General features: G+C 71.2%; 114 protein-coding genes, 1 tRNA gene, 1 rRNA gene and 3 pseudogenes (1 of these 119 only partly in view). 60 read left to right on the top strand and 59 right to left on the bottom strand.

Annotated elements, in window-relative coordinates; genetic code table 11:
* Positions 1 to 158 precede the first annotated feature (158 nt).
* A 5S ribosomal RNA gene (rrf, locus tag ACWCV3_RS00005) occupies positions 159 to 275 on the top strand.
* An 83-nt stretch (positions 276 to 358) separates the two neighbouring features.
* Here the strand turns inward: rrf and ACWCV3_RS00010 are convergent.
* Positions 359 to 907 carry a cysteine hydrolase family protein gene (locus ACWCV3_RS00010; RefSeq protein ID WP_451215875.1) on the bottom strand — a complete coding sequence of 183 codons (549 nt, stop codon included), beginning with the start codon at positions 905 to 907 and terminating at the stop codon, positions 359 to 361.
* A gap of 35 nt (positions 908 to 942) precedes the next feature.
* Between ACWCV3_RS00010 and ACWCV3_RS00015 the strand changes: the two genes are divergently transcribed.
* Positions 943 to 1,491, top strand: coding sequence for a GNAT family N-acetyltransferase (locus tag ACWCV3_RS00015; protein ID WP_451215878.1), 549 nt, complete (start codon positions 943 to 945; stop codon positions 1,489 to 1,491).
* Between the two features lie 153 nt (positions 1,492 to 1,644).
* Here the strand turns inward: ACWCV3_RS00015 and ACWCV3_RS00020 are convergent, their stop codons facing one another.
* From ACWCV3_RS00020 to ACWCV3_RS00050, 7 genes are all read right to left on the bottom strand, one after another.
* Positions 1,645 to 3,123, bottom strand: a complete 1,479-nt coding sequence (locus ACWCV3_RS00020; RefSeq protein ID WP_451215881.1) for a type VI secretion protein — start codon at positions 3,121 to 3,123, stop codon at positions 1,645 to 1,647.
* 9 nt (positions 3,124 to 3,132) lie between these two features.
* A complete protein-coding gene (locus ACWCV3_RS00025; RefSeq protein ID WP_451215884.1) occupies positions 3,133 to 4,542 on the bottom strand; it encodes an ATP-binding protein in 1,410 nt (469 codons plus the stop codon).
* A 9-nt stretch (positions 4,543 to 4,551) separates the two neighbouring features.
* The gene (locus ACWCV3_RS00030; RefSeq protein WP_451215887.1) at positions 4,552 to 6,111 is read right to left on the bottom strand and encodes an SCO6880 family protein; all 1,560 of its coding nucleotides are present in this window, start codon (positions 6,109 to 6,111) and stop codon (positions 4,552 to 4,554) included.
* Entirely contained in the window at positions 6,108 to 7,433 is a 1,326-nt protein-coding gene (locus ACWCV3_RS00035) for a hypothetical protein (RefSeq protein WP_451215890.1), read from the bottom strand. The genes ACWCV3_RS00030 and ACWCV3_RS00035 overlap by 4 nt, the downstream gene beginning before the upstream one ends.
* Entirely contained in the window at positions 7,423 to 8,244 is an 822-nt protein-coding gene (locus ACWCV3_RS00040) for a hypothetical protein (protein ID WP_451215892.1), read from the bottom strand. The genes ACWCV3_RS00035 and ACWCV3_RS00040 overlap by 11 nt, the downstream gene beginning before the upstream one ends.
* A 111-nt stretch (positions 8,245 to 8,355) precedes the next feature.
* Positions 8,356 to 8,664 (bottom strand): hypothetical protein, encoded by a 309-nt coding sequence (locus ACWCV3_RS00045; protein WP_003991275.1) that lies wholly within the window; start codon positions 8,662 to 8,664, stop codon positions 8,356 to 8,358.
* A 298-nt stretch (positions 8,665 to 8,962) separates the two neighbouring features.
* On the bottom strand, positions 8,963 to 9,571 hold the full coding sequence (locus tag ACWCV3_RS00050; protein ID WP_451215895.1) for a TetR/AcrR family transcriptional regulator: 609 nt from the start codon (positions 9,569 to 9,571) through the stop codon (positions 8,963 to 8,965).
* An 80-nt stretch (positions 9,572 to 9,651) separates the two neighbouring features.
* Between ACWCV3_RS00050 and ACWCV3_RS00055 the strand changes: the two genes are divergently transcribed.
* The 4 genes from ACWCV3_RS00055 to ACWCV3_RS00070 all read left to right on the top strand — a co-directional run bounded on the left by ACWCV3_RS00055 (position 9,652) and on the right by ACWCV3_RS00070 (position 13,547).
* The gene (locus ACWCV3_RS00055) at positions 9,652 to 10,593 is read left to right on the top strand and encodes an oxidoreductase (RefSeq protein ID WP_451215898.1); all 942 of its coding nucleotides are present in this window, start codon (positions 9,652 to 9,654) and stop codon (positions 10,591 to 10,593) included.
* A 146-nt stretch (positions 10,594 to 10,739) separates the two neighbouring features.
* Positions 10,740 to 11,507 carry a trypsin-like serine peptidase gene (locus ACWCV3_RS00060; protein ID WP_451215900.1) on the top strand — a complete coding sequence of 256 codons (768 nt, stop codon included), beginning with the start codon at positions 10,740 to 10,742 and terminating at the stop codon, positions 11,505 to 11,507.
* A 160-nt stretch (positions 11,508 to 11,667) separates the two neighbouring features.
* A complete protein-coding gene (locus tag ACWCV3_RS00065) occupies positions 11,668 to 12,612 on the top strand; it encodes a C40 family peptidase (RefSeq protein ID WP_451216756.1) in 945 nt (314 codons plus the stop codon).
* 230 nt (positions 12,613 to 12,842) lie between these two features.
* Positions 12,843 to 13,547 (top strand): phosphatase PAP2 family protein, encoded by a 705-nt coding sequence (locus ACWCV3_RS00070; RefSeq protein WP_451215903.1) that lies wholly within the window; start codon positions 12,843 to 12,845, stop codon positions 13,545 to 13,547.
* Between the two features lie 62 nt (positions 13,548 to 13,609).
* On the opposite strand, the gene ACWCV3_RS00075 is transcribed toward ACWCV3_RS00070, so the two are convergent.
* Positions 13,610 to 15,169 (bottom strand): FAD-binding oxidoreductase, encoded by a 1,560-nt coding sequence (locus ACWCV3_RS00075; protein WP_451215906.1) that lies wholly within the window; start codon positions 15,167 to 15,169, stop codon positions 13,610 to 13,612.
* Positions 15,170 to 15,492: 323 nt separating this feature from the next.
* Here ACWCV3_RS00075 and pstS point away from each other — a divergent pair, with 323 nt between their 5' ends.
* From pstS to pstB, 4 genes are all read left to right on the top strand, one after another.
* On the top strand, positions 15,493 to 16,617 hold the full coding sequence (gene pstS / locus ACWCV3_RS00080; protein ID WP_451215909.1) for a phosphate ABC transporter substrate-binding protein PstS: 1,125 nt from the start codon (positions 15,493 to 15,495) through the stop codon (positions 16,615 to 16,617).
* Positions 16,618 to 16,724: 107 nt separating this feature from the next.
* Positions 16,725 to 17,726: a phosphate ABC transporter permease subunit PstC gene (gene pstC / locus ACWCV3_RS00085; protein WP_451215912.1), complete on the top strand. Its 1,002-nt coding sequence runs from the start codon at positions 16,725 to 16,727 to the stop codon at positions 17,724 to 17,726.
* Complete coding sequence (gene pstA, locus ACWCV3_RS00090; RefSeq protein WP_451215915.1) at positions 17,723 to 18,781, top strand: phosphate ABC transporter permease PstA; 1,059 nt, start codon at positions 17,723 to 17,725, stop codon at positions 18,779 to 18,781. Before pstC ends, pstA begins: the two co-directional genes overlap by 4 nt.
* Before the next feature lie 37 nt (positions 18,782 to 18,818).
* Positions 18,819 to 19,595 (top strand): phosphate ABC transporter ATP-binding protein PstB, encoded by a 777-nt coding sequence (pstB, locus tag ACWCV3_RS00095; RefSeq protein WP_451215918.1) that lies wholly within the window; start codon positions 18,819 to 18,821, stop codon positions 19,593 to 19,595.
* A 107-nt stretch (positions 19,596 to 19,702) separates the two neighbouring features.
* On the opposite strand, the gene ACWCV3_RS00100 is transcribed toward pstB, so the two are convergent.
* On the bottom strand, positions 19,703 to 20,701 hold the full coding sequence (locus ACWCV3_RS00100) for an anion permease (protein ID WP_451215921.1): 999 nt from the start codon (positions 20,699 to 20,701) through the stop codon (positions 19,703 to 19,705).
* 7 nt (positions 20,702 to 20,708) lie between these two features.
* Complete coding sequence (locus ACWCV3_RS00105; protein WP_381098436.1) at positions 20,709 to 21,329, bottom strand: DUF47 domain-containing protein; 621 nt, start codon at positions 21,327 to 21,329, stop codon at positions 20,709 to 20,711.
* A gap of 205 nt (positions 21,330 to 21,534) precedes the next feature.
* Here ACWCV3_RS00105 and ACWCV3_RS00110 point away from each other — a divergent pair, with 205 nt between their 5' ends.
* Positions 21,535 to 21,840, top strand: a complete 306-nt coding sequence (locus ACWCV3_RS00110) for a metal-sensitive transcriptional regulator (RefSeq protein ID WP_451215925.1) — start codon at positions 21,535 to 21,537, stop codon at positions 21,838 to 21,840.
* A 140-nt stretch (positions 21,841 to 21,980) separates the two neighbouring features.
* On the opposite strand, the gene ACWCV3_RS00115 is transcribed toward ACWCV3_RS00110, so the two are convergent.
* The 9 genes from ACWCV3_RS00115 to mshD all read right to left on the bottom strand — a co-directional run bounded on the left by ACWCV3_RS00115 (position 21,981) and on the right by mshD (position 30,642).
* Positions 21,981 to 22,139, bottom strand: a complete 159-nt coding sequence (locus ACWCV3_RS00115; RefSeq protein ID WP_451216809.1) for a hypothetical protein — start codon at positions 22,137 to 22,139, stop codon at positions 21,981 to 21,983.
* Positions 22,140 to 22,228: 89 nt separating this feature from the next.
* A complete protein-coding gene (locus ACWCV3_RS00120; RefSeq protein ID WP_451215928.1) occupies positions 22,229 to 23,047 on the bottom strand; it encodes a hypothetical protein in 819 nt (272 codons plus the stop codon).
* A 400-nt stretch (positions 23,048 to 23,447) separates the two neighbouring features.
* The gene (locus ACWCV3_RS00125; protein ID WP_451215931.1) at positions 23,448 to 23,879 is read right to left on the bottom strand and encodes an NUDIX hydrolase; all 432 of its coding nucleotides are present in this window, start codon (positions 23,877 to 23,879) and stop codon (positions 23,448 to 23,450) included.
* A 17-nt stretch (positions 23,880 to 23,896) separates the two neighbouring features.
* Positions 23,897 to 24,937, bottom strand: a complete 1,041-nt coding sequence (locus ACWCV3_RS00130) for a CHAD domain-containing protein (protein WP_451215934.1) — start codon at positions 24,935 to 24,937, stop codon at positions 23,897 to 23,899.
* A complete protein-coding gene (locus ACWCV3_RS00135) occupies positions 24,918 to 27,170 on the bottom strand; it encodes an RNA degradosome polyphosphate kinase (protein ID WP_451215937.1) in 2,253 nt (750 codons plus the stop codon). Before ACWCV3_RS00135 ends, ACWCV3_RS00130 begins: the two co-directional genes overlap by 20 nt.
* A 223-nt stretch (positions 27,171 to 27,393) precedes the next feature.
* Positions 27,394 to 28,347 carry an ABC transporter permease gene (locus ACWCV3_RS00140; protein WP_451215939.1) on the bottom strand — a complete coding sequence of 318 codons (954 nt, stop codon included), beginning with the start codon at positions 28,345 to 28,347 and terminating at the stop codon, positions 27,394 to 27,396.
* Positions 28,344 to 29,228: an ABC transporter ATP-binding protein gene (locus ACWCV3_RS00145; RefSeq protein WP_451215942.1), complete on the bottom strand. Its 885-nt coding sequence runs from the start codon at positions 29,226 to 29,228 to the stop codon at positions 28,344 to 28,346. The genes ACWCV3_RS00140 and ACWCV3_RS00145 overlap by 4 nt, the downstream gene beginning before the upstream one ends.
* Positions 29,225 to 29,611 carry a GntR family transcriptional regulator gene (locus ACWCV3_RS00150; RefSeq protein ID WP_451215945.1) on the bottom strand — a complete coding sequence of 129 codons (387 nt, stop codon included), beginning with the start codon at positions 29,609 to 29,611 and terminating at the stop codon, positions 29,225 to 29,227. Before ACWCV3_RS00150 ends, ACWCV3_RS00145 begins: the two co-directional genes overlap by 4 nt.
* Before the next feature lie 104 nt (positions 29,612 to 29,715).
* Positions 29,716 to 30,642 (bottom strand): mycothiol synthase, encoded by a 927-nt coding sequence (mshD, locus tag ACWCV3_RS00155; protein ID WP_451215948.1) that lies wholly within the window; start codon positions 30,640 to 30,642, stop codon positions 29,716 to 29,718.
* An 89-nt stretch (positions 30,643 to 30,731) separates the two neighbouring features.
* On the opposite strand from mshD, the gene ACWCV3_RS00160 reads away from it, so the two are divergent.
* Complete coding sequence (locus tag ACWCV3_RS00160; protein ID WP_451215951.1) at positions 30,732 to 32,351, top strand: ABC-F family ATP-binding cassette domain-containing protein; 1,620 nt, start codon at positions 30,732 to 30,734, stop codon at positions 32,349 to 32,351.
* 220 nt (positions 32,352 to 32,571) lie between these two features.
* On the opposite strand, the gene ACWCV3_RS00165 is transcribed toward ACWCV3_RS00160, so the two are convergent.
* The 6 genes from ACWCV3_RS00165 to ACWCV3_RS00190 form a co-directional block, all read right to left on the bottom strand.
* Positions 32,572 to 34,014 carry a sensor histidine kinase gene (locus ACWCV3_RS00165; protein WP_451215954.1) on the bottom strand — a complete coding sequence of 481 codons (1,443 nt, stop codon included), beginning with the start codon at positions 34,012 to 34,014 and terminating at the stop codon, positions 32,572 to 32,574.
* 8 nt (positions 34,015 to 34,022) lie between these two features.
* Complete coding sequence (locus ACWCV3_RS00170) at positions 34,023 to 34,757, bottom strand: response regulator transcription factor (protein ID WP_451215957.1); 735 nt, start codon at positions 34,755 to 34,757, stop codon at positions 34,023 to 34,025.
* Positions 34,758 to 34,848: 91 nt separating this feature from the next.
* Positions 34,849 to 35,082 (bottom strand): hypothetical protein, encoded by a 234-nt coding sequence (locus ACWCV3_RS00175; protein WP_451215960.1) that lies wholly within the window; start codon positions 35,080 to 35,082, stop codon positions 34,849 to 34,851.
* A gap of 57 nt (positions 35,083 to 35,139) precedes the next feature.
* Entirely contained in the window at positions 35,140 to 36,168 is a 1,029-nt protein-coding gene (locus ACWCV3_RS00180) for a S1C family serine protease (RefSeq protein ID WP_451215963.1), read from the bottom strand.
* Between the two features lie 101 nt (positions 36,169 to 36,269).
* Complete coding sequence (locus ACWCV3_RS00185; RefSeq protein ID WP_451215966.1) at positions 36,270 to 37,295, bottom strand: LacI family DNA-binding transcriptional regulator; 1,026 nt, start codon at positions 37,293 to 37,295, stop codon at positions 36,270 to 36,272.
* A 190-nt stretch (positions 37,296 to 37,485) separates the two neighbouring features.
* The gene (locus ACWCV3_RS00190) at positions 37,486 to 38,289 is read right to left on the bottom strand and encodes a winged helix-turn-helix transcriptional regulator (RefSeq protein ID WP_451215969.1); all 804 of its coding nucleotides are present in this window, start codon (positions 38,287 to 38,289) and stop codon (positions 37,486 to 37,488) included.
* 110 nt (positions 38,290 to 38,399) lie between these two features.
* Between ACWCV3_RS00190 and ACWCV3_RS00195 the strand changes: the two genes are divergently transcribed.
* The 8 genes from ACWCV3_RS00195 (at position 38,400) to ACWCV3_RS00230 (ending at position 43,564) form a co-directional block, all read left to right on the top strand.
* Entirely contained in the window at positions 38,400 to 39,242 is an 843-nt protein-coding gene (locus tag ACWCV3_RS00195; protein WP_451215972.1) for an alpha/beta hydrolase, read from the top strand.
* Between the two features lie 52 nt (positions 39,243 to 39,294).
* Positions 39,295 to 39,549, top strand: a complete 255-nt coding sequence (locus tag ACWCV3_RS00200; RefSeq protein ID WP_451215976.1) for a MoaD/ThiS family protein — start codon at positions 39,295 to 39,297, stop codon at positions 39,547 to 39,549.
* Positions 39,550 to 39,553: 4 nt separating this feature from the next.
* A complete protein-coding gene (locus tag ACWCV3_RS00205; RefSeq protein ID WP_451215979.1) occupies positions 39,554 to 40,660 on the top strand; it encodes a hypothetical protein in 1,107 nt (368 codons plus the stop codon).
* 183 nt (positions 40,661 to 40,843) lie between these two features.
* Positions 40,844 to 41,581: an LmeA family phospholipid-binding protein gene (locus ACWCV3_RS00210; RefSeq protein WP_451215982.1), complete on the top strand. Its 738-nt coding sequence runs from the start codon at positions 40,844 to 40,846 to the stop codon at positions 41,579 to 41,581.
* Positions 41,582 to 41,811: 230 nt separating this feature from the next.
* A complete protein-coding gene (locus tag ACWCV3_RS00215) occupies positions 41,812 to 41,892 on the top strand; it encodes an Ms5788A family Cys-rich leader peptide (protein WP_350751515.1) in 81 nt (26 codons plus the stop codon).
* Positions 41,893 to 42,023: 131 nt separating this feature from the next.
* Positions 42,024 to 42,869, top strand: coding sequence for a sulfurtransferase (locus ACWCV3_RS00220; protein WP_451215984.1), 846 nt, complete (start codon positions 42,024 to 42,026; stop codon positions 42,867 to 42,869).
* Positions 42,870 to 42,913: 44 nt separating this feature from the next.
* A complete protein-coding gene (locus tag ACWCV3_RS00225) occupies positions 42,914 to 43,201 on the top strand; it encodes a DUF1416 domain-containing protein (RefSeq protein WP_451215987.1) in 288 nt (95 codons plus the stop codon).
* A 99-nt stretch (positions 43,202 to 43,300) separates the two neighbouring features.
* The gene (locus ACWCV3_RS00230) at positions 43,301 to 43,564 is read left to right on the top strand and encodes a DUF3099 domain-containing protein (RefSeq protein WP_078858349.1); all 264 of its coding nucleotides are present in this window, start codon (positions 43,301 to 43,303) and stop codon (positions 43,562 to 43,564) included.
* Positions 43,565 to 43,610: 46 nt separating this feature from the next.
* Here the strand turns inward: ACWCV3_RS00230 and ACWCV3_RS00235 are convergent, their stop codons facing one another.
* Entirely contained in the window at positions 43,611 to 43,973 is a 363-nt protein-coding gene (locus ACWCV3_RS00235; protein ID WP_086694126.1) for a DsrE family protein, read from the bottom strand.
* Positions 43,974 to 44,239: 266 nt separating this feature from the next.
* Here ACWCV3_RS00235 and ACWCV3_RS00240 point away from each other — a divergent pair, with 266 nt between their 5' ends.
* The 5 genes from ACWCV3_RS00240 (at position 44,240) to ACWCV3_RS00260 (ending at position 47,838) form a co-directional block, all read left to right on the top strand.
* Positions 44,240 to 44,815, top strand: a complete 576-nt coding sequence (locus ACWCV3_RS00240) for an FABP family protein (protein WP_451215991.1) — start codon at positions 44,240 to 44,242, stop codon at positions 44,813 to 44,815.
* Between the two features lie 70 nt (positions 44,816 to 44,885).
* Positions 44,886 to 45,323: a Fur family transcriptional regulator gene (locus ACWCV3_RS00245; protein ID WP_451215994.1), complete on the top strand. Its 438-nt coding sequence runs from the start codon at positions 44,886 to 44,888 to the stop codon at positions 45,321 to 45,323.
* A 10-nt stretch (positions 45,324 to 45,333) separates the two neighbouring features.
* Positions 45,334 to 46,299, top strand: a complete 966-nt coding sequence (gene ygfZ, locus ACWCV3_RS00250; RefSeq protein ID WP_451215997.1) for a CAF17-like 4Fe-4S cluster assembly/insertion protein YgfZ — start codon at positions 45,334 to 45,336, stop codon at positions 46,297 to 46,299.
* A 13-nt stretch (positions 46,300 to 46,312) separates the two neighbouring features.
* Positions 46,313 to 46,747: a hypothetical protein gene (locus ACWCV3_RS00255; protein ID WP_451216000.1), complete on the top strand. Its 435-nt coding sequence runs from the start codon at positions 46,313 to 46,315 to the stop codon at positions 46,745 to 46,747.
* 122 nt (positions 46,748 to 46,869) lie between these two features.
* The gene (locus ACWCV3_RS00260; RefSeq protein ID WP_451216003.1) at positions 46,870 to 47,838 is read left to right on the top strand and encodes a CorA family divalent cation transporter; all 969 of its coding nucleotides are present in this window, start codon (positions 46,870 to 46,872) and stop codon (positions 47,836 to 47,838) included.
* 72 nt (positions 47,839 to 47,910) lie between these two features.
* Here ACWCV3_RS00260 and dtd read toward each other — a convergent pair whose 3' ends face one another.
* Positions 47,911 to 48,336: a D-aminoacyl-tRNA deacylase gene (gene dtd, locus ACWCV3_RS00265; protein ID WP_451216006.1), complete on the bottom strand. Its 426-nt coding sequence runs from the start codon at positions 48,334 to 48,336 to the stop codon at positions 47,911 to 47,913.
* A 163-nt stretch (positions 48,337 to 48,499) separates the two neighbouring features.
* On the opposite strand from dtd, the gene ACWCV3_RS00270 reads away from it, so the two are divergent.
* The 7 genes and pseudogenes from ACWCV3_RS00270 to ACWCV3_RS00300 form a co-directional block, all read left to right on the top strand.
* Complete coding sequence (locus ACWCV3_RS00270; RefSeq protein WP_451216009.1) at positions 48,500 to 49,087, top strand: RsiG family protein; 588 nt, start codon at positions 48,500 to 48,502, stop codon at positions 49,085 to 49,087.
* Positions 49,088 to 49,148: 61 nt separating this feature from the next.
* Positions 49,149 to 50,387: a GNAT family N-acetyltransferase gene (locus ACWCV3_RS00275; protein ID WP_451216012.1), complete on the top strand. Its 1,239-nt coding sequence runs from the start codon at positions 49,149 to 49,151 to the stop codon at positions 50,385 to 50,387.
* Between the two features lie 302 nt (positions 50,388 to 50,689).
* Entirely contained in the window at positions 50,690 to 51,598 is a 909-nt protein-coding gene (locus ACWCV3_RS00280; protein ID WP_451216015.1) for a winged helix-turn-helix domain-containing protein, read from the top strand.
* A gap of 163 nt (positions 51,599 to 51,761) precedes the next feature.
* Positions 51,762 to 52,640: a GntR family transcriptional regulator gene (locus tag ACWCV3_RS00285; protein WP_451216018.1), complete on the top strand. Its 879-nt coding sequence runs from the start codon at positions 51,762 to 51,764 to the stop codon at positions 52,638 to 52,640.
* A 38-nt stretch (positions 52,641 to 52,678) separates the two neighbouring features.
* Positions 52,679 to 53,404, top strand: coding sequence for an HAD family hydrolase (locus ACWCV3_RS00290; protein WP_451216021.1), 726 nt, complete (start codon positions 52,679 to 52,681; stop codon positions 53,402 to 53,404).
* A gap of 137 nt (positions 53,405 to 53,541) precedes the next feature.
* On the top strand, positions 53,542 to 54,639 hold the full coding sequence (locus ACWCV3_RS00295) for an aminoglycoside phosphotransferase family protein (RefSeq protein WP_451216024.1): 1,098 nt from the start codon (positions 53,542 to 53,544) through the stop codon (positions 54,637 to 54,639).
* A 6-nt stretch (positions 54,640 to 54,645) separates the two neighbouring features.
* Positions 54,646 to 54,924 (top strand): annotated as a pseudogene (locus ACWCV3_RS00300) (hypothetical protein); the annotation flags it as partial.
* 65 nt (positions 54,925 to 54,989) lie between these two features.
* On the opposite strand, the gene ACWCV3_RS00305 reads toward ACWCV3_RS00300, so the two are convergent.
* The gene (locus tag ACWCV3_RS00305; protein ID WP_451216027.1) at positions 54,990 to 56,027 is read right to left on the bottom strand and encodes an aldo/keto reductase; all 1,038 of its coding nucleotides are present in this window, start codon (positions 56,025 to 56,027) and stop codon (positions 54,990 to 54,992) included.
* A gap of 138 nt (positions 56,028 to 56,165) precedes the next feature.
* Between ACWCV3_RS00305 and ACWCV3_RS00310 the strand changes: the two genes are divergently transcribed.
* The 4 genes from ACWCV3_RS00310 (at position 56,166) to ACWCV3_RS00325 (ending at position 58,617) form a co-directional block, all read left to right on the top strand.
* The gene (locus tag ACWCV3_RS00310; RefSeq protein WP_451216030.1) at positions 56,166 to 56,756 is read left to right on the top strand and encodes a TetR/AcrR family transcriptional regulator; all 591 of its coding nucleotides are present in this window, start codon (positions 56,166 to 56,168) and stop codon (positions 56,754 to 56,756) included.
* A 241-nt stretch (positions 56,757 to 56,997) separates the two neighbouring features.
* The gene (locus ACWCV3_RS00315) at positions 56,998 to 57,447 is read left to right on the top strand and encodes a helix-turn-helix domain-containing protein (protein WP_451216033.1); all 450 of its coding nucleotides are present in this window, start codon (positions 56,998 to 57,000) and stop codon (positions 57,445 to 57,447) included.
* A gap of 77 nt (positions 57,448 to 57,524) precedes the next feature.
* Complete coding sequence (locus ACWCV3_RS00320) at positions 57,525 to 58,148, top strand: hypothetical protein (protein WP_451216035.1); 624 nt, start codon at positions 57,525 to 57,527, stop codon at positions 58,146 to 58,148.
* Positions 58,149 to 58,257: 109 nt separating this feature from the next.
* Positions 58,258 to 58,617 carry a DUF2516 family protein gene (locus tag ACWCV3_RS00325; RefSeq protein WP_451216759.1) on the top strand — a complete coding sequence of 120 codons (360 nt, stop codon included), beginning with the start codon at positions 58,258 to 58,260 and terminating at the stop codon, positions 58,615 to 58,617.
* Between the two features lie 215 nt (positions 58,618 to 58,832).
* On the opposite strand, the gene ACWCV3_RS00330 is transcribed toward ACWCV3_RS00325, so the two are convergent.
* The 3 genes from ACWCV3_RS00330 to ACWCV3_RS00340 all read right to left on the bottom strand — a co-directional run bounded on the left by ACWCV3_RS00330 (position 58,833) and on the right by ACWCV3_RS00340 (position 62,560).
* A complete protein-coding gene (locus ACWCV3_RS00330) occupies positions 58,833 to 60,125 on the bottom strand; it encodes a PP2C family protein-serine/threonine phosphatase (protein WP_451216038.1) in 1,293 nt (430 codons plus the stop codon).
* Between the two features lie 265 nt (positions 60,126 to 60,390).
* Positions 60,391 to 61,533, bottom strand: a complete 1,143-nt coding sequence (locus tag ACWCV3_RS00335) for an NlpC/P60 family protein (protein WP_451216041.1) — start codon at positions 61,531 to 61,533, stop codon at positions 60,391 to 60,393.
* 220 nt (positions 61,534 to 61,753) lie between these two features.
* Positions 61,754 to 62,560, bottom strand: coding sequence for a class I SAM-dependent methyltransferase (locus tag ACWCV3_RS00340; protein ID WP_451216044.1), 807 nt, complete (start codon positions 62,558 to 62,560; stop codon positions 61,754 to 61,756).
* Between the two features lie 176 nt (positions 62,561 to 62,736).
* On the opposite strand from ACWCV3_RS00340, the gene mshA reads away from it, so the two are divergent.
* Positions 62,737 to 64,074, top strand: coding sequence for a D-inositol-3-phosphate glycosyltransferase (gene mshA / locus ACWCV3_RS00345; RefSeq protein WP_451216047.1), 1,338 nt, complete (start codon positions 62,737 to 62,739; stop codon positions 64,072 to 64,074).
* Complete coding sequence (locus ACWCV3_RS00350; RefSeq protein WP_391299409.1) at positions 64,067 to 64,570, top strand: type III secretion system chaperone family protein; 504 nt, start codon at positions 64,067 to 64,069, stop codon at positions 64,568 to 64,570. The genes mshA and ACWCV3_RS00350 overlap by 8 nt, the downstream gene beginning before the upstream one ends.
* A gap of 7 nt (positions 64,571 to 64,577) precedes the next feature.
* On the opposite strand, the pseudogene ACWCV3_RS00355 reads toward ACWCV3_RS00350, so the two are convergent.
* Together ACWCV3_RS00355 and ACWCV3_RS00360 are read right to left on the bottom strand one after the other, a co-directional pair.
* Positions 64,578 to 65,042, bottom strand: a pseudogene (locus ACWCV3_RS00355) (helix-turn-helix domain-containing protein); the annotation flags it as partial.
* An 82-nt stretch (positions 65,043 to 65,124) separates the two neighbouring features.
* Positions 65,125 to 66,399: an MDR family MFS transporter gene (locus ACWCV3_RS00360; protein WP_451216051.1), complete on the bottom strand. Its 1,275-nt coding sequence runs from the start codon at positions 66,397 to 66,399 to the stop codon at positions 65,125 to 65,127.
* A gap of 140 nt (positions 66,400 to 66,539) precedes the next feature.
* Here ACWCV3_RS00360 and ACWCV3_RS00365 point away from each other — a divergent pair, with 140 nt between their 5' ends.
* Positions 66,540 to 67,301, top strand: coding sequence for a phosphoglyceromutase (locus ACWCV3_RS00365; protein ID WP_451216054.1), 762 nt, complete (start codon positions 66,540 to 66,542; stop codon positions 67,299 to 67,301).
* A gap of 78 nt (positions 67,302 to 67,379) precedes the next feature.
* Here ACWCV3_RS00365 and ACWCV3_RS00370 read toward each other — a convergent pair whose 3' ends face one another.
* The 10 genes from ACWCV3_RS00370 to ACWCV3_RS00415 form a co-directional block, all read right to left on the bottom strand.
* Complete coding sequence (locus tag ACWCV3_RS00370) at positions 67,380 to 68,618, bottom strand: tyrosine-type recombinase/integrase (protein WP_451216057.1); 1,239 nt, start codon at positions 68,616 to 68,618, stop codon at positions 67,380 to 67,382.
* 76 nt (positions 68,619 to 68,694) lie between these two features.
* Positions 68,695 to 68,940, bottom strand: coding sequence for a helix-turn-helix domain-containing protein (locus ACWCV3_RS00375; RefSeq protein ID WP_451216060.1), 246 nt, complete (start codon positions 68,938 to 68,940; stop codon positions 68,695 to 68,697).
* Between the two features lie 453 nt (positions 68,941 to 69,393).
* Positions 69,394 to 70,866 carry an ATP-binding protein gene (locus tag ACWCV3_RS00380; RefSeq protein ID WP_451216761.1) on the bottom strand — a complete coding sequence of 491 codons (1,473 nt, stop codon included), beginning with the start codon at positions 70,864 to 70,866 and terminating at the stop codon, positions 69,394 to 69,396.
* Between the two features lie 2 nt (positions 70,867 to 70,868).
* Complete coding sequence (locus ACWCV3_RS00385) at positions 70,869 to 71,747, bottom strand: DNA primase (protein WP_451216063.1); 879 nt, start codon at positions 71,745 to 71,747, stop codon at positions 70,869 to 70,871.
* A 90-nt stretch (positions 71,748 to 71,837) separates the two neighbouring features.
* The gene (locus tag ACWCV3_RS00390; RefSeq protein WP_451216066.1) at positions 71,838 to 72,305 is read right to left on the bottom strand and encodes a hypothetical protein; all 468 of its coding nucleotides are present in this window, start codon (positions 72,303 to 72,305) and stop codon (positions 71,838 to 71,840) included.
* A 207-nt stretch (positions 72,306 to 72,512) separates the two neighbouring features.
* Positions 72,513 to 74,627 carry an ATP-binding protein gene (locus ACWCV3_RS00395; protein ID WP_451216069.1) on the bottom strand — a complete coding sequence of 705 codons (2,115 nt, stop codon included), beginning with the start codon at positions 74,625 to 74,627 and terminating at the stop codon, positions 72,513 to 72,515.
* Positions 74,628 to 74,681: 54 nt separating this feature from the next.
* The gene (locus ACWCV3_RS00400) at positions 74,682 to 74,999 is read right to left on the bottom strand and encodes a hypothetical protein (RefSeq protein ID WP_451216072.1); all 318 of its coding nucleotides are present in this window, start codon (positions 74,997 to 74,999) and stop codon (positions 74,682 to 74,684) included.
* Positions 74,999 to 75,340 carry an RRQRL motif-containing zinc-binding protein gene (locus ACWCV3_RS00405; RefSeq protein ID WP_451216075.1) on the bottom strand — a complete coding sequence of 114 codons (342 nt, stop codon included), beginning with the start codon at positions 75,338 to 75,340 and terminating at the stop codon, positions 74,999 to 75,001. Before ACWCV3_RS00405 ends, ACWCV3_RS00400 begins: the two co-directional genes overlap by 1 nt.
* Entirely contained in the window at positions 75,340 to 76,194 is an 855-nt protein-coding gene (locus tag ACWCV3_RS00410) for a protein spdB (protein WP_451216078.1), read from the bottom strand. Before ACWCV3_RS00410 ends, ACWCV3_RS00405 begins: the two co-directional genes overlap by 1 nt.
* Positions 76,191 to 76,463, bottom strand: coding sequence for a DUF6284 family protein (locus ACWCV3_RS00415; protein ID WP_451216081.1), 273 nt, complete (start codon positions 76,461 to 76,463; stop codon positions 76,191 to 76,193). The genes ACWCV3_RS00410 and ACWCV3_RS00415 overlap by 4 nt, the downstream gene beginning before the upstream one ends.
* Before the next feature lie 578 nt (positions 76,464 to 77,041).
* Here ACWCV3_RS00415 and ACWCV3_RS00420 point away from each other — a divergent pair.
* The 3 genes from ACWCV3_RS00420 (at position 77,042) to ACWCV3_RS00430 (ending at position 79,120) form a co-directional block, all read left to right on the top strand.
* Entirely contained in the window at positions 77,042 to 77,809 is a 768-nt protein-coding gene (locus tag ACWCV3_RS00420; RefSeq protein ID WP_451216084.1) for a GntR family transcriptional regulator, read from the top strand.
* Positions 77,806 to 78,375 (top strand): GNAT family N-acetyltransferase, encoded by a 570-nt coding sequence (locus ACWCV3_RS00425; protein WP_451216087.1) that lies wholly within the window; start codon positions 77,806 to 77,808, stop codon positions 78,373 to 78,375. The genes ACWCV3_RS00420 and ACWCV3_RS00425 overlap by 4 nt, the downstream gene beginning before the upstream one ends.
* Positions 78,376 to 78,580: 205 nt before the next feature.
* On the top strand, positions 78,581 to 79,120 hold the full coding sequence (locus tag ACWCV3_RS00430; protein ID WP_451216090.1) for a hypothetical protein: 540 nt from the start codon (positions 78,581 to 78,583) through the stop codon (positions 79,118 to 79,120).
* Positions 79,121 to 79,203: 83 nt separating this feature from the next.
* Here the strand turns inward: ACWCV3_RS00430 and ACWCV3_RS00435 are convergent, their stop codons facing one another.
* A complete protein-coding gene (locus tag ACWCV3_RS00435; protein ID WP_451216093.1) occupies positions 79,204 to 79,806 on the bottom strand; it encodes a hypothetical protein in 603 nt (200 codons plus the stop codon).
* A gap of 236 nt (positions 79,807 to 80,042) precedes the next feature.
* Between ACWCV3_RS00435 and ACWCV3_RS00440 the strand changes: the two genes are divergently transcribed.
* Positions 80,043 to 80,174: a hypothetical protein gene (locus ACWCV3_RS00440; RefSeq protein WP_451216096.1), complete on the top strand. Its 132-nt coding sequence runs from the start codon at positions 80,043 to 80,045 to the stop codon at positions 80,172 to 80,174.
* A 178-nt stretch (positions 80,175 to 80,352) separates the two neighbouring features.
* Positions 80,353 to 80,829 (top strand): hypothetical protein, encoded by a 477-nt coding sequence (locus tag ACWCV3_RS00445; RefSeq protein WP_451216099.1) that lies wholly within the window; start codon positions 80,353 to 80,355, stop codon positions 80,827 to 80,829.
* Positions 80,830 to 80,894: 65 nt separating this feature from the next.
* Here ACWCV3_RS00445 and ACWCV3_RS00450 read toward each other — a convergent pair whose 3' ends face one another.
* The 6 genes and pseudogenes from ACWCV3_RS00450 to ACWCV3_RS00475 form a co-directional block, all read right to left on the bottom strand.
* Positions 80,895 to 81,569 carry an endonuclease domain-containing protein gene (locus tag ACWCV3_RS00450; protein ID WP_451216102.1) on the bottom strand — a complete coding sequence of 225 codons (675 nt, stop codon included), beginning with the start codon at positions 81,567 to 81,569 and terminating at the stop codon, positions 80,895 to 80,897.
* Between the two features lie 168 nt (positions 81,570 to 81,737).
* Entirely contained in the window at positions 81,738 to 82,046 is a 309-nt protein-coding gene (locus ACWCV3_RS00455) for a hypothetical protein (RefSeq protein WP_451216105.1), read from the bottom strand.
* A gap of 29 nt (positions 82,047 to 82,075) precedes the next feature.
* Positions 82,076 to 82,285: a KTSC domain-containing protein gene (locus tag ACWCV3_RS00460; RefSeq protein WP_451216108.1), complete on the bottom strand. Its 210-nt coding sequence runs from the start codon at positions 82,283 to 82,285 to the stop codon at positions 82,076 to 82,078.
* 2 nt (positions 82,286 to 82,287) lie between these two features.
* Entirely contained in the window at positions 82,288 to 84,192 is a 1,905-nt protein-coding gene (locus ACWCV3_RS00465; RefSeq protein ID WP_451216111.1) for an ATP-dependent nuclease, read from the bottom strand.
* 564 nt (positions 84,193 to 84,756) lie between these two features.
* Complete coding sequence (locus ACWCV3_RS00470) at positions 84,757 to 84,930, bottom strand: hypothetical protein (RefSeq protein WP_451216114.1); 174 nt, start codon at positions 84,928 to 84,930, stop codon at positions 84,757 to 84,759.
* A pseudogene (locus tag ACWCV3_RS00475) lies at positions 84,923 to 85,125 on the bottom strand (site-specific integrase); the annotation flags it as partial. The gene ACWCV3_RS00470 and the pseudogene ACWCV3_RS00475, both read right to left, overlap by 8 nt.
* A 229-nt stretch (positions 85,126 to 85,354) precedes the next feature.
* Here ACWCV3_RS00475 and ACWCV3_RS00480 point away from each other — a divergent pair.
* From ACWCV3_RS00480 to ACWCV3_RS00490, 3 genes are all read left to right on the top strand, one after another.
* A complete protein-coding gene (locus ACWCV3_RS00480) occupies positions 85,355 to 86,125 on the top strand; it encodes a hypothetical protein (RefSeq protein ID WP_451216117.1) in 771 nt (256 codons plus the stop codon).
* 908 nt (positions 86,126 to 87,033) lie between these two features.
* Entirely contained in the window at positions 87,034 to 87,189 is a 156-nt protein-coding gene (locus ACWCV3_RS00485) for a hypothetical protein (protein ID WP_451216120.1), read from the top strand.
* A 136-nt stretch (positions 87,190 to 87,325) separates the two neighbouring features.
* Entirely contained in the window at positions 87,326 to 87,574 is a 249-nt protein-coding gene (locus ACWCV3_RS00490) for an SCO4226 family nickel-binding protein (RefSeq protein WP_451216122.1), read from the top strand.
* An 18-nt stretch (positions 87,575 to 87,592) separates the two neighbouring features.
* Here the strand turns inward: ACWCV3_RS00490 and ACWCV3_RS00495 are convergent, their stop codons facing one another.
* From ACWCV3_RS00495 to phoU, 3 genes are all read right to left on the bottom strand, one after another.
* Positions 87,593 to 88,759, bottom strand: coding sequence for a low temperature requirement protein A (locus tag ACWCV3_RS00495; RefSeq protein WP_451216125.1), 1,167 nt, complete (start codon positions 88,757 to 88,759; stop codon positions 87,593 to 87,595).
* 69 nt (positions 88,760 to 88,828) lie between these two features.
* The gene (locus ACWCV3_RS00500; RefSeq protein ID WP_451216128.1) at positions 88,829 to 89,227 is read right to left on the bottom strand and encodes a DUF6234 family protein; all 399 of its coding nucleotides are present in this window, start codon (positions 89,225 to 89,227) and stop codon (positions 88,829 to 88,831) included.
* Positions 89,228 to 89,289: 62 nt separating this feature from the next.
* Positions 89,290 to 89,961, bottom strand: coding sequence for a phosphate signaling complex protein PhoU (phoU, locus tag ACWCV3_RS00505; RefSeq protein WP_451216131.1), 672 nt, complete (start codon positions 89,959 to 89,961; stop codon positions 89,290 to 89,292).
* A 210-nt stretch (positions 89,962 to 90,171) separates the two neighbouring features.
* Between phoU and ACWCV3_RS00510 the strand changes: the two genes are divergently transcribed.
* Both ACWCV3_RS00510 and ACWCV3_RS00515 read left to right on the top strand, forming a co-directional pair.
* The gene (locus ACWCV3_RS00510; RefSeq protein WP_451216134.1) at positions 90,172 to 91,443 is read left to right on the top strand and encodes a sensor histidine kinase; all 1,272 of its coding nucleotides are present in this window, start codon (positions 90,172 to 90,174) and stop codon (positions 91,441 to 91,443) included.
* A complete protein-coding gene (locus ACWCV3_RS00515; RefSeq protein WP_135792031.1) occupies positions 91,440 to 92,120 on the top strand; it encodes a response regulator transcription factor in 681 nt (226 codons plus the stop codon). Before ACWCV3_RS00510 ends, ACWCV3_RS00515 begins: the two co-directional genes overlap by 4 nt.
* Positions 92,121 to 92,191: 71 nt before the next feature.
* Here the strand turns inward: ACWCV3_RS00515 and ACWCV3_RS00520 are convergent, their stop codons facing one another.
* On the bottom strand, positions 92,192 to 92,842 hold the full coding sequence (locus tag ACWCV3_RS00520) for a DUF461 domain-containing protein (RefSeq protein ID WP_451216138.1): 651 nt from the start codon (positions 92,840 to 92,842) through the stop codon (positions 92,192 to 92,194).
* 615 nt (positions 92,843 to 93,457) lie between these two features.
* On the opposite strand from ACWCV3_RS00520, the gene ACWCV3_RS00525 reads away from it, so the two are divergent.
* The 7 genes from ACWCV3_RS00525 to ACWCV3_RS00555 all read left to right on the top strand — a co-directional run bounded on the left by ACWCV3_RS00525 (position 93,458) and on the right by ACWCV3_RS00555 (position 100,241).
* On the top strand, positions 93,458 to 93,940 hold the full coding sequence (locus tag ACWCV3_RS00525; protein ID WP_003953493.1) for a CarD family transcriptional regulator: 483 nt from the start codon (positions 93,458 to 93,460) through the stop codon (positions 93,938 to 93,940).
* Between the two features lie 274 nt (positions 93,941 to 94,214).
* The gene (gene ispD, locus ACWCV3_RS00530; protein ID WP_451216141.1) at positions 94,215 to 94,979 is read left to right on the top strand and encodes a 2-C-methyl-D-erythritol 4-phosphate cytidylyltransferase; all 765 of its coding nucleotides are present in this window, start codon (positions 94,215 to 94,217) and stop codon (positions 94,977 to 94,979) included.
* Entirely contained in the window at positions 94,969 to 95,463 is a 495-nt protein-coding gene (gene ispF, locus ACWCV3_RS00535) for a 2-C-methyl-D-erythritol 2,4-cyclodiphosphate synthase (protein ID WP_451216144.1), read from the top strand. Before ispD ends, ispF begins: the two co-directional genes overlap by 11 nt.
* 48 nt (positions 95,464 to 95,511) lie before the next feature.
* Positions 95,512 to 95,916, top strand: a complete 405-nt coding sequence (locus tag ACWCV3_RS00540) for a PPOX class F420-dependent oxidoreductase (protein ID WP_451216147.1) — start codon at positions 95,512 to 95,514, stop codon at positions 95,914 to 95,916.
* A 69-nt stretch (positions 95,917 to 95,985) separates the two neighbouring features.
* Entirely contained in the window at positions 95,986 to 97,389 is a 1,404-nt protein-coding gene (gene cysS / locus ACWCV3_RS00545) for a cysteine--tRNA ligase (RefSeq protein WP_451216150.1), read from the top strand.
* A gap of 87 nt (positions 97,390 to 97,476) precedes the next feature.
* Positions 97,477 to 98,415 (top strand): 23S rRNA (guanosine(2251)-2'-O)-methyltransferase RlmB, encoded by a 939-nt coding sequence (rlmB, locus tag ACWCV3_RS00550; RefSeq protein WP_451216153.1) that lies wholly within the window; start codon positions 97,477 to 97,479, stop codon positions 98,413 to 98,415.
* A 128-nt stretch (positions 98,416 to 98,543) separates the two neighbouring features.
* Positions 98,544 to 100,241, top strand: a complete 1,698-nt coding sequence (locus ACWCV3_RS00555) for a DoxX family membrane protein (RefSeq protein ID WP_451216156.1) — start codon at positions 98,544 to 98,546, stop codon at positions 100,239 to 100,241.
* 66 nt (positions 100,242 to 100,307) lie between these two features.
* Here the strand turns inward: ACWCV3_RS00555 and ACWCV3_RS00560 are convergent, their stop codons facing one another.
* The 3 genes from ACWCV3_RS00560 to ACWCV3_RS00570 form a co-directional block, all read right to left on the bottom strand.
* Positions 100,308 to 101,039 carry a nucleotidyltransferase family protein gene (locus ACWCV3_RS00560; protein WP_451216159.1) on the bottom strand — a complete coding sequence of 244 codons (732 nt, stop codon included), beginning with the start codon at positions 101,037 to 101,039 and terminating at the stop codon, positions 100,308 to 100,310.
* Positions 101,040 to 101,106: 67 nt separating this feature from the next.
* Positions 101,107 to 101,586, bottom strand: a complete 480-nt coding sequence (locus ACWCV3_RS00565; protein WP_451216162.1) for a hypothetical protein — start codon at positions 101,584 to 101,586, stop codon at positions 101,107 to 101,109.
* Between the two features lie 202 nt (positions 101,587 to 101,788).
* A complete protein-coding gene (locus ACWCV3_RS00570; RefSeq protein WP_451216165.1) occupies positions 101,789 to 102,928 on the bottom strand; it encodes an ABC transporter ATP-binding protein in 1,140 nt (379 codons plus the stop codon).
* Between the two features lie 202 nt (positions 102,929 to 103,130).
* On the opposite strand from ACWCV3_RS00570, the gene ACWCV3_RS00575 reads away from it, so the two are divergent.
* Together ACWCV3_RS00575 and ACWCV3_RS00580 are read left to right on the top strand one after the other, a co-directional pair.
* Positions 103,131 to 103,208 (top strand) — tRNA-Thr (locus tag ACWCV3_RS00575).
* Between the two features lie 74 nt (positions 103,209 to 103,282).
* Entirely contained in the window at positions 103,283 to 104,056 is a 774-nt protein-coding gene (locus ACWCV3_RS00580) for a glycosyltransferase family 2 protein (RefSeq protein WP_451216168.1), read from the top strand.
* Positions 104,057 to 104,374: 318 nt separating this feature from the next.
* Here the strand turns inward: ACWCV3_RS00580 and ACWCV3_RS00585 are convergent, their stop codons facing one another.
* Positions 104,375 to 106,015: an FAD-dependent oxidoreductase gene (locus ACWCV3_RS00585; protein ID WP_451216171.1), complete on the bottom strand. Its 1,641-nt coding sequence runs from the start codon at positions 106,013 to 106,015 to the stop codon at positions 104,375 to 104,377.
* Between the two features lie 201 nt (positions 106,016 to 106,216).
* On the opposite strand from ACWCV3_RS00585, the gene ACWCV3_RS00590 reads away from it, so the two are divergent.
* On the top strand, positions 106,217 to 107,302 hold the full coding sequence (locus ACWCV3_RS00590; RefSeq protein ID WP_451216174.1) for a SchA/CurD-like domain-containing protein: 1,086 nt from the start codon (positions 106,217 to 106,219) through the stop codon (positions 107,300 to 107,302).
* A 58-nt stretch (positions 107,303 to 107,360) separates the two neighbouring features.
* A protein-coding gene (locus tag ACWCV3_RS00595; protein ID WP_451216177.1) for a cupin domain-containing protein crosses the window boundary here: on the top strand, positions 107,361 to 107,682 show its 5' portion. Its footprint extends 140 nt past the window's final position; 322 of the gene's 462 nt are visible here — the first part of the coding sequence; the start codon lies at positions 107,361 to 107,363; its stop codon lies off the right edge, out of view.

The raw sequence follows: 107,682 nt of genomic DNA on the forward strand, positions 1-107,682 counted from the left end.
GGTTGATAGGCCAGATATGGAAGCCTGGTAACGGGTGGAGTTGACTGGTACTAATAGGCCGAGGGCTTGTCCTCAGTTGCTCGCGTCCACTGTGTTGGTTCTGAAACCACGAACAGCCTCATGTGCCACACATGACGGTTTGTAAAGTTTCATAGTGTTTCGGTGGTCATAGCGTGAGGGAAACGCCCGGTTACATTCCGAACCCGGAAGCTAAGCCTCACAGCGCCGATGGTACTGCAGGGGGGACCCTGTGGGAGAGTAGGACGCCGCCGAACTATTTTTGAGGGAAAAACCCCCGCACCTTCTGGTGCGGGGGTTTTCTGCGTTCAGGGCCATTCAGAGTCAGGGGCAAGGGAAATCAGAAGACGACCTCGGTCGTGTCCACGGTTCCGCCCTTGCGGCCGGGAGCGTGCTGGCCGCCCCAGTACAGGTTGGTGTGCGCGATCACCTGCTCCGGGGCTGGGGCGCCGTACGCGGTCAAGTCCTCCGTGGTGTGGGCGTCGGCGACGAGAAGTGCGTCGTAGCCGCGGACCAGGGCTCCCTGGAGGGTGGAGCGGACGCAGAAGTCGGTCTGGGCGCCGGTGACGACGAGCCGGCCCACCCGGTGTTCGGCCAGGACGGACTCCAGGTCGGTGTCCTCGAAGGAGTCGCGGTAGCTCTTGTGCACGAGGGGCTCGTCCTCGCGGCGTCGCAGTTCGGGGACGAACTCCCAGCCGGCGCTGTCCCGCCACAGTTCGTCGTCGTTGTGCTGCACCCAGATCACCGGCACGTCCTCCGCGCGGGCCTTGTCGATGAGGCTGTTGATGCGGGCGATGACGCCGTCGCGGTCGTGGTTGTCGGCCACCACGTCGTTCTGGACGTCGATGACGAGGAGGGCCGTGCGGTCACGGTCGGGGAGGGTTGTCATGGGGGCCACCATACGGGCGTACTACCGTGGCGGGCATGGGAGTTGTGAGCGGTCAGGGCTATGTGGTGCGGGCTGTGCGGGCTGAGGAGTGGGATGGGGTGAAGCGGTTGCGGCTGGAAGCGCTGCGGGACCCCGTCGCCCATCTGGCGTTCCTGGAGACGTATGAGGCCGCGGCCGCCCGGCCTGACTCGTTCTGGCAGGAGCGGGCCGCGCAGGGAAGCGGTGTGCGGCAGTTCGTCGCCGAGGCACCTGGTGGGGAGTGGGTGGGGACGGTGACCGTGCTGCTGGAGGAGGCCGGGTCCGAGGACTGGGCCGGGTATGCGGTGGAGCGGCGGCAGGGGCATGTCGTCGGGGTGTTCGTGCGGCCCGGGCACCGGGGGAACGGGCTCATCCAGGAGTTGCTGGACGCCGGTGTCGCCTGGGCGTGGGAGCAGGGGGCGGAGCGCGTACGGCTCTTCGTGCATGCCGACAATCCGCGGGCCCAGGGCGCCTATCTTCGGGCGGGGTTCAAGCCGACCGGGGTCGTGGTGTCGTTCTCGAAGAACGAGGACGAGCGGGAACTGGAGCTGGCGCTAGTGCTGTGACCGGAAGGGTTCACCGGCTCGCGGCGTCCGGCACGGGCACCTCGCCGCGTTGCCGCATCGCCCGAGTACATCCAGTACGCGGGCGATGCTCCGCCTTGCGATGCACCGCACCGGACGCCGCGAGCCTTCCGGCAGACCCTTCCAGTCGCAGCACTAGACGGGTAGGTCCTCGTGGGGCCAGCGGGCGCGGGCCTGTTCGCGGGAGCGGAGCAGGGCCAGTGCCGGCAGGCCCTCGGCCGGGCCGGTGTTGAGAAGGCCGGGGAGCTGGAGGAACGGGGCGACCGCGGCCACGTCGTCCAGGATCAGGGTGAGTGGTGGGTCGAGCCGACCGGAGGATGACCGTTCGGCCATGCGCCGGCCGTGCTCGACCACGCTCGAGACGAGGGCCGTCAGCAGGGGCATCGCGCCCGGCCGCGTCCTGGGGTCCTCGATGGGTTCACCGACCACATAGAGCGTGCCCCCTTCGTGGACGAAGGAATCCAGGGCGAGCGTGTCGGTTCGGTGTGGGGTGCACGATTCCCGGATGTTGACCGTGAGGAGTGCGGAGAGCGCCCGGCTGGTCAACTCCTGTGCGATGTCGCGGCGTTCCGGGTGCGAGGTGAGGGCTGCCTCCAGCTCGCCCGCGGAGCCGGGGGCCGCCTTGGGGTGGGTGCGCAGGGTGCGTACCGCGTCCTGGAGCTGGGTGCCCTGGGTCCAGCGGTGGACGTGGCGGACGGTGCGGCCGTCCAGCGCGGCGGCGTGCAGGAAGCTGCGCAGCAGGGTGGTGGCGGTGTCGGTGACGGCCTGGTCGATGCGGGCCGTGGGCCGGACGGGGGCGAGGAGTGCGGTGGCCCGGTTCAGTGCGGTGGGGCGGTCCTCGCAGCCGGCCGTGGGCGACCAGTGCAGGCGGGCCGGGGTGTCGCAGCGGTGGGTGGGGTCGTACAGGAGGACGGGGCCGAGCTTGGCGCGCGCGTCCTTGGTCTCCTGCCAGAGGGCCGGGTTCGAGGTGACGACCAGCGCGGGGCCGGGGGCGTCCTGGAGGGCCGTGAACGCGCAGGCGTGGCGGATCTCGGGGCTGCCGTAGAGGAGGGGGCCCTGAGGGGCCGGGGGTTGCTCCACGATCGGTGGGGGCGGTGCCGCGAGCGGAGGGTGTTGTGCCGGGGCGGGCTGGGGCTTCTCCATGACGACGGGCGTCGCGGGGACGGGCCGTTCGATTCGCGGCTCGGGTACCGCGGTCGCCGGCACGGGGGCCTCCGAAGGCCGTGCGCGCCTCCGGGCCCGGCCCGCGCGCCAGCGGGCCACCGTGCCGAGGACGAAGACCGTCAAGACCAGCAGGATCAGCAACTGGCCGATGAACAGCCCCCAGAAGAGGCCCCAGCCGGGGAGCTGAGCGGGTGGGGTGCCCGCCCAGGCGCCGGCGATGTCGTGCGGCCGGGCGACGAGGTGGCGTATGGCAAGCGGAGTGCGGGTGAAGGCCATCGGGGCCGGCCAGGCGCCGCGCGCGAAGAGGGCCGCGAGGCCGGTGGCCGTCCACACCAGGACCGTCATGCCGAGGAGGAAGGCGAGCAGCCCGACCAGCAGGCCGTCCGGAATGCCGCCGCCCTCGCCCGCGCGTCCGGGGTCCCGGCCGCCGCCCCGCTCGTCCGCTCGCACGTGTTCTCCCTATGCCACCGTCGACTCGGAGTCGCCCACGTGCTGTTCCACGAAGGCCGCGGCCCGCTGCTCGGCCTCCAGTTCGGCGGCGCGCAGGGCGTCGTCGGCGAGGTCGGCGGAGGACTCCGTCATCGCGCGGTCGGTGAAGACCAGTGGGCGTTCGGTCTCGGTGACCAGGTGTTTGACCACCTGGACGTTGCCGTTGACGTCCCAGACCGCGATGCCGGGGGTGAGTGTCGGGATGATCTCCACGGCCCAGCGGGGCAGGCCGAGGACCCGGCCGGTCGCTCTGGCCTCGTCGGCCTTCTGTGCGTAGATCGTCCTGGTGGAGGCCATCTTGAGGATCGCGGCCGCCTCCTTCGCCGCCGCGCCGTCGACCACGTCGGACAGGTGGTGGACGACGGCGACGAAGGAGAGGCCGAGGCGCCGGCCGAACTTCAGCAGCCGCTGGAACAGCTGGGCCACGAAGGGGCTGTTGATGATGTGCCAGGCTTCCTCGACCAGGAAGATGCGCTTCTTGCGGTCGGGCCTGATCCAGGTGTGCTCCAGCCACACGCCGACGATCGCCATCAGGATGGGCATGGCGATGGAGTTGCGGTCGATGTGCGAGAGGTCGAAGACGATCAGCGGGGCGTCGAGGTCGATGCCGACCGTGGTCGGGCCGTCGAACATGCCGCGCAGGTCGCCGTCGACCAGCCGGTCGATCACCAGGGCGACGTCCAGGCCCCAGGCCCGTACGTCGTCTGTGGCCACGTTCATCGCCTCGGCGGACTCCGGCTCGGGGTGGCGGAGCTGCTCGACGATGTCGGTGAGCACGGGCTGGCGGTCGACGATGGTCTCGTTGACGTAGGAGTGGGCGACCTTGAGCGCGAAGCCGGAGCGTTCGTCCAGGCCGTGGCCGAGCGCGACCTCGATGATCGTGCGGAGCAGCGCGAGCTGGCCTGTGGTGGTGATCGCGGGGTCGAGCGGGTTGAGCCGGATGCCGTGGTTGAGCGCGGCGGTCGGGTCGAGCCGGATGGGGGTTATCCCCAGCTCCTCCGCGATGAGGTTCCATTCGCCGACGCCGTCCTCGCCCTGGGCGTCCAGGACGACGACCTGGCGGTCCTTGAAGCGGAGCTGGCGCAGGACGTACGTCTTCTCCAGCGCCGACTTGCCGTTGCCGGACTCGCCGAGGACGAGCCAGTGCGGGGCCGGGAGCTGCTGGCCGTAGAGCTGGAAGGGGTCGTAGATGTAGCCCTTCCCGGAGTACACCTCGCGGCCGATGATGACGCCTGAGTCGCCGAGGCCGGGGGCGGCCGTCGGCAGGTAGACCGCCTGGGCCTGCCCGGTGGAGGTGCGCACCGGGAGGCGGGTGGTCTCGACCTTCCCGAAGAGGAAGGACGTGAAGGCGTCGGTCAGGACGGACAGCGGATCTCGCATGGAGAGCCTCTACCTTCGGATGCCGGTGGCGAACGGGAGGGTGTTCACGAACGCGCGGTGGTGCTCGCGGTCGCACCACTCCAGCTTCAGGTACGACTTGCCCGCCGAGGCGCGGATCGTGCGCTTGTCGCGGTTGAGCGCCTCCGGGGAGCGGGAGGAGACGGTGATCCAGCCGACGAGGTTGACGCCGGCGGCTCCGCTGGCGAGGTCCTCGCCGCGCTGGTCGAGGCGGGAGTGGGCGGCGACGTCGCGCGGGTCGACGGTGCGGTTCATCTTGGCCGCGCGGGACGCCTCGGCCTCGTCGTTGGTCTTCTCCGTCAGCATGCGCTCGATGGCGATCTCGGTGGGTTCGAGGTCCATGGTGACGCCGACGGTGCGGATCACGTCCGGGGTGTGGACGAGGAGGGGGGCGAGGAAGTTGACGCCGACGGGGGTCATCGGCCACTCCTTCACCCAGGCGGTGGCGTGGCACCAGGGGGCGCGGGTGGTGGACTCGCGGGTCTTGGCCTGGAGGTAGGTGGGCTCCATGGCGTTCAGCTCGGCGGGCCAGGCGTTGCGCTGGGTCATCGCCTGGATGTGGTCGATGGGGTGGTCCGGGTCGTACATGGAGTGGATCAGGGAGGAGAGGCGGCCCTGTCCGAGGGGCTGGCGGACCCGGATGTCGGCTTCCTGGAGGCGGGAGCAGATGTCGGTCAGCTCGCGGGCCATGACGATGGCGAGTCCGGCGTCGCGGTCGAGCTTGCGGCCGGCCTGTGGGCGGGCCGCGCGGGCCATGGCGTGCGCCTCCGCGGCCAGGTCGCGGTTGAAGGTCATGCAGGCCACGAGATAGGCGCGGTGCTGCTCGCTGCTGGTGGAGACCATGGACTGGAGCTGGTCGTAGGACCGCTGGAGCCACTCGGGGGAGCGGCCGTCGCCGCGCATGACGACGTCCTTGGCGTGGGCGTCGGGGTCGGCGGGGAGGGTGCGGGCGAGCATCTGGATGCGGTTGACGAAGCCGTCGCCGTTCGCCACGTGCTTGAGGAGGGTGCCGAAGCGGTCGACCAGGGCTTCCTGGTCCTCGGAGTCGCGCAGGCCGACGCCGGGGCCCTCGATCTCGATGGCGGCGGTGACGGTCTTGCGGTCGGCGTGCAGCAGTACGGCGATCTCGTCGGGGCCGAAGGGCGCGGCGAGCCAGGTGATGCGGCCGATGCCGGGGGGCGGGCCGATCTCGACCTCGCGGCCGTCGAGGCGGGTGCCGGACTCCATGACGGGGGAGCGGTAGACGGCCTCGCGCTTGACGGTGCGCTTGTAGGAGCGGTTGATCTCGAACCACTTGTAGAAGGTGCGGCGCTTGTACGGCACGTAGACCGCGGCGACCGCGAGCATCGGGAGGCCGCTGAGGAGCGCGATGCGCAGGGGGAGGGCGGGTACGAGCAGGCCGCACATCATGCCGAGGAACGCGCCGACGACGATCAGCGCGATCTCGCCGGACTCGCGGTTGCGGCCGATGATCGCGTTGGGCCGGGCGCGGCCGATGAGATACGTACGGCGGGGCGAGACCGGATGGGACAGGTGGGCCTCGGTCGTCAACGCCCTTCACCTCCAGAGCGGTTGGTGCTGCTGTTGCGGGTGTTGCCTGCGTGCGGGGTGTTGACCGGGCTGGGCGCGCGGGGCGCGGGAGCCGCGGCGGGGGCGCTCTGCGGGGTGCGGCCGCTGTGCGCGGCGACGCCGCCGGAGGCGGGGTTGGCGGGGCGGGGGGTGCTCGCGCCCTGTCCGCCGCCGCCCGCGCCTGTGTCGGCACGGGTGCTGTGGGTCTTGATGCCCTGGGCGACGAGGGTGGCGGGGGAGCTGATGACGGCGGCGGCCTTGCCCTCGGCGCCCTGCATGATGCGGTTGTTGCGGGAGCCTGCGATCTCGTCGCCGAAACCGGGGACGAAGCGGTAGATCATCGCGCTGGCGAAGATCGCGAGCAGGATGATGGAGAGACCGGAGACGACGGCGCCGAAGGCGTCGGGGCCGCTGTCGCCGGAGAGGGCGCCGGCGAGGCCGAGGACGATGACGATGACCGGTTTGACCATGATGACGGCGATCATGATGCCGGCCCAGCGGCGCACGTGGCCCCACAGGTTCTTGTCGACGAGGCCCGCGTAGACGACGGTGCCGAGGAGGGCGCCCACGTACAGCAGGGCGGCACGGATGACGAGTTCGAGCCAGAGGACGCCCGCGGCGAGGATGCTGACGAGGGAGACGACGATCAGCATGATGGGGCCGCCGCCGATGTCGTCGCCCTTGTCCAGGGCGCCGGAGAAGGTGCCGAAGAACGTGTCCGCCTGGTCGCCGGTGGCCTTCGCCAGGACGTCGGTGACGCCGTCGGCCGCGGAGACGACGGTGTAGAGGATCAGGGGGGTGAAGGCGGAGGCCAGGACCGTGAGCCAGAGGAAGCCGACGGCTTCGGAGATGGCGGTGGTGAGGGGGACGCCCCTCACCGCTCGCTTGGCCACGGCCAGGAGCCACAGGACGAGGGTGAGGATCGTGGAGGCGGCGAAGACCACGGCGTACTGCTGGAGGAACTTCGGGTTCGTGAAGTCGACGTTCGCCGTCTCCTTCACCGCGTCGCTGAGCTTCCCGATCGTCCACGACGCCGCGTCCGCGCAGCCCTTGGCGAGCGAGGAGAGGGGGTCGAGGGAGGAGGTCAGGGGGTTGTCGGTGGTGAGACCCTTGCGGGCGCTGCCTCCGCGGTCTTCTTTTTCGCAGAACTGCTTGGCCGCGCCTCTGATCAGGTCGCAGGCGTCGTTGCCCGAGCTCGGCTTGGGGCTGGGCGCTGCGACGGCGCGGGTGGCCATCAGCACGGCTGCCGTCTGCACGCCCGTGAGGACCGCCGTGATCCTGAGGACGCGGTGGTTAGCGCGCATACGTGAACCCTCCGAACTCCTCGACGGCCTTCGTCATGTCGTTGGCGGTGGAAGCCCGCTGGTCGCGTCCGACGGGAACGGGCCCGTCCTTCTGCTGGAAGTCGGTGATCTTCCAGTCGCCGTCGGCCCAGCGCAGCTCGTACGTGGTGGTGTACCAGCTCTCGGTGACCGGGTTCTTCGAGGTCTCGCCGGACAGGCCGAACAGCGAGGTGTACCAGACTTCCACGGTGGCACTGTCCTGTGCCGACGCGGTGGTCTTGGTGCCGACCGGGATGGTGCGGGAGACGAACGTCTCCCCCTTGGGCGCGCTGCCGTCCTTCGCCAGACCGATGTTGGCGAGGAACCTCTCGTCCGAGTAGGCGCGGTCCATGGCCGATTGCTTGGCCGCCGCGGTGTCGGAGGCGTAGACCGTGTCGACGATCTGGTGCCGCCACCCGGTGTCGAACATCTCCGCCGACCCCAGCGCCACCGCGTAGTTGGCCGCCGCGCTCTCCGCTCCCTGCTTGCTGTGGGGGAACTTGGTGGGGATGCCGTTCTGCCTGGTGGTCACCGGGGTGTGGCCGGAGGCGGCGGTGGGGGCGGCCGGTTGGTGGGGGGCGCCCTTGGCCGGGGTTTTCGGGGACGTGGAGTTGTCGCGGTTGGCGAAGGCGATGGCTGCGATGAGGAGGACGACGACGCCGACGACGGTGATGAGGCTGCGGGAGGAGGAGCGGGGGTTGCGGCGGGGGGCGCCGCCGTAGGGGTCGCCGCCCGGCAGGTGGGTGCGGGTGTGCCCGGTGTCGGGGTAACCGTGCTCGCCTGAGGTGCTCATGCCGCGTACGCCCTCTCCGCCTCGTGTTCGTACGACGGTAGCCGGGCTGGTCCTCGCGCGGGCGCGGTGTGGTGACTGGACATCAGGGAAACACGACCTCGAGCCCGGGTGTCAGACGGCCATGCCGTACACGATGGTGAACAGTGTGCCGAGGGAGCCGATGATGAAGACCCCGGTGAGGCCCGCGATGATGAGTCCCTTGCCCTGCTCCGCGCTGAAGGTGTCCCGCAGCGCGGTGGCGCCGATGCGCTGTTTGGCCGCGCCCCAGATGGCGATGCCGAGGCAGAGAAGGATGGCGACGGCCATCACGACCTCGATCATCACCTTCGCTTCGTTGCCCAGGCTGCCGAAAGGCCCCCAGTCCGGAGCGATCCCGCCGATGATGGTGTTGATGTCTCCCTTGTCGGCCGCAAAGAGCATGTAAGTCACCGCCCCTGGTGGGTAGTTGTGCCGCCCCTCTGCCGTGTGCAGAGGTCAGGTCCCATTGTCGCCGACAACGTCGCCGTCGTATGTCGACTTGGCGGCATTCACAGGCGGTTCTCGAGTATTTGGCGCATATGGTCACTCTGTGTATCACGGCAGGTCACGCCGGGCAATGACGCGGGTGCGAAACCTGTGGTGTGGTTCCGTCGTTGGGATCTCTTACGGTACTTGCGCCCCGGGCAGGGGTTCTGACGGCCGGTCGGGTGAGGCGTCGAGACGATGTTCTCACGCGGTGTCAGCGTGGTTTGAGTCCGTGCAGCAGCAGGTGGACGTGGGTGTCGAGACCGGCCATGACCTCCTCGGCGTCCAGCGCGCAGCCGGCGATCAGGGCGGCGAGGCCGTGCAGGCCGGCGGCGGCGACCAGGGTGATGCGCTCGGGATCGCCCTGGACGATCTCGCCGCGTTCCTGGGCGCGGGCGAAGGTCCGGGTGAGTGCGCCGAGGGACTGGTCCACGGCGACGGCGAGCCGGTCGGAGCTGTCGGGTTCGTGCTTGCGCGCGAACATCAGCTCCAGCAGCTCGGGGTTGTCGACCGCGAAGCCGAGGTAGGCGCGGGCGAGGGCGGTCATGTGCTGCTCGAAGTCCGCCTCGGGATCGCCGTCGGCCGCGGCGCCGAGGGCCTGGTTCAGGCGCTCGTACCCGGCGAGGGCGAGGGCGTCGAGGAGCGCCTGCTTGTCCTTGAAGTGGCGGCCGGGGGCGGCGTGGCTGACGCCGGTGGCGCGGGCGAGCTCGCGCAGGGAGAGGGCGGCGACGCCCTTCTCGCGCAGGGTGCGCTCCGCGCTCTGGAGCAGAGCGGCGCGCAGGTCGCCGTGATGGTACGGGCGGCTCGTGGGGATGCGCGGCATGCGGGTCATCGTATCCCGATGTTGTCGGCGCCAGCTTTGTTGTCGTTGACATCATTGTTGGCGTTGCCTACATTGACGTCATGGCCGAGACGAGGGAAGCGCGCGGTGCGCGCCAGTGGAATGTGGACCGCCTGCCCGATCTGAGCGGCCGGACGGCCGTCGTGACCGGCGCCAACAGCGGGATCGGCTTCATGGCCGCCGCCGCGCTGGCGCGGGCCGGGGCGCACGTGGTGTTCGCGGTGCGCGACCTGGCGCGCGGCGCCGCCGCGGCGGGGCGGGTGAGCGGCAGCACCGAGGTGCGCCGCCTGGACCTGGCGGACCTGGACTCGGTGCGCGAGTTCGCCGGGGCGTGGGACCGCCCGCTGGACCTGCTGGTCAACAACGCGGGTGTGATGATGCTCCCCGAGGGGCGGACGAAGCAGGGCTTCGAGACGCAGTTCGGCACCAACCACCTCGGGCACTTCGCCCTCACCAACCTGCTGCTGCCGCACCTCACCGACCGCGTGGTGACCGTCTCCTCCGGCCTGCACCGGAGCGGGGACGGGCGGATCAGCTTCGAGGACGTCAACCTGCGCGGCCGCTACACCCCGACCCGCGCCTACGCCCAGTCGAAGCTGGCCAACCTGCTGTTCACCCTGGAGCTCCAGCGGCGCCTCACCGAGGCGGGGTCCGGGGTGCGCGCCCTCGCCGCCCATCCCGGCTACGCCGCGACCAACCTCCAGAGCCACGCCGCGAACCCGCTGGTCCGCCTCTTCATGGGCGTCGGCAACAAGGTCTTCGCCCAGGACGACAGGGGCGGCTCCCTGCCCACCCTGTACGCGGCCACCGAGGACCTGCCCGGCGCGTCCTACGTCGGCCCCGGCGGGTTCGGCGAGATGCGCGGCGCCCCGGCGATGGTCGGCCGGAGTGCGGCGGCGAGCGACCCGGAGGCGGCCCGCCGGCTGTGGACGCTCTCCGAGGAGCTGACCGGCGTCACCTGGGGGCTCGCGGTGCCCGCCACCGGCGACGGTGACAGGGTGTGACGAGCCGGGATGCCCTGAGTGGCCGTCGCGGGTAGGTTGGACGGCGCCCCGGCCTGCGACGGATGGGGACGAGGGCGCGGTTCACAGGAAAATCTCAGCGACGGACGGGCAGGTTTCTCACCCTGGGGGAACAGAGTGAGGACTTGATGAAGCACAGCGCACGCAACCCGGTCACCTCGCGGCCCGCCCTGCTCGGCGCGGTCGTGATGCTCGCCCTCACCTCGGCCTCCGTCGCTGCCGCCGACGACGGGCGCGGCCCGCTCCAGGTGACCGTCACCGCGCCCGCCGACGCGCGGACCGCCCGGGTGGGCGCGCTGTTCGGCGCGGACGGCGCGGGGCGGCCCGAGCGCGGTCACTTCTGCACCGCCTCGGTGGTGCACAGTCCGGCCCACGACCTGCTCGTCACCGCCGCGCACTGCATCACCCACGTGGACGGCAAGCTGTTCTTCGCGCCGGGCTACCGCAACGGCCGTGCGCCGTACGGGATGTGGCCGGTGGGGGAGTGGGTGCTGCCGGCGGGGTGGACGGCCGACAAGGACGAGGACAGCGACGTGGCCTTCGCGCACGTCGACGAGCTGGACGGCAGGCGGGTCGAGGACGTGGTCGGCGGGAACCGGTTCACCACCGGGACCGCGGCCGGCGCGGGTGCCGTCACCCTCTTCGGTATGCCGGACGCCCGTGAGACGCCGGTGATGTGCACCGACCGGCCGGTGGCGCGCGGTCCGGCCCAGCAGCGGGTGCACTGCCCCGGCTTCTCCGGGGGGACCAGCGGGAGCCCCTGGCTGAACGGGTCGGGACAGGTGGTCGGGGTGCTCGGCGGGCACCAGCGGGGCGGGGCGACGGCGGACGTCTCCTACAGTGTGGTGCTGGGCCGCGGGGCGGCCGCGCTCTACCGGACGGCGACCGGGGGCTGACGGGCCGTCGGACCGGGCCGGGATAGGCCGAATTGTTGGCCTGCGGGGCGCGTGCGTGGGCAAAGCGGCGTTGAACCGGCCGGTTATGGGGGAGGGTTGACCCGTGCGCAAAGTATGGGTGGCCGGGGGCGCCGCGATCGGTCTCGGCCTGAGCTTCGTGATGCTGCTGGTCGTCGGGGTGTACGTCGTCGCGGGAAACCTCGCGGGCGGGACCGCCACCGGCGGTGTCGGGCTGGCCAAGGGCGCCGTCCCGGCGGCGTACCAGACGCTGGTGCGCAAGTGGGGCAACCTGTGCCCCGCCATCAACCCCGCCCTGCTGGCTGCCCAGTTGTACCAGGAGAGCGGGTTCGATCCCGGTGCGCGCAGTCCCGCGAAGGCGCAGGGGATAGCGCAGTTCATCCCCGGCACCTGGGCCACCCACGGGGTGGACGGGGACGGCGACGGCGACCGGGACGTGTGGGATCCGCAGGACGCGATCCCCTCGGCGGCCTCCTACGACTGCGAACTGGCCAAGTACGTCAAGGACGTTCCGGGCGACATCTCGGCCAACATGCTCGCCTCCTACAACGCGGGCGCGTACGCGGTCATCCGGTACGGGGGCGTGCCGCCGTACCGGGAGACCCGGAACTACGTGAAGACCATCACGACGCTGGCGAAGAGCTTCGCCGCGCCCGTCACGCGGGTCGACCCCTCCCGGCAGGCCGCGGGAGCCATCGCCTACGCGCAGGGCAAGCTCGGCACCCCCTACCTGTGGGGCGGTACGGGTACGGCCGCGCAGAGCGGGCGGTTCGACTGCTCGGGGCTGACCCAGGCGTCCTACGACAGTGTCGGGATCAAGCTGCCGCGTGTGGCGAACGACCAGTACAACGCGGGTCCGCATCCCTCGCGGAACGAACTGCTCCCCGGCGACCTCGTGTTCTTCTCGCACGATCCGGCCGACTCGCGGGCCATCCACCACGTGGGCATCTACGTGGGCGGCGGCTACATGATCGACGCGCCGCGCACGGGTGCGGTGATCCGTTTCGACCCGATCGACGGCGGCGACTACTTCGGCGCCACGCGGGTCACCGAGGATGGCGCGAAAGCGCTCCCCACGCATGTGTAGCGGAGCGTGAACCCACCCCCTGAGCTGCGCGGACGGGTTTCTCTTCGATAACGTCTGGGTGATCATTCGGTGGAGGGTGGAACGTACGCGCAGGCGCTGTGCGTTCCTGTTCACGTAGCCGAGCAGACGTTAAGTGCGCCAGTGCAGCGGAAGCGGATCTACGACCCACGGGGGGTTGGCGCGACGCACACCGGGTGCGTCCGGTAAGACGACGAAGGGGCCGCAGCACCATGGCTGTACTCGCCGAATCCGGATCGAACCCCGACGTCGAGCTGCTCTACGACATCAACGGCCTGGCGAAGACCGCTCCGCACTGGTTCGACCGGGTCATGGAGTTCGTCGGCGAGTACGGACTCCCGGTCGCCATAGTCCTGCTGGTCCTCGGCTGCTGGCTGACGGTCCGGCGCCGGGGCGGCCCCGACGCGGTGTCCTCGGTGGCCGCGCTGGTGTGGGCGCCGCTCGCGGCGGCCGTGGCCGTGCTGGTGAACGTGCCCATCCGGGGCTTCGTGGAGCGGCCCCGCCCCTTCATGGACCACCAGGGCCTCGACGTCCTGATCGCGGGCAAGAGCGACTACTCCTTCGTCAGCGACCACGCGACGATCACCATGGCGATCGGCGTCGGCCTCTTCGTCGCCAACCGCCGCTTCGGCGTCGCCGGTATCGCGCTCGCCCTGCTGGAGGGCTTCTGCCGGGTCTTCATGGGCGTGCACTATCCGACCGACGTCGTCGGCGGTTTCGCCCTCGGTACGGCGGTCGCGCTGCTGCTCTCCCCGCCCGCCACGGCGCTGCTCACCCCGCTGGTGCGGGCCGTCGCCCGCTCCCCGCGCGCGGGACGGCTGGTGAGCGCCCGGCCTGCGGGCGGTGAGCGCGGGGACGCGCTGTTCGCCGGCGGCCGCGAGCCGGCGGGGTCGGAGGAGAAGGACCTGGCCGCGTAGGCGGGGACCACGCACTCACCGGGAAGGCCGCGGCACATGGTCGCCGCGGCCTTCCCTCTTGGTCACAGCCCCTGTGCGTACCCGAAGAACCGGTCCGGGTCGTACCGCTTCTTCACCTCGGCGAGACGGGTGCCCGCGCTGCCGTAGTAGGCGCGTCGCCAGTCGGTCAGGGCGGCGTCGGTGTAGTTCTGGTACGCGGCGCCGGAGGCGTGGGGACGCATCGCGGTGTGGGTGGCGTCCAGCCAGGAGCGGGCCGCCGAGCCGGAGCTGCTCGCGCCCCACGAGGCGAGGTACTGGGCCAGCATCCGGGAGCGGCGGTGCACGAAGGCGGTCGCGGTGGGCGAGACCCGGTTGACGGCACCGCCCAGCGCGGTGAGCGCCACACTGCCCGCGCCGCCGGACACCGCCCCGACCCGCTTCAGCAGGGTCGCGACGCCGGCCGGGGACAGCGAGCGGTCGAAGAAGTCGGAGCGGGCCGCGTAGGTCTCCCGGTGCAGGGCGCCGCGCGGGGAGCGGCCGGGGGTGGTGCCCGGCAGGTGGCACTGGGCGTCGGTGGCGAAGGCGGAGCAGCCGGCGTATATCTCCATCGCCTCCTCGTAGCCGTGGTTGCGCAGCGAGACGGCGGAGGCGTTGGCGCCCGCGCGGTGGGCGAGGCGGTCGACGGCGTTCTCCAGCTCGCTCCGGGAGCCCATGGAGAAGCAGGAGACGGAGACGGTCGGAGTGCGGCCCGCGGCGCGTTCCAGGTGCAGGGCGGACCAGATCTCGTCCGGCTGGGCGGGCCCCCACTCCTGCCAGGCTTTCAGGACCGCCGCCGCCTTCGCCCACGGCCAGCGCAGGGAGGCGGTCACGGCCCGCGGGGTGCGGTGGGTGGTGAAGCGCAGCTCGGTGACGACGCCGAAGTTGCCGTTGCCCGCGCCGCGCAGCGCCCAGAAAAGGTCCGCGTTCTCACGGGCGTCGGCGGTGAGGGCGCGGCCGTCCGCCGTGACCAGGGTGGCCTGGGTGAGGCTGTCGCAGGTGAGGCCGTAGGCGCGGGAGGCGACGCCGTGGCCGCCGCCGAGCACCAGGCCGGATATCCCGACCGTCGGGCAGGAACCGGCCGGTATGGTCGCGCCGTCGGCGCCCAGCGTCCGGTACACGTCGATCAGCTTGGCCCCCGCGCCCACCACGGCCTGCCCGCCCGAGACGCTCACCCGGTTCAGCGCGGACACGTCGACGATCAGGCGGCCGTCGCCGGAGGAGTAACCGGCGTAGGAGTGGCCGCCGTTGCGGATCGCCACCCTGATCCGGTGGGCGCGGGCGTACGCCAGCAGGGTGCGGATGTCGGCCGCGTGGGCCGCGTAGGCGACGGCGGACGGGCGCAGGGTGTCGAAGCGGGTGTTGTAGAGGCGGCGGGCCGCGGTCCAGGAGGCGTCGCCGGGGCGGACCAGGGTGCCGTCGAGGTCGCGGGCGAGGGCGGTCCAGTCGGCGGCGGCCTTCACGGAGGCGGAGGTCGCGGCGGACGTCAGGGTGGTGGACACCCGTGACCCCGGGACGCCGGGCCGGGCCGAGGCGCCGCCCGGTGCGCAGGCGGTGAGTGCGGTGAGGGCGGTCGCGCCGCCCGTGAGAAACGTCCGCCGGTCCATGTCGCTCGCCGTCCCCTCGCCCTGGTGGTGATCCCTCGGGGAGCCAGACGGGGTCCGGGGGGCCGGGGTTCCGGACAGGGGCGAGAACGCGTCACGCGCTGGGCGGCCGCCGGTACCTTCGCGTGTCCTGTCCGTGAGCGTTCCGTCACCTCACCAGGCCGACGGCAGGGGTTCACCCCTCGTTCACTTCGGGCCATCGGCGGCTTCACCTGTTCTGCCTAATTTCGGCCGTAGCCGGTACGGAGTGCGGAACGGATGCACTCGCGTACCACCCAACGTCGCACGCCGCCCCTAGCGGCGGCTCCTGGAAGGAACTTCCGAACGTGAAGCTTCAGCGCAAGAACCGGCTGCGCGCCCTCTCGCTCGGTGCGGTCGCCGTCTCCGGTGCCCTGGCCCTGACGGCGTGCGGTTCCGACGACACGGGCACGAAGGCGGGCACCGGCTCGTCCTCGTCGGCCGCCGCCGGTTCGATCAAGTGCGACGGCGCCAAGGGCCAGCTTCTGGCCGACGGCTCCTCGGCGCAGAAGAACGCGATCGACGCGTGGGTGAAGAACTTCTCCCAGGCGTGCGGTGTGCAGATCAACTACAAGGGCGCCGGCTCGGGTGCCGGTGTCACCTCGTTCAACCAGGGCCAGATCGCCTTCGCCGGCTCCGACTCCGCGCTGAAGCCGGAAGAGGTCGTCGCCTCCAAGAAGGTCTGCAAGGGCGGCCAGGGCATCGACCTGCCGATGGTCGGCGGCCCGATCGCGCTCGGCTACAACGTGCCCGGCGTGGACAACCTGGTGCTGGACGCCCCGACGCTCGCCAAGATCTTCGACAGCAAGATCCAGAACTGGAACGACCCGGCGATCAAGAAGCTGAACCCCTCGGCGAAGCTGCCCGACCTGAAGATCCAGGCGTTCCACCGCTCCGAGGACTCCGGCACCACCGACAACTTCACCAAGTACCTGAAGGCCACCACCCCGGACAACTGGAAGTACGAGGGCGGCAAGGCGTGGCAGGCCAAGGGCGGCCAGGCGGCCTCCGGGTCGGCCGGTGTGGCCCAGGGCGTCAAGCAGAACCCGGGCGCGATCGGCTACTTCGAGCTGTCCTACGCCAAGGACATGACCACCGTGGCCATCGCCACCGGTGCCAAGACCCCGGTGAAGCCCTCCACCGAGTCCGCCACCGCCGACATCGCGGCCGCCAAGGTCGTGGGCACGGGTAAGGACCTGTCGCTGAAGCTGGACTACAACACCAAGGCCGAGGGTGCCTACCCGATCACCCTGGTCACCTACGAGATCGTCTGCGACAAGGGCAACAAGCCCGAGACGCTGCCCGCGACCAAGGCGTTCCTGACCTACCTCGCCAGTGAGGACGGCCAGAAGGTGCTGGCGCAGAACGACTACGCGCCCGTCCCCGCGGAGATCATCGCCAAGGTCCGCACCACCGTCGCCTCCTTGAGCTGACCTGACCCCGAGTGTGCGCACCGGCCCCGCTTCCCCGGGGCCGGGCGCACCGTCCGGTGCACCGCCGCCCGAGCCGCCCCGCGCGGCTCAGCAGACCGGAGAACCCGATGGACATATCGACGACCACTGACGTACCCCCCTCCGCCCCCCGGCCCGACGCCGGCGAGCGGCGGACCGCACGGGGCGTGACCCGCCCCGGCGACCGGATCTTCCTGGCCCTCTCGCGCGGCTCGGGCATCCTGCTCCTGGTGATCATGGCCGCGATCGCGGTCTTCCTCACCTACCGGGCGTGCCTGGCGATCAGCGCCGACGACGGCAACTTCCTGACCACCTTCGAGTGGAACACCAACACCGACCCGCCGGTCTTCGGCATCGCCGTGCTGGCCTTCGGCACGGTGGTCTCCTCGGTCGTCGCCATGGCGCTGGCCCTGCCGATCGCGGTCGCCATCGCGCTGTTCCTCACGCACTACGCCCCGCGCCGGCTGAGCGGCCCGATCGCCTACGTGATCGACCTGCTCGCCGCCGTACCCTCGATCGTCTACGGCCTGTGGGGCGCCCTGATCCTCGTCCCGCACATGCAGGGCCTGTACGGCTGGCTGGACCAGTTCCTCGGCTGGACCGGGATCTTCGCCTGGCACGGCGGCGCCCCGCGCGCGATGCTGACCGTCGGCATCCTGCTGGCGATCATGATCCTGCCGATCATCACCAACGTGAGCCGCGAGGTCTTCCGCCAGGTGCCCCAGATGCACGAGGAGGCCGCGCTGGCCCTCGGCGCCACCCGCTGGGAGGTCGTCCGCATGGCGGTGCTGCCCTTCGGGCGCTCCGGTGTGATCTCGGCCGCGATGCTCGGCCTCGGCCGCGCGCTCGGCGAGACGATGGCCGTGGCCACCGTGCTCTCCCCGAGCTACGACATCCAGGCCAGCCTGCTCGACCCCGGTGGCGGCACCTTCGCCCAGAACATCGCCTCCAAGTTCGGTGAGGCGTCCGTGCAGGGCCGGGACGCGCTGATCGCCTCCGGTCTGGTCCTGTTCGTCATCACCCTGCTGGTCAACGGCGCGGCCCGCGCGATCATCGCCCGCCGCAAGGAGTACTCGGGGGCCAACGCATGAGCACCGCAATCTCTCCCGACGGCGCCGGTGTGCGGCGCGGCGCCGGGCTGCCGAAGTGGTCCCTGTGGGCCGTCGCGGCCGGGTCGATCGCCCTGGCCGTCGGTATCGGCCTGGTGGCCGGCCTCACCAGCCACGTCCAGTGGGGCCTGATCGCCGCGCTGCTGTTCGTCCTCGGCACCTATGTGGTCGCCGCCCGCGCGGAGGGCCGCCGGCAGGCCAAGGACCGGGTCGCCACCGCGCTGGTCTGGGTGGCGTTCCTGCTGGCCGTGATCCCGCTGGTGTCGCTGGTCTGGACGACCGTCTCGCGCGGTGTGAAGGTCCTCGACGGCTACTTCCTCAGCCACTCCATGGGCCTGGTCGCCGACTCCGAGCCCGGCGGAGGCATCTACCACGCCATCCTCGGCAGCCTGGAGCAGGTGGGCCTCGCCACCGCGATCGGCGCGCCCATCGGTGTGCTCACCGCGATCTACCTGGTGGAGTACGGCCGGGGCCGGCTCGCCCTGGCGGTGACGTTCTTCGTCGACGTGATGACGGGCATCCCGTCCATCGTCGCGGGCCTGTTCATCCTCAGCCTGATGCTGATCCTCGACCTCCAGCCCTTCGGGTTCGCCGGCTCGCTGGCCCTGGCGATTCTGATGATGCCCGTGGTGGTGCGCTCCACCGAGGAGATGCTGAAGCTGGTCCCGAACGAGCTGCGCGAGGCGTCCCTGGCGCTCGGCATCCCGAAGTGGCGGACCATCCTCAAGGTGGTCCTGCCGACCTCGCTGGGCGGTATCACGACCGGCGTCATGCTGGCCGTCGCCCGGATCGCGGGCGAGACCGCCCCGGTGCTGCTGCTGGTGTTCGGCAACCCCTTCATCAACGCCAACCCCTTCGAGGGCGCCCAGGCGTCGCTGCCGCTGTACATCTACCAGCAGTACGCGCAGAGCGCGGGCGCGGGCGCGGCCTACGACCGTGCCTGGGCCGCGTCGCTGACGCTGATCGCGTTCGTGATGATCCTCAACCTGGTGGCCCGCGGCATCGCCCGCTGGAAGGCCCCCAAGACCGGTCGCTGACCGCGGCCCCCCTCAGTGACCGACTGGAAGTGAAGCAATGGCCAAGCGAATCGATGTGAGCGGACTCACCGCCTTCTACGGTGCCCACAAGGCGATCGAGGACATCTCGATGACCGTGGAACCGCGTTCGGTGACGGCGTTCATCGGCCCCTCCGGCTGCGGCAAGTCGACGTTCCTGCGCACCCTGAACCGGATGCACGAGGTGACCCCCGGCGGCCGCGTCGAGGGCAAGGTGCTGCTGGACGACGAGGACCTGTACGGCAGCGGCGTCGACCCGGTGTCGGTGCGGCGCGAGGTCGGCATGGTGTTCCAGCGCCCGAACCCGTTCCCCACCATGTCCATCTTCGAGAACGTGGCGGCGGGCCTGCGCCTGAACGGCGGCCACCGCAAGAGCGAGCTGGACGACGTGGTGGAGAAGTCGCTGCGCGGCGCCAACCTGTGGAACGAGGTCAAGGACCGGCTGAACAAGCCCGGCTCCGGCCTCTCCGGCGGCCAGCAGCAGCGGCTGTGCATCGCGCGGGCCATCGCCGTCGAGCCGCGGGTGCTGCTGATGGACGAGCCGTGCTCCGCGCTGGACCCGATCTCCACGCTGGCGATCGAGGACCTGATCGGCGAGCTGAAGGAGCGCTTCACGATCGTCATCGTGACGCACAACATGCAGCAGGCGGCGCGCGTCTCGGACCGTACGGCCTTCTTCAACCTGGCCGGGGTGGGGCAGCCGGGCCGGCTGGTGGAGATCGACGAGACCGAGCGGATCTTCTCCAACCCGTCGGTGCAGGCGACCGAGGACTACATCTCCGGCCGCTTCGGCTGAGCCGCCGAGCCCCTCGCGGTGCTGCATGGCGGTGCCTCCGCGAGGATGTGGGAAGGGCCCGCCCCCGGTGTTCCCGGGGGCGGGCCCTTCCTCCGTGCGCGGGTTCTCTACAGCACGGCCAGGTTGACCAGCTCGAAGACGCCGGCCGCGACCAGCCCGGCGGCCGGCATGGTGATGAACCAGCCGAGCACGATGTTCTTGGCGACGCCCCAGCGGACCGCGTTGACCCGCTTGGTCGCGCCCACGCCCATGATCGCCGAGGTGATGACGTGGGTCGTGGAGATCGGCGCCTTGAACAGGAACGCCGTGGTGAACATGATCGACGCGCCGGTCGCCTCGGCCGCGAAGCCCTGCGGCGGGTCCAGCTCGATGATCTTGCGGCCCAGGGTGCGCATGATGCGCCAGCCGCCCGCGTAGGTGCCGAGCGACAGCATCAGCGCACAGGCGATCTTGACCCAGACCGGGATCGGGTCGCCGAAGGTCTCGTTGCCGGAGATCACCAGGGCGAGCACCACGACACCCATGGTCTTCTGCGCGTCCTGGAGGCCGTGGCCGAGCGCCATGCCCGCCGCCGACACGGTCTGGGCTATGCGGAAACCGCGCTTGGCCTTGTGCGGGTTGGCCTTGCGGAACAGCCACAGGATGGCCGTCATCACCAGGTAGCCGCCGATGAGACCGACCACCGGGGAGAGGAACATCGGGATGACGATCTTGTCGATCACCCCGCCCCACAGCACGTCGGTGCCGCCCGCCAGCGCCGCGCCCACCATGCCGCCGAACAGCGCGTGGGAGGAGGACGAGGGCAGGCCGAAGTACCAGGTGGCGAGGTTCCAGACGATCGCGCCGATCAGCGCGGCGAAGAGGATGCCCATCCCCTTCGAGCCCTGCGGGGTCTCGATCAGGCCCTCGGAGACGGTCTTGGCGACGCCGGAGCCGAGGAAGGCACCGGCGAGGTTCATCACGGCCGCCATCGCCAGCGCGGCGCGCGGGGTCAGCGCACGCGTCGACACCGAGGTGGCGATCGCGTTCGCGGAGTCGTGGAAGCCGTTGGTGTACGTGAAGACGAGCGCGACCCCTACGGTCACGATCAGAGCGAAGGTGTCCATCGACGCCTCAGGACTCCTTGACGGCGATGGTCTCCACCGTGTTCGCCACGTGCTCGAACGCGTCCGCCGCCTCTTCCAGCACGTCCACGACCTGCTTGAGCTTCAGCACCTCGATCGCGTCGTACTTGCCGTTGAAGAGCTGGGCGAGCAGCTTGCGGTGGATCTGGTCGGCCTGGTTCTCCAGCCGGTTGACCTCGATCCAGTACTCGGTGAGGTTCGCCATGGTGCGCAGGTTCGGCATGGCCTCCGCCGTCAGCACGGCGGCCCGTGCCAGCACCTCGATCTGCTGCTCGACACCCTTCGGCAGCTCCTCGATGTTGTAGAGGACGACCAGGTCGACGGCCTCCTCCATGAAGTCCATGATGTCGTCGAGCGACGAGGCGAGGTTGTAGATGTCCTCGCGGTCGAACGGCGTGATGAAGGAGGAGTTGAGCTGGTGGAAGATCGCGTGCGTGGCGTCGTCACCGGCGTGTTCCGCGGCCCGCATACGCTCTGCGATCTCGGCTCGGGCGGAGGAGTCCGCCCCGAGCAGTTCCATCAGGAGCTTCGAGCCAGTGACGATGTTGTCCGCGGACGCGGCGAACATGTCGTAGAAGCTCGTCTCCCTGGGGGTCAGACGAAAGCGCACGTGTGGTCCTCGGGATGCTTTGGTTTCGGTCAGGCTGATGCTAGGCGCATCATCCGGCCACGGCTATCGGGCCATCCCCCAGTGTCGCCCATCGCGCACGGTGCTCGGCACGGGGGACCTCGGACCGGTCCACTGCCCCGCGGAATTCGTTAGGCTATACCCGCCAGGGGTATACGGCCCCGCCGTCCCGAGATGGAGGCCCGCGATGACGACGACCGAGGCCGGCGCCACGCACGGTTACCACCACCGGAAGGACGAGCACCTCAAGCGGCTGCGCCGGATCGAGGGCCAGATCCGGGGGCTCCAGCGGATGGTCGAGGAGGACACGTACTGCATCGACGTGCTCACCCAGGTCTCCGCCTCCACCAAGGGGCTGCAGTCCTTCGCGCTCCGGCTGCTGGAGGAGCACCTGCGGCACTGCGTCGCCGACGCGGCCCTCAAGGGCGGCGACGAGATCGACGCGAAGGTCGACGAGGCGACGAAGGCCATCGGCCGCCTGCTGCGCACCTGAGCCAGGGCCTGTCCGGTGGATCGAGGCGCGGGGGAGCAGCGGTGCCGACCGATGCCGCGTCCGCGCCGTGGTCCGCCGGACAGGACCCGGCTGGTGCCGTGCCGGACGCCGCGAACCGGTGGACCTTTCCGGTCACAGCACTAGGCGGCACGCTCCTCGGTGACCCGGAGCACCTCGTCTATGCTCGCCAGGCTCAGCCGGTCCTCGGCGGCCGACGCGGCGATGATCAGTTCGCCGCACAGCTCTATCTCGGCGAGGGCCACGTGGTCCTGCACCGCCGTACCGCCGACCGGAGCCACGCGCGTCACCTCGTCCTCTTGGTCCTGCCTGCCGGTACCGGCTTCCTAGAGTAGGGATCGCGCCACGTACCGCGCATGGCACGGACGGGCTAGTCCGCCGGGGCCCCCTCGTCCTCCGCGAGGCGGCCTGCGTAGATGTCGGCGTCACGGGGGAGTGTGACGTCCACCTCGGTGCCGAAGGCGTGCAGCAGAGTGGTGGAGGTCACCGCCACGGCCGCCGCCCGGCGCCCGTTGACGAAGCTGAAGCGCTGGCGGAGCTTGCGGACACGGCCCTCGTCGTCGAGATACACGTCGAAGGGGACCTCGGCCGTGGCGAACCCCTTCGCCGCCGCGGCGAGCGGCGCCCGGTTGCCCGCCGAGGCCGCGCGGGCCGCGCCCGCCAGGTCGGCCGTGCCCCGGTAGTGCCGCACGGCGGCGCCGCCGACGCTGGTGCGGCCCACGTAGCTCGCGGTACGGGTGCCGCGCAGCACCTCCGCCGCCGCGTACGGGTCGGTCGCGCCGCCGGTGACCAGATTGCCGTCCAAGGCCGTGGCGGCCTCCACGCGGACCCATTTGCCGGCGGGCACGCCCGCGCCCCGGTTCTTCATGAACAGGGCTCCCGGGGCGAGGAGTTCGGTGATGGGCCGGTGTTCCGGAGTGCCGGTCGGGTCCGCCGGGAGGACCACGGTCAGTTCGCCGAGGCGTCGCTCGAAGTCGTACACACCCCGGCCCCGGACGGTGACGCGGGTGCCGCCGGTGGCCATCTCCATGGAGGTGGTGGCCCGGGCGGTGCCCGCCGCGCGCAGGGCGTCGGCGGCGTGCCGGAGCACGGCCACCGGCTCGCCGCCCGCGCCGTTCACCCCCGCGGCGGCGGCCCCGTTGCCGGAACACCCCGAGGCGCCCGCCCCGAGCCCGACCGTGAGTCCCATGATCCCCACCGCGACGCCCGTCCTGCCCGCGCGCGTGTGCTGCCGCCGATCCATGGCCTGCCTTACCCCCAGCCGGTTATGTCCGTCACTGGCCCCCTGTCGTTCCGGTTAACGACGGGTAGGGAGTGCCGTCACGCGCCGACCGGTCCCCGCAGGGGGTGTCAGGGGGGCGCGCGCAAGCCCCGGCGCGCGGCCGGTAGCGTGGCGTCGTGGCGTCTGAGGAGGGCCCCGAGGGGGCGCGGGAACACCGCACGGAGACGACCGAGCAGGGACGCTTCTGTGTGGCGCGGTGCAGTTGCGGCTGGCGCGGTCCCGCCCGGCGGGCGCGCAGCCAGGCGCGGACGGACGCGGAGGGGCACCCCGGGGGAGCGTGAGCGCTCCGTCCCTTCTGCCCCCGCTTTCAGTGGTGTTCGAGCCGCTGGGTGAGCGCGTCGAGCAGATCGCGGTCGCGGGGGTGGCTGATCCGGGTACGCGCCTCGGCGGGCGTCAGCCACACCACCCGGTCCACCTCGGAGTTGGGCGCGAACGCCCCGGAGACGGCCTCGGCGGCCCAGTACCGCACCTGCTTGGGCCGGCCGTCGACCGGATACCTCAGCGTCGGCAGTTCGGCCCCCAGCTCGGCCGCGTAGCCCGTCTCCTCGCCCACCTCCCGCACGGCGGCCGCCGGCGCGGACTCCCCCCGCTTGAGCTTGCCCTTGGGGTGCGACCAGTCGTCGTACCGGGGACGGTGCACCAGGCACACCTCCAGGGCGCCGGTGCCGGGGGCCCGGCGCCACAGGACGCAGCCGGCGGCGCGGACGAGCTTGGGGAGCGCGTGGGGGCCGGTGGGCACGGGAGGCTCCTCGGGGGTCAGGGGGTCTGCTGCCAGGTCTGCCGGAAGGCGAACCTCGCGGCCTCCACCTCGTGGCGCTGGTCGGCGTGCAGGACGCCGAGGGAGTAGGCGGTGGCGGGGGCGATGCGGGGGGTGCGGGCGGCCTGGGCGGCTTCGGCGGCGGCCTCGGCTGCGTCGCGGTGGCGGGTGAGGGCCTCGGCGGCGGAGCGGAGACGGGGGTCGGCGGGCGCGGGGTGCGGGATCTCGCGGGCGTAGCGGTGCAGGCGGAGCAGCAGCCTGACCTGGTGCCAGGGGCCGTCCTGGGGGTGCGGGGCGGGGTCGGGGGAGAGGCCGTGGACCAGTGCCTGCGCGTTGTAGGGGTCTCCGGCGGTGACCAGGGGCAGTACCGAGACGGCGCCGGCCAGCCGGTCCTCCGCGGCGGCGGCCGCCGGTCCCAGGGCGGCGGTCGCGGCGCCCGGTGCCAGGGGGACGTCACTGGCCAGCAGGGCGACCCGGTCGGCGACGGCGTGGAAGCGGGCGGAGCCCAGCGCCTCCAGCGCGGCGGAGTGGGCGCGGGTCCGGGCCAGGGTGAGGCGGCGCTCCAGCAGCGCCCCCGCCTTGGCCGCGCCCACGGTGAGACTGCCCCGCTCGGGGGCCGGTGCCGGGGCGCCCGCGTGCACCGCGGCTCCCACCGGCAGGGGAGTGGGCCCGGAGAGCCGGTGCAGCGCGAGCAACAGCCGGTCCAGCCGGGCCTCCTGCGTGTGCTCCAACGCCAACGTGCCCGACACCCAGGCCAGTTCCGGCCGTACCGAGTCGGCCCAGGCGGGGTCCAGCAGAGCCCGGAAGGTGTGCAGGGCGGCGCTGATCCGGCGGGCGGAGCGGCGCAGCGCGCGCCCCGCGCCGGCGGCGCCGTCGGCCCCGTTCCCGTGTTCCCGCTGGGCTCGCAGGGCGCGCAGGAAATCCGTGGCCTGCGCCCGGAGGTACGCGGCGAGGTCGTCCCCGGTGGGGTCCGTCCGGGCGGGACCGGCTCCCGCCGGGACGGTCTCCGGGTGGGGACGGTCAGGGTGTCGTGGTGCCACGCCGGCGCCTCCGGGCGTCAATGAGCGTCTCCTGTACGTTGCGCAACGGGTGTCCGTCGGCGTCGGCCGCGTGCCGGGTCCACTCGCCGTCGGGGCCCAGGTGCCAGGAGGCGGTGGTGTCGGACATGCCGGTGTCCAGCAGGCGGTTGAGGGTCGCCCGGTGGCCGGGGTCGGTGACCCGGACCAGCGCCTCGATCCGGCGGTCGAGGTTGCGGTGCATCATGTCGGCGCTGCCGAACCAGATTTCGGGCTCGCCGCCGTTGCCGAAGGCGAACACGCGGGAGTGCTCGAGGAACCGGCCGAGGATCGAGCGGACCCGGATGTTCTCCGAGAGTCCCGCGACACCGGGCCGTACCGCGCAGATGCCGCGCACCCAGACGTCGACCGGGACGCCCGCCTGGGAGGCCCGGTAGCAGGCGTCGATGACGGCCTCGTCGACCATGGAGTTGACCTTGATCTTGACGAAGGCCGGGCGGCCCGCGCGGTGGTGCTGGATCTCCTTGTCGATGCGCGATATCAGGCCGTCCCGCAGCGACTTGGGGGCGACCAGCAGCCGGCGGTAGGTCTCGCGGCGGGAGTAGCCGGAGAGCCGGTTGAAGAGGTCGGAGAGGTCCGCGCCGACCTGTGGATCGGCGGTGAGCAGCCCGAGGTCCTCGTACAGCCGGGCCGTCTTCGGGTGGTAGTTGCCGGTGCCGACGTGGCTGTAGCGGCGCAGGGTCTCGCCCTCCTGGCGGACCACCAGCGACAGCTTGCAGTGGGTCTTCAGCCCGACCAGGCCGTAGACGACGTGGCAGCCGGCCTCCTCCAGCTTGCGCGCCCACTTGATATTGGCGTGCTCGTCGAAGCGGGCCTTGATCTCGACCAGCACGAGGACCTGCTTGCCGGACTCGGCCGCGTCGATCAGCGCGTCCACTATCGGGGAGTCGCCGGAGGTGCGGTACAGCGTCTGCTTGATCGCCAGTACGTCCGGGTCCTGCGCGGCCTGCTCCAGGAACGCCTGCACCGAGGTGGAGAAGGAGTCGTACGGGTGGTGCAGCAGCACGTCGCGCTGGCGCAGTGCGGCGAAGACGTCCGGCGCGGAGGCGGACTCCACCTCGGAGAGGTCCCGGTTGGTGCCCGCGACGAACTTGCGGTACTTCAGCTCCGGCCGGTCCAGGCCGTGGATGCGGAACAGACCGGTGAGGTCCAGCGGGCCGGGCAGCGGGTACACCTCGGCCTCGGAGATCTTCAGCTCGCGCACCAGGAGGTCCAGCACCTCGCGGTCGATGTCCTCCTCGACCTCCAGGCGGACCGGCGGCCCGAAGCGGCGCCGCATCAGCTCCTTCTCCAGCGCCTGGAGCAGGTTCTCCGCGTCGTCCTCCTCGACCTCCAGGTCCTCGTTGCGGGTGAGCCGGAAGGCGTGGTGCTCCAGCACCTCCATGCCGGGGAACAGCTCCTCCAGGTGCGCGCCGATCACGTCCTCCAGCGGGACGAACCGGCCGGGGCTGCTCTCCAGGAAGCGGGACAGCAGCGGGGGCACCTTGACGCGGGCGAAGTGCTTGTGGCCGCTGACCGGGTTGCGTACGACGACGGCCAGGTTCAGCGAGAGGCCGGAGATGTACGGGAAGGGGTGCGCGGGGTCCACGGCGAGCGGGGTCAGCACCGGGAAGATCTGGTGCCGGAACAGGGTGAACAGGCGGGCCTGCTCCTTGTCGGTCAGCTCGCTCCAGCGGACCAGGTGGATGCCCTCCTCCGCGAGTGCGGGGGCGACGTCCTCGTGGTAGCAGGCGGCGTGCCGCGCCATCAGCTCGCGCGAGCGGGACCAGATCATCTCCAGCACCTCGCGGGGCTGGAGCCCGGAGGCGGAACGGGTGGCGACCCCGGTGGCGATACGGCGCTTCAGACCGGCCACCCGGACCATGAAGAACTCGTCCAGGTTGCTGGCGAAGATCGCGAGGAAGTTGGCGCGCTCCAGCAGCGGGGTGGTGGGGTCCTCGGCCAGCTCCAGCACGCGCTCGTTGAAGGCGAGCCAGCTCCGCTCCCGGTCCAGGAAGCGGCCCTGGGGCAGCGGGGCGCCGTCCGTGGCCCGCTCCTCGTACACGTCGAGGTCGGCGTCGAGATCCGGTTCCAGGTCGGAGACGGCCGCCGCGACCGTGTGCGGGCGGTGGGCGGCGATCGAGCCCACGGGGGGCTGCGGCCGCAGGGCGGCTTCGGGGGACGGGTGGGCCGGTACCTGGGCTTCTCGCTGACTCATGAACCCATTCTTCCGCGCCAGGGGCGTTACGGCAGCGTCTGTTCTCAAGTGATCCGCGGGAACGGACGCGCCACCTCCGGCCCCTCCGGGCCGCGGCTGGGAGTGGGGGGCCACGGGTTCCATCGCCCGAGGGTCGCAAGCGGTTCTGAATCAAGGGTTACGGGCACATGACGCGTGGGAAATCGGGGGGCGGCCCCCAGGGGCCGGGGGCCGCCGTCGCAGGTCAGCCGGTGCGCCGCCGCAGCACCAGGAAGCAGGCGGCGGTCAGCAGCGCGGCCACGACCAGCAGGAGGGCGCTGGTGGTGAGCTGGAGGGGCCAGTAGTGGGAGGCGGGGTGGTAGGTGGTGAAGTAGCCGGTGCCGCCGTGGCTCTCGTACAGGCGCAGGCAGGCGGTCACGCTGGGGACACGGCACTCGGGGGTGGGGACGTGGGCTCCGCCGCTGGTGACCATGCCGTGCGAGAGCTCCACACCCGAGTGCAGGTGGGGATACCCCGCCCGGAAGGGCACCGTCCGGGTCACGGGTGTCCACAGGTGCGGCACGAGCCGGTGGGCGCCCCCGAGCAGCAGCACCGAGGCGGCCAGGCTCAGGCCGAGGGCGGGCAGCGCGCGGCGGACCAGCAGGCCGGTCAGGGCGCCCACGGCGAGCGCGGTCAGGCAGGCGGCGACGACCGTGAGGCCGTTGGCGTGGAAGGTGAAGGGCTTCCACCATTCGTCCCGCGGCTCCCCCCGGTCGTCGGCGGCCTCCCAGGCGAAGCGGTGGAGAGCCACCAGCAGACCCGCGCCCACCGTGACCACCGCCGCGGGCACGGCCAGCCGGACGGCCAGCCAGCGCGCGGGCCCGACACCCTGGGTCCAGGCCGTCACCGCGGTACCCGACTCCAGCTCCCGCGCGGTCAGCGTGGCGCCCGCCCACGCCGCCACGAGGAACGGCAGGAGGATCACGGCGTACGTCAGCAGCGTGTACGTGGTGGCGTACGGACCGGGGTCGAGGAGGGGGCACGCGTCGAGGCCGGCGCATGCCCGCCGCTGCGCCCAGGCGCGGTTCGCCAGGTCCGCGGGCGAGCCCGCCGCCCACAGCAGCAGCCCGCCGATCACCGCGGTGAGGGCGGTCCACAAGGTCACCGCCCACCGGTGCAGGCGGAACGTCCAGCGGGCGGAGACGGAAAGACTGCTCACGCGGCGCGCTCCTCGGTCAGGGTGAGCGCGGGCGCGTCCGCGCCGCGCAGGTGGGCGAGGACGAGGTCCTCCAGGGTGGGCCGCCCGGTGCGCCAGTCGCCCGCGACCGGCCCGGCCGGCCGGATCAGCGCGGAGAGCTGACGTCCGGTGGTACGGGACTCGACCACCGTGTGCCCGGTCAGCGCGCCCTCCTCGGCGGAGCCGGCTACGCGCAGGTGGGCGTCGAGCAGATCGTCGATCCCGCCGGCCAGCCGCACCCGGCCGGAGCCGATGAGCAGCAGGTGGTCGCACGACTCCTCGACCTCGGCGACGACGTGGGAGGACATGGCGATGGTGGTGCCGTGCTCGGCCGCCGTGCCCATCAGCACTCCCATCAGATCGTGCCGGGCGAGAGGGTCGAGGTCGGCCATCGGCTCGTCCAGCAGCAGCAGTCCGGGCCGCTTGCCCAGCGCCAGGGCGAGCGCGACCCGGGTGCGCTGACCGACGGAGAGGGACCGTATCCGGGCACCGGGGTCGAGGTCGCCCCCGGCGACGACCCGCTGCGCGCCGGCCGCGTCCCAGCGGCCGGGGTTGAGGTCGGCGCCCATGCGCAGCGTCTCGGCGACCGTGAGCTGCGGATACAGCGGCCTGGTCTGCGCCACGTAACCCACGCGGGGGCGGGCGTCGGCCGGAGATGTGCCCAGGACCCGCAACTCACCCTCGGTGGGCGCCATGAGGCCCGCCGCGATGGCGAACAGGGTGCTCTTTCCGGCCCCGTTGGGGCCCACCACGGCACACACGCGGCCGGCGGGCAGCCGGAACGCGCAGTCGCGCAGCGCCCAGGCGCCCCGCCGTCCGTACCGTCTGCCGAGGCCGGTGGCCTCGATCGCGGCGTCGCTCATGAACGTTCTCCCTGGAAGTTCCTGTCGAGGACGGCCGTGAAGAGGGCCGCCATGTCGTCCCGGTCCCATCCGGCCCCGACCGCCCGCCGGGCCCACTCCTCCAGCTCGGCCCGCAGCGGCGAGTCGGCGGGGGCGGAGCCGAGCGTGCGGCGGACGAAGGTGCCCAGCCCGCGTCGGGCCTCCACCAGTCCCTCCCGCTCCAGCTCGCGGTACGCCTTCAGGACGGTATTGGGGTTGATGGCGGTGGCCTCCACGACCTCGCGGGCGGTGGGCAACCGGTCGCCCGGGCGCAGCAGTCCGAGGCGCAGCGCCTGTTTGGTCTGCTGGACGAGCTGGACGTAGGTGGCGACCCCGCTGTGCCGGTCGATGCGGTATTCGACCACGCGCTGAACCACCCTTTCACTAATTGATTAGTGGAATGGTGGTGCGGAAGAGGGGCGCCCGTCAAGCCCGGACGCCCCTCAAGTCAGCTCGCGGCAAGCCCCGTTCACGTCTCCGTGCGGTACATCAGGTCCGTCTCGTGGGTGGTGAAGCCCAGCCGTTCGTACACCGACACCGCCGCCTTGTTGTCCGCGTCGACGTAGAGCATCGCGGTGGGCAGGCCGCGCCCGGCCAGGTGGCGCAGGCCGATCGTGGTGAGGGCCTTGCCGAGACCGCCGCCCTGGCGGCCGGGGCGCACTCCGACCACGTACACCTCGCCCAGCCTCTCCTCGGCGTGCTCCTTGGTCCAGTGGAAGCCGACCAGCTCGCCGTCCTGCTCGGCCAGGAAGAACCCGGCGGGGTCGAACCACGCCTCACCCTCCCGGTCGTCCAGGTCACGCCGGGTCAGCGAGCCCTGCTCGGGGTGGTGGGCGAAGGCGGCGGCGTTGACCGCGAGCCACGCCTCCTCGTCCCGGCCCGGCTCGAAGGCCCGTACCGTCACGCCGTCCGGCAGCACGGGGTCGGGCAGTTCGAGGCCGGTCAGCGGGCGCCGCATCTGGCGCAGTTCGCGGAACAGGGTCAGACCGAGCACCTGCCCGAGATGCCGGGCCGCCGGGTGGCCGCCGTGCGCCCAGACCCGCAGCCGCTTGCCGGAGGCCGCCAGCAGGGCGGTGCCGAGCGCCCGTCCGTGCCCGCGCCCCCGCCGCGTGGGCCGCACGACCAGCTCGGCGGCAGGCGCCTCCACCGGGTCGGTGTCCTCCAGCTGGGCGTAGCCGGTCAGTTCGTCCCCTGCGTACAGCAGCAGATGGGAGACGCCCGGCCGGGCGCCGCCGCGCAGCTGCAGCCGCCCCTGCTCGGAGACCGGCTGCTGCCCGTCCGCGCGGGCGGCCTCGGTGAGGAGCGCCAGCACGGCCTCGGCCTGGTCCGGCGTGAGGGCGGCGTGCGTCTCGATGGAGCGGGCGGGGAAGGACCGTACGGAGTCGTCGCTGCTCATGCGTATGAGAGTACGGCGCGGGCGGCCGGCGCAGGGTGCCCGGGAAACCCGTTTCCGCCCGGCGGGTCCGGGCGGGGAGAATGCCGGCCATGGGACATCTGGACGTGGCGCATGTCGAGTACTACCTGCCGGACGGGCGGGCGCTGCTCGGTGATGTGTCGTTCCGTGTCGGCGAGGGCTCAGCGGTGGCGCTGGTCGGCCCGAACGGCGCGGGCAAGACGACGTTGCTCAGGATCATCGCCGGTGAACTGGACGCGCACGGCGGCAAGGTGGGCGTCAGCGGCGGACTCGGGGTGATGCCCCAGTTCGTCGGCGGCGTCCGGGACGCGTCGACCGTCCGCGACCTCCTCGTCTCCGTCGCCCCCCGGCGCATCCGCGCGGCCGCGAAGGCGGTCGACGAGGCCGAGCACGCCATCATGACCGTGGACGACGAGGCCGCGCAGATGGCGTACGCCCAGGCCCTCTCCGACTGGGCCGAGGCCCAGGGGTACGAGACGGAGACCCTGTGGGACATCTGCACCACGGCCGCCCTCGGCATCCCCTACGACCAGGCCCAGTGGCGCCAGGTGAACACCCTGTCCGGCGGTGAGCAGAAGCGGCTGGTGCTGGAGTACTTCTTCCGGGGCCACGACGAGGTGCTGCTGCTGGACGAGCCGGACAACTACCTCGACGTGCCGGGCAAGCGCTGGCTGGAGGAGCAGATTCGGGCCACCCGCAAGACCGTGCTCTTCATCTCGCACGACCGGGAACTGCTCGCCCGCTGTGCCGAGCGGATCGTCAGCGTGGAGCCCGCCGAGGGTGGCGCCGACGTATGGGTGCACGGGGGTGGCTTCGCCACGTACCACGAGGCCCGCCGCGAGCGCTTCGCCCGCTTCGAGGAGCTGCGCCGTCGCTGGTCGGAGAAGCACGCCCAGCTCAAGAAGCTGGTGGTCACCCTCCAGCAGGCGGCCTCGGTCAGCCACGAGATGGCCTCGCGCTACGCGGCCGCGCAGACCCGGCTGCGCAAGTTCGAGGAGGCCGGGCCGCCGCCGGAGCCGCCCAAGGAGCAGGACATCCGGATGCGGCTGCGCGGCGGCCGTACCGGGGTGCGCGCGATCACCTGCGAGGCGCTGGAGCTGACCGGGCTGATGAAACCGTTCGACCTGGAGGTCTTCTACGGCGAGCGGGTCGCGGTCCTCGGCTCCAACGGTTCCGGCAAGTCCCACTTCCTGCGCCTGCTGGCGGGCGCCGGCATCGCGCACACCGGGCTGTGGAAGCTCGGCGCGCGGGTGGTGCCGGGTCACTTCGCGCAGACCCACGCCCACCCGGAACTGGTCGGCCGCACCCTGCTGGACATCCTGTGGTCCGAGCACTCCCAGGCGCGCGGCCCGGCCATGTCGATCCTGCGCCGCTACGGCCTGGACCGGCAGGCCGAGCAGAACTTCGAGCGGCTCTCCGGCGGCCAGCAGGCCCGGCTCCAGATCCTGCTGCTGGAACTCGCCGGCACCACCGCCCTGCTGCTGGACGAGCCCACCGACAACCTGGACCTGGAGAGCGCGGAGGCCCTCCAGGAGGCACTGGAGGCGTACGAGGGGACCGTGCTGGCCGTCACCCACGACCGCTGGTTCGCCCGCTCCTTCGACCGCTTCCTGGTCTTCGGCTCCGACGGCCGGGTCCGCGAGACCCCGGAACCGGTGTGGGACGAACGCCGGGTGGAGCGCGCCCGCTGAGGGCGCTGTCCCGTAGTCCCCGGCGGGCGCGCGACGACAGCCACGGCGCCTCGCCGCGTTGCCCCCGTACGCCCGGTACGAGGGCGACCCTCGCGCCTTGCGATGCACCGCATCCGCCGCCGCGCGCTGATCCACCGGGGACCACGGGACAGCCCTCAGGGGCTTTCGTTCTGGTCAGGCCGGGTCAGGGACCGGACCCCGCACCTCGATCCGCCGGGCCCTAGTCCTCCTGGTGCGTGTTCGGCGGCGGCGTCGGCGCGCCCGGCAGCCGGACGGTGGCGACCGTGCCGCCGTCCGGGGCGCGGTCGAGGGTGACCTCGCCGCCCGCCTGCTGGACCGTACGGGCCACGATGGACAGGCCGAGCCCCGAGCCGGGCAGCGCGCGGGCGCTGGGGGAGCGCCAGAACCGGTCGAAGACGTAGGGGAGTTCGTCGGCCGGGATGCCCGGACCGTGGTCCCGGACGGTCAGCACGCCATCGGTCAGCCGGACGTCGACGGTGCCGCCCTCGGGGCTGAACTTCACGGCGTTGTCCAGGATGTTGACCACCGCGCGCTCCAGCGCCGAGGGCTCCGCCCGGACGAACCAGGGCTCCAGGTCCGCCGTGATCGTCAGCTCCGGCCCGCGCAGCCGGGCCCGGCGCAGCGCCTCCTCGACGGTCTCCTGGAAGGAGAACACCTGCACCCGCTCCCCGCGCTGCCCCTCGGCGCGGGAGAGTTCCTGAAGGTCCCCGATCAGCGCGGCCAGCTCGGTCATCTGGGCCTTCACCGAGGCCAGCAGCGCCTTGCGGTCGGCGGCCGGGATCGGGCGCCCGGTCTCCTCGCTGCGGGTCAGCAGCTCGATGTTGGTGCGCAGCGAGGTGAGCGGGGTGCGCAGCTCGTGCCCGGCGTCCGCGATCAACTGCTGCTGGAGGTCGCGGGACCCGGCCAGCGCGGTCGTCATCGAGTTGAAGGACCGGGAGAGCCGGGCCACCTCGTCGTCGCTGTCGTCGGCCACCGGGATGCGGACGGCGAGGTCCTCGGTGCGGGCCACGTGCTCGACCGCCTCGGTCAGCTTGTCCACCGGCCGGAGCCCGGCCCGCGCCACCGCGAGCCCGGCCGCGCCCGCGCCCACCACACCGATCCCGGAGACGAGCAGCAGGATCAGCGCCAGGTCGCTCAGGGTGCGCTGGGTGTCCTTCAGGGAGAAGGCCACCATCACGGCGACCTCCGGGTACGGCTGCGTACCGGGGGCTCCGCCGACGGGAACGGCGCTGGTCATCACCCGTACGTCGTTGCCCTTGGAGTCGACGCCGTCGCGCAGGGTGCGCCGGCCGAGGGTGGCGTGGCGGGCGGCGGCCACGTCCGCGGCGGTGGTCTTCACCGTGCCCTCGGAGAACGGGGTGACGCACGTCTTGCCCTCGGCGGTGACGATCTGGAGGTAGAGGAACGAGGGCGGTCCCTCGTCCGCGCCGGGGGACTGCGGGCAGGTCAGCAGCAGCGTGGTCACCTGGTCGGGGCTGAGCGGGCGGCCGAGGCTCTGCAGGCGCTCGTCCATCTCGCTGTAGAGCTTGCCCTGCACGATGAACCAGCAGGTCACCGACACCGCGGCCACCGCGAAGGCGACGGCCGCCGCGACCAGCATCGCGAGCCTCGCCCGGATCGGCAGCGCCTTGTAGCGGCGCATCAGCCTCCTCACTCGGCGCCGCCCTGCCGCAGGACGTACCCGACGCCCCGGACGGTGTGCACGAGCCGGGGCTCGCCGCCCGCCTCGGTCTTGCGGCGCAGGTACATCACGTACACGTCGAGGGAGTTGGAGGAGGGCTCGAAGTCGAAGCCCCACACCGCCTTGAGGATCTGCTCCCGGGTCAGCACCTGGCGCGGATGCGCCATGAACATCTCCAGCAGCGTGAACTCGGTCCGGGTCAGCTCCACCTGCCGCTCGCCCCGCCGTACCTCCCGCGTGGCGAGGTTCATCCGCAGGTCGCCGAAGCTGAGCGCCTCGTCCTCGCGGGCCTCGGCGGAGACGCTCCCGGCGTACGAGCTGCGCCGCAGCAGCGCCCTGATGCGGGCGAACAGCTCGTCCAGCTCGAAGGGCTTGACCAGGTAGTCGTCGGCCCCGGCGTCCAGTCCCGTCACCCGGTCCCCGACCGTGTCCCGGGCCGTCAGCATCAGGATCGGGGTGGTGTCCCCGGTGTTCCGGATGCGGCGGGCGGCGGTCAGCCCGTCCATGCGGGGCATCTGGATGTCCAGCACGACCAGGTCGGGCCGGTACTCCCCGGCCTGCTCCAGCGCGTCCGCTCCGTCGACGGCGGACCGGGTGTCGTACCCCTCGAAGGCGAGGCTGCGTTCCAGGGCCTCGCGTACGGCCGGTTCGTCGTCGACGATCAGGATGCGCTGGGGGTCGCGGTCTCCTTCGGCGGGGCTCATCGCTGGCGGTACCTCGCGGGTGCGGTGGGGCGTGGACGGGGCGGTCATCAGCCTCGCACGTTTCGGCTCCGCCGCGTCCGAGGCCGGGGGGTCAGACCCCGGCCGGGGTGAGCCGGGTCAGGGCGTCGAGGCGGTTCAGCGGCACCTTGCGGCGGTGCGGGCGGGCGGCGGAGGTGCGCAGACCCATGAGCTGGGGCGCGGGAGTGGGCAGCTCGGGCAGGCGGGGTCGGGGGTCGGGGGTGTGCAGCTCGTGCGCCACCTCGAGGGCGACGACGACGTTCGCCGGTCCGGAGACAGGGGCCTGGTGCGAGACGCGCTTGATCATGACGTTCTCCCTGCTGCTCGGTACTGCTCGGTACTGCTGGTGCTCGGGGAAGTGCTGTCAGCTCGTGGAACCCGCCCGGAGCTTCGCCAGGTCGGCCTTGACGGTGTCGACGGGGATGGCGAAGCCGAGCCCGATGCTGCCCGCGTCCGAGGACGAGGAAGCCTGGGAACCCGAGGAGTACATGGCGGAGTTGATCCCGATCACCCGGCCCGAGGCGTCGATGAGGGCGCCGCCGGAGTTGCCGGGGTTGAGCGAGGCGTCGGTCTGGATGGCCTTGTAGGTGGTGGTGGAGGAGCCGGTGTCGCCGTTGAACTCACGGCCGCCGAACTGGAACGGCCACTGCTCCTCGCCGCCCGGCCCCTGGCCGCTTCGCCCCTCGTCGGTGGAGACGGTCACGTCCCGGTCGAGCGCGGAGACGATGCCGCTGGTGACGGTGGAGGTCAGCCCCTCGGGGGAGCCGATCGCCACGACCGTGTCACCGACCTGGACGCCCGAGGAGGTGCCCAGCGGCGCCGCCCTGAGCCCCGAGGCGCCCTCCACCCTCAGCAGCGCCAGGTCCTTGGAGCTGTCGGTACCGACCACACGGGCGGTGCGGCTGGTGCCGTCGCTGGTGCGCACCTTCACCGAGGAGGCGCCGGAGACGACGTGGTTGTTGGTGACGATCTCGCCGTCGGCGCTGACGATCACGCCGGAGCCGGTGGACGAGCCGCTCGCGAGGGTCGCGTTGACCTCGACCACGCTGGGGGTGAGCGCCGCGGCGATGTTCGCCACGTCGCCCTTCTTGCCGGCCGCGACCACGGGGGTGGACGTGCCGGTGGCGGGGGTGCCGTGCCCGGTGAGCTGCTGGATGGCGTAGGCGGTGCCTCCGCCCACCGCGGCCGCGCCCAGCGCGACCGCCGCGAGCAGCGAGACCGGGCCACCGGGACGCCTGCGCCGATGCCCGGACCCCGCGGTGGGGGCGTGGGCCGGCGGGGGCGGCCACTCGGGGTGCACACCCGCCGCGGGGAAGGCCGCGTACGGCTGTGCGGGAGTGCCCTCGGGGTGCTCGTCCTCGTGGCCGCCGCTGCGGCGCGTGCTCTCGGTCATACGAGGAGCATGTCCCGCGACCATGAGAGCTTCCTGAGGCCCGTCTGAGAACCCCGGCAGAACCGCCTTCGGTTCCTATGAGACCTCGCTGACCTGCGCTTTCAGCTCGCGCATCCGCAGCTCGCGCGGACCTGGAGGCGGGAGGGGAAGGTCTTCAGCCGCTCCCGGCGCGAGCCCGCCACGCGCAGCCCGTCGTCCAGGACCAGGTCGACCGCCGCGCGGGCCATCGCCGGGCGGTCGGAGGCCACCGTGGTCAGCGGCGGGTCGGCGAGCGCCGCTTCCTTGATGTCGTCGAACCCGGCCACCGCCAGCTCGCCCGGCACGTCAAGCCGCAGCTCGCGGGCGGCCCGGAGCACGCCGATGGCCTGGTCGTCGGTGGAGCAGAAGATCGCGGGCGGGCGGTTCGGACCGGCCAGGACCTCCAGCGCCACGCGGTAGGCGTCGTAGCGGTTGTAAGCGGCCTCGAAGAGGCGGCCCTCGGTGGACAGACCCGCCTCGGACATCGCCCGGCGCCAGCCCTCGACGTGGTCGGAGACCGGGTCGCCCACCGCGGGGGTGTCGGCGGTGCCGCCCATGCAGGCCACGTACTCGTACCCGTGCTCCAGCAGATGGCGGACGGCGAGCTGGGCGCCGCCGAGGTCGTCGGTGGTGACGGCGACGTCGTCGATGGCCTCCGGGCGCTCGTGCAGCAGCACCACGCGGGCGTCCCACGCCTCGATCTCGGCGGCGGCCTGGTCGTTCAGCGCGTGCGAGACGAGGATGAGACCGGAGACCCGCATGCCGAGGAAGGCCCGCAGATAGTGGACCTCGCGCTCGGCGATGTAGTCGGTGTTGCCGACCAGGACCATCTTCCCGCGCTCGGAGGCGGCCTGTTCGACCGCGTGCGCCATCTCCCCGAAGAAGGGCTGGCGGGCGTCCGGGATGATCAGACCTATCAGGTCGGTACGGCGCGAGGCCATCGCCTGGGCCACCCGGTCCGGCCGGTACCCCAGTTCCTGGATCGCCGCGAGGACACGCTCGCGCGTGGCCGGGGCGACCGGCCGGGGTCCGTTGTTGATGACGTAGCTGACCACGGCGGTGGAGGTCCCCGCCAGCCGTGCCACATCATCCCGAGTAACCTTCGCCACGCGCGGAGTCTACGCGGATTGACCCGCTCTGGGCAGGGCATTCGTGGCGTGGACCGCGGGCCGGGAGCGCCGGGGGTGCCCTGGCACCACCCCGGCCGCGACGGCTCCAGGGCCGGTCCGGCGGATCGGGCTGCGGGGAAGCAGCGGTGCCGGTCGATCCCGGTGAGCCGGATGATCCGCCGGACAGCCCCTAGGCGTCCGCCGGGACCGCGCTGTCCTCGGCGACCCCCGGGGCGTCCCCTTCCGCCGCTTCCGCCGTCCTCGCCCGCCCGGACGAGGCCCGCCGGGTCTCGGCGCGGGCCTCCTCGGCGGCCCGGTCGGGCTTCTCCGGGGTCACGAAGCGGTATCCCACATTGCGGACGGTGCCGATGAGCGACTCGTGCTCCGGGCCGAGCTTGGCCCGCAGCCGACGTACGTGCACGTCCACGGTGCGGGTGCCGCCGAAGTAGTCGTAGCCCCAGACCTCCTGGAGGAGCTGGGCGCGGGTGAAGACGCGGCCGGGGTGCTGGGCCAGGTACTTCAGCAGCTCGAACTCCTTGAAGGTCAGGTCGAGCACGCGGCCCTTGAGCTTCGCGGAGTAGGTGGCCTCGTCCACGGAGAGGTCGCCGTTGCGGATCTCCATGGGGGAGTCGTCGGTGACGAGCTGCTGGCGGCCCGTCGCGAGGCGCAGCCGGGCCTCGACCTCGGCCGGGCCGGCGGTGTCCAGCAGGACGTCGTCGATGCCCCAGTCGGCGGTGACGGCGGCGAGCCCGCCCTCGGTGACCACCAGGACGAGCGGACAGCCGGGCCCGGTGGAGCGCAGCAACTGACACAGGCTGCGCACCTGGGGCAGGTCGCGGCGGCCGTCGACGAGGATGACGTCGGCGCCGGGGGTGTCGACGAGAGCGGGGCCCTCGGCCGGGGCGACCCGCACGCTGTGCAGCAGCAGGCCGAGGGCGGGGAGCACCTCCGTCGACGGCTGGAGGGCGTTGGTCAGGAGCAGCAGCGAACTCATACGTCTGGTTCCTCCTCGGTCCCTGCGAGGACGCGTCCGGTGCGGTACCGAAACACAAAAGGACTCGGGGGCTTCACTGCCCGAGTCCTCTGCCCAGCAGAATAGCCCACATGAGCAACCGTCCGGCGGGTCATGCGACACGTTCCACCATTCGTCCGAACTCCGAGACGGGTCAGAGGTCCGGTGTCCGGACTTTTCTGCGTACGGCCGACGGAATCGCCGTCGACTCCGTATACGATCCCGGACCCGCCGTATACGAGACGGGCCCGGCCGAGGTGGTGTTCGTCGTCGCGCACGGCTTCACCGGGGACGTGGACCGGCCGCACGTGCGCCGGGTGGCCCGCGCCCTGGCCGCCTACGGGGCGGTGGTGACCTTCTCCTTCCGGGGGCACGGCGCCTCCGGCGGGCGCTCCACGGTGGGCGACCGGGAGGTCCTGGACCTGGCGGCGGCCGTTCGGTGGGCGCGCGGCTTCGGGCACGCGCGCGTGGTGACCGTCGGCTTCTCCATGGGCGGCTCGGTGGTGCTGCGGCACGCTGCCCTCAACCCCGGCGCGGTCGACGCGGTGGTCTCGGTCAGCTCGCCCGCCCGCTGGTACTACCGGGGCACGGCGCCGATGCGCCGGCTGCACTGGCTGGTCACCCGCCCCTCGGGCCGGCTGGTCGGCCGGTACGGCTTCCGCACGCGTATCCACGACCGCGACTGGGACCCCGTCCCGCTCTCCCCGGTCCAGGCGGCAGCCCGGCTGGCGCCGGTCCCGCTGCTGGTGGTGCACGGCGACAGCGACGGCTACTTCCCGCTCGACCACCCCCGGATGCTCGCGGACGCGGCCGGGGAGGCGGGCGAACTCTGGCTGGAGCCGGGCATGGGCCACGCGGAGAACGCGGCCGGTGCGGAGCTGCTGGCCCGGATCGGCCGCTGGGCGCGGGCGCGTACCGGTGCGGAGACGGACTAGCCTTGGCCGCACCGTCTTTCTTTGTTGTCCACGCCGTCCGATGAGGAACGAGATGCCCAAGGTCACGGTGCGCTACTGGGCCGCCGCCAAGGCCGCGGCCGGGACCGCCGACGAACCGTTCGACGCCGGCACGCTCGCCGAGGCGCTGGCCTCCGTGCGTGAACGGCACCCCGGCGAACTCACCCGCGTGCTCCAGAGGTGCGCGTTCCTCGTCGACGGCGCTCCCGTCGGGACCCGCGCGCATGAGACGGTACGGCTGGCCGAGGGCGGCACGGTCGAGGTGCTCCCGCCGTTCGCAGGAGGATGAGGCGTTGAGCGACCAGCAGTCGTACGAGGGCGGACCGTACCCGGGGTACGACCCCTACGGGCAGCCGCAGACACCCGGGAACTGGGCCCCGCCGCCGGGGCAGCCGCAGTTCCCCAACCCCTACGCCGACCCCTACGGGGCCCGGCAGGGTGCGGCCCAGCAGGACGCCTACGGCGCCCGGCAGGACCCGTACGGGCCCCAGCACGAGCCGGCCCAGCAGTGGCAGGGGCAGACCTGGGACACCCAGAACCACGCGCGGGTGCCGGTGGCCGAGCAGCCCCCCCAGCAGACCCCCGCCCCGGTGGGGGAGCCGGAGCCCGCCTTCGGTCCCGCCACCCTCGCCGGGAACGCCCGGATCACCGACGCCCAGCGGGCCCGGCTGGAGGGCCGGTCGCCGATCATCGAGCCCGGCATCCAGCCCGCCGCGCTCACGGCGCTGCTCGGCGCCCTGCTCGCGGTGGCCGCGCCGCTCGGCTCGTACGCCCTGGTGGTGCCGCTGGTGCTGCTCCAGGCCGTGACGGCGGCCGGCTGGTTCCGGCTGAACGGGATGTGGCCCGCCCGGCAGGGCATCGCGCTGGCCTTCCTCGGCGGCCTGGTCGCCGACGCCGCCGTGCTGGCGGCGGGCCGTGACCAGGCACCCCTGGCGATCCTCGGCCCGCTCGGCATCTGGATCCTGCTGGCCCTGGTCCTCCAGCTCCGCTCGCACGCCTCGCCGGACGAGCGGATGTACGGCCTGATGGCCACGGTCGCCTCCTCGGCGCTCGCCATCCTCGCCACCGGCTACCTGGGCGCCGCCCCGGCCGCGGTGTCGGCCGGCGCGGCCGGGGTCGCGGTCGCCGTCCTGGCCCGCGCGCTGCCCATGCCCACCCCGGTCTCGGTCGTCTTCTCGCTGCTCGCCGCGGCGGGCGCCGGCTTCGCCGTCGGCGGGCTGACCGACCTCGGCTCCCAGGGCGCGGCCCTCGGCGCGGGCGCGGCCGTCTGCGCCCTCGTCGGCCACCGTGTCGCCGCGTACGACTACCCCTCCCGCTTCGTCCACTTCACCGCGGGCGTCGCCCTTCCCCTCGCGGCCGCCGCCCCGGCGGTCTGGCTTCTGGGCCGCGTCTTCGCCTGACCGGCGCAACCCCGGCCGGCAGTGGTTTCCGGCCGGGGTTTCCGGAAAGCACCGGGGGTAAACGCGGGAAAAGCCGCAGGACGGCGCGGGCCCGTCACAGGTGATCCACAATTCCCGCCCGGGCGGCTCCGGCGGGGCTACCGTGGCGGCGCCGGAACCGAACCGCCGACCCTTGGGGAGAACATGCGGGCCCTGCGAATACTTCTGATCCTCGTCGTGATCCTCGGCGGGCTCTTCGTGATCGCGGACCGGGTGGCGGTGCACTTCGCCGAGGGCGAGGTCGCGGACCGGGTCCGGGCGCGGGAGAACCTGGCCTCGACACCGGACGTGGACATCGAGGGCTTCCCGTTCCTCACCCAGGTGGCGGCCGGTTCGCTGGACGGCGTGGAGCTGGGCATCAAGTCCTACCCGGTGCCCACCGGTGCCGAGGGCCGCACCATCCGCATCGACGACCTGAAGGCCGACCTGAAGGACGTGAAGTTCTCCGGCGACTACTCCTCGGCCACCGCCAGGAGCGGCACCGGTTCCGCGACCATCGCCTACGACCAGCTCATGCAGGCCGCCAAGACCGAGCCGACCGAGCTGGCGCCCGGCATCACCGCCCGGATCACCGGCCTGGGCGACGGCGGCGACGGCAAGATCAAGGTCTCGGTGAAGCTCGGCATCCCGGCGCTCGGCATCCAGCGGACCATCCCGGTGCTCAGCTCCCTCGACGTCAAGGGCGGCAAGGTCTCGGTGCACGCCGACGCGCTGCCGGTCATCGCGGGCGCCAACCTGGCGGACGGCACCTTCCGCCAGATCACCGACTTCCAGCAGGCCCTGGACCGGTTGCCGGGCGGCATCGCGGTGAGCAGTGTGCGGGCCACGGAGGACGGGGTGCGGATCGGCGTGACGGGTTCGGACCTGAAGCTGGCCGGTTAGGACCCCGCCGGAGCCCGTACCCCTGTCCGACTGACGAGACGCGGTGTCCGCACCGCAGATGTGCGGCGGACGCGAAGGTCGACGGAAACCGCCTCGCGCCCCGGAACCCGGAGCGCGAGGCGGTTTCCGTGCACCTGGACACCTCGACGGTGACCGGCATCCGGACGATCGCGTCTCACCATCCGACACGCCGGTGACACGTGCGCCCGGATCTCCTTACGATCGACGGCATGAAGCGACAGGCGGATCTCACGAAGCGGCGGGCAGTGGACCTGTGCCGCGTTGCCGCCATGCTCTGTCGCCCCTTCTGAGCGGAAGTCACCGCGCTCCCGCATCTCCATGCCGCCCTGCTGGAAGGGCATTCGTGCGCCGTCGCACACCCGTGTGCACGCGCACCCCTCTCACCGCACGCCACCGTGACTGCCCCGGAGGAGAAGAAAGCATGAGCCGCAGCGACGTCCTGGTCGACGCCGACTGGGTGCAGGAGCACCTCGACGACCCGACCATCGCCCTCGTGGAGGTGGACGAGGACACGTCCGCCTACGAGAAGAACCACATCCGCAACGCGATCCGCGTCGACTGGACCAAGGATCTCCAGGACCCGGTCCGCCGCGACTTCATCGACCAGGAGGGCTTCGAGAAGCTCCTGTCGGAGAAGGGCATCGGCAACGACACCCTGGTCGTCCTCTACGGCGGCAACAACAACTGGTTCGCGTCCTACGCGTACTGGTACTTCAAGCTCTACGGCCATGACAACGTCAAGCTCCTCGACGGCGGCCGCAAGAAGTGGGAGCTGGACGCCCGCGAGCTGGTCTCCGGTGACGAGGTGCCCGAGCGGCCGAAGACCGAGTACCGGGCCAAGCCGCAGAACACCGCGATCCGCGCCTTCCGTGACGACGTGGTGGCCGCGATCGGCACCCAGAACCTGGTCGACGTGCGCTCGCCCGACGAGTTCTCCGGCAAGCTGCTCGCCCCGGCCCACCTCCCGCAGGAGCAGTCGCAGCGCCCCGGCCACGTGCCCAGCGCCCGCAACATCCCGTGGTCGAAGAACGCCAACGACGACGGCACCTTCAAGTCCGACGAGGAGCTGAAGGAGCTGTACGCGGCGGAGGGCATCGACCTCGCCAAGGACACCATCGCCTACTGCCGCATCGGCGAGCGCTCGGCGCTCACCTGGTTCGTGCTGCACGAGCTGCTGGGCGTGGAGAACGTCAGGAACTACGACGGTTCCTGGACCGAGTACGGCTCGCTGGTCGGCGTGCCGATCGAGCTGGGCGCAGCCAAGTAAGCAACCCCGACCGACCTTCTGGTCAGACCGTTACGGAGAAGGACATGTGTGGAGCGAAGGCCGGCGGCCCGGACGCCTCGACGATTCGGCCCGGTGAGACCACCATCCAGGGGCAGGTGACGCGGGACGGCGAGCCGGTGACGGGCTACGTCCGCCTGCTGGACTCGACGGGCGAGTTCACCGCGGAGGTCCCCACCTCCGCCACGGGGCAGTTCCGCTTCTACGCGGCCGAGGGCACGTGGACCCTGCGCGCCCTGGTGCCGGGCGGCACCGCGGACCGCACGGTCGTCGCCCAGCCGGGCGGTCTGGCCGAGGTCGCCATCGCCGTCTGAGACGTCCGCGGACGCCCGCGGCCGGGGCAAGGGGCCGCGCCCACCGGGTTGGACACCTGGGGCGCGGCCCTTCCGGCTGTCCGGACCTACTCTGGAGTCATGTACGCACGGCGGCGTCGCTGGTACTTCGTGATGATGGGGGTCTGCGTCGTCCTCTTCGTCCTCGCCTGGGCGGTGGTCCGGATCTGGTCCGTCCCGGCGGCGGTCGGTATGTGCCTGTTCGCCATGGTGATCCCGCCGGTGGCCGCGATGGTCGCGAACCGGCGCGGACCGGAGGACCGGTGGTGGGACGCGCCCTCGGGTGATCCCGAGTCCGACGACTGGTGGGACGAACTGGACGGCAAGAAGCGCCCGCGTTCCTGAGGGCTGTCCCGGGCCTCGGTGCGCGCCGATTCCGGCAGGCGGGGGGTCAGTAGACGAGGGCCTGCGTGCCGTCCGCCATGACCTCCTGCACGAAGACCTGGGCGCCGGCGATACGCACGCCCTCGATGACGTCCCCCTCGCCGATGTCCCGCCGTACCGCGCACTGCGTGCACAGGGTGACCCGTCCCGCCGAGAGCACCGACTCCAGCAGGTCCTGCAACGGCGCCGCGTGCGGCAGCTCGAACTCCGCCGCCCGCCCCGGCAACGCGAACCACGCCGACTCCCCGGTCAGCCACACCGACACGTCCACCCCACTCGCCACGGCCACCGCCGCCACGGTGAACGCCTGAGAACACCGCTCCGGAGCGTCGGCCCCGGAGGTCACCTTGATCACGAGCTTGTTCGCCATGCGGCGATCGTAGTGCGGGCCCCCGCACGGCTCCCGGCACCCGCATCCGGACCTCGCCAAGAGACTCCCACCCCGGCCGCGTAAGCTGGGCGCGGCTCTGTCGTACGTCCACTTCCGCTCAAGGAGCACACCCGTGGAGATCTTCTTCGAACTGCTGCTGGTCCTGGTCTGCGTCGGCGTGCTCGCCTTCGCCGGACTGACCGTGAAGAAGCTGTACCAGGGCCAGCGCTGAAGCACCGCCCCAGAACCGACAGGAACGGCCGCTCATGATCGAGATCCCGTCTGACCTGAACAAGGACCTCGTCCCCCTCGCCTTTCTGCTGGGCAACTGGGCCGGCGCGGGTGTTCACGACTTCCCCGGCTCCGAGAAGTGCAACTTCGGCCAGGAGGTGAGCTTCAGCCACGACGGCCGGGACTTCCTGGAGTACCGGTCCCGTACCTGGGTCCTCGACAGCGAGGGCAACAAGGTCCGTCCGCTGGAGTCCGAGTCCGGCTTCTGGCGCATCGACGCCGAGCGCAGGATCACGGTCACGATGACCCGCGACGACGGCGTGGTGGAGATCTGGTACGGCGAGCTGGCGGACAAGAAGCCCCAGATCGACCTGGTCACCGACGCGGTCGCCCGCACCCCGGAGTCGCCGGCGTACTCGGGCGGCAAGCGGCTGTACGGCTACGTCAAGGGCGACCTCATGTGGGTCGGCGAGAAGCAGACCCCCGAGGTCGAGCTGCGCCCCTACATGTCGGCCCAGCTCAAGAAGGCCGTCACCCCCGAGGACGTCGAGCGCTGGGCGAAGGACCTCCCCGAGGACATGCCCGACGACGGCATCGCGTTCTTCAAGTAGGCCCGTGCCGGACCGGGCCGGCGCGCCCGTGCGAGCGGGGTGCCCGGCCCGGCGGCCCTACACTTCCAGTGTGGTGAGCACCGACTGGAAGAGTGACCTCAGGCAGCGCGGTTACCGGCTGACGCCGCAGCGGCAACTCGTGCTCGAAGCCGTGGACTCCCTGGAGCACGCGACGCCGGACGACATCCTCGTCGAGGTCAGGAGGACCGCCTCCGGGGTCAACATCTCCACCGTGTACCGCACGCTGGAACTCCTGGAGGAGCTGGGCCTGGTCAGCCATGCCCATCTCGGCCACGGCGCCCCCACCTATCACCTCGCCGACCGCCACCACCATCTCCACCTGGTCTGCCGGGACTGCGAGAACGTGATCGAGGCGGACGTGGAGGTCGCCGCGGACTTCACCGCGCGGCTGCGCGAGCAGTTCGGGTTCGACACCGACATGAAGCACTTCGCGATCTTCGGCCGGTGCGCGGACTGCACGGTGAAGAGTGCGAGCACCCCGTCGTAGGCTGGCCCGTATGAAGAGCCCCCTGCTGTCCCTGCCCGGCGCCGTCCCCGCCGAGGGCGTGGACGAAGGCGTCGCCGCCCACTACGGCGACCTGTTCCGCGAGCAGCGCGCCCTCGCCGACGGCACCGGTTTCGTCGACCTCTCCCACCGGGGCGTCGTCGCCGTGACCGGCGCGGACCGGCTGAGCTGGCTGCACCTGCTGCTCACCCAGCACGTCAGCGAACTCCCGGCCGGCGAGGCCACAGAGGCGCTCGTTCTCTCCGCCAACGGGCACATCGAGCACGCCCTGTACCTGGTGGACGACGGCACGACCGTCTGGGCGCACGTCGAGCCCGGTACCCAGGAGGCGCTGATCGCCTACCTGGAGTCGATGAAGTTCTTCTACCGCGTCGAGGTAGCCGACCGCACCGCCGACACCGCGGTGGTCCACCTCCCCGCCGGCTCCATCACCGAGGTCCCCGAGGGCGTGGTGGTCCGCGAGACGCCGTACGGCCGTGATCTGTTCCTGCCGCGCGAGCGGCTGGAGGAGTTCGCCGCCCGCTCCGGTCCGGCCGCCGGGCTCCTCGCCCACGAGGCGCTCCGGGTCGAGCAGCACCGGCCCCGCCTCGGCTTCGAGACCGACCACCGTACGATCCCGCACGAGCTGGGCTGGATCGGCACCGCCGTACACCTGCAGAAGGGCTGCTACCGCGGCCAGGAGACGGTCGCCCGCGTGCAGAACCTGGGCAAGCCCCCGCGCCGCCTGGTCTTCCTGCACCTCGACGGCAGCGACGTCCACCTCCCCCCGCCCGGCACCGAGATCCGCCTCGCGGACGACGGCCCCGACGGCCGCAGGATCGGACTGGTGACGACGTCCGTGCGCCACCACGAGCTCGGCCCCGTCGCCCTCGCCGTCATCAAGCGCAACGTCCCCACCGACGCGCGGCTCCTGGCCGGAGACACGGCGGCGGCGCAGGAGACGGTCGTCGAGCCGTGAGCGGGTGTCCTGGGTGAGCGGCAGACACATCGGGGCGATGCACGCGAGCGGCTTCTTGCTGCTGTGCTCGTTCGCGGTGATGCCCTCCTGGCTCGCCGGGGCGGCCTACGCGACACCGCCCGGCGATCCGGCCGCGGACGCCCCGTTCACGGTGCTGCTCGTCGTGCCGCTGCTCGTTCTCGGCCTGCACGTCGCCGTCCAGATCCCGGCCGGGCTGCTGGGCGCGCGGCTCGGGCGCGGGAGGTGGGGGCGGTACGGGCGCGGGAGGTGGGGGCGGTACGCGGTGTCCCTGGCCGTGGCCGCCGCGCTCACGACGCCGCTGCTGCGGGGCGGCACCGGGATGTGGCTCGACGCCCTGGCCCGTACCGCGCTCGGGCTGGGGGCGTACGCCTGGGTGCTGGACCGCGCGGGGCACGAGGGTCACCTCTCTGCCCGGCCGGGGAGGTAGGACCGCCGCGGCCCGCCACCCGTTCGGCGTCTGCCGGGGCGCGCAGGGGTGGCTGCGGTTGCGGGGACGCGGCCGCACGGAGAGGCTGCAGGCACAGGGCCCCCGGGAGCGACGGCGGAGCGATGACTGTAACGGTGGTGTCGATGCCGGAGGTGACCGTCACCCGGACGGACCTCGCCGGCGCCAGGGAGCGGCTGACCGGGGATTCCCTGCTTCTCGTCGACGTCGAACTCCCGCCGGACGCCCGGCCGGTTTCCCTCGCCGCCCGGCTGGGACTCGACGCCGAGGAGCTGGACTGGTTCGGCAGGCCCGGAGAGCCGGCGCGGGCCGACTACCTGGGGGACCGGGCCGGCTTCGTGGTGCCCGTGGTGCACGGGGAGACGATCCATCATGTGCACGTCGTGGTGACCGACCGTTTCCTGGCCACCGCGCACCACGGCCAGGCGGGCCTCGCCGAGAAGATCGCCCGGGGACTGCGGCACGAGCGGCCGGTGGACACGGTGCACATGCTCTTCATCGTGCTCCAGGAGGCCCTGGCGACGTTCCGGCTGGCCGCCGTGCGGAACCTGCTGGAGACCGAGGAACTCGAGGACGAGATGTTCGAGGACCGCAGGTCCGAGCAGCTCCAGTCGCTGGCGCGGCTGCGACGGAGCGCAGCCCAGCTCCACCACGCTCTGCTGCCGTTCCTCCAGGTGACCGACGCGGTTCTGACGCGGCGGATGATGAACCCCTCCTTCCCCGATGAACGGCAGCGCTGCGCCCGGGAGTTCCAGACGGCCGGACGCATGGTGCTGGCCGACATCGAGTCGCTCCAGGAAGCCACCCGCCGGTCGTTCAGCAGCTACTCCTCGCTCGTCGCGGGTGAGCAGAACAGCGTGATCAACCGGCTGGCGCTCGTGTCGGTGATCTTCCTGCCGCTGTCGTTCCTCACCGGGTTCTTCGGCATGAACTTCACTTTTCTCACCGACAAGCTGGAGACCAGGGACGACTTCTGGCTGCTCGCCATCGGGCTGCAGGCCCTGGTTCTGCTGGGTTCGTTCTACCTGCTGCACCGCACCCGCATCTGGCGCCGGCTCCTGGACGAGGACTAGGGTCTTTCGTTCGGATCAGGCCGGATCAGGGAGCGGGGGCTCCTGGCCCCTGCTCGGTCCGAACGAGCGGCCCTAGACCTCGACCAGGATCGTGAAGGGGCCGTCGTTCACCAGGGAGACCCGCATCCGGGCCCCGAAGCGGCCGGTGGCCACCGTGGCGCCGAGGGCGCGGAGCCGGGCGACGACCTCGTCCACCAGCGGTTCGGCGACCGGGCCGGGGGCGGCGGCGTTCCAGGTGGGGCGGCGGCCCTTGCGGGCGTCGCCGTAGAGGGTGAACTGGCTGACGACCAGCAGCGGGGCACCGATGTCGCTGCACGACCTCTCGTCGGACAGCATGCGCACCGACCAGAGTTTGCGGGCCAGCTGGGCCGCCTTCTCCTTGGTGTCCTCGTGGGTCACGCCGACCAGGACGCACAGGCCCTCGCCCTCGATCGCGCCCACCGTCTCGCCGTCCACGACGACGCTCGCGCCGTCCACCCGTTGCACCACCGCACGCATGGGCACCATCATGCCGTGCGCGGCCGGGGTCACCCCGGTGCGGGGGTCCGCAACCAATCCATACCCCCCATCCAGGGCCGTTCGGGGGCAGTCGGTCACATAGCGGCCACCGGGGGTGGCACGATGCTTCCCACACGCCGGTCGAGGGGACGGTCCACCGCACATGAGCACATCGAGCACCAGTGATCCGGTCACACACCGGCCGCCCGCACAGCGCGCCGAGAGCCCGCCGAGCCCGCAGCCCGAGGAGTCCGGCGCGAACGTCCTGGCCCCGCTGAGCCTGCCCGAGCTGCGTGCTCTGCGCCGGGACGCCCAGCGGGAGGAGGCCGATCTGAGCTACGTCCGGCGGCTGCTCCAGGGCCGGATCGACATCCTGCGCGCCGAGCTGGCCCGCCGGGGCGGGGAGCGGGTACCGGCGCCGGTGGACGGGTCCGTGGTGGAGCGGCTGTCGGAGATCCTCGCCGACGCCCCGGCCCGCCACCGCTCCTCCGCCCGCCATGTCACCCTCGGCACCCCGCACAGCGAGGAGTACGGCAAGCTCGCGGCCGAGATGCTCGCCGAGGTGGAGCTGTCCGACCTCACCGCCCGCACGGACGCCGAACTGGCGGCCGCCATGGGCCGGCTGACCGGGTACGAGCAGCAGATCTCCCACCGGCGCCAGGGTCTCCAGCGCACCGCCGACGACTCCGGCGGCGAGATCGCGCGCCGGTACCGGGCGGGCGAGGCCCAGGTCGACGACCTGCTGGCGTGAGCCGGACGGGGAACCGGAAACCCGCGCGACACATGCCGGTTCCCGTGGCTACCTTGGCCCCATGATCGACGTACGCCCCGTGGCCGAGGACGCATTCGACAACTGGCACCGCGCGCTGGACACCGGCTTCCTCAAGGAACCGGTGCTCACTTCGGAGCAGCGGGCCGCGAGGCTGCGGCAGTTCGAGCCGGGCCGGTCGCTCGGCGCCTTCGACGGCGCACGCTGCGTGGGCACCTACCGCTCCTTCGCGCAGGAGGTCACCGCGGTCGGCGGCGCGTACGTCCCCGCGAACGCGGTCTCCAACGTCACCGTCTCCCCGACGCACCGCCGTCGCGGCCTGCTCACCCGGATGATGCGCGAGGACCTGGCGGCGGCACGGGAGCGCGGTGACGTGGTCGCCACGCTGCTCGCGGCCGAGTACCCGATCTACGGCAGGCACGGCTTCGGCCCGGCGACCTGGGCGACCGACTGGACCGTGGACGTGAGGCGTTCGGGGCTCGATCCGCGCTGGGCGGGCCCCGCGGACGGTGCCCGGATCGACCTGGTGGGCGGCGCCGAGGTGCGCACGCTGGGCCCGGAGCTGTCCGAGCGGGTGCGGGCGGTGACGCCGGGGGCGATCGGCCGGGACGAGCTGTGGTGGGACGCCAGTACCGGGGTGGCCCGCTTCGGCCGGGACTGGACCGAGCCGTTCTACGCGGTGTACCGGTCCGCCTCCGGTGAGGTGGAGGGCCTGGTGTCGTACCGCTGCGAGGCCAAGTGGGAGGGGCAGCAGCCGGACAACACGGCCAAGGTCGACTGGCTGACCGCCGCGACCCCGGCGGCCGAGACCGCGCTGTGGCGCTACCTGTGCTCGATCGACTGGATCGCCCACGTCAGGAGCGGCTGGCGGGCCCCGGACTCCCTGCTCCCCTTCCTGCTGCCCGACGCCCGCGCGGCCCGTGTCGAGACGCACGCGGACTGGCTGTGGGTCCGGCTGCTGGACGTCGTACGGGCGCTGGAGGCGCGGAGCTACGAGCGGTCCGGGTCGCTGGTGATCGAGGTGCTGGACGAGGACGGCACGGCGGGCGGGCGGTACCGGCTGGAGGCGTCCCCCGACGGCGCGTCCTGCACCCCGGCGGGCGGTGCGTCCGCCGAGCTGACGCTGCCGGTGGCCGAGCTGGCCACGGTGTGGCTCGGGGACGGCTCACTGGCACGGCTGGCGGCGCTGGGGCGTGTCCAGGAGGAGCGGGAGGGCGCCGCCGGTGCGGCCGACGCCCTGTTCCGCACGTCCGTGCGCCCGTGGTGCCCGGACTCCTTCTGACCCCGGTCGCCTCCTGCCGTGCCGGCGGCCGTTCATCCGTAGCGTGCTGTTCGGTTGTGGCTGTGCGCTGACGCTGTTCGGTTGTGGCTGTGCGGGTGTTCAGTTGTGGCTGTGCGCTCCCGTGGCCGCCCCCTGCCGGGCTCCCGGCTCCCCTCCGGAGGGGAACCCGGTCGGCCAACCGCCGGAAAGCTCGACCATGTCGGTCAAGTTGGCTGCCAACTTCACTGTAGTTATAGCCGCCCGGAAGCGGCTCATAACCATCATCCCGCGAACTGCCGGAAGATGGCGGGAAGTTGTAGCCTTTGTCCGTGGACCCGGAACACGTCTCCGCCACTGGGCGGAACAGGTCACCACGGCCACAGCCCTCACGTGTCACCTCTCGCGTGGTGGCCGACACCCTGCGCACCCGTATCGACGCCGGTGTGCTGCGTCCCGGCGAGCGGCTGCCCACCCAGGCGGAGCTGGCCGAGGAGTTCGGGGTCGAGCGCGGCACGGTCCGCGAGGCGCTGCGCATCCTGCGCGTCGAGCGTCTGCTCACCGGATCGTCGCAGGGCAGCCCCGCCACGGTGGCCGTCCCGCCCGGCGCGGCCGGCCCGGCCGCTCCGCCGCAGCCCACGATGGCGGGGCTCGCACCCCGCGTCGCGGCCGCCTTCGCGGTGCCGCACGTCCGCGTGGACGCCCTCTGCCTGACCTCCGTCTCGCTGACGCTCGCCATCGGGGAACCGCTGCGCCAGATCCACGAGGGCTGGCTGAAACCGGCCAAGATCGACGTACGGCTGCTGCTGCCGAGCCGTGACATCGCCCTCGCCTTCCCCGCCCCGGTGGACGCCGCCGACACCGCGCTGCTGCACCGGCGCTGGCTGGCCCAGCGCAACGCCCAGGGCGAGGTGCTCCGGCACAACCTGCTCGCCCTGCGCGGCACGCACGGCATCGACGTCCGGGTCCGCTTCCGCGCGCTCCCCTTCACCCCGCCGGTCAAGCTGTATCTGCTCAACGGCTCCGAGGCGCTGTTCGCCTACTACACGCTGGCCCGGCGCGAGCGGGACATCGGCCCGGAGCACCTGACGCTGTACGACGCCGAGGGCACCCGGTCGATGCTGTTCGCCTTCGCGCGGGGGGCCGGGGAGCGGGACACCGAGTTCGTGGCGCAGTCGCGGCTCTGGTTCGACGCACTGTGGGAGACGATCAGCTCGGAGCTGGTGCTGGGGTAGGGCCTCTCGTTCGGATCATGCCGGGCTCGCGGGTTCCGGTACCGGACCCGGCCTGATCCGAACGAAAGGCCCTGGCCGAGTTGGCGGCCAACTCATGCCAAGAGATCTGCACTTGGCCGCTGCTTGCCGACAACTGCCAGCAGATGGACTGAGGTTGTACCGTTTGGTGGTGACCCAGGAGAACGTGGCAGTGAGCGGCAGACGGTTCACCGCCCAGGAGATCGCGGAGGCCCTGCGCGCCCGCATCCGCGCCGGTGAGCTGAGGGCGGGCGAGCGGCTGCCCACCCAGGCCGAGCTGGCCGAGGAGTTCGGCGTGGAGCGCGGCGCGGTCCGTCAGGCGCTGCGCCTGCTGCACGACGAGGGTCTGCTCACCGGCGTCACCAAGGGCAGCCCCCCGCGCGTCGCGCGACCCGCCCCGGCACAGGACGGCCCCCAGCCCACGATGGTCGCCCTGGCCCACCGGCTGGCGGAGGCGTTCACCGCGTCCCACGTCCGCGTCGACGCCCTCTGCCTGACCGCGCAGAGCCTGATCCCCGCCCTCGGCGAGCCGCTCCGCCTGATCCACGAGGGCCGGGTGCGTCCCGAGCGCATCGACGTCCGCGTCCTGCTCCCCTCGCGGGACATCAGCCTCGCCTTCCCGGTCCCCGTGGACCCCGGCGGGGACGACGCGGACCCGGTGCACCGGCGCTGGCTGGCGATGCGCAACGCCCAGGGGCAGGTGCTCCAGTACAACCTCAACGCCCTGCGGGCCACGCACGACATCGACGTCCACGTCACCTTCCGCGCCCTGCCCTTCACCCCGCCGGCCAAGCTGTACCTGCTCAACGGCACGGAGGCGCTGTACGCGTACTACATGGTCACCCGGCGTGAGGAGCCCACCGACACCGGCACCCTGGAGATGTTCGACACCCTCGGCTCGGAGTCGATGCTGTTCTCCTTCGAGAAGCGGTCGGGCCAACGGGACGCCTCCTTCGTGGAACAGTCGCAGAAGTGGTTCGACGCCCTCTGGGAAACCATCACGACGGACCTGACACTCTCCTAGTGACTTCCAAGACACCGGAAACGACGCAGCATGAGCTGATGCCGACCGAAACGGTCGAGGAGAAGAGCGACCAGGGGACCGAGAAGCTACGGGAACTGATCGGGGCGCGGGTCGTCCTCTGGGACTTCGACGGCCCGGTCTGCCGCCTGTTCGCCCGGCACCGCGCCGAGCGGGTCGCGGCCGGGCTGGTGGAGTGGCTGGCCGGGCGCGGACTGCGCGGGCTGCTCACCGAGGACGAGCGGGAGACGCTGGACCCGCAGGTGGTGCTGCGCGCGGTGGACCGCCGCCACCCCGGCAGCGATCTCGTCGCCGAGCTGGAGGAACGCCTCACCCAGGACGAGCTGCTGGCCGCCGCCTCCGCCTGGCCCACCCCGTACGCCGACCCGCTGATCCGCACCTGGGCCGCCGTCGGCTCCCGGCTGGCGGTCACCACCAACAACTCCCCGCGCGTGGTCCACGCCTACCTCGCCGGACGCGGCCTGACCGGCTGCTTCGCCCCGCACATCTACGGCCGCACCGCCGACCTGCACCGCCTCAAGCCCGACCCGCACTGCCTCAACCGGGCCCTCGCCGCCCTGGGCGCCGCCCCCGAGTCCGCGCTGATGATCGGGGACTCGCCGAGCGACCTCGTCGCCGCCGAGCGGGCGGGGGTGCGCTTCCTCGGCCTGGCGACCGGCGAGCGCCGCGCCAAGCAGCTGCGCGCCTCGGGCGCCGACACGGTCCTGACCTCCCTCGAACCCGTGCTGCACGCGCTGCGCGGGTAGCCGTTGGCACGCGTGTGCACCCCGTCGCCGGTACGGGGGAACAGGGCCGGAGTCGTGGGGCGGTGACCTGCTCCCGAGGCGGTACCGTGCTGCCACTTCCGCCCCTTTCGGCAGGGCGCACGGCGAGAGAACGGGCCATGTCCCCCGAAACGGTTTCGATTGCCCGGCTGAACGCGGCCGGGGCCAGCGGCGACGACAAGGTGGTCGAGGGCCCGCTCCAGGGCTACCACCACGAGACGTACGTCTTCCCGCTGGCCGGCGAGGCGGCGCGGCGGCATCCGGGGCGGTGGAAGTGCCGGGAGCCCCGCGACGGGCTGCTCTGGTTCGACCGGCGCTGCTTCGCCTCGGAGGAGCGCCTGCTCACCGCGCTCGGCGACCGGGTGCCGCGCGTCCCCGGCCTGGTGGAGGTCGGCGGGATGCGGCTGATGCGGTTCATCGAGGGGGCCACCCTCGGCACGCTCCACCCCTCCGGCACCGAGGTGCCGGAGGGCCTGTGCCGTCAGATCACCGAGCTGTTCGGCAGGCTGGCCGCCATCGGGCCGGACGACGTCCCCGCCGAGCGGCGCTGCGCTGCCGAGGACCGCCCCGCGGACGGCGACAGCGACGGCTTCCTGGAACGGCTCGTCCACTTCACCGAGCACCGCGTCTACCGACGCAACCTCGACCGCTTCGAGCTTCTCTTCGCCGAACTCGGCCTCACCGAGAACTCGTTCAAGCATCTGCGCGCGCACGTGCACGGCCTGTCCCGGCGTCCCTTCTGCCTCCTCCACGCCGACCTGCACCGCGAGAACTTCGTCGTCGACCCGGTCGACCGGCTCTGGACCATCGACTGGGAACTGGCCATGGTCGGCGACCCCCTGTACGACCTGGCCACCCACCTCCATCTCATGCGCTATCCGGCCGCCCAGTCCCGCGAGGTCGCCGCCCGCTGGCACACGGCCGTCCGCGCCGTCCGCGCGCCGAGCGTGCGCGGCTGGGCGGACGACCTCACGCCTCTGCTCGCCTACAAGCGGGCCCAGTCCGTCTTCACGGACGTCATCCGCTCGGCCCTGGCGCTGGAGGACCCCGCAGCTCCACCGCCCGCCGTCCTCGCGGTGAAGCTGCGGGAGATCCTGGCGAGAGGCGCGCGACCGCTGGGCGTGACGGAGGTCCCGGACGCGGGGCGGGTGGCGGCGGCGCTGAAGCGCTGGCACCGGGCGCAGGAGGGCGGGCGGGCGGTGGACGGCCGATGCTGAGGAGTGATGCTGCTCTTTCTCGACATGCACGGTCCGCTCGTCCCCTTCGGCGCCCCCGACGGCACCTGTCCGGTGTTCGAACGGGCTGGTGACACGGGTGGGCATCCGCTGCTGGGGCGGGTCGATCCCCGGCTCGGCGCCGAGCTGCCGCCGCTCGGATGTGAGCTGGTGTGGGCGTCGACCTGGATGGACGACGCGAACCCGGTGGTCGGGCCGTGGCTGGGGCTGCCGGTGGTGCCGTGGCCGGACGAGGACGAGCCGCCCGCGCTGATCCACTGGACCACGGGCTCACCCCGGTCGACTTCACCGCCCTGCCGGCGTGGCTGAGCGGGAACCCGCCGGACCGACCCTCAGGCGGCCGACCGCTCCCCGGCCCACCGGCGCCGCAGATGAGCCTCGGTGATCGCGGGCGGGGCGTACGTATTGTCGAGGGCGCCCACGTCCGTACCGGGCGGGACGAGCGCGTCGACGCGGTCCAGGATCTCGTCGGACAGCGTGACCTTGTCCCCCGCGAGCAGGTCGTCGAGCTGCTCCATCGTGCGCGGGCCGATGATCGCGGAGGTGACGCCGGGGTGGCTGATCACGAAGGCCAGCGCGAGGTGCGTCAGCGAGACACCGGCATCCTCGGCGACCGGGATGAGCCGTTCCACGGTGTCCAGCCGCCGCTCGTCGCGCAGGTGCCGGAAGCCGTAGGTGGAGCGGTGGGTGTCGGCCGGCCGGTCCTTGCGGTAGCGCCCGGTGAGCATGCCTCCGGCCAGCGGGCTGTAGATCAGCGTCCCCATCCCGTACCGCTCGCACACCGGCAGCACCTCGCGTTCGGCGCCCCGGTTGAGCAGGGAGTACGTCGGCTGCTCGGTACGGAACCGCTGGAGCCGGTGGTGTTCGGCGACCCACTGGGCCTCGACGATGTCGGAGGCCGGGTAGCTGGAGGTGCCGATCGCGCGGACCTTGCCCGCGCGCACCAGGTCGGTGAGGGCGGAGAGGGTCTCCTCGGTGTCGGTGTCCGGGTCGGGCCGGTGGATCTGGAAGAGGTCCACGTGGTCCGTGCCGAGCCGGCGCAGCGAGTCGTCCAGCGCCCGGGTCAGCCAACGCCGTGACGTGCCTTGCATGTTGGGGTCGGCGCCGCCGGAGTTCATGGGCAGCCGCGCCTTGGTGGCGAGCACGACGGAGTCCCGCCGCCCCTTCAGCGCCTTGCCGACGATCTCCTCCGACTCCCCGTACGAGTACATGTCGGCGGTGTCGATGAAGTTGATCCCGGCGTCCAGCGCTTTGTGGATCATGCGTACGGAGTCGTCGTGGTCGGGGTTGCCGATGGCGCCGAACATCATCGCGCCCAGGCAGTAGGGGCTGACCTTCATGCCGGTCCGGCCCAGCGTGCGGTACTTCATGAGTCTCCTCCAACCCGCGGTGGCCAGGGCCTGCCGCGGCGCGCTACGCTCACGAAAACGGAACGGTGTTCCGAGAAGAACGATACGGAACACTGTTCCGGTTAGCAAGTGGAGGTCTGGCATGAGGGGAGAGCCGGCATGACCGGAGCGGAGCCGTCCCGCCCGCGCCTGAGGGCCGACGCGCGGCGCAGCATCGACACGCTGCTGACGGCCGCCGCCGAGGTGTTCGCCGAGTCCGGCGTGGATGCGCCCGTACGGCAGATCACGGCTCGCGCGGGCGTCGGCGCGGGCACCCTGTACCGGCACTTCCCGCAGCGCTCCGACCTCATCGCGGCCGTCTTCCGCCATGAGGTCGACGCCTGCGCCGACACCGCGCCGGCACTCGCCGCCGACCACACCCCCGTGGAGGCTCTGCGCCTGTGGCTCCTCCGCTTCACCCACTTCATCGCCACCAAGCGCGGCCTCAGCGCCGCCCTCCACTCCGGCGACCCGGCCTACGACAGCCTCCCGTCGTACTTCCAGCTCCGTCTGGTACCGGCGCTGGAGTCCCTGCTCCTGGCGGCGGCCGATGCGGGCGAGGTGCGCGCGGACATCGACCCGAACGATCTTCTGCGGGCCGTCGCCAACCTGACCCTCCCGGCGCAGGACGACGACGGGCACACGGGGCGGATGGTGGGGCTGCTGCTCGACGGGCTGCGGTACGGGAGTGCGGGCGCGGCCGGGAAGTGATCTGCGGCCCGGGCGGGAGGAGCGCCCCGTGAGCCGGGCCGCCAGGCCGTGGGCGTCCTTGCGCACGCGCTCCGGCCGGCCGCCGCCTGGCGCTGCCGGTGCTGCGCCGGGTGTGACTCTCGCGGTGACGGGCAGCCGAGACGGGGTGATACCAGCCGAAACCCTCCCCTCACGCCCCGGTCGCAACACTTTTGCAAGCAGGGTGCTTGCAAAAGTTAGCGAAGGTGGGCATGGTGGAGGCATGGCATCGCTCAACGTCGGCAATCTCGGTGAGTATCTGCGCGAGCAGCGGCGCAACGCCCAGCTCTCGCTGCGGCAGCTCGCCGATGCCGCCGGGGTGTCGAATCCGTACCTGAGCCAGATCGAGCGCGGGCTGCGCAAGCCCAGCGCGGAGGTGCTGCAGCAGGTCGCCAAGGCGCTGCGGATCTCCGCCGAGACGCTGTACGTCCGCGCGGGCATCCTCGACGCCGAGCGGGACCGGGACGAGGTCGAGACGCGTGCCGTCATCCTCGCCGACCCCTCGCTCGACGAACGGCAGAAGCAGGTCCTGCTCCAGATCTACGAGTCCTTCCGCAAGGAGAACGGACTCGGCGGCGAAGGCCCCGTACGACCCGAGGAGTCCGAGGGTACGGAAGCGCAGCCCAGCGACACACCCGGCAGTGATGCCGGTCCGCGGCGGACGGCCGGATGAAGCCGGACCAGGGCTCCGGCCACCGCACGCGGACCACACCGACCTCAGCCGAACGCGAATCCGGGAGGACCTTCACCATGGCCATCACCGACGACCTGCGCAAGACCTTCAGCGACCCGACTCCGCTCTACTTCGCCGCCGGTACCGCCGATCTCGCCATCCGGCAGGTCCGGAAGGTGCCCTCGCTGGTCGAGCAGCTCCGCGCCCAGGCCCCGGCCCGGATCGAGCAGGTCCGCGCGACCGACCCCAAGGTCGTCCAGGAGCGGGCCACCGCCCGCGCCAAGGAGGCGCAGGAGACCATCCAGACCAGGGTCAACGGCCTCATCGGCAACCTCGACGTCGACCTGAAGAAGGTCGGCGAGCAGGCCCAGGACCTCGCCCTGCGCGGTGTCGGCGTGGCCGCCGAGTACGCCGTCAAGGCGCGCGAGGCGTACGAGAAGGTCGCCGAGCACGGCGAGCAGGCCGTGCGGACCTGGCGCGGCGACGCCGCCGAGGAGATCGAGGAGCTCGCCATCGCCGTCGAGGGCCAGCCCCAGCCGGGTGTGATCAAGGAGACCCCGAAGCCGGCCGCCGGTGCCGCCGGTCCGGCCGTCGCCAAGCCCGCCCCGGCCGCCGAGAAGAAGCCGGACGCGAAGAAGCCGGCTCCGGCCGCCGCCCGCAAGGCTCCTCAGGCGAAGAAGCCGACCCCGCCGGCCAAGTGACCGCGGACGGTGTGAGACGTACGGGCCGGGCACCATCGGGGTGCCCGCCCGGCCCGTTCTGCGGGTAGCGTGACGGCAGCGACTGAGAAGGCGAGGAGCGGTGGGCGACATGCTGATGCTGGGCTTCCAGGGGTTCATGGGGATCCTGAAGATCGTCCTCATGGCCCTGGCCGCGTTCGGACTCCTGGACGCGGCCTTCCGGCGTGAGGACGCGTTCCGCGCGGCGGACAAGCAGACCAAGGTCTTCTGGCTGATCATCCTGGGCATCGCCCTCGCGGTCAGCTCCCTCTTCTCGATCCTGTCCATCCTCCCGGCCGCGGGCGCCGTCGCCAGCATCGTCTACCTCGTCGACGTCCGCCCCGCCGTCAAAGCCCTCACCGGCGGCAGCCGTGGCGGCTGGGGCCGGGGCAAGGGCCGGGGCGGCAGCAGCAGCGACGGCCCGTACGGCCCGTACAACGGCGGCCGCTGACGGCTCCGCCGGTTCGGCCCGAGCCGGTCCCCGGTCCAAGGGGTGCCGCCCCACGGCCGACTGCGTGTGCCCGCGCCGGTGCCCCGGCCGGACGGGGACGAGCGCCGCGCGCCGGCCGGTGAGCCGGGCGGCGCGCGGCGCTCGTCCCGGCCGCGGGGCCCGTGTCGGGTGTCGGGGTGGGGCGGCGAGTGCCAGCCCCTGCCCGCGTCGGTCCGCTACGACACCCGGTCCAGGAGGACCACCGCTACGTCGTCCGTCAGTTCGTCGCCGTTCAGGCGGCGCACCTCGCTGACCGCGGCCCGCAGGAGCTCCTCGCCGCGCAGGCCCTCCGAGAGCTGGCGGTGGATCATGTCGAGCATGCCGTCCTGGCCGAGGCGGGGGCCGCCGGGGGAGGTGCGGCCTTCTATGAGGCCGTCGGTGTAGAGCATGAGGCTCCACTCGGCGCCCAGCTCGACCTGGGTGCGGGGCCAGCGGGCGCCGGGCAGGAGCCCGAGGGCGGGGCCGTTGTTGTCGAAGGGGAGCAGGCGGGGGACCGGTGTCGCGCCGGGGCGGATCAGCAGCGGGGCCGGGTGCCCGGCCAGGCAGAGGCCCGCGCGGCGGCCGTCGGGTGCGATGTCCACCGTGCAGAGGGTCGCGAAGATCTCCTCGTCCGAGCGCTCGTGCTCCAGCACCTCCTGCAGCGTGCCGAGCAGCTCGTCCCCGCACAGCCCCGCCAGGGTCAGCGCCCGCCAGGCGATCCGCAGCTCCACGCCGAGCGCGGCCTCGTCCGGGCCGTGGCCGCAGACGTCGCCGATCATGGCGTGCACGGTGCCGTCCGGGGTGCGGACCGCGTCGTAGAAGTCGCCGCCGAGCAGCGCGCGCGAGCGGCCGGGGCGGTAGCGCGCGGCGAACCGCAGCGCGGCGCCCTCCAGCAGCGGCGTCGGCAGCAGCCCGCGCTCCAGGCGCCGGTTCTCCTGCGCGCGCAGCCTGCCCTCCGCCAGCCGCCGCTCGGCGGTGTCGGAACGCTTGCGCTCCACGGCGTACCGGATGGCGCGGCTCAGCAGCCGGCTGTCCAGTTCGTCGCGGAAGAGGTAGTCCTGGGCGCCTACGCGCACGGCCTCCGCGCCGCGCTCGGCGTCGCCGGAGGCGGTCAGCGCGATCACCGCGTGCCGCGGTGCCAGCTCCAGCACCTGACGCAGCACGGCCAGCTCGGCGCCGTCCTCGGCGTCGGCGCAGCCGGCGGCCGGGAGGGCGAGGTCGAGCAGGATGCAGTTCACGTCGGGCGTGAGCAGCCGCCCCGCCTCGGTGAGGTTGCGGGCGGTACGTACGCGGATCGGCCGGCCGGCCGAGTCCCGCATCTCGGGGACGAGCGCGCCGGACGGGTCGTCCTCGACGAGGAGCACGGTGAGTGCCGCGCCGAGGGCAGCGGTGTCGCGGTGCGCCTCCTCGGTGAGGGCTACGGCCGAGACCTGCGCCGGACCGCGTTCGGCGGCCGGGACTGCTCTCTGCCGCGGTACGGGTACGGACATGTCCTGGATTCCTTCCCTCCCCCCGGGGGCACGGCGGCGCCGAGGGTCCTCGTAACGCCGTCGGGTGACCCTAGCGGCATCGGCCGCCCCGGCGGAATGGGGCGCGCGGCGTGCGAATCGCGCAGACCGCTGTCATATGCCCTGACCCGTAAGGTAGTTGGGCTGTGCGACCGGGGGCTCGGGATGACGAAGCTCACGTGGTTCCCGCTCTCCCGCGTGCCGTTGGTCACAGGGCGGGGCAGAACGGTGCGGGGTGTGGTGCCGGTCACGCGTCGGGGCGTACGACCCCCAGGATCGGCATGGTGCCCGCGCCCGCGACCGTGACCGTGCGGCCGGGTCGGGGGGCGTGGATTATTTTGCCGTCGCCCACGTACATCCCGACGTGGGTGGCGTCGGCGAAGTAGATGACGAGGTCGCCGGGGCGCATCTCCGTCACGTCCACGTGCGGGAGCTGCTTCCACTGCTCCTGCGAGGTGCGCGGGATCGGGGTGCCGGCGTCGGCCCACGCCTGCGAGGTCAGGCCGGAGCAGTCGAAGGAGTCGGGACCCTCGGCCCCCCAGACGTAGGGCTTGCCGAGCTGGGCGTAGGCGAAGGCGACGGCCTCGGCCCCGGCGGAGGTGGCGGCGGCGGTCGCGGTGCCGGCCTCCTTCTTCAGGACACCGGTGTCGAGCCATGCGCTCTGCGCCTTGCGGGCGGCCTGCCGCTCCAGCTCGGCCAGCCTCTCCTTCTCCTTCTTCTCCAGCCGCGACTCGAGCTTCTCGGCTTCCTTGATCCGCACCTTGATCGTCTTCTGGGCGGCGGCCTTGTCCTTGCGGTCCCGCTCCAGCCTCTTCCAGCGCGCGGCCGCGTCGGCGGTGTCCCGCTTCAGCTCCCGCTCGACGCGAGCGGTCTCGGCGATCAGCTTCCTGGTGGCCCGCGCGCCGTTCAGCAGGGTGCCGGCGCCGTCCGCGAAGCGCTCCGGATCGTCACTGAGCAGGAAGCGCGCCATCGGCGGCATCCCGCTGTCCCGGTACTGGGCCCGCGCGGCGGCGCCCGCCTGGTCCTTCAGTTCGGCCAGTTTCCCCCGGGCCGTGTCCGTGCGCTTCTCCAGTCGGGCGAGCTGCACGGACTGCTTGCGTGTCTTCTCCTCGGCCGCGTTGTAGGCGTCGGTGGCGACGGCCGCGTCGCGGTACAGCCCGTCGAGGCGGGCGCGGACCCTCTCCAGCTCGGCGTCGGGGACGGGGGCGGGCGTGGCGGCGGGTGCGGGCGTGGCGGCGGGTGCGGGGGTGGCGCTCGCCCGGGGTGCGGGGGAGGGGTCGGCGGGTCCGAGCGGTGCCGACGCGAACGCCGTGCCCGGCACCGCCAGTACGGTCACCGCGCAGACCACGGTCACGGCGGCGGCGAGCAGCCCGTGCTTGCCCCTGGCCATAACAGTCCCCCCAAACTGATTTACCGTCAGTAACTTACGGTCCGTCCGCAGGATGGTGCCACGATCCGGTGCGAAGTGACAGAGGTCGTACGAAGTCGTGCGTCCCCCGGCGCCCCGCGCCTCCCCCGCGATCTTCACGCCCGTCCGACGTACCGGAACCGGAGATCGTTCCCCTCCTGTCCCGGATTCCGTGCGATTCCCTCGAACAGGTGAACCAGTGTCAGCGGGGTGCCAACGCCGCCCACGCCAGGGTCACTTCGCCCTGCCGCCAGCGCGCGGGGCCGTCCGTCACCGGCCAGTCGGCCGCGAGGTCCCGGACCGTGCGCAGCCAGCGCTGGCGGGCGCCGTAGGAGGCGTAGGGCGCGGCGGCGGCCCAGGCGCGGTCGAAGTCGCGCAGGAAGGCGTGCACCGGCTCGCCCGGCACGTTGCGGTGGATCAGTGCCTTCGGCAGCCGTTCGGCCAGGTCGGAGGGGCGTTCCAGGGAGCCGAGCCGAGTGGCGAAGGTGACCGTGCGCGGCCCCTCGGGGCCGAGCGCGACCCAGACGTGCCGCCGTCCGATCTCGTCGCAGGTGCCCTCGACCAGCAGCCCCCCGCGCGAGCCGTCGCCCGCCGGTGCCAGCCGCGCGCACAGCCCCCGCCACACGGCGGCGACCTGCTCCTCGTCGTACTGCCTCAGCACGTTGGCGGCCCGGATCAGCAGCGGCCGGCCGGGCACCGGGACCTCGAAGCCGCCGTGCCGGAAGGCGAGCCCCTCGCGCTCGTACGGTCTCGCCGCCGCCACCCGCTCCGGTTCGATCTCGACGCCGACCACGCGCGCGTGCGGGGCGACGGTGCGCAGCCTGCCGAGCAGTTCGACGGCGGTCCAGGGCGCGGCCCCGTAACCGAGGTCGACGGCCAGCGGGTCGGCCGCGCGCAGCAGTTCGGCGCCGTGCGTGGCCGCGATCCAGCGGTCCATGCGGCGCAGGCGGTTGGGGTTGGTCGTCCCGCGCGTCACCGTGCCTACGGGGCGGGTCGTGCGGGATGCCATGTCTACGAGGGTAAGCGGGCGGAGTGAGCACCCTCGGTCGAACGGTTGAGCGGGTGCGGGTCATGATTGGGTAAAAACGCTTGATCGGGAAATGGGAAGAACCCCCTCCGCTGTTGCACCCCACGGAGGACTCGGACGGTCCACCGGCAGGCGTGCCCGAGCGAGGAGGAAGCCCAGTGAGCCAGTACGTCAGCAGGCTCGGGCGTCGCTCCCCCGCAACCGCCCCCCGGCTGAGACTGCACCGCAGGCCACGCCGGGTCGCCATGCTCTCCGTGCACACCTCGCCGCTGCACCAGCCCGGCACCGGCGACGCGGGCGGCATGAACGTCTACATCGTGGAGCTGGCCCAGCGGCTGGCCGCCCTCAACATCGAGGTCGAGATCTTCACGCGGGCCACCTCCAAAGACCTCGCCCCCAAGGTCGAACTGGCCCCCGGCGTCCTCGTCCGGCACGTCGACGCGGGCCCCTACGAGGGCCTGGCCAAGGAGGAGCTGCCCGCCCAGCTCTGCGCCTTCACCCACGGTGTCATGCAGGCATGGGCCGGCCACCGTCCCGGCCACTACGACCTCGTCCACTCCCACTACTGGCTCTCCGGCCACGTCGGCTGGCTCGCCGCCCAGCGCTGGGGCGTCCCCCTGGTGCACGCCATGCACACCATGGCCAAGGTCAAGAACGCCAGCCTGGCCACCGGCGACACCCCCGAGCCCGCCGCCCGTGTCATCGGCGAGACCCAGATCGTCTCCGCGGCCCGCCGCCTCATCGCCAACACCGCCGAGGAGGCCGCGGAACTGGTCCGGCACTACGACGCCGACCCCGCGAAGGTCGCCGTCGTCCACCCCGGCGTGAACCTCGACCGCTTCCGCCCCCTCGACGGCCGCGCCGCCGCCCGCGCCCGCCTCGGCCTGCCCCAGGACGCGCTCATACCGCTCTTCGCGGGCCGTATACAGCCGCTCAAGGCCCCCGACGTGCTGCTCCGCGCCGTCGCCCACCTGCTCAGCGAGCGTCCCGAACTGCGCCGGAACATCGTCGTCCCCGTGGTCGGCGGCCCCAGCGGCAGCGGACTCGCCAGACCGGAGGGGCTCCACAAGCTCGCCGCGCGGCTCGGCATCGCGGACGTCGTGCGGTTCCGGCCACCGGTCGGACAGGAGCAGCTCGCGGACTGGTTCCGGGCCGCGTCCGTGCTGGTCATGCCGTCCTACAACGAGTCCTTCGGGCTCGTCGCCATCGAGGCGCAGGCGGCCGGCACGCCGGTGCTGGCCGCCTCGGTCGGCGGCCTCCCGGTGGCCGTGCGCGACGAAGTGAGCGGATTCCTCGTCCAGGGCCACGACCCCGCCGACTACGCGCGCGTGCTGCGCCGCTTCGCCGACGACCCCGGTCTGTCCGACCGCATGGGCGCGGCCGCCGCCCGGCACGCCCTCGGCTTCGGCTGGGAGACCTCCGCCTCCGCCACCGCCGACGTGTACGCGGCCGCGACCCAGTCCCACCGCCGTCGCGTACGCTCGCAGCATGGCTGACACCGAGGCGACGGAACGGGCCGCGCGCACCCTCGAGGACGCGCTCAAGGACGCCGAACTGGAGTGGGAGAACCCCGAACCGGGCTCCTACGTGGTCAAGCTCCCCGGCACCGCGAAGCTCTCCACCACCGTCTCGCTGCTGGTGGGCCGCCACACCCTCTCCGTCAACGCGTTCGTCATCCGGCATCCCGACGAGAACGAGGCGGGCGTCCACCGCTGGCTCCTGGAGCGCAACCTCAAGCTGTACGGCGTGAGTTACGCGGTCGACCGGCTCGGCGACGTCTACGTCACCGCCCGCCTCCCGCTCGCCGCCGTCACCCCCGAAGAGGTCGACCGGCTGCTCGGCCAGATCCTCGAAGCGGCCGACGGCGCCTTCAACACCCTGCTGGAACTGGGCTACGCCTCAGCGATCCGCCGCGAACACGCATGGCGGGTCTCGCGCGGGGAGTCCACCCGCAACCTGGACGCCTTCACGCATCTGCTCGACCGCGACTGAACCCGGTTCAGGCGCCGTCGCGGTAACGGCCCGGTGTGACCCCGGCCGACTTCTCGAAGTGCCGGGTCAGACGGGCCTGGTCGTAGAAACCGGACGCCACCGCCACCTCGCCGGGCGCCGGCCCGTCCAGCAGCCGCCGCCTGGCCCGGCCGGCCCGGCGCGAGGTCGGGTACCGGTGCGGCGCGATGCCGTACGCCCTTACCAGGTGGGCGGGATGGGCGTGCAGCAGTGCGGACGCCTCGGTGAGGGTGAGGCCGTCGGGGAGGTGCTCGTCGAGGAGTTCACGCAGTCGGCGGGCCAACAGCGGCTCGGAGCCAGGCGGTTCGGGATCACGGCGATGCAGATGGTCCCTGAGGCGCCCTTCGAGGAGGACGAGCCCGCTCTCCACGGCCAGTTCGTCGCCGGGGCTCGCGAGCGCCCGGTGCAGCCGGCCCACGTGCGCGCGCAGTCCCCGGGCGGCCCGCGCCGGCCGGGGGCCTGGACGCCGCCCGCTCCCGCGACGGCGGTCCCCTGCGCCGAGTGCCTCCGCGCTCCCGGCGGGCGGTCCCCGCGGGTCAGGCCGCCTTCTCCACGGCGGGCCGGGTCGCCGCCGGAGCCGGCGCGCCCGCCACCTCCGCCTCCTCCGCCGGCAGTCCCCGCATGAGCAGCGCGTACCCCAGCCCCGCCACCGTGCCGATGACCGCGCAGGCGCCCCAGAGCCAGGCGGCGCCCAGGTGGTCGATGACCGTGCCGGACATCAGGGGCCCCACCAGGGCGGCCACGGACCAGGAGAGGCTGAAGACGCCCTGGTAGCGGCCGCGGCCGTGGACGGGGGAGAGGCGGACGACGAGGCCGGTCTGGGTCGGCGCGTTGACGATCTCCGCGAGCGTCCACACGCAGACGGTGAGCGCGAAGACGGCCAGCGACCCGGCGAAGGCGGTGAGCCCGAAGCCGTAGCCCGCGAGCAGCGAGGAGACGATCAGCAGGCGGCGCGGGTCGCGGTGCTCGATGAAGCGGGTGACCGGGATCTGCAGGACGACGATCAGGACGCCGTTGACGGCGATGGCGGTGCCGTAGCCGGCGGGGGAGAAGCCGGCCTGGCCCATGGCGACCGGCAGGCCGACCGCCCCCTGCATGAAGACGAGGGCGACGAGGAAGGACAGGCCGACGACCGCCATGTAGCGCCGGTCGCGCAGCACCGTACCGAGGCCCGTCTCCGGTTCCCCGGCATCCTCGGCGACGGGCGCGGGCCGGGACTCGGGCAGCTTGAGGAAGACGAGGATCGCGCAGGCCAGCGTCATCCCGGCCTCGATGAGGAACCCGGCGCGATAGCTGAACCCGGCGATGAAACCGGCGGCGACGGAGGAGACCGCGAAGCCGAGGTTGAGCGCCCAGTAGTTCAGCGAGAAGGCCCGTACGCGGTCCTCGGGCCGCACGATGTCCGCCATCATCGCCTGCACCGCGGGCCGGGAGGCGTTGCCGGCGGCGCCGACCAGGAAGGCGACGGCCGCGATGGCGACCGGATCGCGCATGAATCCGAGCAGCGCGACGGAGACGGCGGTGCCGACCTGCGCGACCAGCAGGGTGGGCCGTCGGCCCACCCGGTCCGCCATCACGCCGGCGCCGAGCGAGGAGACGACCCCGCCGAGGCCGTGCAGGGCGGCGACCAGGCCCGCGAAGGAGGCGGAGTAGCCGCGGTCGAGAGTGAGGTAGAGCGCCATGAAGGTGGCCACGAACGCGCCGAGCCGGTTGACCAGCGTGCTGACCCACAGCCACCAGAAGGCACGGGGGAGCCCGGAGACGGTGGACCGGGCGGCGGCGATCAGCCGGCCCGGTACGGCGGTGGACATGATGGGACCCCCCGGTAAGTGGCACGTGCGGTGAGTGGAACTTACTCGCACGGGGCCTTCGGTGGCCACTCGATTAGCCGGAAGCCGTCAACCGTCGGCGGCGCGGCGACCCGTCCTGGGGGTGGATTACGCTCTGAGGCATGGCCGACGCACCGTACAAGCTGATCCTCCTCCGCCACGGCGAGAGCGAGTGGAACGCGAAGAACCTGTTCACCGGCTGGGTGGACGTCAACCTCAACGAGAAGGGCGAGAAGGAGGCGGTACGCGGTGGCGAGCTGCTGAAGGACGCCGGTCTCCTGCCCGACGTGGTCCACACGTCCCTGCAGAAGCGCGCGATCCGCACGGCCCAGCTCTCGCTGGAGGCCGCGGACCGCCTCTGGATCCCGGTCAACCGGAGCTGGCGCCTGAACGAGCGCCACTACGGCGCCCTCCAGGGCAAGAACAAGGCGGAGACGCTGGCCGAGTTCGGCGAGGAGCAGTTCATGCTCTGGCGCCGCTCCTACGACACCCCGCCGCCGCCGCTCCCCCGCGACGCGGAGTACTCCCAGTTCAACGACGCCCGCTACGCGGACCTCCCTCCGGAGCTGCGCCCCCAGACGGAGTGCCTCAAGGACGTCGTCGTCCGCATGCTTCCCTACTGGTACGACGACATCGTCCCCGACCTCATCGACGGCAGGACGGTCCTGGTCGCCGCCCACGGCAACAGCCTCCGCGCCCTCGTCAAGCACCTCGACGGCATCTCGGACGAGGACATCGCGGGCCTGAACATCCCGACCGGCATCCCGCTGTACTACGAACTCGACGCCGACTTCAAGCCGGTCACCCCCGGCGGCAAGTACCTCGACCCGGAGGCGGCCAAGGCCGCGATCGAGGCCGTGAAGAACCAGGGCAAGAAGAAGTAGGGTTTGTGATCATGCCCCCCACCTGCGCATATGGCGCGGGGCGGGGGCATTTTCACGGCCTGGGCCCTGGGTGGGACCTCAGTGCAGTGGGTCCTGCGCCGGTCGGAGTGCCTGGCTGAGAGCTTTCCGGGCCCGTTCGCGGCTGCTCGGCATGAGGTGTGCGTACACCTTCAACGTGAGTCCCGGATCAGAGTGTCCGAGGTACTCGCTGACGGCCTTGATGCTCTCGCCAGCGTCCAGCAGCACCGATGCGTAGAAGTGCCGTAGCGCGTGCATGCCGTGTTCGCGCGCGGCGGTGTGCTCCCGGCTTTTCGCCTTGGGGATGACGCCCACGGACGCCAGAGCGGGCTTCCAGTGGTCCTCATTAAGCGAGGTGCGCCAGACGTGACCGCCGTTGGGCCCGGTGAAGATCAGGCGCTTGGTCACGGGCCGGCCGTTCGCCCGCATCCAAGGCAGTGTGATCTCAACGGGTGGAAACCGCTTGATGTGCTCTTGGAGCTCTTCCGCCACGGGATCGGGCAGAGGCACGTCACGGAGCTTGCCACCCTTCGGAGGCGCGAACACGGCCTTGCTCAGGCTGAGCTTGAGCTGCTGCACCACGTGCAGGGTGCCGCTGTCGAAGTCCAGCTCATCCACGGACAGCCCGAGGATCTCGCCTTGTCGTAGGCCACAGCCGGCGCCCACGTCCACCATGGGCCGGAAGCGTTCGACCATCGCTGCCCGCATTGCGAAGACGCGTCCAGGCTCCCAGGGGACGACCCTGCGCGTGCCCATTTCGGGGAGCGTCACCGTGCGGGAGTTGCACGGGTTCCTGCGAAGGTAGCCGTCCTCGACGGCGGCGGAGAGGACGGCACGGACGTTGGAGAAGATCACACGGGCGTAGGCGCCGGACATGCCGGACGCTTCGAGCTGCGTCACGAACTCCCGGATGTGGCTTGGCTGGAAGGACCCCAGAGGCCGCGAACCGATGCGGGGGAAGGCGTGCAGCTTGAGCTGAGACTGCATCGAAGCGCGGGTGTTCGGGTCTCCGCTCTGGCTCGCAAGCCAGGGTTCAGCGAACTCCTGAAACGATGTCCGGGACGCGCTCGGGTCGATGTAGTCGCCCCGAGCCACGTCCGCTGTGACCTTGCTCAGCCACTGCTCAGCGAGCCGCTTTTGTCCGTCGGGGAAGGACTTGCCCCTGCGCTTACCGTCGGGGGCGAAGTAGCGGGCGCGGTAACGCAGGCCGGTCCCGTGACGCTCGGTCTTGACGCGGATGGTCTTGCCGTTTGCGTCGGTCTCGGTCTTGTACCAGCGGTCTTGGATGCTGCCTGCCATAGGAGGCAAGGTCCCTTCTCGGCATGGATCAGGGGTGGCCGCTCAACGGCCACCCCTGGCGGTGTGCGGAGTCGCGTCAGGCCGCGACGCGGTCGACGTTCTTGAGTTGGGCGACGTACGCCCCCACTTCGGTGGGGTCGTAGCGGACGTGCTTGCCGACGCGGAAGCCGGGAGGACCGGTGCGCTTCCTGCGCCACTGGTAGACGGTTTCGAGGGGGACGCGGAAGATCTCGGCGATGTCGTCGGGAGTGAGGTACCGGTCGGGCAAGCCGCTGCGGAGGGTGGCGCGGGGGTCGGGTTGAGCGGAAGGGGTTCGGCTCATGGGGTCCTCAGAGGTTGAGTCGCATGCGCTTCGGGGGGTCTCGGATTCCGTGTGTGTCCGAGGTTCGGATTTCTGCGTCACCGCGTCACCTGCGTCATCCGGGCTGCTGACCTGCGGGTTTCCGGTGACGCAGAGAGGCCGGGGTGCGTCATCGGTGACGCAGGCTGTGCGTCACCGATGACGCAGGTGACGCGGGGTGACGCAGACTTTCCGGCTCTGCGTCACCCCTGTATGCGCAGGTCAAGTGCCGTCTCCCGGCCTCTGGTGACGCAGGTGACGCAGCGTTCCCCACTTAGGAAAAGAGAGGGGGGTGTCTGTGATGGTGCGGCGCGGCTCAGAGCATGAAGAAGGAGCCGCTTCGCGGCGCGTCTATCGCAGGGCGGCGCTGCCGCCGAACTGCAAGAGGAGCACGCCTGGCCGGTGGTGCTCCTCTTGCTCGTACGGCGGTGCCGCTCAGAGCGTCTGCTGGTTGTGCGGGGATGTGGCGAGGGCGCGGGTCATTTCGAGGTAGCGGCCCTCTTTGGTGCGGCCGGAGTCGATGAGGACGCCGCGTGCGGCCAGGGTCGGCTGGAGGCGCTTGAGCCGGTCGGAGAGGACTTTCCCGGTGGTGGGCCAGCCCTTGGGCAGGGGACGGCAGTCGTCGCCGCTGTAGAGGACGCTGAGGCAGTGCAGCCACTCCGTGGAGGTCATCCGCTGCTCGGCGCCCGGCGTGAGGGTGTCGGCGTGCCGGAGGACGGTCTGTGCGAGTAGGTCGCCCTCGATCACGTCATCGTTGAGGTCGTCCAGGCTGGCCCGGTAGGCGGCGAGGGCCCCGAGGCTGGTTGCGGCGTCGAGCTGCGCGCACAGGTGGGCGAAGTCCGCCATCCGTAGATCTGTGGGCGTCTCCGCCTCGACCGCGCGCACCTTCACCGTGAGATCGAGCAGCGAGCCGAGGACGACGGGCAGAGCTTCCGCGTACTCCGCCCACAGTTCCGCCTCGGTGCGCCGGACCGTCGGCCGTTCCAGGCGCAGGGGCAGGAGTCGTTCCGCGAGGTCGGGCCGGATGACTCCAACGTCGATGCCGGTCAGGAGCAAGGGGCGGCGGTAGCGGGCGCGGAAGACGTCGCCGTCGGTGAATAGGGCGCGTTTGACGTTTTCCGCGCCGGTGACGATGCAGCACATGGCGTCGGACAGGTCCGGCGTCATGTGGGAGAGGTTGTCCAGGGCGGTGACCCACCCGGCGGCCACCGCCGCGATCAGGTTCTCCTCATCCTTCGGGGCCCGGCGCAGGTCGCCGGTCATCCCCTCGATGATCCGCACGAGCATCCGGCCCCCGGTGGACTTGCCCGCGCCCTGCGGGCCGGTGAGAAACGGGGCGGGGACGGGGACGGAGGGGCCGAGGCAGCCGATGAGCCAGGCGATGGCCAGGCATTCGGTCTCGGCGGTGGCGAAATTGCACAACCTCAGCAGCAGGTCGATGCCCTTGCCGTCGGTGTCCTTAGCCGGAAGGGGCAGTTCGCCGGTGAGCTGGGTGCGCCGCCAGCACACCTCACGCGGGTCCGGGATGGCGATGTCCCAGCCGGTGGGATGGATGCGCACGGACTGCCCGTCGGCGCGGCCCAGGTCCAGCCACGTAGCCCCGTTGAATCCGGGGGCCACGCGGATGTGGACCGCCTGCACGTCCTCGGTCAGCGCGAGCGCCTCGATCAAGTCCAACGCCTCCTTGAGAGCGGTCCCGTTGAACACGCCAAGTCCGTCGCGGTACAGGCCGACCATGAGTTCCTGCCGGTGGCTGCCCGTGGTGCCCTGGGAGCGGATCGGCCGCGCGACGGGGTGGCCATTGCGCTGCGCGTACACAGTGCCGTCGGCGGTGCGGAAGTACCGGAAGTGCGCTTGCGCGTAGTCGGTGATGACTTCGCGGCCGGGGTTCTTCTCGTCGTCGGACATGGTCACAGTCCCAACGTGGTCAGGGCGTTGGTCCACGCCTCGGTGCAGTGCCGGGGCGATTCGCCTTTGGCCTGTGCTGCGGTGAACAGGCGGGCGGTGTGTGTCTCGGTGAGGCAGCCGCACCGGCCGTGCGTGGACAGCACCGCGAGGAACGTCCGGTAGACGGTGGCGTGCACCGTGCTGCGGGCCTCGGTGATGCGCTGCTCCGCCATGGTGATGCCACGTTCCAGGTAGGCGGGCGTGCGGTGCGGGCACTCTCCCTGCCCGCTCCTGAGAGGTGCTGTGGGCGCCTGTGGCGCCCTGCGGACCATGGGCGACTCCTTCGCTGCCAGTGCGCGAACCGCGTCCGGGAGAGCGGCCATGGAGCCGGTGCCGGGACCAAGCCAACGGGCGTAAGCCATTGCGGATTTGATGTCGACGCCGGGGCGGACGGCGTTCACGGACCGCATGGTGCCCTGGTAGATCCAGTGCTCCCCCCGCGTCGTCGGCACGGTGCGGGTGGCGGGCAGGCTCGCACGGGCCCAGGCCACGGCCGCCGCGTCGTCCAGGTCGACCACAGTCAAGCCAGCGCCACCGGGGTGGTAGGCGACGGCGGCGGCCCGGCGCCACGCGGCCAGCCACGGCGGGGAGGTGAGGACGTGCGGGTCGGTGGTGGCGGCGGCCCACGCGTGGCAGACACCGGGGCACTGGCAGGGGCCGGGAGTCTTCATGTTCGGCCGGCCGCCGCACGCGTTGGCCGTGCAGACGGGGCAGTTACCGAACGGCACCTTGCCCGCCCGCAGCGGCATGGGTGGAATGCCGTGTGCGGCCAGCGTGAGCGCGGTGTTCAGCAGGCGCGGCCGTTGGCCGGGCACTCGCCGGATGGGGGCGGGTTGGGTCATGCTGGATGTCTCCAGTTCGATTGGAGCGTGCTGGATGGACAAGGGCGACCCCGGTTTCTTTGGCGAGAGCAGGGGTCGCCCTTGGCGTTGCTAGCGGTGGAAGTGGTTGCGCTTGATCACGGCCTTGCGGATGTTCACCGTGGTCCCGCCGCCGCTGTGGCAGCCGACGGCGAGGACCTGGACAGCGATGAACCCGCCGAACAGAACCGCCGCCAGCGTGATGAGCTGGGTGATCAGAGCCGTCAGGGCGGTGATGAAGGTGGTGAGCAGCAGCAGTCCGCCGCACACGGCGAGGAACCCGACGCCCCCAAGGGCGCCGTTCACCGCCGCCCGCGACACGACCGGCTTGGCCGTGGCCGGCTCCGGCTGAACGGGGCTCACGGCGTAGCCGGTGATGATCCGACCGTCCGGGAGGACGACGCTCGCCACGGTGGGGACGGTGGCCGGCTGCACTGGAACGACCGGCGTCAGGGCGATGTGAGCGGGGGTGAGCGGGGTGGGCTGGTGGACCTCGACGGCCCGCTGTGCGGGCGCGTGCGGGGTGTTCTGGGGGTGCATGTGGAATCCCTTCCGGTGCTCGGTCAGGGAGGCGGAACCACCCCCTTGGAGGGTGGCTGTGGAGGGGGTGGCAGAGGTGCTGACCTGCATGCCTCCCTGACTCCCTGAACGATCATTTATGCAGGTCAGGTGCAGGGAGGTGGGTCAGGGAGGCGGTGAGGGAGTTCTCCCTGCCTCCCTGACCCGTGAGGGCTGGGCTCCCTGCCGTCAGGCGCCGGAAGCGGAACCTGTGTCGTCGCGGTGGGCGAGGGCGCGGGTGATCTGGTCGCGGCCGACGACCATGCGGCCGTCGGACTTGTAGGGCTCGGCGCCGGTGCCGTCCAGGACGCGGGTGAGGTCGCCGGGCGACCAGTCCCCGTACGCGTCCGCGTCCAGCGCGGAGAGACGCTTGATCACGTCCTGCGTCCGTAGGCGGGGGGCGTCTGCGATGACGGCGGCGATGTCCGCGAGCGGGTCACGCTCCTGGCCCCGCTCGATCAGGGTGAGGGTGGTGACTCCGTCGCGCAGCGCCTTGGCGCGGCGGGCGATGGCTTCGGCGTCCTCGGTGCTGATGTAGTGCGTGCGCACGGTGATGGAAGACTGGCCCTTGGGGATGTCGATCCCGTCGGAGGCGACGACAAGTGTTCCCTTGTCCAGGCCGGGGCGCAGGAGGTTGGGGGCGGCGCCGCCGTCGACGGCCTTGTCCCCCAGGGCCATGCGGGCCTGGGACTCGGTGCCCAGCGCGAGGGAGGCGCGGGTGTGCGCGCCCTCCCGAACGAGCTTGGGAAGGTTCTGGTCGGTGGGGTCCTGCGTGCCCTGCCACAGCAGCACGTTGACTGCCCGACCCTGATTGTGGATCTTCCGCGCTGCCATGAAGTAGCGGGAGGTGGCGCTGGAGCCGCCGTAGGGCCGCTTCTCCGTGTCCTTGAGCGGGCACATGAACGCCACCTGCGCCTCGTCCACCACCACGACCAGCAGCGGGAACACCGTGCCGGGCGGTGCCTGGAGACGGTGGTTCATCTCCTCGACCGCGTCCTCCAGCATCTCCGTGACCTGGATGACGTGGTCGTCGGTCGGGCCCTGGATAAGCCGGGTGGCGATGCCGTCGAACATGGCCCAGTCGCCGGCGCCCTTTAGGTCACCCATCCAGAACTCCACCGACCGGTCCAGCGCCAGCCACAGCGCGAGCGCCCGCAACGCGGCGGTCTTGCCCTGGTTCGACAGACCTGTGATGAGCAGGTGCCGCTGGTACAGGCTGATCTGCGCAGCGTCCCCGCGCAGATCCTGCCCCCACGGGGCCTTTCCCTTGGCGTAGTCGGCGGTCAGGGTCTCGTCGGTGACCAGCGGAGACGGGCCGATCGGCTCATCCAGCGCACCGGAGTCGGCCACCCACAGCCGGACCGTGCGCGCCGCCGGCGGCAGAGTGATGAACACTTCGTGCTCGTGCCGGGACAGGTTCTCCGCCAGCTTCCGGCGACGCTGCTGCACCTCGGCCGTAGACACCCCCGAAGGGAGCGTCACGTCGACCTCGACCCCGCACCCTGCGATCACGATCGGAGACAGCATCGACGCGCCGGCGTCGCCCATCTCCTTGATGGCGTTGCGCAGAGCCGGGACGCCGAGGTCGCGCAGGGCCTTGACCACGATGGACGGGGTGATGGGCTCGCCCTCACCGTTGCGCACCCGGTCCGGGAGCGCCCACGCCGGTGCGGCCTGCTGCTTGCTCCCAACCGCCCACAGCGCCAGCAGCGCCAGGAACGGGGCGAGTGAGACGGCCGGTCCCCAGACGACTTGGACGATGGTGACCATCAGGTTGATGAACTTGATGACCGCCATGACGGGGGTGACGACCTCGGTGGCGTCCTTGGTGGCGATTGCCATGGCGATGCCGATGAGGACGAGTCCGCCAATGCCCATGCCGGTGGTGACGGCGGCGCCCTTGGCCGCGTCGAGCGGGGAGTGCAGGAGGTCCATGCGGCGGCGGTGGCGGGCGTCGCGGAAGCGCTGCCCGCGCTCCTCCCACTCCGCCGCCGCCTCGAAGTTCCCCGCGGCTTCAGCGGTACGCATGTAGCGCTCGTAGCGGGCGGCCGTCCGCCCGTCCCACGCCCGCTTCGCTACGATCCGGACCCCGCCGACGACGTACAGACCGTGCCGGACCACCGTGCGAGCAGTCGTCCGTGTGGCGTCGTGCGTAGCGGCGGTACGGATGGCCCGGCCGGACCGGACCCACAGCGGGACGGGCTTGGCCGGGGCAGGGTCAGGGACCACGGTGAGGGTGGTCACGGGGGCCGGGTCGGTGGGCGGTGCGGGGTTCTTGTGCAGAGAGACGACGTTCTCTGTCATGACGAGACGACTCCTGACACCCCTTCAGGGGCGGAAGGCTGAGTGGGGTGGGGGTCAGAACCAGCCGGTGGACTTCTTCACGGCCTTGGCCTTGGCGTTCTCTCGGACGATCTGCGCCCGCTCCAACTGCATGGCGGCGATCTCCGCGACCAGTCGGGTCTCCGCGCTCTGCCAGGCGGTGTCGAGCCGCTGCTCCGCACGGCCCGTACTGCGGCCACGGGTGACGCGGTAGGAACCGGAGACGGCGGCGCCGAGGACGGCGCGGCGCTCGCGGCCGTCGAGCGGCCACAGCTCGCGGTTGCGGACCGCGTCGAGCTTGCGGGTCGCCTGCTGGATCTCCCGATCCAGACGGCGGGTGTCGGGCTTGCCCATCACGCACTCCTTGCGGTGGTGGAAGGGGAGTCGCAGGGCACGCAGGTGCCGAGCGAAGAGGGGATGACGTAGCCCGCATCCGTGCCGCACTGCGGGCAGATCCGGCGGGCGCGGTTGGCCTTGGCCAGCGACGCCCGCCGGCCCGGCGTCATGGGCCGGACGGGCTTGGCCAGGTCGACGCGGTAGAGGTAGGCGACCAGCGGGCCGCGTCGGCTGCGGGGGCGTTCGAGCTGGGCGGCCACGTCCTGGCCGCCGGGCCGGAGCCCGACGGCACGGAGCTGACGACGCGTGGCGTAGCCGTCCGGGGCCAGCCGCCACCGGTAGACCGGCAGCGCGGCCATCAGACGACGCGCTTCCAGGCCGCGCGGAGGCGGACCTCGGACGCGGCGTGACCGCTCGCCCGGAACCGGGCCGCCATCTCGCGGTACGACAGGGCGGGGTCCTCGCTGTGCCGAATCTGGTCGACCACCGCGTCCAGCGCGTCATCACTGAGCGCGGGCGCCGACTCCAGCGCCGGCACCGGCTCCGACGGCCCCCACACCGGCAGATCCCAATGGGCTGTGACGCCGGGCGTGACGGGCCGCGTCACGCTGGTCAACGCCCGCCCGGTGTCCTCACCATCCCGCGCGCTTTCGAGCGTCGACCACGCCCGCGAGAGGGTCTGCGCGGTCTTCGCCTGGACACGTGCGACGCGGGCACCGGCCTCCGTCACGGCCGTCAGCCGCGTCTCCTCCGTGGACGCCTCCGCCCGCAGCCGGGCGCGGGCCACGGCCGCTTCATCGCGGGCCTCCTGCCGGATACCCCGGATCGCCCCCAGCGCGGCCGGGGTCAATGCGGTGCGTTCCCACAGGCCGTGGACCAGCCACAGTGCCTTGGCGGCGATGGGCAGCCATGCGACGGCCAGCCACGCGCCTGCCGACGACTCGGCGGTGAGGGCGTGGGCGATGAGGACGCCGGCGGCCAGCAGTCCGAAGCACCAGCCGACGACGGTGACCGGGGTGCTGTGGTCGCCCTGCGCGGCGAGACGGCGTTCGTAGGCGAGGGTGGCCAGCCAGCCGCCGTCGATCCCGAGACCGACGACCAGCGCGACCGGCCACGGCACCGCCCGGCCCAGCCACATCATGACCACCGCGAGGGTGAGGATCATGGACACCGCCGTCATGGCGACGGCGGGAAGAACGGTCTTGACCTTCACGCCGCACCACCCGGAAGGCTCGCACCGGCGGCCGTCAGGTTGAGCAGGGCGACGCGGGCGGCCAGCGCCCGGCGCCGGGCCCGGCGGATGCGGCGGGCGTCCAGCTCGGTCGGGGTGCGGTCCAGGGTGGCGATGTGCGCGTCCAGCAGATCAACGTCCGCCAGGATGACGGGCATCTCACGCTCAATCGCGTCCAGCTCCGCGCTGGTCGGCTCCATGAAGTCCTCGAACGCCGTAACAGCGTCCTGAACAGTAACGATGTGGCTCATTGGGTCTGGTTCCTCTCATACAGGAACGGCCCGAACAGCGGCCCCGGTGTTCCCGCACCGGGGTCGCGCGCCGTTGAAGTCGGTAGATCCGGCTCCCCTCAGCGCCACTCGTACGAGACGAGCAGCGGAGGCAACCGACCGCCGCGCTAATGCGGCGGAAGTCGAAGATGCGCGGGCCTGAGCCGCGCCGGACGCCTTTCGACGGGAGGTGACGGCCCGTACTGCGCGATATGGATCTGTCCCTCAGTCCCGCTCCTCCGAGGAATCGCATCCCGGTCTCTTCGCGCGGCGTGGGCGCCCTTGGGCAGATCCGTTCTTTTGAGTCGGCACGTGTCCCTGACGGGAGATGACCGACTGATCTCCGCTCACCTCGGCTGGTGTGGTCACGGCCGTCGTGTCTGTGGCGGATCACGCTGTTGAGTTCTCGACGCAGGCGGGCATACTCGAAGGTATTGCACCACCTGCTCAACTTGTTGGTACAAGCTGATGCAGTGATGTTGCACTGATGGACGGTGAGGCGTCAAGGGGTTAGGGGCTACATGTACCAACAAGTTGCGCGAGTGCGTCATGATGGGGCCATGAACAAGCAGCCGAAGTACCGGCAAGTGGCCGACGCTCTGCGCCGCGAGATCGTCAATGGCAACCATGCGCCTGGGTCGCGGCTGCCCTCTGAGAACGACCTACAGGAGCGCTTCGACGCGTCGCGGAACACCATCCGCAACGGGCTGAGTCTGCTGGTCAGTGAGGGGCTGATCTCGTCCAGCCAGGGACTCGGATACGAGGTCAAGTCGCACGAGGCGTTCGAGCTCAACGCGTCTCGCTTTGAGGACCTGACGTTCCCGCAGAACGGCGACGCTTACAACACAGACGTGACGAATGCGGGGCGCCGGCCGCACCAGACGTTCCGTGTCGAGGTGCTGCCTGCGTCGCAGGAGATCGCTGAGCGACTGAAGATCGAGCCGGGTACGAAGACGGTATTGCGGTTCTGTCATCGCTATGTGGACGACGTTCCATGGTCCACGCAGGCGACCTACTATCCCGCGTGGCTGGTGGACGAGTCGCCGCGACTGGCTGAGCCAGGCGACATCGCTGAGGGCACGACGCGGTATCTCGCTTCTCGGGGTATCGAGCAGGTTGGGTACTTCGACGAGATCGCGGCTCGAATGCCCACGCCTGAGGAGGCTCGCCTACTGGAGATTGGGGCCGGTGTGCCGGTGATGCTCTGGACCCGCACGGGCTACTCGCAGGACCGGCCCATCCGCTGCACCGTCACGACGTTCCGGGGCGACCTGAATCGGATCAACTACGAGATTGGCGAGCTGTCCGCCCGAGGTGAGAACGAGTGATCATCACTCCCGCAGAACCGCGTGACGTGGCCAAGCTGCTCGCCTTCCGTGAGGAGGCGGCAGCTTGGCTGCGAGATCTCGGCTCCGACCAGTGGAGCCGTCCGTACCCGGCTGACAAGCTGTTGGCCACGATCGAAGCGGGCACCGTGTTCATGCTCCACGATGGGCATACGACTGCCGGAACGATCACGCTCACCCCGGACGCTGAAGACGGTCTGTGGACTGACGACGAACTGATCGAACCGTCCATGTTCGTCAATAAGCTCACCATTGCCCGCGAGTATGCCGGGCAGAACCTTGGTGGCCGGCTGCTCGACTGGGCGGGTGACCGCGCACACTGTGCTGGCGCTCGGTGGCTCCGGCTGGACGCGTGGACAACAAACGAGGGGCTCCAGCGGTATTACCTTGCGCAGGGCTTCGAGCACGTCCGTACGGTTCGCGAGGGCGCTGCGGTGAACGGTGGACCAAGGGTCTCTGGGTGGCTTGCACAGCGAGCGGCACGGCTGGCGGATCACGGGTTCACTGACCGCACGCCCAAGCCGGCCAGGCTCCCGTTGGCTGCTTGAACGGGACTGGTGAAGCTGCCGGTTGGCACCGTGACCATGCCGAAGCCCATCGCGCCGAACCAGATGGTTCCGGGTGGGACGACCGGCCTCCGCCACTACCCCGAACTCGACCAGATGTGGGATCTCAGATTTCGTCACGAGATATCACGACCGTTGGCCACGGTGTGGCCCCTGTCTTGTCAGCACCGCGAGCTATCGTCCCGCCATGACCATGGCACTCGAAGCAGGCGACTGGGCCGGATGGATCGGTGTCCTCGTTGCGGTCCTCACTGTGGCACTCGGCTTGTGGCAGCAGAGGCGGCAGGCCCGGAGACAGATAGAAGCTGACGACATAGCCCGACGGCATGCAGATGCAGCCGAGAGGAGGGCACTCGCCACAGAGGAGGCTCTCCAGCGGCTCATCGAGCGGCTGCCCGCGGCCGTTCAAGCGCACGCAGAGGCACAGATCGCCGCGCAACCCGTACGCCATGCAGCGGCAGTGTCCTGGGAGTTGGACCGGCCGAAGAAGAACGTATTCGTCCTCCGCAACACCGGGTCGGAGGTTGCTACGGGTGTGCAGGTTGACGTCGGTGATCACCCTAAGGGCCTGACACGTCAGGTTCCTGAGGACGCCGTGGTTCGCAAGGGCGAATCGACCGAGTTCATGGTGCTCGGAGCTTGGGGCGCGCCTGTGCCGCGCGAGTTCCGCGTGTCATGGGAAGGCGCTGGAGAAGCTGCGGTTCTGCCCGTCCCCAACTGGGACTAGCCTCCATCGTGTCGGAGCAGCGACGATGCGGCGAGAAGACATGCCCCCAGCCTGGTTCAGCGGCACATTCACCGCCCGCCGGGTTACTCCGGGCGGGGCTGCTGCTCCGGTGCCGGGATGGCGTGCCGCCGCCACCTCCGGGCCTTCCACCACATGGGGCGGTACACCTGCCACCTCTGCGGCAGGTACCAGAGGTCGTCCCGGCACACGTCGGTGAACCTGCGCTGTGCCGCAGCCACGCGGTTGACGGCGGATTCCATCGGCTCCTTGGGGGCGTTGATGCCCAGCTCGTACAGGGCGTTCATCTGCTCAAGAACCTCGTCGGCGGCGACGAGGGGCGCAGGGTTGGACACGAGGCGAAGCTCTAGGTACGCCTGGAGAAGCTCGGCCTGGTGGGCGTGCAGGCCGCGCAGGGCATCGCGGGCGGCCATAGTGCCGCCGGGCTTGACCGTCAGCGGTATGCGGTGCTGTTTTCCCAGGTAGACCGTGTAGAGCTGCATCTCGTAATACACGCCGGCGTTGTACGTGTAGGCGCTGGTCACCGCCGCCTGGAAGCGGGCGTACACGAGCCGTCGCTCGTCCCGGCTCCCGAGCTGGAGGCCGGTCTTCGAGGTGAGCTGCTTGGTGACGGCGCTGCCCGCAGCCTTGGCGAGGGCAGAAGTCCCAGCAGTGATCGGATCTACCACGGCGCCAGTCTGCCCCGGTAACACGCAGGATTACTAGCACAGTTAGGTCATCGAGACACTGGTCGAGCGTGGCGTGCCCCTACACACGGTGGCGAGCGACTGGCAACGCCTGCACAGAGAGAGGGGGCGTGGTCGGTGCCGTGTGTGATCCTTCCCCTCAACGTTGAAGGGGGCGTATCAGGCACCAGCCTGCTACGCCCCACATGCGACCCGGTGAGACCAGACAGGAGCACAACATGTCCATGAACCAGGAGACGAGCCGCACCACCCAGACCGAAGCGAGGGCGACCCTGTACGAGGCCATCGTCGAGGCCGCGGCAGAGCTCAAGGACGCCACGGGGCCCGCGAGGGCCGAGGGTCTTAAGTGAGAACCTCGCCGAGGCGTAGGCGTGGCTGTCCTCTACCGCGCAGTCGCACTGACGGGGCTAGCCTGAGTCGCGGCGGTCCGGAAGGCCGGGTGACGACCGGTGCCGGTGGGAGACGGGAGCCCGCCCGGACCGCCGAGCGACAGTGGAAGCCGTTCGTGTCACACCTGCGATACGAAGCATGCACGACGCACGCACCCCCGCTTCGCCCGGCGCCACACTGACGAGGCCCAGAACCGTCCTTGGGGGGACCATGCACGCCAGATTTTCATTCATCCCCGTCGCCGTCCTCGCGGCCACGCTCACTGCCTGCGGCAGCAACGAGCGGAGCAGCGGCACATATGGCGCTGACTCCACCCCCGCAACGCAGGCCGAGAGCCCCGCTCCGGGTAAATACGACCAGACCTGGAAGACGCCGTACAGCGACACCACGTGTGGCGACTACGGCTCCGACATGAACGCGCACGAGCGGTGGGCTATGGCCGCTGACATGCTGCTAGGGGCACGAAAGGCAGACGGCGCCATCGGCCTGCCCGCGGACTCCGAGGTGACCCGCTTTCAACAAGACATGGCGACCGCGTGCCAGGGCTCATTACAGTTGGAAGTCACGGAGGTTGCTGCCACCATCTACCTCCTCGACCACACCTACGCGCCCTAAGCCTCTCTGGACGTGCGAGGAGCGGCCCCTCCCGCCGCACTCATTGAAGAGGCGCCCCGGCGTTGTCACCGGTCCCACACCGGCCCTAGCTCGTCGAACGGATCGAAGCCGAGATCACCGATCACCTTCGCCCGTCGTGCCGCGCTGGGCTTCCACTCCAGGTGCTTCGGATACACCAGGCGCAGGGCCACCGCAGGCGGGTGGGCCATGTACTCGGCCATTGGGCAGCTGCCGAGGTGCGGGCAGTGCTCCAGTGATCGGTTGCACAGTGCACACAGCAGCCCGCGGACCATACCCGTCTCGTGATCGTGGTCGACCATCGCTCCTGGGTATCGCCCGCACAGGTGGCAGTCGAGGCCCAGTGCTTCCACCAGGGCCGAGCGCATGCGCCGGACGGCCACTGTTCTCGCTGGCGGTGGCGGCCAGTGATGAAGAGCCGAATCCCTGCCGTACTGTCGGCATCGCTGGTCGCGGGGAACTTCCGCAAGGTCCATCTCTCCGCCCGACAGCACGGGCTCGTGCGTCCCATGATGCGGAGCGCACAGCAGCACGCGCGCGCCCGTGAGGTGATACAGCCCATCGTCGCCGAGGACGGCGCGTGGGCGGGTTCCGTCACCTCTGGGTATCCAGCAGGGATGGGCGTCCCGCACCATCTGCTCGACGGCGTACGCACCCAAGTGTCCGAACTCCCAGAGGAGCTTTGCGCGACGGTACGGCGGCAGATCGTCCAGAGTCGGCATACGCGCATCGTCTCGCAGACCGCTGACATTCCACATCGTACGCTGTCGGTGAGCCCTCGACTGGGGCAGGCGTGCCTAGCGGCCGTCACCGCCCGCGTCATGGGTGGGCCGGGCGAACCGGTGCGCCCGGAAGGGGTAGAACCCCGGCCCACCCACAAGTTCACCCGGCTATGCACCAGCCCCATCAACGAGCATGGCTGGCGCCGGACCCAGGCCCGAGATGCCGACCTCGTTCGGCGCCCCGCCCGTCGCCATGAACTCACCCTCGCTGCCGTCCGGCATGCGCAGAACTCCAGGCGCAGCGTCGAACAGATCAACGCCCGCGTCAGTCCGCACAGACCCGGACCAGGTCTTGTGCCGGTCGTAGGAGAAGTCCTCCACTGTCAATGGATCGAGGATGTAGCGGAGACGCGCCTGCACCGGCACCTCCAGCCCGTTCATGAGGACCGTGGCCGGCCCCGTGTAGATGTTCAGCATTGCCATACTCTGCGCCACCCAGACGCGGTTCAACTGACTTTGCTGTAGGAATAGCGTCCCTTAATGAAGGTCGCTAGGTATCTTCCATGGCTGCTTGCCGCCATCAGTTTTCTGTAAGCGCCATGTGGCACGGCGTGATATCGATACACGCCACTATTGAACTCCACTTCTAGAGTCATGCTGGCTGCATCGTATCCAATGGAGACTATATTGGAGGAGCGTACAATCTTTCGTTCCATATTTACCCTTGCCTAGCCAAATTCCTGATGTAGCTGAGCATTTGCTCAATAACCGCAGGCGGCCGTCCGTCTGCGGTTTCGGACGCTTGTGAGTAAGTGGCTGAATTCTTCTCGCTGTAGCCGAGCCCGGAATCGACAAGCTCCGTCACTCTGTGGCCCCACTCCGGCCACTCACTGCTGAGTACTTCTTCTAGCCTGTCGGCGTACACAGCGTACGAGGCGGTAGCGTGAGTTGAAGGCCAACCCGTAACCCCGTGCCTACCCAAGTAGCGGAACAGGCGCAGGTTTTCTCCCTCCATAGCCTGTTCTGCCTTACGGGCGGCGTCAGCGTTTCTATTCTTGAGCTCGCTCCGGTATCCGATTCCGCTGTCCGCATCGAATACGACGTAACAGGGGATACCGAGAAGGTCGAGAATTGCATGACTCAACGGAAGCGATGATTTACCGCCGGCCTCGGCAACGTGAATTCCTTCAACGGCAAGAGGAGCGATATCGCGTGCGGCACACCCTTCAAGCACTGCTCTGTCCGTCGGTCCCTCAACGAGCACTACGGCGGACGCGAACAATGCTTCGGAGAGACTGTTCAAGATAGCGGAATTGATCTGCTTTTTGACGCGCTCCTCAGGGACAATTCCATCTAGGGCTTCTACTACGTCCTCCACGCCAACGTGGGCTACGGAAACACCTTGTTTACGGTCATGGGCATGGAGGCGATTAATCCGCCTAACTTCGTGGAAGTTTCTCGAGTCCACAAAGATCGGATTGTGCGTAGCGTAAGCCACCTGCGTGTTCTGGGTCGGTTCCTCTGCAATTTTGCGCAGGACTTGCGCGAACGCTCTCGCCTGTACTGGGTGTTGGTAGAGTTCCGGTTCTTCGATGGCGAGGCACAAAGATGCTTCTCTCGGGCTGCCACTGCCGCTGCCCCTGTCAGATAGAAGCTTCAGGGCGGCGATAATCATCGCCCGCTGGAAACCGTGCCCTTGGCGCTCAATCCCTGTCTCGACACTTCCATCCTGGATGCTTACCCTAAAGGAAGCCTTAACGGGCTTGTAGGGTACGTCGATCGGCGAAACCACAACATTACGCCCCGTTGAGAACAGCTCGACGGCGTCGGTGAGTTCCTTGGAAATTAGTGAGAGCTGAGGACCGAAGTTTCGAGTGGCGATTACGGCTCGTTCCTGATTGACCCTATCGTCCAGCTCGGCGAGTTCTGCATCCGCGATCTTCCGATCTATAGTTCGTTCGATGATCTTCCCAAAAATGGTTGACCGAGTGTCCGCAGATTCTTCCAGAGCCCGCAAGTCCGCGCTGACTAGGATGAACTCGTAAAGGCTCGCCAACTTTCCTTTGCCTGCGAAACCAAAGAAGTTGTTTGCCGAGACTTCTGATTCCACTAGTCGATCGGGGTTACTGCGCTCCCAGGCAATCATGGCGTCTTCGACTAGTTTTTCACTTCCCGCGGCTGGCAGCCCCAGTTCCGGATACTTTTCACGCAGGACTTTGTACTGCTGGCGCTTTGCCGTGGCGCCTTGTTGGCTACGCACTATTTCGAACGGAGGGAAGGTCTTGCCCTTGCCTGTTATCTTATCCTCGCCGTTTTCCCATGTGCGCCAAATTGTTATATTGTCGACGCCTTCGGGTGCGTAGTGTCCAAGCTCTTCGCGGTCCCGGTCTGTAAAGGAGTCGAATTCCACCTCGACCCGGATCTTTTGTGATGTGGCGTTGTCGCAAAGGTCGTCGGTGCTGAGCGACGTTTCCTTTTCTCCATTGAAGAACCAGTCGAGGGCGCGCAGAATGGTGGACTTGCCAACACCATTAGGGCCGATGATGGAGGTCACGTCATCAAAACGAACTTCTGCGTCTGCCAGGCAGCGGAAGTTCTCAATCCGTGCGCGGGTCATTCTCATCCGCTCATGATGATCGCCTTCACATGGCCTACACAACTGGATTCGCGAAATTAGATATATTGAGAGTAATCAAGCTACATGTCCTGGTTACGTCCGTGTGGTGTATCGGTCGCGCCCGCTGACATCAACTGCTGCGTACACCCGGGGACGGCTGCGGTCGGGCGGCCAGCGCCGTGGCGCTCTGGCTCTGACTCTCTGGCGCGGCAGCATGTTCTGCACATGCCTACGGATCAGGAGGCTGCTCTTCTTCGTGACTGAGAGCCCAGGGCGACACCGCCGGGCCCTCGCTGGGCCCTCCGAGGCCGACAGCGGTCGACCAATAACGACCAACAGTGACAGCCCAACCGCAGGTCAGTTGAGATGAGTGGCCCGCTGACCAGGGGTGAAAATCTTGCCCCCCAGACCCAGGGCAAGAAGAAGTAAGCGCGCACGAACAGGCCCCCTACCTGCGGTTTCTCCGTAAGTAGGGGGCTTGTTGGTGCTGCTGGGCCGTGACGCGACGTACGACCCGCCAGGCTTCTGCTTGGGAAAGCCGCCGAGGGAGGCGAGAATCCGCTTCCACGCCTATTCGTTGAGCGAGGTGCGCCAGACGTGGCCACCGCGCGGTCCGGCGAAGACCAGCCGCTTGGTCACCGGTGGACCGTCCGCCACCTTCCACGGCAAGGTGACCTCGACCGTCAGGAACCGCTTCCCGGTGGGGCGAACACGGCCTTGCTGCGGCTCAGCTTCAGTTGGCATCGATGTGCGCCGGCCACTGATCGGCGAGCCGCTTCTGCCGGTCGGGGAAGCTTTTCGCCTTCTCCCTACCGGCGGGCCGATGTAGCGAGCGCGGTAACGGAGACCGGACCCGTGGCGGTCGGTCTTGACCTTGCACGCTTTCCCGTCCGGGCCGGTCTCGGTCCTGTACCAACGGTCCTGGATGTGCCCGGCCATCAGGCGGCAGCCCCTTCCCTCAAGGTCTGAGCGCAGACGCCAGCGGACCCTCACCAGAGGCCGCCCGGATCCTGGGCACCGTACCGACCCTCCGCCTCGCAGGAGGCGGGGATTGTCTGATGCCCCATTGTGATTCGCGGGGGTACAACCCCGTGCGGATGCCGGCTGTCTGTATGGCGTCGGAAGGGGTGAGCCTTCGGTGCCCTTCTGTAAGGAGATTGGGGATCAGGTGGGGAAGCAGGTCTGGAGAGTCGTCGTAGCCGGTGGTGCGGTGGCGGTGTTCACGGCCGTGGCCGCGGCGCCGGCCGGGGCGGCCGAGGGTGGGGTCTCGTTCACCCGTGTCCAGGTGAACGGGGGCAAGCCGATTGTGATCGGGGTGTCGAAGGAGGTCGCGGCGCCCGCCTCCTTCCGGATGGCGACCACTGAGGCGTGGGAGTACCCGGCGGTGTTCCTGTACCGCGGTGGTGCGGACGGTGGTGATCAGCTTTGGCACGCCATCGAGACGAGCGACTGCATCAAGGTGAGCAAGGGCGTCTGCGACTTCAAGGAGACGATGTCCTTCGACCCGAGCGTATGGGACATGCGCAACAGTGAGGCCGGGGTCTGGAAGGTCGGGGCCCAGGTGTTCTTCAAGGGCGACGGTGGTGACACCGATGACGAGGGTCTGACGGTCTACGTCAAGCGCAACTCCCATCTGACCGTCAACGCCTCGCCGGAACCGGTGGCCAAGGGCAAGACCATCAGCGTGACCGGAAAGGTCACGCGGGCCAACTGGGAAACCAGGAAGTACGCCTCCTACGGAGGCCGTCCTGTGAGCCTGCAGTTCAAGCCCTCCGGTGCCGCCTCCTACACCACGGTGAAGAAGGTGTACGCGAACAGCTCGGGTGATCTCAGGACGACCGTGAAGGCATCCAAGACGGGTACGTGGCGCTGGGTGTACTACGGAAACACCACCACCGGGCCGTCGACTTCGTCCGGGGACAACGTCGTGGTGAAGTGATGTCCGTGGTGCTACGGGCCGGTGGGGGCCGAGTCGACGGAAGCTACCGTGACGGTAAAGGCGTTGGCCGACCGCGAGCCAAGTGGTCGTGCCAGGCCCGTGCCACGAGGGGAACCACGGGGAACACCGGGGAATTCAAAGATCACCTCGGCTTCCCGAGCTGAGGACTCGGCCGGCCGCCGTCGTCAGGCCCTGGCCGTCGGTATCTGCTCTGGTCCACGGCACGGGCAGCATGCTGAGACCGGTGGGGGTGCAGCGAGGCACACGCGCGCGTGATCGGCCGGCGCACCCGCCGTCGTGGTGGACTGTCGTCGGCTGAGGTTCAGGCAGGGCGCCTCGAAGGTGCCGCCAGTCGGCCGAGTGAGACGAAGCTGGGCTGTCTCTGGGCCGTCTCTGGGCCGTCCGAGGCCGCTCGGCAGTGGCCAATGACGACCAACGACGACCACCGGGCGCACGGGTCCACCGTTTCTGATCAGCCAAACCACAGTCCGGGAGCTCACGGGGCGCCTGCTCGATGACGTCAGCCGCCGGCTGCTTGCAGTCGGCGTCCGGCGACGGCCGCCCGGTCCTGATTGCAGCGGGGAGTCCAGTCAGGCTCGTATGAGGTGGCTGCTTCCCAAGGCCCATGTCCTCCGGCCGGCAGCCACAGGAAGGCGCTCAGATTGCGCGCCACGACGCCGGTCTCACCTTCGGAGCCCAGGAAGACCACGGGCTGGTCGGTAAGCGCGTGCTGCGGGCGGACGAGCCAGAACCCCGCAAAGCCGCCGGAGCCGTCACCCCGTGGCGAGGTCGGAGGGGCTCGCGGAGGTGAGGTGTGGTGTGCGGGCGCATCCGTGCGCCGTTGATGCGCCCGGGGGAGCGGGCATGGAATGGGCGGGGGCGCCTGGCCCCCGTGTCGAGGAGGATCCATGCCCGAATCCCCGAGCACCACGACCGACCCCACCAAGGACCGCGACGGCGAACAGCCCGTCCAGACCAGGAGCCTGCCGCTGCTGGCCGCCTGCGGCTGCGGCTCGGGCTGCGGCTGCGGCTGCCAGCAGGGTGCCCCCTGCCAGTGCGGCTGAGGGAGGCGGTGTCGGGGGGCTCCGGAACTCCGGGGCCCCTCGACGCGCTCTGACGCGCTCGGATCAGTGAACGAGTAGCCATGTGGGGACGTGTGGGCCCAGCATGGAGAGAGGAACATCGCGAGGAGGTGTGACCATGCCCAGGTTCATGGACGTCCACCATGACATGGAAGGCATCACGGCCGACCAGCTGGCGCAGGCCCACCAGGCCGACCTGGCCATCGAGCACGAGGAGAACGTGCACTTCGAGGCCGCCTGGGCGGACCCGGAATCCGGCACGGTCTACTGCCTGTCCGAGGCCCCCTCGGCCGAGGCGGTCCAGCGCATCCACGAACGTGCCGGACACAAGCCGGACGAGGTGCACCCGGTACCGCTGCAGGTCTGAGCGACGCCGGGACCGGCATCACGCGACGGCCGGGCGCCCGGCGCGTCCCGACACCACGACCACCGCCGCCACCAGCACCGACATCACGCACCCCGTGGCCAGTACCGGGCTCGGAGTGAAGGTGACCGCGAGGACGGCGAGGGCGCCCAGCGCCCAGGTCACGTCCAGCACGCCGAACCTGTCCGCTCCCCGGTGCAGCAGCCGTAGCACCGTGACGTACAGCGCGACCGGCACCGTGTACGCGGCCCCGATCACCACCCCGTCGAGGTGCCCGTGCCCCGTGCGGTGCGCGATCTCGGCGGCGAGCCCGGCGGCGACGGCCGCTGCGGAGGCGTAGACGAAGTAGTGGCCGTAGCCCCAGCGGAGCGCCGTGCCGAGGGAGGTGAGCGTTCCGGCCGCGCTCCCGGTGAAGTACAGCCACCACATGGCGAAGACGGTGAGGACGCCGCCGACCACGAGCGGGGCGATGTCGCCGGGGGAGATCTCGGTGTCGAGGGCGGCGCGGACGGTGCCGGTCGCGGCGGTGATGGACTCGCCGAGGACGATCAGGGTGAACAGGCCGTACCGCTCGGCGATGTGATGCGGGTGCCAGGTGGTCTGCCCGGCGCGCTCCGCCCAGGCGGGGACGGCGAGTTCGGCGGCGACCAGCACGAGGAAGGACGGCAGCCCGGCGCCGTCCGGCAGCCACAGCCGCGCGACCCAGCCGATCTGGACGACGAGGATGCCGACCGCGTACCGCAGACAGGTACGCCGCCGCTCCGGGTCGCTGCGGGCGGCGCGCAGCCACTGGCTCACCATGGCCAGCCGCATCACGACGTATCCGTAGGTGATGACCCTGAAGTCGTACTCCTCCAGCGCCTTCGACGCCCCCGCCGCCAGTACCAGCGCGCCGGAGAGCTGGAGCAGCGTGAGCAGGCGGTACGGCACGTCGTCCGTGTCGTACGCCGAGGCGAACCACGTGAAGTTCATCCACGCCCACCAGATGGCGAAGAACACGAGCACGTAGCCGAGGACGCCGTGGCCCAGTCTGCCCGCCGCGAGCTCGTGCTCGAAGGCGGCGGCGGTCTGGGCCACCGCGGTGACGAAACAGAGGTCGAAGAACAGCTCCAGGACGGTGGCGGTGCGGTGCCGTTCGGTGCCGGCACGGGGAAGCATGGGGCGGTGCCACGGGGTGGGGTGGGTCATGACGGGCCATGGTGCCGTACGGGCCGGGCTCCGGGCCGGGCGGACGCGTGACGGGCGAGCGGCACCGGCTCAGCAGTTCGGCCCGTACCGCACACACCCCGGTGAGGAGTCGTGCCCCCGCTCCCACTCCGTCCGCACCCCCGCCAGCACGCCCCCCACCAGCAGCGCGACCAGGAGATGGACGATCAGCGTCCACCGGGCGCGGAAGAGCGCCGCGAGGGCGGCCAGGGTGAGGGCGATCGCCAGGTACACCCACAGGCGCCCCGCGAACGCCGCTTCCGCCGCGTCGACGCGAGCCCGGTCGCCCTGGGCCGCCCAAACCTCCAGCCCGAGGCCGTAGATCCGGTCCAGGGCCGGCCAGCCGGTCTCCAGCAGGAGCAGGGGGACCGCCAGGGCGAGGTCCACACCCGGGCGGGTCCGGCGCGACCAGGGGTACCGGCGTCTCGGGGCCGGGAGCGTTTCCGTCATGGAGGCAGAGTGCGGCCGGCGGGCGGGGCCGCACATGAGCACCCGTACTCAGAGAGGGCGGCTCAGCCCGTCGTGCCCTCCTGCTGGAGGTCGTCGGCGTGTTCGCCCGTCACCAGGTAGACGACCCGCTTCGCGACCGCCACCGCGTGGTCCGCGTAGCGCTCGTAGTAGCGGCCCAGCAGGGTGACGTCCACCGCCGTCTCGATGCCGTGCTTCCAGCGGTCGTCGATGAGGTGCTGGAAGAGGGTGCGGTGGAGGAGGTCCATGTCGTCGTCGTCCTGCTCCAGCTGGAGCGCGAGGTCGACGTCCTTGGTGATGATGACTTCCGCCGCCTTCGCCATCAGGCGCTGCGCGAGCTGGCCCATCTCCAGGATCGTGGCGTGCAGGTCCTGCGGGACCGCGCGGTCGGGGAACCGCAGCCGGGTCAGCTTGGCCACGTGCTGGGCGAGGTCGCCCGAGCGCTCCAGGTCGGCCGACATCCGCAGCGAGGTGACGACGATGCGCAGGTCCGTCGCCACCGGCTGCTGCCGTGCCAGCAGGGCTATCGCCCGCGCCTCCAGGTCGTGCTGGAGTTCGTCGACCCGCTGGTCGGCCTCGATCACGCTCTCGGCCAGCTTCAGGTCGGCGTCCAGGATGGCGGTGGTGGCGCGCCCGATGGCGGAGCCGACCAGCCGGGCCATCTCCACCAGACCGTCGCCGATCGAGTCCAGTTCCTCGTGGTACGCGTCCCGCATCAGGTTCCCTTTCCTACTACCAGGTGTCGTCGGGGGCCGGGCCGGTGGCCGGTGCGAACCCCCACGCTCCCACGTTCCGACCCGTACGCGTCGGTTTCCGCCCTCCCGAATGAACCATCACTGGATGGAAGGTGAACTCTGGGCGACGAGTGCCCGAGGTCGCACCGCGGCGGCTGTGGCCAGGATGGACGCCATGCCTAACCTGGAGACATGGACGTGAACGCGGCGGTCGCCGCAGCGGCGGCGATCGCCGGTGTACTCACCGGTGTCATCGCCATGCTGGCGTTCCGCTGGAGCGAACGCGACCAGAAGCGCCCCACCCGTACCTCCCTGCACACCGACGCGGTGCTCCCGCCCGGCGTGGACACCGTGCTCTCGGTGCTCCGCTCCTCCGCGGTCGTCCTCGACGAGGCCGACGCCGTGGTCAAGGCCAGCTCCGCCGCGTACGCCCTCGGACTCGTCCGGGGCGGCAAGCTCGCCGTGGAGCCGATGCTCCAGATGACGCGCGACACCCGGCGTGACGGGGAGATACGGCAGGTCGAGCTGGACCTGCCCCGGCGCGGAACCGGCCGGGGCGAGGCCCTGGCCGTGTCCGCCCGGGTGGCCCCGCTCGGCTCCCGGCTGGTGCTGCTCCTGGTCGAGGACCTGACCGAGGCCCGCCGCATCGAGGCGGTGCGCCGTGACTTCGTGGCCAACGTGAGCCACGAGCTGAAGACCCCCGTAGGGGCGCTCTCGCTGCTCTCCGAGGCCGTCATGGACGCCTCCGACGAGCCCGACGCGGTCCAGCGCTTCGCCGGGCGGATGCAGATCGAGGCCACCCGGCTGACCAACCTGGTCCAGGAGCTGATCGACCTCTCGCGGGTGCAGAACGACGACCCGCTGGAGGACGCCGAGCCGGTGCGGGTGGACGAGCTGGTCGCCGAGGCCGTCGACCGCTGCCGCCACCAGGCCGGCACGAAGCAGATCATCATGGCCACCGCCATCCAGGACCCGCCCGGCGCGGTACGGACCGCCCTGCACGTGTGGGGCAACCGGGGCCAGCTCGCCGCCGCCCTCGGCAACCTGGTCGAGAACGCGGTCAACTACTCCCCGGCCCACACCCGCGTGGGCATCTCCGCCCGCCGGATCTCCGCCCCGGGCGGCGAGCTGATCGAACTCGCCGTGACCGACCAGGGCATCGGCATATCCGACAAGGACAAGGAGCGCATCTTCGAGCGCTTCTACCGCGTCGACCCCGCCCGCTCGCGCGCCACCGGCGGCACGGGCCTCGGCCTCGCCATCGTCAAGCACGTGGTCGCCTCGCACGGCGGCGAGGTCTCGGTCTGGAGCGCCGAGGGCCAGGGCTCCACCTTCACCCTGCGGCTGCCGGAGGCGGGCGTCGCCCGTGACCGCGCGGCCAGGCAGCCCGAGCTCGGCGACGAGTCCGGGCCCGCCGACCCGTCCCCGTACGTTCCGCTTCCCTCCCCGGAGGTCCTTCCGTGACCCGAGTGCTCGTCGTCGAGGACGAGGAGTCCTTCTCCGACGCCCTGTCGTACATGCTGCGCAAGGAGGGTTTCGAGGTCGCCGTCGCCGCGACCGGCCCCGACGGCCTGGACGAGTTCGAACGCAACGGCGCCGACCTGGTGCTGCTGGACCTGATGCTGCCGGGGCTGCCCGGCACCGAGGTGTGCCGCCAGCTGCGCGGCCGCTCCAACGTCCCGGTGATCATGGTGACCGCCAAGGACAGCGAGATCGACAAGGTGGTCGGCCTGGAGATAGGGGCCGACGACTACGTCACCAAGCCCTTCTCCTCGCGCGAGCTGGTCGCCCGTATCCGCGCGGTGCTGCGCAGGCGCGGCGAGCCGGAGGAGGTCACCCCGGCCGCGCTGGAGGCCGGGCCGGTCCGGATGGACGTCGACCGCCATGTGGTGACGGTGTCCGGGGCCAAGATCGACCTGCCGCTGAAGGAGTTCGACCTGCTGGAGATGCTGCTGCGCAACGCCGGCCGGGTACTGACCCGGATGCAGCTCATCGACCGGGTGTGGGGTGCCGACTACGTGGGCGACACCAAGACCCTCGACGTCCATGTGAAGCGGCTGCGCGCCAAGATCGAGCCCGACCCGGGCGCGCCGCGCTACCTGGTGACGGTGCGCGGGCTGGGCTACAAGTTCGAGCCGTAGGCCGCGAGAGCGGCGCGTACGTGAGTGAGGGGGGCACCCGGCCGGGCGCCCCCCTCACGCGTGCGTACGGCTCAGTTGCCCGCGGACGCCGACGCGGAGGCGCTCGGGGAGGACGCCGGGGCGGAGGAGCCGGCCTTGTCGCCCTCGGGCTTGTCGCTGGAGGACGGGCTGCCCGACGGCGAGGAGGTCGCGGCGGCCGGCGCGGACGGCACCTCGCTCGGGCCCCAGCCGCTGAAGTAGCTGGTCGCCGGGACGACGAAGGCGCGCAGGCCGACGGCGCCGGTCTTGCTGAAGGTGAAGGTGACCTTCTGCGCGTTGCCGTTCTGCACCGCCTCGCGGCCGCTGGCCAGCACGGCGGAGGCGTTGTCCTTGCCGCCGATGACGAGACGGCCGTGGGCCGGGACGGTGAGCTTGCCGCCCTTGGCGGGCTTCAGCTCGACCTTCGCGTCGCTGCCGTCGACGGAGATCGACTGGAGGTCCTGGTCGGTCGCGCCGTCGTTGAACAGCGTGGCGGCGACGACGGCCGGACCGTCGGCCTTGGCGTCGGGCTGGGTGACGACCAGGGCGTTCTGCACCTTGATGGCCCCGACGCTGGTCGCGGCGTTGTCCGGCCGGATCTCCAGGGTCTGGGCGTTGTTGCCGGCGCCGCAGGCGGCGAGCGAGGCGATCGAGAACGCGAGGGCGGATGCGGCGAGGACGCCGCGTCGAAGGCTGCTGCTCACGGCGGCGGCAACTCCTTGAACGCACAGGGGCGGCTGTCCTGTAAAGCCGCCCTAAGGATCTGTCAGCGCCCTCAGGCTACCGAGCCGTTCCCGCGCCGCCGCACCCGACCCTCCCCAACCACCCCGCTTCCCTCCCGCTGGGGGTACCGGGCACCCCGCTGATCACCCGCCCCGCGCTTCCCGTCCGCCATTCGGATAACGCCGTGCGACACGGTTGACGGCATCCCGGTGACACCCCGCGACACTCCGGGCGGCATTTTCGTGAAGGAATAAGCGGGTGTCCGGAATTGATCACCGCCGAGCGGCGTGATCAATTCCGGAATCGCCTCGTACCAGGCTCCGGTCATCGAACGAAGGAGCGGAAGTCGTACGCTTGGAAGCGGTCAAAACGGTACATTCGGCCAATCTGGGCGGCTCTCCGAGGCGTGTGACACAGATGTTTCACTCTGCACGCAGAGCGGCCCCCACCTGCGAATACCCGCTTCCGCGAGTGGCCCGCAGCACGTCCCGGTTGCTGTTGTCAAGCCCTGAGATATGCCCTGACCTGCGAAAACGCCATTCAGAAGACGCCGTATCCGTGTTACTCTTGATAGCCACGGAAGGGGTACCTGTCACATGACGTTCAAGGTTGGCGACACCGTGGTCTATCCCCATCACGGGGCCGCGCTGATCGAGGCAATCGAAACTCGTCAGATCAAAGGCGTGGACAAGACCTACTTGGTGCTGAAGGTCGCCCAGGGCGACCTGACGGTACGTGTGCCAGCGGACAATGCGGAGTTCGTCGGCGTGCGTGATGTGGTCGGTCAGGACGGTCTGGACCGGGTCTTCGAGGTGCTGCGCGCGCCGTACGCCGAGGAGCCCACGAACTGGTCGCGCCGCTACAAGGCAAATCTGGAGAAGCTCGCCTCCGGCGACGTCATCAAGGTCGCGGAAGTCGTGCGTGACCTGTGGCGCCGTGAGCGCGAGCGCGGTCTCTCCGCCGGTGAGAAGCGGATGCTCGCCAAGGCCCGCCAGATCCTGGTGAGCGAGCTGGCCCTCGCGGAGAACACCAACGAGGACAAGGCCGAGGCGCTGCTCGACGAGGTACTCGCCTCCTGACGCGGAGCGGGCGGCGAGCCCCGCCCGCCTTCACGCCCAGCGCAGCAAAAATGCCGTGGTGCCCGATGACAATCACCCTGTCGCCGGGCGCTGCGGCATGTTCGTCCCCGTACGCCCCCCTGTGCGCTGCCCCTGCCGTGCCGCTGCCATGTCCGCGTCCGGGGTGGACGGCTCGACCGCGGTTCACGGAAAGGGTCCGGTCAAGGCGTCGCGCCCCAGGCGCTCCTCCAGGCCATACCCACCGGCCCCGAGCACACAAACCTGACAGGAACCGATGTCTGACGAATCGCGTCCCGCGCCCGCCGAGCCGCGCCAGGACAGCCGTGTCGCCGCCGTGATCCCCGCCGCCGGCCGGGGCGTACGCCTCGGACCGGGCGCCCCGAAGGCGCTCCGCGCGCTGAACGGCACGCCCATGCTGATCCACGCGATCCGCGCCCTGGCCGCCTCCCGGCACGTCTCCCTGGTGGTGGTCGTCGCCCCGCCGGACGGCGCCGCCGAGGTCAGGTCGCTGCTGGACGCGTACGCCCTGCCCGAGCGGACGGACTTCCTGGTCGTGCCCGGCGGGCCGAGCCGCCAGGAGTCGGTGCGCCTGGGCCTGGACGCCCTGCCTCCCGCCTACGACGTCGTCCTCGTGCACGACGCCGCCCGCCCCCTGGTCCCCGTCGACACCGTGGACGCGGTCGTGGAGGCGGTACGCGACGGCGCCCCGGCCGTGGTCCCGGCGCTGCCCCTGGCCGACACGGTCAAGGAGGTCGAGCCCGCGGCCGTCCCCGGCGAGCCCGAGCCGGTGCTCGGCACGCCCGTCCGGGCCCGGCTGCGCGCCGTCCAGACCCCGCAGGGCTTCGACCGGGCCACCCTGGTCCGTGCCCACGAGACCGTCACCGAGGACGTCACCGACGACGCGAGCATGGTCGAGCGGCTCGGCGAGCGGGTGGTGACCGTGCCCGGTCACGAGGAGGCGTTCAAGGTGACCCGCCCGCTGGACCTCGTACTCGCCGAGGCGGTCCTCGCCCGCAGGAGGCTCAACGATGGCTTCTGAGATCCCCGCCCTGCCCCAGGTGGGCATCGGCACCGACATCCACGCCTTCGAGGACGGCCGCGAGCTGTGGTGCGCCGGGCTGAAGTGGGAGGACGCGGGGCCCGGCCTGGCCGGTCACTCCGACGCGGACGTGGTCGCGCACGCCGCGTGCAACGCGCTCTTCTCCGCCGCCGGGCTCGGTGACCTGGGAGCGCACTTCGGCACCGGCCGGCCCGAGTGGTCCGGCGCGTCCGGGGTCGTCCTGCTCACCGAGGCGGCCCGGATCGTGCGCGAGGCCGGCTTCGCCATCGGCAATGTCGCGGTGCAGGTCGTCGGGCCGCGCCCGAAGATCGGCAAGCGACGGGACGAGGCGCAGCGCATCCTCAGCGCCGCCGCCGGGGCACCGGTCTCCGTCTCCGGCGCGACCACCGACGGGCTCGGCTTCCCCGGCCGGGAGGAGGGCCTGATGGCGGTCGCCACGGCGCTCGTGGTGCGCGTGTCGTAGGGGCGTGCGAGGGTACCCGCACAGCACCGTCGATCGAGGAGGATCTTCATGTCCGCAGCGCTGTCCGACCGGCTCAAGTCCCTGCTGGACACCCCCGTGTTCATCGTCGTAGGCACCGTCCAGCCCGACGGCAGCCCGCAGATGTCACCGGTGTGGGTGAAGCGGGACGGGGACGACGTCCTGATCTCCACCACGGTCGACCGGCGCAAGGAGAAGAACCTCCGGCGCGACCCGCGGGTCACCGTCGTCGTCGTGGACCCGGAGAACCCCTACGAGTACGCCGAGATCCGCGGCACCGCCGAGATGACCACCGAGGGCGGCCAGGCCCTCATCGACGAGCTGTCCCTGAAGTACAGCGGCAAGAAGTACGCGGAGTTCAACCCGGCCTCCGTCGACGACGCCGAGCGGGTCGTCGTCCGCATCACCCCGCGCAAGGTGGTCGGCCGCCTCTGAGGAGGCCGTCGGGCGGCTGTTTTCCCGTCCGGGCGCACTGCATCGCAATGCGCCCACTACCCTGGTGGCGTGACCATTCGCCTGTACGACACCAGCGCCCGGCAGATCCGTGACTTCACCCCGGTCCAGCCGGGCTGCGTCTCGATCTACCTGTGTGGCGCCACCGTCCAGGCGGCACCGCACATCGGGCACATCCGCTCGGGCCTGAACTTCGACATCATGCGCCGCTGGTTCGACTACCGCGGCTACGCCGTGACGTTCATCCGCAACGTCACGGACATCGACGACAAGATCATCAACAAGGCCCACGAGCAGAAGCGCCCCTGGTGGGCCATCGGGTACGAGAACGAGCGGGCGTTCAACGACGCCTACGCCGCGCTCGGCTGCCTCCCGCCCACCTACGAGCCCCGCGCCACCGGCCACGTCACCGAGATGACCGAGATGATGCAGGGCCTCATCGAGCGCGGCCACGCCTACGAGGCGGACGGCAACGTCTACTTCGACGTGCGCTCCTTCGAGGGCTACCTGGAGCTGTCCCGGCAGGAGCTGGACAACCTGCTACAGCCGTCCGGCGAGGGCGAGACCGGCAAGCGGGACCCACGCGACTTCGCCATGTGGAAGGCGGTCAAGCCGGGCGAGCCGAGCTGGCCGACGCCCTGGGGGCCCGGCCGCCCCGGCTGGCACCTGGAGTGCTCGGCCATGGCGCACAAGTACCTGGGCACCGTCTTCGACATCCACGGCGGCGGCCTGGACCTGATCTTCCCGCACCACGAGAACGAGATCGCCCAGGCCAAGGCCTTCGGCGACGACTTCGCCCGGTACTGGGTGCACAACGCCTGGGTGACCATGGCGGGCGACAAGATGTCCAAGTCGCTCGGCAACAGCGTGCTGGTCTCCGAGATGGTCAAGCAGTGGCGTCCGATCGTCCTGCGCTACTACCTCGGCACTCCGCACTACCGCTCGATGATCGAGTACAGCGAGGAGTCGCTGCGCGAGGCCGAGGTGGCGTTCGCGCGCATCGAGGGCTTCGTGCAGCGCGCGCTGGAGAAGGCGGGGGGCGAGGTCGAACCGGCCACCGAGGTGCCGCCGGCCTTCGCCGAGGCGATGGACGACGACCTGGGCGTGCCGCAGGCCCTCGCCGTCGTGCACACCACCGTCCGGCAGGGCAACAGCGCGCTGGCCGCCGACGACAAGGAGGCGGCCGTCGCCCGCCTCGCCGAGGTGCGCGCCATGCTCGGCGTCCTCGGTCTCGACCCGCTGGACCCCGAGTGGGCCGGTGAGGGCGGCGAGCGCGGCGAAGACCTCCACGGCGTGGTGGACAGCCTCGTCCGGCTCGTCCTGGAACAGCGCGAGTCCGCTCGCGGCCGCAAGGACTGGGTCACCGCCGACGCCATCCGCGACCAGCTCGGCCAGTCCGGCCTGGTCGTCGAGGACAGCCCGCAGGGCCCGCGCTGGAGCCTCGGCCCGCGCTAGCCACACGGCTTGATCGAGTGTGCCGCCCGGCGATCCGGGCGGCACACTGCATACATACGTACGAACGCTTACGGAGACGGGTAACTCATGGCGAACAACCGCCGCATGTCAGGCAAGAAGGGTGCACAGGTCGGCAGCGGCGGCCAGCGGCGCCGTGGCCTGGAGGGCAAGGGCCCCACGCCCCCGGCCGAGATGCGCAAGGGCCACGCCAAGCAGCGCGCCGCCGCCGCCAAGGTCCGCCGTGCCCAGGGCCGTCCGCCGCAGCGCAAGGGCGCGGGCCGCTCCTCCTCCGAGCTGGTCGTCGGCCGCAACCCCGTGTTCGAGGCGCTGCGCGACGGCGTGCCCGCCACCATGCTCTACGTCCAGCAGTTCATCGACAACGACGAGCGGGTCCGCGAGGCCCTGCAGCTCGCCGCCGAGCGCGGCAACATCCACCTCATGGAGGCCCCGCGCCCCGAGCTGGACCGCATGACCAACGGCCTGAACCACCAGGGCCTCGTCCTCCAGGTCCCGCCGTACGAGTACGCGCACCCCGAGGACCTGCCCGCCGGCGCCTACGACAAGGGCGAGGACCCGCTGATCGTCGCCCTCGACGGCGTCACCGACCCTCGCAACCTCGGCGCCGTCGTCCGCTCCGTCTCCGCCTTCGGCGGCCACGGCGTGGTCGTGCCCGAGCGCCGCTCGGCCGGCATGAGCGCCGGTGCCTGGAAGTCGTCGGCCGGTGCGGCCGCTCGTACGCCGGTCGCCCGTGCCACCAACCTCACCCGGACCCTGGAGCAGTACAAGAAGGCCGGGATCACCGTGGTCGGCCTGGCCGCCGACGGTGAGGCCGAGGTGGGCGACCTCGCGGCGCTGTCCGGCCCGGTCGTCATCGTGGTCGGCAGCGAGGGCAAGGGCCTGTCCCGCCTGGTCGGCGAGACCTGCGACCACCGCGTCCGCATCCCCATGCCGGGTGGCGCGGAGTCCCTCAACGCCGGTGTCGCCGCCGGTGTCGTGCTGTACGAGGCGTCCCGCCGCCGCTCCTGAACGGACGTTCGGCAATTCCCCCGGATGCGGTAATTCCGGGGGACTACCGGCGTTCACGACGACTTTGACGCGGCCCGGACACATCGGGCCGGTCAAAGCAGTGTCCTAACTCGGCGTCACTCGGTTAGATGAGTGTGGACACCAGAACACCCCGCACTCCCACGGGGGACCGCTCGTCGGGCTTCGACGACGCTCCCGCGCTGAGCATGGTGAAGGTGCCGAGCGATCCGGCGCAGGTCATCGTCAATCACGCCAGCTTCCGCGTGCAGTTGGGGACGGCGGGCAGGCGCGCCCAGTCCCCGAGAGTCGCCCGGCACCTGAGCGCTCAGGACCCCGCGCGCATGGGTGCCGCGGGCCCGGCGGGCGGGGCCGCGGGCCGGCGCCGTCCGGTCGTCTGGAGCGGCCGGTCCGCGCCCGACGACACCGGTACCCACCGCCTGCTCCAGGCCGTCCGGGGCAGCAGCGTGCGCCACCCCGAGGAACCGGCCGGTGCCACCCGGGTCATCCCGCGCCTCGACCCGGACCGCACCGGCTACGGGGACGGCTACGACCGGCTCGACCCGACGGTGGAGACCCCCGTCCTCGGCCACCAGCGCACCGGCCCCGACGGCGGCACCCGGCTGCTGCCGCACATGCGCCCGGTCGGCAGCGCCTACGACGAGCCGTCCTACGACGAGCCCCCGTACGGCGAACCGGCCTACGCGGGAGGCGAGTTCGACTCCGACGAGCCGGAAGCCCGGCCCGTCGGCCCGCGGGCCGCGCGGCGCGGCGACGACCCGGCGCGGCACGCGTACTACCCCGGCCGCCGGATGAACCTCGGCGTGGTCCTGCTCCCGCTGCGGGTCTTCCTCGGCTTCATCTCGATGTACGCCGGCATGGGCAAGCTGTGCGACCCCGTCTACTTCGACGGCGGCGAACGCGGCTCCATGGTCAAGTGGCTCAACACGCTGCACCCGTGGGACGTGGCGGAGCCGCTGCGCCAGTTCGCGCTGCACCACCCGGTGGGCTCCGGGCTCGTCATCGCCTTCCTCCAGGTCGTGGTCGGCGTGCTGACCGTCCTGGGCTGCTGGCAGCGGGTCGCCGCGGTCGTGGGCGCGCTGCTCTCGGCCGCGCTCATCGTCACCGTGAGCTGGAAGACGGTGCCGGCGTACGACGCGCCCGACATCATCTACCTGGCCGCATGGTCCCCGCTGGTCATCGCGGGTGCCCCGGTGTACTCGGTGGACGGCAGGCTCGCGGGCAGCGCCTGGCGCATCCTGGGCCCCCGCGCCGCCCTCTGGGACCTGCGCCGGTACGTGCTGCGCCGGGGTGCGCTGATCACGGCCGTGACGGTCGGGCTGACCCTGCTGGTCGGCTCGCTGCTCGGCGGTGCGGTACGTGAGGCCGGCCGGGTGGTCGTGCCCGGTCCGGGTGAGGCGCCCCGCAACAACCAGCCCGGTTCGCCGCTGCCCTCGCAGCCCGGCGCTCCGCGCAGGCAGGCCAGCCCCTCGGCGTCCAGCTCGCCCACGGGCGTTGCCACGGCGGGCGCGAGCCCGTCCGGCGCGGCCGGCACTGCGGGCACGGGCCGTACGGCCGGCACGGCTCCGGCCGCGCCCAGCCAGACCCAGGGCACCACCGGCCAGGCCCCGCCCCAGCGGACCACGCCGACCACCGGTGGTGGTGGTGCCCCCACCACCACGGCGGGGCCGGCGAGCGCGGGCGGGACCGCCACCGGCGGCACCGGCTCGGGCACCTCGGGCGGCGGCTCGGACACGGGCGGCGGGAGCGACGCGGGCGGCTCCTCCACCGGTCAGCCCGGCCTGGTGGGCGGTCTGTTCGGCAACTGACCCCCTCGGCCGGGCCAAGGGCCCCGTACCTCGCGATGAGGTACGGGGCCCTTCGGCGTGGGCTCGTCAGGCGCGGTCGGCGTCGAGTTCCTTGGCGGCCTCGGTCAGGTCCTTGACGGTGTCGATGGCCCGCCAGTAGGCGCCCTGGGGCAGCGGGAAGCCGGCGAGTCTGCGCTCGCGGGCCAGGCGGGGGAACGTGGCGCGCTCGTGGTCGCCCCGGTCGGGCAGCAGGTCACGGAACTCGGGGGAGAACACGTACACACCGGCGTTGATCTCGACGGTGGACGGCGGGGCCTCGATGAAGTCGGTGATGTGCCCGAAGCCGTCCGTGCGCACGGCGCCCCAGGGGATGCGCGGCCGGGCCAGCGCGAGGGTGGCGACCGCGTCCCGCTCGGTGTGGAAGTCGGCCATGTCCCGCAGGGAGAAGCGGGTCCAGATGTCGCCGTTGGTGGCGTACCAGGGCCGGTCGGGGCGGGGGAGGTGCCCGGCGGCGTACTTCAGGCCGCCGCCGCGGCCGAGCGGCTCGGTCTCCACGACGGTGGTCACCGACAGCGGCAGCTCGGCCGAGGCCAGCCACTTCTGGAGCACCTCGGCGAGATGGCCGCAGGAGACCACCACGTCCGTGACGCCCTCTGCGGCCAGCCAGTTGAGCTGGTGGCCGATGATCGGGGTGCCCGTGCCGGGGATCTCGACCATCGGCTTGGGCCGGTCGTCCGTGTAGGGGCGCAGCCGGGACCCCTGGCCACCGGCCAGGACAACGGCTTGGGTGGGGCGCGCGGCGACGTTCGGATGGGTCATGCCCCGAACTGTACGTGGCCCCCCGGCGGGTTCCAGGGGGCTCGACAGGACCGCTCGTGGGTGCCGGTCAGCTGTGTGCCGCGAGCACACCCGTCGCGAAGGACGTGTCGCACACCGGGCGGGCGTAGGACTGGGCCCGGGAGGCGCCGTAGAGACGGACCGCGGCCCGGCCCAGGGTGCGGGCGATGGAGGTGCAGTGCTCGGCGAGCGCGGGGTGGCCGTTGACCGCCTGCTGGAGGTGGGTGAGGACCACGCCGGGGTTCTTGTCCTGAAGCTCGGTCAGCAGCTGCTCGCGCAGGACGTCCTGGGGCGCCGCCTTCCTGGCGGTGACCGTACGGGCGGTGCCGGGCTTCGCGGGGGCCTGGGCGACGTCCGAGGCGGTGAGCACGGAGCCTTCGGAGTCCCCGCTCCAGTTGACCCGCGTGACCGCGAGGGTTCCGGAGAGCACCAGGACGACGGGCAGGACGAGGGCGAGAGTGCGGCCGATCCGGCGGGCAGGGCCGCCCCGGTGGCCGCGTCGTGTCTGAGGGATGGTGGAGTGCGTCACGCGAGTGAGGGTAGCGCTCGGTGCTGATTTGGCGACATTTAGTCACCCTTACGGGGGATGAAGTCGCGCTGCTTTCTGGGTAGGGGGTTGACGTCGGGCGCCCGAATCGGTCCCTGTGCGTGGATATCCGCCGAACCGGGCCCGGGTACGCGGAAGGGGGCCCCGCGGGACCCCCTTCCTGTGAACCGCCTGTGTGCGCCGGTCAGTCGGAGAGGCGCTCGCCCGTGGAGCTTGAGAACACGTGGATCTCGCCCGGCCGCGGCACGACGTGCAGCGTGGAGCCCTTCTCCGGCACCTGACGCCCGTTCACCCGGACGACGAGGTCCCGCACGTCGCCGCCGACCTCGACGGTGCCGTAGACGTACCCGTCGGCGCCCAGCTCCTCGACGACGTTCACCGAGACGGCGAGGCCGGCCGGGGCGTCGGCGCTGTCCTTGGTGAGCGTGGTGGCCGCAGCGCCGCCGCCCAGCTCGACCACGTCGAAGTGCTCGGGGCGGACGCCGACCGTCACGGTGGTGTCGCCCCGGTCGGCGGCGGCCGAGAGCGCGTCCCGGCCGACCGGCACCACGCTGTTGCCGAACTTCACACCGCCGTCGGTGATCGGCACCTCGACCAGGTTCATCGCGGGGGAGCCGATGAAGCCGGCCACGAAGAGGTTGGCGGGGCGGTCGTACATGTTGCGAGGCGTGTCGACCTGCTGGAGCAGGCCGTCCTTGAGCACGGCCACCCGGTCGCCCATCGTCATGGCCTCGACCTGGTCGTGGGTGACGTAGACGGTGGTGATGCCCAGGCGCCGCTGGAGGGAGGCGATCTGGGTACGGGTGGAGACGCGGAGCTTGGCGTCCAGGTTGGACAGCGGCTCGTCCATGAGGAAGACCTGCGGCTCGCGGACGATGGCGCGGCCCATGGCGACACGCTGGCGCTGACCGCCGGAGAGCGCCTTGGGCTTGCGGTCCAGGTACTCGGTGAGGTCGAGGATCCTGGCGGCCTCCTCGACCTTCGCCCGGATGTCCGCCTTGTTGACGCCCGCGATCTTCAGGGCGAAGCCCATGTTGTCGGCGACCGTCATGTGCGGGTAGAGCGCGTAGTTCTGGAACACCATGGCGATGTCCCGGTCCTTGGGCGGCAGGTGGGTGACATCGCGGTCACCGATGCGGATGGCGCCGCCGTTGACGTCCTCGAGCCCCGCGAGCATGCGGAGCGAGGTGGACTTGCCGCAGCCGGACGGGCCGACCAGGACGAGGAACTCGCCGTCCTCGATCGCGATCTCCAGTGCGTCGACGGCGGGCTTGGTGGAGCCCGGATAGATCCGGGTCGCCTTGTCGAACGTGACAGTGGCCATGGTGAGGGGCCCCCTTCTACCGGCAGGAACGTGCCGGACGATCCGTTGTAGGAAGGTGGTTCGCTGGTTCACCCAGGTGAACCAGCTCAGGACCGTACCCGGCGGTGACCTGCCCTGTCAGTACCCGGACGCCTCCGAATTTCCCCCACCGCCCCACACCCCCGCATGGGTACACTGCACACACACGGGCCCACCGGCCCACGCCTCCTTAGCTCAGTCCGGCCAGAGCAACGCACTTGTAATGCGTAGGTCGTCGGTTCGAATCCGACAGGGGGCTCCATCGGGGTCCAGGTCGGGAGGTATCTGACCTGGGCCTTCGTGGTCTCGTAGGTCTGCTGAGCAAGGAGAAGCGCTGTGCCCCTGGTGTCGGTCGTGATGCCCGTCTACAACTCGGCCGCCACCCTCGGCGCGGCGGTCCGGTCGGTGCTCACGCAGACGCACAGCGACCTGGAGCTGCTGGTCACCGACGACAAGTCCGTCGACGGCTCCCTGGACCTGCTCATGGAGTTCGCCCGCCAGGACGAGCGCGTGCTGCCGCGGTCGGCCCCCGAGCAGGGCGGTGCCGGACGGGCCCGCAACCTCGCGATCGAGCGGGCCCGGGGGGACTACGTCGCCTTCCTGGACAGCGACGACATGTGGCTCCCGGAGAAGACCGAGCGGCAGATCGAGTTCGCCGCCGGGGGCAGCGCGCCTCTGACGTTCACCTCCTACTACAAGATGGACGCCGACTACGACGGCGAGAGCACCGAGTTCCGCCCGAACGGGCGGGTGGTCCGTGCGCGGGAGCACGTGGACTACCGCGCGATGCTGGTGCGGGACCACATCGGTGCGCTGACCGCCATGTACGACCGCAATGTGCTGGGCACGAGGCTGATGCCGGAGATGCGGAAGCGGCAGGACTACGCCCTGTGGCTGTCGATCATGCGGGACGGCGCCGATGCGCGAGGTCTGCGCGAGCCGCTCGCGGTGTACCGGGCGCACCAGGCGGGATCGCTGTCCTCCAACAAGCTGTCCCTCGTTCAGTACAACTGGCAGCTGTACCGGGAGCACGAGGGGCTGTCCGTCCCGCGGTCGACGCGGGCGCTGGCCGGTGCCGTGTGGCAGTCGCTGCGGAACTCGCGCATTTGAGGGCCGTCCCGTGATCCCCGGCGGGCTCGTCCGAGGCGCGCGGACCGGCCCGGGCGAGAGCCGCCGCCGGCACTCCGAGGACCGCGCAGGTGACTTGGCTCCCGTCGCCCCACCAGCATGCCGGGCGCCGGTCCGAGGTCGAAGACGTAGCGCTGCTGGAGGCCCCGGAGAGCGTCCTGGAGCCGGTACAGGGCCGGCTGGATCTCCCGGGTGGCGCCGCGCGGCCCGTCCTGCGCGGCGGCGTCGATCCGGGTGCGTCGCGCGGTCAGTTCGCCGCCCGCACCGGGGAGGTGCGGGCGGCCTTCGGGGCTCGGTCGGTCAGGGCCGGGACAGCAGTGCCGTCAGGGCCTCCCTCAGGACCGTGTCCGGGTCCGCCGCCGCGCTCGTCGCACGCCAGGCGACGAAGCCGTCGGGGCGGACGAGGACCGCGCCGTCGGCGGTGGTGCCGTGCGCCTTCGCCCAGTCGTCGCCCTCGGTGTCGTAGCTGAGGTCGGCGTCCGGGCCGGGGCCGACGCGGTAGGCGTCGAGGGCGATGCCGTCCTCCGCCGCGATCCGGCGGGCCGCCGCGTGCCAGCCCGCGTCGTCGGGGGCGTCGGTCAGCAGGACCATCGAGCGCTCGTACAGGTCGAGCGTGGACAGGCGCAGGCCGCCGCGGCGGAGCCAGAGGTGCGGGGCGCGGGTGCCGGGGCGGCCGTCCAGGGCGAGGGCGTCCGGGACGACCTCGGAGTAGGGGTCGGCGCCCAGCACCGCGCCGGCCGGGTAGCGGTAGCCGAGGACCACGTTGAGGATGCCGCCGCGCTTGGCGCCGCCCACTCCGGGGGCCGGGGCGAAACCGGGGTGGCTGTGCTCGACCGAGCGGGCCGAGGCGCGGGCGCTGGTGGCGGCCGCGACCGGGCGGCGCTCGGCGCCGTAGGACTCCAGCAGGCCGGGGCCCGCCCAGCCGGAGAGCACGGCCGACAGCTTCCAGGCGAGGTTGTGGGCGTCCTGGATACCGGTGTTGGAGCCGAACGCGCCGGTCGGGGACATCTCGTGGGCGGAGTCGCCGGCCAGGAGGACCCGCCCGCTGGAGTAGAGGTCGGCGACGCGTTCGGCGGCACGCCAGGAGGCCATACCGGTGATCTTCACGTCGAGTTCGTCCACGCCGACCGCCCGGCGGATGTGGTCGCGCAGCCGCTCCTCGGTGAAGTCGTCCAGCGTCTCGCCGCGCTCGGGGTGCCAGGGCGCGTGGAAGACCCAGTTCTCCTTGTTGTCCACGGGCAGCAGCGCGCCGTCCGCGTCCGGGTGGGTGAGGTAGCAGCAGATGAAGCGGCGGTCGCCGACCACGTCGGCCAGCGCGCGGGACCGGAAGGTGACGCTGACGTTGGCGAACAGTTCGCCGGGCCCGCTCTGCCCGATGCCGAGGGCACGCCGGACGGGACTGCGCGGGCCGTCGGCGGCGACGAGGTAGTCCGCCCGGACGGTGAACCGTTCCTCGGTGTTCCGGTCGAACACCGTGGCCGTCACTCCGTCGGCGTCCTGCTCGAAGGACTCCATCTGGTGGAAGTACCTGAGGTCGCCGCCGAGTTCGCGCGCGCTGTCCACCAGCACCGGTTCGAGGTCGTTCTGGCTGCACAGGCACCAGGCCGTGGGGCTGAACCGCGCCAGGCCGCCGCCCGGGTCGATGTTCCTGAACAGCCACTCCCCGGCGTCACCCACAAGGGTGGGCGTCTGGAGGATGCCGTGGTTGTCGGCGAGCAGCGAGGCCGCCGCCCTGATGTCCGGCTCGACCCCGGCGACCCGGAACAGCTCCATCGTGCGGACGTTGTTGCCTCGCCCACGTGGGTGGATCGATGTCCCGGAGTGCCGTTCGACGAGCATGTGCCGCACACCGAGACGGCCCAGGAACACGGACATGGACAGGCCCACCAGTGAGCCGCCCACGATGAGGACGGGAACCCGGTGGTCGGCTTTCTGATGCATCGAAGCCTCCAGTGGCAGGGGGTGGGCGCGTGGGGCGCCGTTGACTCTTCACTTCCCGGTGGCGGCACCTCCGCGTGCCCAATCACCCACGTGGTTCACAGGAGTCGCGGGCTCGTGGAGCCCGGCACAGGATCAAGGCACGCTGCCGGGCCCGATCCCAGGCCGGCACCGGTTCTGCCCCGCGAAGGAGATGTGTGCAGGATGACCACCACGTCTGAACGTCCCTCAGAAACGCCGGCACGCGAGGTGTCCAGGCGTGTATCCCAGTCCGTGTTCGACGGCTCCCCGCTGCGGGTCGTCCTCCTGGTCGACGTGTACGACGGCGCGCAGCAGCAGTTCCTGGAGGCGTACGAGCAGCTCTGCTCGCAGGTCACCCAGGTGCCCGGTCACGTCAGCGACCAGCTCTGCCAGTCCATCGAGAACCCCTCGCAGTGGCTCATCACCAGCGAATGGGAGAGCGCCCCGCCGTTCCTCACGTGGGTGAACAGCGAGGAGCACGTGCACATGGTGGAGCCGCTGCACTCCTGCGTGCGCGACACCCGTTCGCTGCGCTTCCACATCGTCCGCGAGACGGGCGGTCCGGCGGTCCCCGCCGAGTCGGCCCCCGGCCGCCGCCTCCAGGCGCACCCGCGCATCGGTGACGGAGTCATCCGGCACGCGCTCACCTTCACCGTGAAGCCGGGCACCGAGGAGAAGGTCGCGGCGATCCTCGCGGACTACGCCTCGCCGAAGGCCCGCGTGGACGACACCACGCAGCTCCTGCGGACCTCGCTGTTCATGCAGGGCAACCGGGTGGTGCGGGCCATCGAGGTGCGCGGCGACCTGCTCGCGGCGCTGCGGCACGTGGCCCGGCAGCCCGAGGTGCGGGCGGTCGAGGAGGCCATCAACCCCTACCTGGAGCAGGACCGGGACCTGGACGACCAGGAGTCGGCCCGGATGTTCTTCACCCGTGCGGCGCTCCCCGCCGTGCACCACGTGGTCGCCGACGACCAGCCGGAGGGCAACCGCCTCGCGCTGTTCTACCCGGCCCGCGCCGGCCAGGGCATGCGGCTGGCCGAGCTGCTCTCCCAGCACGACCAGACGGCGGCCGACGACCCGGCGAGCGCGGTGCTGCGCAGCACGGTCTTCCAGCGCGACGACGTGGTGGTGCGCCTGGTGGACGTACGCGGCAACAGCGTGGACGCACTGCCCGCCGACGCGGCCGCGGCCGCCGAGCTGCGCGCGCTGCTCGCCGGCGACGCCGCCCGGATGGACCTCGTCACCGACCGCCGCGCCCCGGGCGTCTGATCCGGTGGCCGCCCCTCACTTCACAACCGCCGACGCGGCACATCCCACGGAGGAAGCTGTGATCCAACACCGCCCCAAGATCATCAACCTCGAGGACACCGAGCACAACACCCGGCGCGGCGGTGACCTGCGCGCCATGCTGACCCCGGCGACGGTCGGCTCCACCAGCGGCTTCATGGGCGTGGCCATCGTCCAGCCCGGCGACCGCATCGGGGAGCACTACCACCCGTACTCCGAGGAGTTCGTGTACGTGATCTGCGGCCGGCTGGAGGTGGACCTCGACGGCGAGGCGCACCCCCTCGAGCCGGAGCAGGGCCTGATGATCCCCGCCCACATGCGGCACCGCTTCCGCAACGTGGGTGACGAGGAGGCGCGTCTCG

This window comes from Streptomyces sp. NPDC001781 (assembly GCF_053596035.1).

Excerpts from the sequence above, each read along its gene's own strand:
- ACWCV3_RS00500 (WP_451216128.1), bottom strand. The coding sequence starts at position 89,227 with ATGACGGAAACGCTCCCGGCCCCGAGACGCCGGTACCCCTGGTCGCGC.
- ACWCV3_RS00490 (WP_451216122.1), top strand. The coding sequence starts at position 87,326 with ATGCCCAGGTTCATGGACGTCCACCATGACATGGAAGGCATCACGGCC.
- ACWCV3_RS00240 (WP_451215991.1), top strand. The coding sequence starts at position 44,240 with ATGATCGAGATCCCGTCTGACCTGAACAAGGACCTCGTCCCCCTCGCC.
- ACWCV3_RS00070 (WP_451215903.1), top strand. The coding sequence starts at position 12,843 with ATGGCTGTACTCGCCGAATCCGGATCGAACCCCGACGTCGAGCTGCTC.
- rlmB (WP_451216153.1), top strand. The coding sequence starts at position 97,477 with ATGGCGAACAACCGCCGCATGTCAGGCAAGAAGGGTGCACAGGTCGGC.
- ACWCV3_RS00210 (WP_451215982.1), top strand. The coding sequence starts at position 40,844 with ATGCGGGCCCTGCGAATACTTCTGATCCTCGTCGTGATCCTCGGCGGG.
- ACWCV3_RS00365 (WP_451216054.1), top strand. The coding sequence starts at position 66,540 with ATGGCCGACGCACCGTACAAGCTGATCCTCCTCCGCCACGGCGAGAGC.
- ACWCV3_RS00195 (WP_451215972.1), top strand. The coding sequence starts at position 38,400 with ATGAGCAACCGTCCGGCGGGTCATGCGACACGTTCCACCATTCGTCCG.
- ACWCV3_RS00060 (WP_451215900.1), top strand. The coding sequence starts at position 10,740 with ATGAAGCACAGCGCACGCAACCCGGTCACCTCGCGGCCCGCCCTGCTC.
- ACWCV3_RS00420 (WP_451216084.1), top strand. The coding sequence starts at position 77,042 with ATGAACAAGCAGCCGAAGTACCGGCAAGTGGCCGACGCTCTGCGCCGC.
- ACWCV3_RS00590 (WP_451216174.1), top strand. The coding sequence starts at position 106,217 with ATGACCACCACGTCTGAACGTCCCTCAGAAACGCCGGCACGCGAGGTG.
- ACWCV3_RS00470 (WP_451216114.1), bottom strand. The coding sequence starts at position 84,930 with ATGCCAACTGAAGCTGAGCCGCAGCAAGGCCGTGTTCGCCCCACCGGG.
- ACWCV3_RS00540 (WP_451216147.1), top strand. The coding sequence starts at position 95,512 with ATGTCCGCAGCGCTGTCCGACCGGCTCAAGTCCCTGCTGGACACCCCC.
- ACWCV3_RS00075 (WP_451215906.1), bottom strand. The coding sequence starts at position 15,169 with ATGGACCGGCGGACGTTTCTCACGGGCGGCGCGACCGCCCTCACCGCA.
- ACWCV3_RS00455 (WP_451216105.1), bottom strand. The coding sequence starts at position 82,046 with ATGCTGAACATCTACACGGGGCCGGCCACGGTCCTCATGAACGGGCTG.
- ACWCV3_RS00160 (WP_451215951.1), top strand. The coding sequence starts at position 30,732 with ATGGGACATCTGGACGTGGCGCATGTCGAGTACTACCTGCCGGACGGG.
- ACWCV3_RS00145 (WP_451215942.1), bottom strand. The coding sequence starts at position 29,228 with ATGAGCGACGCCGCGATCGAGGCCACCGGCCTCGGCAGACGGTACGGA.
- ACWCV3_RS00225 (WP_451215987.1), top strand. The coding sequence starts at position 42,914 with ATGTGTGGAGCGAAGGCCGGCGGCCCGGACGCCTCGACGATTCGGCCC.
- ACWCV3_RS00180 (WP_451215963.1), bottom strand. The coding sequence starts at position 36,168 with ATGACCGAGAGCACGCGCCGCAGCGGCGGCCACGAGGACGAGCACCCC.
- ACWCV3_RS00215 (WP_350751515.1), top strand. The coding sequence starts at position 41,812 with ATGAAGCGACAGGCGGATCTCACGAAGCGGCGGGCAGTGGACCTGTGC.
- mshD (WP_451215948.1), bottom strand. The coding sequence starts at position 30,642 with ATGAGCAGCGACGACTCCGTACGGTCCTTCCCCGCCCGCTCCATCGAG.
- ACWCV3_RS00380 (WP_451216761.1), bottom strand. The coding sequence starts at position 70,866 with ATGTCCGACGACGAGAAGAACCCCGGCCGCGAAGTCATCACCGACTAC.
- ACWCV3_RS00525 (WP_003953493.1), top strand. The coding sequence starts at position 93,458 with ATGACGTTCAAGGTTGGCGACACCGTGGTCTATCCCCATCACGGGGCC.
- ygfZ (WP_451215997.1), top strand. The coding sequence starts at position 45,334 with ATGAAGAGCCCCCTGCTGTCCCTGCCCGGCGCCGTCCCCGCCGAGGGC.
- ACWCV3_RS00325 (WP_451216759.1), top strand. The coding sequence starts at position 58,258 with ATGCTGATGCTGGGCTTCCAGGGGTTCATGGGGATCCTGAAGATCGTC.
- ACWCV3_RS00350 (WP_391299409.1), top strand. The coding sequence starts at position 64,067 with ATGGCTGACACCGAGGCGACGGAACGGGCCGCGCGCACCCTCGAGGAC.
- ACWCV3_RS00335 (WP_451216041.1), bottom strand. The coding sequence starts at position 61,533 with ATGGCCAGGGGCAAGCACGGGCTGCTCGCCGCCGCCGTGACCGTGGTC.
- ACWCV3_RS00120 (WP_451215928.1), bottom strand. The coding sequence starts at position 23,047 with ATGGGACTCACGGTCGGGCTCGGGGCGGGCGCCTCGGGGTGTTCCGGC.
- ACWCV3_RS00440 (WP_451216096.1), top strand. The coding sequence starts at position 80,043 with ATGTCCATGAACCAGGAGACGAGCCGCACCACCCAGACCGAAGCGAGG.
- ACWCV3_RS00395 (WP_451216069.1), bottom strand. The coding sequence starts at position 74,627 with ATGACAGAGAACGTCGTCTCTCTGCACAAGAACCCCGCACCGCCCACC.
- ACWCV3_RS00375 (WP_451216060.1), bottom strand. The coding sequence starts at position 68,940 with ATGAGCCGAACCCCTTCCGCTCAACCCGACCCCCGCGCCACCCTCCGC.
- ACWCV3_RS00295 (WP_451216024.1), top strand. The coding sequence starts at position 53,542 with ATGTCCCCCGAAACGGTTTCGATTGCCCGGCTGAACGCGGCCGGGGCC.
- ACWCV3_RS00045 (WP_003991275.1), bottom strand. The coding sequence starts at position 8,664 with ATGCTCTTTGCGGCCGACAAGGGAGACATCAACACCATCATCGGCGGG.
- dtd (WP_451216006.1), bottom strand. The coding sequence starts at position 48,336 with ATGCGTGCGGTGGTGCAACGGGTGGACGGCGCGAGCGTCGTCGTGGAC.
- ACWCV3_RS00360 (WP_451216051.1), bottom strand. The coding sequence starts at position 66,399 with ATGTCCACCGCCGTACCGGGCCGGCTGATCGCCGCCGCCCGGTCCACC.
- ACWCV3_RS00465 (WP_451216111.1), bottom strand. The coding sequence starts at position 84,192 with ATGAGAATGACCCGCGCACGGATTGAGAACTTCCGCTGCCTGGCAGAC.
- phoU (WP_451216131.1), bottom strand. The coding sequence starts at position 89,961 with ATGCGGGACGCGTACCACGAGGAACTGGACTCGATCGGCGACGGTCTG.
- ACWCV3_RS00390 (WP_451216066.1), bottom strand. The coding sequence starts at position 72,305 with ATGCACCCCCAGAACACCCCGCACGCGCCCGCACAGCGGGCCGTCGAG.
- ACWCV3_RS00235 (WP_086694126.1), bottom strand. The coding sequence starts at position 43,973 with ATGGCGAACAAGCTCGTGATCAAGGTGACCTCCGGGGCCGACGCTCCG.
- ACWCV3_RS00450 (WP_451216102.1), bottom strand. The coding sequence starts at position 81,569 with ATGCCGACTCTGGACGATCTGCCGCCGTACCGTCGCGCAAAGCTCCTC.
- ACWCV3_RS00200 (WP_451215976.1), top strand. The coding sequence starts at position 39,295 with ATGCCCAAGGTCACGGTGCGCTACTGGGCCGCCGCCAAGGCCGCGGCC.
- ACWCV3_RS00585 (WP_451216171.1), bottom strand. The coding sequence starts at position 106,015 with ATGCATCAGAAAGCCGACCACCGGGTTCCCGTCCTCATCGTGGGCGGC.
- ACWCV3_RS00275 (WP_451216012.1), top strand. The coding sequence starts at position 49,149 with ATGATCGACGTACGCCCCGTGGCCGAGGACGCATTCGACAACTGGCAC.
- ACWCV3_RS00270 (WP_451216009.1), top strand. The coding sequence starts at position 48,500 with ATGAGCACATCGAGCACCAGTGATCCGGTCACACACCGGCCGCCCGCA.
- pstB (WP_451215918.1), top strand. The coding sequence starts at position 18,819 with ATGGCCAAGCGAATCGATGTGAGCGGACTCACCGCCTTCTACGGTGCC.
- ACWCV3_RS00290 (WP_451216021.1), top strand. The coding sequence starts at position 52,679 with ATGCCGACCGAAACGGTCGAGGAGAAGAGCGACCAGGGGACCGAGAAG.
- ACWCV3_RS00495 (WP_451216125.1), bottom strand. The coding sequence starts at position 88,759 with ATGACCCACCCCACCCCGTGGCACCGCCCCATGCTTCCCCGTGCCGGC.
- ACWCV3_RS00135 (WP_451215937.1), bottom strand. The coding sequence starts at position 27,170 with ATGAGTCAGCGAGAAGCCCAGGTACCGGCCCACCCGTCCCCCGAAGCC.
- ACWCV3_RS00175 (WP_451215960.1), bottom strand. The coding sequence starts at position 35,082 with ATGATCAAGCGCGTCTCGCACCAGGCCCCTGTCTCCGGACCGGCGAAC.
- ACWCV3_RS00230 (WP_078858349.1), top strand. The coding sequence starts at position 43,301 with ATGTACGCACGGCGGCGTCGCTGGTACTTCGTGATGATGGGGGTCTGC.
- ACWCV3_RS00310 (WP_451216030.1), top strand. The coding sequence starts at position 56,166 with ATGACCGGAGCGGAGCCGTCCCGCCCGCGCCTGAGGGCCGACGCGCGG.
- ACWCV3_RS00560 (WP_451216159.1), bottom strand. The coding sequence starts at position 101,039 with ATGACCCATCCGAACGTCGCCGCGCGCCCCACCCAAGCCGTTGTCCTG.
- ACWCV3_RS00315 (WP_451216033.1), top strand. The coding sequence starts at position 56,998 with ATGGCATCGCTCAACGTCGGCAATCTCGGTGAGTATCTGCGCGAGCAG.
- pstC (WP_451215912.1), top strand. The coding sequence starts at position 16,725 with ATGGACATATCGACGACCACTGACGTACCCCCCTCCGCCCCCCGGCCC.
- ACWCV3_RS00340 (WP_451216044.1), bottom strand. The coding sequence starts at position 62,560 with ATGGCATCCCGCACGACCCGCCCCGTAGGCACGGTGACGCGCGGGACG.
- ACWCV3_RS00510 (WP_451216134.1), top strand. The coding sequence starts at position 90,172 with ATGGACGTGAACGCGGCGGTCGCCGCAGCGGCGGCGATCGCCGGTGTA.
- ACWCV3_RS00035 (WP_451215890.1), bottom strand. The coding sequence starts at position 7,433 with ATGCGCGCTAACCACCGCGTCCTCAGGATCACGGCGGTCCTCACGGGC.
- ACWCV3_RS00430 (WP_451216090.1), top strand. The coding sequence starts at position 78,581 with ATGACCATGGCACTCGAAGCAGGCGACTGGGCCGGATGGATCGGTGTC.
- ACWCV3_RS00110 (WP_451215925.1), top strand. The coding sequence starts at position 21,535 with ATGACGACGACCGAGGCCGGCGCCACGCACGGTTACCACCACCGGAAG.
- ACWCV3_RS00220 (WP_451215984.1), top strand. The coding sequence starts at position 42,024 with ATGAGCCGCAGCGACGTCCTGGTCGACGCCGACTGGGTGCAGGAGCAC.
- ACWCV3_RS00330 (WP_451216038.1), bottom strand. The coding sequence starts at position 60,125 with ATGTCCGTACCCGTACCGCGGCAGAGAGCAGTCCCGGCCGCCGAACGC.
- ACWCV3_RS00025 (WP_451215884.1), bottom strand. The coding sequence starts at position 4,542 with ATGCGAGATCCGCTGTCCGTCCTGACCGACGCCTTCACGTCCTTCCTC.
- ACWCV3_RS00405 (WP_451216075.1), bottom strand. The coding sequence starts at position 75,340 with ATGGCCGCGCTGCCGGTCTACCGGTGGCGGCTGGCCCCGGACGGCTAC.
- ACWCV3_RS00190 (WP_451215969.1), bottom strand. The coding sequence starts at position 38,289 with ATGAGTTCGCTGCTGCTCCTGACCAACGCCCTCCAGCCGTCGACGGAG.
- ACWCV3_RS00100 (WP_451215921.1), bottom strand. The coding sequence starts at position 20,701 with ATGGACACCTTCGCTCTGATCGTGACCGTAGGGGTCGCGCTCGTCTTC.
- pstA (WP_451215915.1), top strand. The coding sequence starts at position 17,723 with ATGAGCACCGCAATCTCTCCCGACGGCGCCGGTGTGCGGCGCGGCGCC.
- ispF (WP_451216144.1), top strand. The coding sequence starts at position 94,969 with ATGGCTTCTGAGATCCCCGCCCTGCCCCAGGTGGGCATCGGCACCGAC.
- ACWCV3_RS00320 (WP_451216035.1), top strand. The coding sequence starts at position 57,525 with ATGGCCATCACCGACGACCTGCGCAAGACCTTCAGCGACCCGACTCCG.
- ACWCV3_RS00570 (WP_451216165.1), bottom strand. The coding sequence starts at position 102,928 with ATGGCCACTGTCACGTTCGACAAGGCGACCCGGATCTATCCGGGCTCC.
- ACWCV3_RS00370 (WP_451216057.1), bottom strand. The coding sequence starts at position 68,618 with ATGGCAGGCAGCATCCAAGACCGCTGGTACAAGACCGAGACCGACGCA.
- ACWCV3_RS00305 (WP_451216027.1), bottom strand. The coding sequence starts at position 56,027 with ATGAAGTACCGCACGCTGGGCCGGACCGGCATGAAGGTCAGCCCCTAC.
- ispD (WP_451216141.1), top strand. The coding sequence starts at position 94,215 with ATGTCTGACGAATCGCGTCCCGCGCCCGCCGAGCCGCGCCAGGACAGC.
- ACWCV3_RS00170 (WP_451215957.1), bottom strand. The coding sequence starts at position 34,757 with ATGAGCCCCGCCGAAGGAGACCGCGACCCCCAGCGCATCCTGATCGTC.
- ACWCV3_RS00050 (WP_451215895.1), bottom strand. The coding sequence starts at position 9,571 with ATGCCGCGCATCCCCACGAGCCGCCCGTACCATCACGGCGACCTGCGC.
- ACWCV3_RS00460 (WP_451216108.1), bottom strand. The coding sequence starts at position 82,285 with ATGGAACGAAAGATTGTACGCTCCTCCAATATAGTCTCCATTGGATAC.
- ACWCV3_RS00040 (WP_451215892.1), bottom strand. The coding sequence starts at position 8,244 with ATGAGCACCTCAGGCGAGCACGGTTACCCCGACACCGGGCACACCCGC.
- ACWCV3_RS00065 (WP_451216756.1), top strand. The coding sequence starts at position 11,668 with ATGCTGCTGGTCGTCGGGGTGTACGTCGTCGCGGGAAACCTCGCGGGC.
- ACWCV3_RS00015 (WP_451215878.1), top strand. The coding sequence starts at position 943 with ATGGGAGTTGTGAGCGGTCAGGGCTATGTGGTGCGGGCTGTGCGGGCT.
- ACWCV3_RS00485 (WP_451216120.1), top strand. The coding sequence starts at position 87,034 with ATGCCCGAATCCCCGAGCACCACGACCGACCCCACCAAGGACCGCGAC.
- ACWCV3_RS00400 (WP_451216072.1), bottom strand. The coding sequence starts at position 74,999 with ATGGGCAAGCCCGACACCCGCCGTCTGGATCGGGAGATCCAGCAGGCG.
- ACWCV3_RS00555 (WP_451216156.1), top strand. The coding sequence starts at position 98,544 with ATGAGTGTGGACACCAGAACACCCCGCACTCCCACGGGGGACCGCTCG.
- ACWCV3_RS00445 (WP_451216099.1), top strand. The coding sequence starts at position 80,353 with ATGCACGACGCACGCACCCCCGCTTCGCCCGGCGCCACACTGACGAGG.
- ACWCV3_RS00165 (WP_451215954.1), bottom strand. The coding sequence starts at position 34,014 with ATGCGCCGCTACAAGGCGCTGCCGATCCGGGCGAGGCTCGCGATGCTG.
- ACWCV3_RS00415 (WP_451216081.1), bottom strand. The coding sequence starts at position 76,463 with ATGAGCCACATCGTTACTGTTCAGGACGCTGTTACGGCGTTCGAGGAC.
- ACWCV3_RS00055 (WP_451215898.1), top strand. The coding sequence starts at position 9,652 with ATGGCCGAGACGAGGGAAGCGCGCGGTGCGCGCCAGTGGAATGTGGAC.
- ACWCV3_RS00260 (WP_451216003.1), top strand. The coding sequence starts at position 46,870 with ATGACTGTAACGGTGGTGTCGATGCCGGAGGTGACCGTCACCCGGACG.
- ACWCV3_RS00385 (WP_451216063.1), bottom strand. The coding sequence starts at position 71,747 with ATGACCCAACCCGCCCCCATCCGGCGAGTGCCCGGCCAACGGCCGCGC.
- ACWCV3_RS00010 (WP_451215875.1), bottom strand. The coding sequence starts at position 907 with ATGACAACCCTCCCCGACCGTGACCGCACGGCCCTCCTCGTCATCGAC.